Origin of the sequence: Microbacterium testaceum (assembly GCF_001476655.1) — a bacterium.
Taxonomy (GTDB): Bacteria; Actinomycetota; Actinomycetes; order Actinomycetales; family Microbacteriaceae; genus Microbacterium; species Microbacterium testaceum_C.
On record NZ_LDRT01000007.1, the window covers coordinates 1 to 83,386 of the forward strand.

The following is an 83,386-nucleotide window of genomic DNA, read 5'->3' on the forward strand; positions in this document are numbered from 1 at the left end:
ATCGCCGTCTCCGGAGACGGTGCGATCGCGCAGGCCGACCCCGAGGTCGCGCCCTTCGCGTCACAGTAAGCGATCGTGGCCGTCCTGAGCCTGGTCGGCTCGATTCTCAGCGCGCTCCTCTTCATCTACATCGTGCTGATGCTTGCGCGTCTGGTGCTCGAGTACATCCCGATGTTCAATCGAGAATGGCGTCCTCGTGGCGCCACTCTCGTGATCGCCGAGATCGTCTACACCGTGACAGATCCGCCGATCAAGCTGATCCGTCGCTTCATTCCGCCCCTGCGCATCGGGGGGATCGCGTTCGATTTCGGATTCGCGATCACCATGTTCCTGTGCTTCCTGCTGCTGAGCGTCACGCGGTCCCTGTCGACTCTGTGACCTCTCACGCCGTCGCCCTTCGACACCGGTCGAGGGCGGCGGCTATGCTGTTCCGAAGCGGTACGCCCCGGTGCGACACCCCCCGCAGTTCCCACTCAGAGCTCTCGAAAGAGGAAACACCATGGCACTGACCCCCGATGACGTCGTCACCAAGCAGTTCCAGCACGTGCGCTTCAAGGAGGGTTTCGACCCCGATGAGGTCGACGACTTCCTCGACGAGATCGTCGTCGAGTGGCGCAAGACGATCGCCGAGAACGACGAGCTGAAGTCGAAGCTCGCCGCCTACGAGTCCGGCGAGGCGGCTCCGGCCGCTGCGGCCCCGGTGGCCGAGGCCCCGAAGGAGGCCGCGCCCGTCGTCGCCGAGGCGCCCGCACCCGTCGCCGAGGCCCCCGCCGCCGAAGCCGACACGGCTCCCGCCGCGCAGAGCGCCGGCATCATCGAGCTCGCTCAGCGCCTTCACGACGAGCACGTCGCCGAGGGCAAGGCCCAGCGCGACCAGCTCATCAGCGAGGCGCAGGCTCAGGCGGCATCCATCGTCGCCGAGGCCGAGCAGAAGGGCCGCGAGGAGCGCGCGCGTCTCGAGAAGGAGCGCGTGACCCTCGAGGGGCGTATCACCGAGCTGCGCAACTTCGAGCGCGACTACCGTTCGCAGCTGCGTTCGTACATCGAGGGTCAGCTCCGCGACCTCGACACCACCGCGTCGTCGTCGGGCTCCACGCCCGTGTCGGCGATCGGTCTGTAGGCCGACTCTTTGCGCAGTCGACCTCCCCTGCGTTCGGCGGCGGCCAGTACCCTCATCGCGATCCTCGCGGTGGTGGTGCTGGCCGCCGACCAGTTGGCGAAGATGATCGCCATCGAGAACCTCCCTCCCGAGCGTGTCGTCCCGGTCATCGGTGAGGCGCTCCAGCTGTACCTCGTGCGCAACCCCGGTGCGGCGTTCTCGCTCGGTGAGAGCGTCACGTGGATCTTCACGATCGCCCTGGCCGTCGTTGCGTGCGTCATCCTTTTCCTGGCGGTCACTCGCGTGCGCTCGCGGCTGTGGGCCGTGGTGCTCGGCCTTCTGCTCGGCGGTGTGCTGGGCAACCTGAGCGACAGGCTCTTCCGCGAACCCGGTTTCCCGGTGGGACACGTGGTCGACTTCATCTCGACGCCGTGGATGATGCCGGCCATCTACAACGTGGCCGACGTGTTCATCGTCTCGATGATGATCTCGGTCGCGCTCCTCGTGCTCTTCGGACTCCGCCTCGACGGCACCCGCGAGACGCGTGCCTCGCGCGCGGCGGAAGCGCCGTCTTCCGACGGCAGCGTCGACGCGACGACCGACCCCGGTCCCCGCTGACATGGAGTCGCGGAACCTGCCCGTTCCCGACGGGCTCGACGGGACGCGCGTCGACCAGGCGCTCGCCAAGATGCTCGGTTTCTCGCGGACCTTCGCCGCCGAGATCGCCGACGCGGGGGGCGTGAGCGTCGACGGCCGCACGGTGTCCCGCTCGGACCGCCTCCGGGCCGGCGGGTGGCTGAGCGTCGAGTGGGAGCCCAAGCGCGAGCCCGAGATCGTGCCCGTCGAGGTCGCGGACCTCGGCATCGTGTGGGACGACGACGACATCGTCGTCGTCGACAAGCCCGCCGGTGTCGCGGCCCACCCCTCGGTGGGATGGGAGGGACCGACCGTCCTCGGGGCGCTGGCGGCGGCCGGGTTCCGCATCGCCACGAGCGGACCTGCCGAACGTCGCGGCGTCGTGCACCGTCTCGACGCCGGAACGAGCGGGCTGATGGTGGTCGCCAAGACCGAGCGCGCCTACACGCTGCTCAAGAGCGCCTTCAAAGAGCGCGAGGTCGACAAGATCTACCACGCGGTCGTCCAGGGGCACCCGGACCCGCTGTCGGGAACGATCGATGCGCCTATCGGTCGACACCCGCATCACTCGTGGAAGTTCGCGGTGATCCCTGACGGGAAAGACTCCGTGACGCACTACGAGACCCTCGAGGCGTTTCCGCGCGCGTCACTGCTCGAGATCCATCTCGAGACCGGGAGGACGCACCAGATCCGGGTGCACATGGCGGCTCATCGGCATCCCTGTGTCGGCGACCCCCTCTACGGGGCCGACCCCACGCTCTCCGCGCGTCTGGGGCTCGAGCGGCAGTGGCTGCACGCGCACCGACTCGCGTTCACGCATCCGGCGACGGGGGAGCGGGTCGGCTTCGAATCCGCGTACCCCGCCGACCTCGCGAACGCGCTCGAGATCCTCCGCGACGGGCTCTGACCCGCGTCAGGGCCGCGGCGCGGTCTGCTCGAAGCGCGCCGGCCCCGGCGTGAGTCCCGCGCGGACCCGGGCCCGCATCTCCTCGTCGAGCAGGGCGTCGAGGTCCGCGAGTGGATGCCATCCGACCTCGGTCATCTCGCCGTCGACGGGCTCCGGGTCGCCGGAGAGCCAGGTGCAGGCGAACACGAGATCGAGGTAGTCGCTCTGGTCGCCGTTGGCGTAGGTCACCCGGGGGATCTGGTGCACCCAGGCGAGCCGGTCGGCGCGGATGCGCACGCCCGCCTCCTCCTCGGCCTCGCGCACGGCGGCGTCGGCCGGCTCTTCGCCCGGGTCGACGATCCCCGTGATCGGGGTGAGCCGCCCGTTGTCGCTGCGTCGGCCGAGCAGGACCGCGCCGTCGCGCTCGATCACGGCGGTGACGCCGACCAGCGGGAGCGGTCGGGTGCCGACGAGACGGCGGAGTTCGAGGACGAAGTCGGGTGTGGGCACGCGCTCACCGTAGCCCAGTCGTCGGGCGAGCGGTGCGGGAGTCCGACAGCGACGCGCGGGGAGACCTGGGGGTCCGCTTCGAACTTGCGGACGCGATGTCGGAGGCCGAACGTACACTCGATACGTGGCAGCAGACTCCTTCGTTCACCTTCACGTGCACAGCGAGTACTCGATGCTCGACGGCGCAGCGCGCATCGGCCCGATGGTTCAAGAGGCCGTCAAGCAGGGCATGCCTGCCATCGCCGTCACGGACCACGGCAACACCTTCGCGGCCTACGAGTTCTACAAGACCGCGAAGGATGCGGGCATCAAGCCGATCATCGGCATCGAGGCCTACGTCACCCCCGGCACGCACCGCTCCGACAAAACGCGCGTGCGATGGGGCTCTCCCGAGCAGCAGAGCGACGACGTGTCGGGTTCGGGTGCCTACACCCACATGACGCTGCTGTCCGAGACGACCGAGGGCATGCACAACCTCTTCCGCCTCTCGTCGAAGGCGAGCATGGAGGGGTACTACTTCAAGCCCCGCATGGACCGCGAGCTGCTGCAGACCTACAGCAAGGGGCTCATCGCGACGACCGGCTGCCCCTCCGGCGAGGTGCAGACCCGCCTGCGGCTGGGGCAGTACGAGGCGGCCCGCGCCGCCGCGGCCGAGTTCCAGGACATCTTCGGCAAAGAGAACTACTTCGCCGAGATCATGGATCACGGGCTGTCGATCGAGCGGCGGGTCATGGGCGACCTGCTGAAGATCTCGAAAGACCTGAACATCCCGCTGCTCGGCACCAACGACCTGCACTACACCCACCAGCACGATGCGACGAGCCACGCCGCCCTGCTCTGCGTGCAGTCGGGATCGACCCTCGACGACCCCAAGCGCTTCAAGTTCGACGGCGACGGCTACTACGTGAAGTCACCGGCCGAGATGCGGCAGGTCTTCCGCGACAACCCCGAGGCCTGCGACAACACGCTGCTCATCGCCGAGCGGTGCGACGTCGAGTTCGACACATCGGCCAACTACATGCCCCGTTTCCCCGTTCCCCCGGGCGAGACCGAGGGCAGCTGGATGATCAAAGAGGTCGAGAACGGCCTGCAGGACCGCTACCCGGGCGGTATCCCCGACGCGGTGCGCAAGCAGGCCGAGTACGAGACCGACGTGATCCTGCAGATGGGGTTCCCCGGCTACTTCCTCGTCGTCGCCGACTTCATCAACTGGGCGAAGAACAACGGCATCCGCGTCGGACCCGGGCGTGGTTCGGGTGCCGGCTCGATGGTCGCGTACGCGATGAAGATCACCGATCTCGACCCCCTGCAGCACGGCCTCATCTTCGAGCGCTTCCTCAACCCCGACCGCGTCTCGATGCCCGACTTCGACGTCGACTTCGATGACCGCCGCCGCGGCGAGGTCATCCAGTACGTCACCGAGAAGTACGGCGACGAGCGCGTCGCCCAGATCGTCACCTACGGCACGATCAAGGCGAAGCAGGCGTTGAAAGACGCGGGGCGCGTGCTCGGCTTCCCGTTCAGCATGGGCGACAAGCTCACCAAGGCCATGCCCCCGGCCGTGATGGGCAAAGACATGCCGCTCGACGGCATGTTCAACCCCGAGCACCCGCGGTACAAAGAGGCGAGCGAGTTCCGCACCCTCATCGAGACCGACGCCGAGGCCAAGACGGTGTTCGACACCGCTCTCGGGCTCGAGAACCTCAAGCGTCAGTGGGGTGTCCACGCCGCCGGCGTGATCATGTCGAGCGAGCCGCTCATCGACATCATCCCGATCATGCGCCGCGAGCAGGACGGCCAGATCGTCACGCAGTTCGACTACCCCGCGTGCGAGTCGCTCGGCTTGATCAAGATGGACTTCCTGGGGTTGCGCAACCTCACGATCATCAACGACGCCCTCGACAACATCGAAGCCAACCGCGGCCACCCTCTCGTGCTCGAAGACCTCGACCTCGACGACGCGGCCTCGTACGAACTGCTCGCTCGGGGAGACACGCTGGGCGTGTTCCAGCTCGATGGCGGGCCCATGCGGTCGCTGCTGCGCCTCATGCGTCCCGACAACTTCGAAGACATCTCGGCCGTCCTCGCGCTGTACCGCCCAGGCCCCATGGGCGTGAACTCGCACATCAACTACGCGCTGCGCAAGAACAAGCAGCAGGAGATCGAGCCGATCCACCCCGAGCTCGAGGAGCCGCTGGCCGACATCCTCGACACGACCTACGGCCTCATCGTCTACCAGGAGCAGGTGATGGCCGTGGCGCAGCGCGTCGCCGGCTACACCCTCGGTCAAGCCGACCTGCTCCGCCGCGCGATGGGCAAGAAGAAGAAGAGCGAACTCGACAAGCAGAAAGAGATCTTCTTCGGCGGAATGACCGAGCGCGGCTACGGCGAGGTCGCTCAGCAGACCCTGTGGAAAGTGCTCGAGTCGTTCGCCGATTACGCCTTCAACAAGGCGCACACGGCCGCCTACGGGCTCGTGTCGTACTGGACGGCGTATCTCAAGGCGCACTATCCCGCCGAGTACATGGCCGCTCTGCTGACGAGCGTGGGCGATTCGAAAGACAAGATGGCGGTCTACCTCAACGAGTGTCGGCGCATGGGCATCCGGGTGCTGCCGCCCGACGTCAACGAGTCGATCCGCTTCTTCGCCGCCGTCGGCGAAGACATCCGTTTCGGTCTCGGTGCCGTCCGCAACGTCGGTGCCAACGTCGTCGACGGGATCGTCGCCGCCCGGCAGGATGCCAAGTACACCTCGTTCCACGACTTCCTGGCGAAGGTGCCCCTGCACGTCGCCAACAAGCGCACGGTCGAGTCGCTGATCAAGGCCGGCGCCTTCGACACGCTCGGTTCGACCCGGCGCGCGCTCCTCGAGATCCACGAGGACGCCTGCGAAGGCGCGGTGAGCGACAAGAGGCGCGAGGCCAACGGCGAAGTCGGATTCGACTTCGACTCCCTCTGGGACGAGCCGCAGCAGGTGACGAAGGTTCCCGAGCGTCCCGAATGGACGAAGAAGGACAAGCTGGCGTTCGAACGCGAGATGCTGGGGCTCTACGTCTCGGACCACCCGCTCGCGGGCCTCGAGGTTCCGCTCGCGAAGCACGCGTCGACCTCGATCCACGACCTGCTCTCCTCCGAAGACGTGCAGGACGGCGATCAGGTCACGGTCGCGGGCCTGCTGACGAGCGTGCAGCACCGCGTGGCGAAGCAGAGCGGAAATCCCTACGGGATGGTGACCGTCGAGGACTTCAACGGCGAGGTCACCGTCATGTTCATGGGGAAGACCTACGCCGAGTTCGCGCCGATCCTGCAGGGCGACTCGATCCTGGTGGTGCGCGGGCGCGTCTCGCGACGCGACGACGGCCTGAACCTGCACGCCCAGTCCGCGTTCGCCCCCGACCTCGAGGGGATGGACGCGGCGAGCGGTCTGACGCTCGTGGTTCCGGAGCAGCGTGCGAACGAAGCCTTGATCGGCGAGCTCGCGCAGACCCTGCAGCGGCATGCGGGCGATACCGAGGTGCTTCTCAAGCTTCACAAAGGTGGGACGGCAAAGGTCTTCGAGGTGCCTTTGCCCGTTCGCGTGACCGCCGACCTTTTCGGCGAGTTGAAGGGACTGCTCGGGCCCAACTGCCTGGGCTGAATCGCGTGGAATCGCACGGCAGTTCCGGCAGGATGCCGATGCGGAACGCTCGAAGACCGAACAGGGCGCTGCGGTGCCCTCGGAAAGGAAGATCGTGACCGATCGCACTGACGACCCCGTCTCGCCCGCGGACTCCGCGGCCGACGGCCCCCTGGCGTCCGGCGCACCGGAGGGCTCCGGCCCCCGCCTCGCGCGCTCGACCATGGTGCCGTCGCACGATGGCGATGCCGCCCCGCGCGAGACCGAGGACACCGACCTCGATTCGGACGACGCCTCCGCTGTCTCGTCCGACACGCAGCTGTCCGCGCGCTCCCACGTGAACACCCACGGGGTCTCGTTGCCGGCCACGGCATCCGCGTCCGGTGCGGTGTCGTACGGGGTCGGGCCCTTCTCGGTCCGGGAGGTCGCCCTTCTCGGGATCTGGGCCGTCGCCTTCCTGGTGTCCTTCTTCCCCGACAACAACGTCACCGGCGCGGCCCGAGTCCTCGTCGGCGGCAGCAACGTGTGGGTCTCCGGGCTCTGGTGGATCGCCGCCGTCGCCCTCCCCACGGTGGCCGTCGGGCTCGTCGTCCTCCGACGCCTGTCGCCCCAGGGCATCCGACGTGTCGGGTCGCTCGGGATCGACCAGTTCGCCTCCGTCGCCTTCTCGGTGGCGGCGTTCGTCTGGGTGGCGTGGCTCTGGGAGACGGTGTCCATCGCGATCGACACCGGGGGATGGGTGCGCTCCTGGGTCGTCTGGGTCGAGGCGATCCTCATGGTGGCGGGTGTCGTCCTGACGGTCGTCGCCCCGTTCCTCCCGCCGTTCGCTGCCGACTTCGCCGGCCGTGAAGAGGTGCCCGCCCACCGCAACGCCCGTCCCGTCCGACCCGTCGTGCCGCGCCCCGTCGCGCCCCGGCCCACGCGTCGCTCGGCACCGGATTCGGCGTCCGCCGCGGCCCCCGATGCGGCGTCGGCCCCGTCCGACGGCGTCGACGCCGGCGCTCCCGGAGACTACGTGCGCTCGACCGAAGGCCCTCGTACGGTTCCCGCCGACCCGCCCACCTCGGTCCTGCCGAGCGTTGAGCGTGCTCCCGCCGCGCAGGCGATCGCGGGGCAGACGGACACCGATACGAACGACGCGGGCGTCGACCACGCCCACGGGGCCGACGATCACCCGACGGACGTGCTCACTCGTCTCCACGACCTGTCGACGGAGCCCGCGCACCCCGCCGCGCAGGCTTTCTGGGCACTGGCACCCGTCGAGCGTGAGGTCGTCGACGACTACGGCACGCCGATCTTCCGGATCGGACCGTCCGCGTGGGCGCTCGTCATCGAAGACCGCGGTGAGACGTTCGTCATCCGCCACGACGACGGGCGCATCGGGTACCTGCACGACGTCTCAGGTGTCACCCGCGGCTGAGTGCCGCCTGCGAGCCGTCCTCCACAGCGGAGGGCGGCTCGTGGTCGGCCGGTAGCCTGGTCTCATGCTCCGTACCATCGATCTCCGCGGCCGCGTCCTCTCGTCCGCCGAGCTTCTCGCGGTCGTTCCGCGCGCCGACAGCGCGCGCGACGAAGCCCTCATCATCGCCGCTCGCATCGTGGACGACGTCGCTGTCCGCGGTGAAGAGGCTCTTCGCGAGCAGGCGGCGCAGTTCGACCACGTGACCGACCACGCGATCGCGGTCCCCGCGGCGCACCTCGACCAGGCTCTCGACGCCCTCGACCCGGCCGTGCGTTCCGCGCTCGAAGAGGCGATCGCCCGCGTGCGCGCGGCCTCGACCGCCCAGGTGCCCGCCCCCGTCGTGACCGAGATCGGTCCCGGTGCCCGCGTCACGCAGCGCTGGCAGCCGGTGCGACGCGTCGGGCTGTACGTCCCGGGTGGAAAGGCCGTCTACCCGTCGAGCGTCGTGATGAACACCGTCCCGGCGCAGGTGGCGGGCGTCCGTGAGATCGCTCTCGCCTCCCCGCCGCAGAAGGAGTTCGGGGGACGGGTCCACCCCGCGATCCTCGCCGCGGCGCGTCTGCTCGGGGTCACCGAGGTGTACGCCATGGGCGGTGCCGGCGCGATCGGGGCGTTCGCCTCCGGTGTCGCCAGCCTCGGACTCGATCCGGTCGACGTCGTCACGGGGCCGGGCAACAACTTCGTCGCCTCCGCGAAGCGGGCAGTGGCCGGACGCGTCGGCACCGACTCGGAGGCCGGAGCGACCGAGATCCTCATCGTGGCCGACGACAGCGCCGACGCCGACCTCGTCGCGGCCGACCTCGTGAGCCAGGCCGAGCACGACGAGCAGGCGTCCGCCGTGCTCGTGACGGACTCGCCCGCTCTCGCCGACGCCGTTCGGGCGGCTCTGCCGACCCGCGTGGCTGCGACGCGACACGGGGAGCGGGTGACCGCCGCGTTCGAGGGTCCGCAGTCCGCGGTCGTCCTCGTCGACGATCTGGCGCAGGCAACGGCGTTCAGCAACGCCTACGCACCCGAGCACCTCGAGCTGCACCTCGCGGACCCTCGCCCCGAGGAGTTCGTCAATGCCGGTGCGGTCTTCGTGGGCCCGTACACCCCGGTCAGCCTCGGCGACTACCTCGCGGGCAGCAACCACGTCCTTCCCACCGGCGGACAGTCGCGCTACGGAGCGGGCCTGTCCGCGGCGACCTTCCTCCGCCCGCAGCAGGTGATCGAGTACGACCGCGAGGCGCTCCGCACGGTGCACGAGGCCATCGTCACCCTCGCCGAGGCCGAGGCGCTGCCCGCCCACGGCGAAGCCGTCACGGCCCGTTTCCCCGAGTAGGTCGGCGAGCACATGCACTGTCCTTTCTGCCGGAACCCCGACTCCCGGGTGATCGACTCGCGCACGAGCGACGACGGCCTCAGCATCCGCCGGCGTCGCCAGTGCCCGAAGTGCGGGGGGCGGTTCTCGACCGTCGAGACGGCGAGCCTGAACGTCATCAAGCGGTCGGGTGTCGTCGAGCCGTTCAGCCGCGAGAAGGTGATGTCGGGCGTGCGCAAGGCGTGCCAGGGCCGCCCCGTCACCGACGCCGACCTCGCGATGCTCGCTCAGCAGGTCGAAGAGGCCATTCGGCAGACCGGGTCGTCGCAGATCGATGCGAACGAGATCGGACTGTCGATCCTCGGGCCCCTGCGGGAGCTCGACGAGGTGGCCTACCTGCGCTTCGCGAGCGTGTACCAGGCCTTCGAATCCCTCGACGACTTCGACACCGCGATCGCGCAGCTGCGCGCCGACCATGCCCACCGTCCGGTGCCGGCGAGCGGTGCTACGGACGACGTCCAGTAGCCTGACGGGGATGTATCCCCTTCTCTTCCGCACGGTCCTCACCCGTCTCGACCCCGAGTTCGCCCACCACCTCGGTGCACTCGTCATCCGTGTCGCGGGCGTCGAGCCCGTGGCATCCGTGGTCCGTCGTCTCACAGCGCCCACGCCCGAACTCGCTGTGAACGCTCTCGGACTCCGCTTCGACTCGCCCTTCGGCGTCGCGGCGGGCTTCGACAAGAACGTCACGATGGTCCGCGGGCTCGGCGCGCTCGGCTTCGGTCACGTCGAGGTCGGGACGATCACCGCTCTCGCTCAGCCGGGGAACCCGAAGCCCCGCCTTTTCCGGCTCGTGGCCGATCGCGCCGTCATCAACCGCATGGGGTTCAACAACGACGGCGCCGGCGCCGCCGCCGCCAAGCTCCGCCGGCTCCGCCGTGCGCGACGGCGCCCTGTCATCGGCGTCAACATCGGGAAGAGTCGCGTGGTGGCCGTGGAGGACGCCACGACCGACTACGTGCGCAGCGCCCGTCTCCTCGCTCCGCTCGCCGACTACCTCGTCGTCAACGTCTCGTCTCCCAACACTCCGGGCCTGCGCGGTCTGCAGGCGGTCGAGACGCTCCGTCCGCTTCTGACGGCGGTTCAGGATGCCGCGGGCCCGACCCCACTTCTGGTCAAGATCGCGCCCGACCTCGACGACGACGAGGTGCAGGACATCGCTCGTCTCGCGGTCGACGCAGGTCTTGCGGGTCTCATCGCCACGAACACGACGATCGCGCGGACGGGGCTGTCCACGGATGCCGCGAAGGTCGAGGCGGCCGGAGCCGGAGGTCTCTCGGGGGCGCCGCTGAAGGCTCGCGCAGCCGAGGTCTTGCGGCTGGTCCGTGCGGCCGTCCCCGCGGACTTCGTGGTGATCTCCGCCGGGGGAGTGGAGACCGCCGACGACGTGCGCGAGCGCCTCGCGGCTGGTGCGAACCTCGTGCAGGGCTACACGGGCTTCCTGTACCGGGGACCGCTCTGGGCGCGGCAGATCAGTCGGGGTCTCGCCCGTCCGCGCTGAGCCCGGCGCGTGTGAGCACGCACGCCGCGCACGGCAAGGCGAAGCGGTGCACCCGCTACCGCACGCGCGGTGAGCGATGCGCACGGGGTCCCGGTCGGGCCGCGCGCCCGCTGCCGCACGCGCGGTGAGCGACACGCGTGTCCCCGCGGTCGCGCGAGTGGGGCGAACGACGAAGCGGCGCGCCCCGAGGGCACGCCGCTTGTCGGAATCTCTTGAGGTCAGACCGGGTACTGCCCGCGCTTGACCTGTGCCTTCGGCAGGCGCATGAAGCGCATCTGGACCGTGCGCATCGCGGCGTACCAGCCGAGCCCCTTCTCGAGTTTGCTTTCGCCGAACTTGTCCTTCGCCGCGCGCTTGACGCGGATCGACGTGATGATCATGTCGCCGATGACGAAAAGGATGAAGATCCACAGGGCCACGAACGCCCAGTACTGGAAGAACTGCACGGGCAGAACCGTCAGCAGGATGACGATGAGCATGAACGGCATGACGCCCTCGCCGAGGTGCCAGCCGGCGTCCACGAAGTCGCGGGCGAACCGGCGCTGCGGGCCCTTGTCGCGGACGGGCAGGTAGCGCTCTTCGCCGGCGGCCATGCCGACGCGCGCCTTCTCGCGCTGGGCCGCGAGCTCGGCGCGGGCGCGGGCCTTGGCCTCTTTGGTGTCGGGGACGAGCGGGCGCTTGCGAGCGGCCTCCTGCTCGGCTCGCGAGGGCGTCGCGCGCCCCTTGCCCGAACCGGTCTCCGTCGGGTCGACGGGAGTGTCGTTGGGGGCGGGGGCGGGGGACTTAGCCACGGAAAACCTCGAGAGCTCGCTGATCGGGAGATTTAAGATTACCCGCATGACCCCCGACGTGTCCTTGCAGAATGCCGTGCGCGACGCCGCGGCCGCCGGCATCCCTTCCGCCCTCGCCGACCTGGGCGGCCTCGTCCGCATCCCCTCGATCGCCTGGCCGGCTTTCGACCAGTCCGCTCTCGAGAAGAGCGCGGATGCCGTGGCCGAGCTGTTCCGGGGCACCGGGATGTTCGATCGCGTCGAGGTGAAACGCGCGGCCATCCCCGGCACCGACGAGCTCGGCCAGCCCGCGGTGCTCGCCTCGCGCGCGCCGAAGAACGGTCGCCCGACGGTGCTGCTGTACGCGCACCACGACGTGCAGCCTCCCGGCGACGAGGCGCTGTGGGACTCGCCGCCGTTCGAACCGACCGTCCGCGACGGCCGTCTGTACGGTCGCGGCGCCGCCGACGACAAGGCCGGCGTGATGGCGCACGTCGCGGCGATCCGCGCCCTCGCGGAGGTCGTGGGCGACGACCTCGATCTCGGCATCGCCGTCTTCATCGAGGGCGAGGAGGAGTACGGGTCCCGCTCGTTCGCACAGTTCCTCGCGGACAACGCCGACGTGCTCCGCTCCGACGTCATCGTCGTCGCCGATTCCGGCAACTGGGACGATCGCACCCCGGGCCTCACGGTGTCGCTGCGCGGCAATGCCCGCTTCACCCTCACGGTGCGGACCCTCGAGCACGCGTCCCACTCGGGCATGCTCGGGGGAGCGGTACCGGATGCCATGCTCGCCACCGTGAAGCTCCTGGCGACGCTGTGGGATGACGACGGCGCCGTGGCCGTCGAGGGCCTGCACGTCCGCGACGCGGAGACCCCGGCGTACGACGAGTCGACCCTGCGCGAGGAATCGGGCCTGCTCGAGGGTGTCAGGCCCATCGGGCGCGATTCGATCCTGAGTCGCATCTGGAACAAGCCGTCCGTGACGATCACCGGATGGGATGCCACCCCCGTCGCCTCGGCATCCAACACGCTGTCCCCGCAGACGAGTGTGGTCATCAGCGCCCGGGTGGCGCCGGGGCAGCGCGCCGAAGAGGCTTTCGCCGCGATCCAGGAGCACCTGCGCGCGCACGCGCCGTTCGGCGCCCACCTGGAGTTCAGCGACATCGACTGCGGCGACGCCTTCCTCGTCGACACGAGCGGCTGGGCGGTCGAGGATGCCCGAGCCTCGTTCGCCGAGGGGTACGGCGTGGCGTCCGTCGACGTCGGCATCGGCGGATCGATCCCGTTCATCTCGGACCTGGTCCGCGAGTTCCCCGGCGCGCAGATCCTGGTGACCGGCGTGGAGGATCCGCACGCTCGCGCGCACAGTCCGAACGAGTCCCTGCACCTCGACACCTTCCGCAACGCGGTGGTGTCGGAGGCGCTCCTGCTGACCCGCTTGAACGCGCGCACCATCTGACCGAGGCCGCGGGGCCGGGACGGGCGTAGAATCGTTGCGTCCCCGCGACCGATCAACCGAAGGGCATCGCCATGACCGACACCACACTGTCGTCCGCCGCCGACACCCGCGAGCACGGCGTCGGCCTGACCGCGGCCGCCTCCGACAAGGTCAAGAGCCTGCTGTCGCAGGAAGGCCGCGACGACCTGCGTCTTCGCGTCGCCGTTCAGCCCGGCGGCTGCTCCGGCCTCATCTACCAGCTGTACTTCGACGAGCGTTACCTCGACGGCGACAAGGTCGTCGATTTCGACGGCGTCGAGGTCATCGTCGACGACATGAGCGTGCCGTACCTCGACGGTGCGAGCATCGACTTCAAGGACACGATCTCGGAGCAGGGCTTCACGATCGACAATCCCAACGCGCAGGGCTCGTGCGCGTGCGGAGACAGCTTCCACTGAGCTCGGCGCGCCGTCCGTAAACCGTTTTCGGGGACCCTCGGAACCACGGATCACACCGTGGATTCCGGGGGTTTTCGATGTCTCGGCACTGGACGAATGGCCTGAGAACGGTGAGAGGTTGCCGTAGACTGTCAAAGCTTCATCCACGACCCGGAAAGGTGCACTGTGCCCTCCAAACGTCGCCTCCGCTGGGCTGCGCTCCCCGTCGGGATCGCGTCCGTCGCGCTCCTCTCCGGCTGCACCACGACCCAGCTGCACGGCTTCCTGCCCGGCTTCGTCGATGACGGCACGCCTGCCACCAACCACACCGACATGGTCGCCGGTCTCTGGGTCAACTCCTGGATCGTGCTGCTGGCCGTGGGTGTCATCACGTGGGGCCTCATGCTGTGGGCCGTCATCGCCTACCGTCGCCGTAAGGGGCAGTCGGGTCTCCCGGTCCAGTTGCGCTACAACATGCCGGTCGAGATCTTCTACACGATCGTCCCGCTGATCCTGGTCATCGGTTTCTTCGCCTTCACGGCGCGCGACCAGAACACCCTCGAGACGCAGTACGACAACCCCGACGTGTCCATCACCGCCTATGGCAAGCAGTGGGCGTGGGACTTCCAGTACAACGGCACGAAGGAAGACAACTCCGACGCCGTGTACTCGATGGGTGTGCAGGCGAAGGCGACGGCCGACGGCTACGACCTCGAGGACGTCCCCACCCTCTACCTGCCGGTCAACAAGAAGGTCAAGATCGATCTGCGCTCGCGCGACGTCATCCACTCCTTCTGGATCATCGACTTCCTGTACAAGAAAGACATGTACATCGGTCGCGACAACGAGTGGTCCTTCACGCCGACTCGCGAAGGCACGTACGAAGGCAAGTGCGCGGAGCTGTGCGGCGAGTACCACTCCGCCATGCTCTTCAATGTCAAGGTCGTGAGCGACGCCGAGTACGAGAGCTACCTCGCTTCGCTCCGCACCGCCGGCGACGTCGGCGACATCAGTGATCTGTCGCGTCTGCAGAACCTCACAACGGCTGGCGCCGAAGGGAACAAGTGATCATGGCCACGACGCTTCCGCTTCAGGAGAAGGGCACTTCTCGCCCGACGACTCTCCCTCCGCGTCAAGCCGCTCTGCTCAGCACCTCGCGTGTCGAGCAGAAGGGCAACCTGGTCGTCAAGTGGATCACCTCCACCGACCACAAGACCATCGGGTACATGTACCTGATCGCTTCGGTGATCTTCTTCATGCTCGGTGGCGTGATGGCCCTGATCATCCGCGCTGAGCTCTTCGAGCCCGGCATGCAGATCATCCCCACCAAAGAGCAGTACAACCAGCTGTTCACCATGCACGGCACGATCATGCTGCTCATGTTCGCGACTCCGCTGTTCGCCGGCTTCGCCAACGCCCTGCTCCCGCTGCAGATCGGCGCTCCGGACGTCGCGTTCCCGCGTCTGAACGCGTTCGCCTTCTGGCTCTTCCTGTTCGGCTCGACGATCGCGGTCTCCGGCTTCCTCACGCCGCAGGGTGCGGCGGGCTTCGGCTGGTTCGCCTATCAGCCCTTGGCAAACGCCAGCTTCTCTCCGGGCGTCGGCGGAAACCTCTGGATGCTGGGCCTCGGCATCAGCGGTTTCGGAACGATCCTCGGCGCGGTGAACTTCATCACCACCATCCTCACGATGCGCGCCCCCGGTATGACCATGTGGCGCATGCCGATCTTCTCGTGGAACACGCTCATCACGAGCATCCTGATCCTGCTCGCGTTCCCCGTGCTGGCTGCAGCGATCTTCGCCGCCGCCGCCGATCGCGTGCTCGGCGCCCACATCTACAGCCCGGAGAACGGCGGCGTGCTCCTCTGGCAGCACCTGTTCTGGTTCTTCGGCCACCCCGAGGTGTACATCATCGCGCTGCCGTTCTTCGGCATCGTCTCGGAGATCTTCCCGGTGTTCAGCCGCAAGCCGATCTTCGGGTACAAGACCCTCGTGTACGCCACGATCGCGATCGCGGCTCTGTCGGTGGCCGTGTGGGCTCACCACATGTACGTCACGGGCGGCGTGCTCCTGCCGTTCTTCGCCCTGATGACCATGCTCATCGCCGTGCCCACGGGCGTGAAGATCTTCAACTGGATCGGAACGCTCTGGCGAGGATCGGTCACGTTCGAGACGCCGATGGTCTTCGCCCTCGGCTTCCTCGTGTCGTTCGTCTTCGGTGGTCTGACCGGCGTCATCCTCGCCTCGCCCCCGCTGGACTTCCACCTGTCGGACTCGTACTTCGTCGTGGCGCACTTCCACTACGTCGTCTTCGGCACGGTCGTGTTCGCGATGTTCGCGGGCTTCTACTTCTGGTGGCCGAAGTGGACCGGCAAGATGCTCAACGAGCGTCTCGGCATGGTGCACTTCTGGATGCTGTTCATCGGCTTCCACATGACCTTCCTGATCCAGCACTGGCTGGGTGTCGACGGTATGGTGCGTCGTTACGCCGACTACGCCGCGGCCGACGGATGGACGTGGGAGAACCAGCTCTCGACCATCGGCTCGATGATCCTCGGTGCCTCGATGATCCCGTTCCTGCTGAACGTGTGGATCACGGCTCGCAAGGCGCCTCGTGTCACCGTCGACGACCCGTGGGGTTATGGAGCGTCGCTCGAGTGGGCCACCTCGTGCCCGCCGCCGCGCCACAACTTCACCTCGATCCCGCGTATCCGTAGCGAGCGCCCCGCCTTCGACCTGAACCACCCCGAGGCCGGGATCCCGGTCGGCGTGGGTCCGGCCAAGGATGCACCCGATACGCCCGTCGTCGACGCGGCCGCTGGAGAGGTCAAGTAAACGATGCGTACCAATGTCGGACTCTGGTGGCTCCTCGCGGGCTTCGGATTCTTCATCGCCGCCGTCTACACGGTCTGGAGCCTGATCCAGCACGGCGGCGTCGAGTGGGTCGGAACGGTTGCCCTCGTCTTCCTCGGCCTCATGTCGTCGATGATCGCTTTCTACGTGGGCCGTGTGCTCAAGGCGCAGAACGGTGAGCTTCCGGAGGACACGCTGACCGCTGACATCGACGATGGCGACCCCGAGATGGGCGAGTTCAGCCCGTGGTCGTGGTGGCCCATCGTCCTCGCGGCATCCGCGGCGATCGCCGTGATCGGTCTCGCCGTCGGCAGCTGGATGGTCCCCATCGGTTTCCTCGTCTTCGTGGTCGCCATCGTCGGCTGGGTCTACGAGTACTACCGCGGGTACTTCGCTCGCTGATCCTGTGCCCCTTCGGCTGAATACGGCCGCCGTCTCCGACGCCGGCGCCCACCGTCCCACCAACCAGGACGCCGCGTTCGTGGCGTCCTGGGGTGCGGCGGTCGCGGATGGCGTCGGGGGAGGCCCCTCGGGCGATCTCGCCTCCGCGGCGCTCATCCATCGCCTCGTGGCGACTCGGGGAAGCGCGATCGACGCCGACGGACTTCTGGTCCGCATCCGCGAGGCGAACTGGGACATTCGCGCGCACGTCGAGCGAGACCCTGCGCTTCAGGGGATGGCGACGACTTTCACGGGTCTGTTCCTGGGCGTCGAGGGGCAGTTGCTCCTCGCGCACACCGGCGACTCGCGTGCCTATCTTCTGCGCGACGGCGAGTTCAGCCGTGAGACCCGCGACGACTCCTACGTGCAAGCTCTCGTCGACCACGGCATCATTCCGCCGGAAGCGGCGGCCGCGCATCCCCGGCGCAACATCATCACGGCCTCTCTCGGCGGTGCCGAGGGAGATGTGGTCTCGGTCGCCGAGCGTCTTCCCCTGGTGGGCGACCGCTGGGTCCTGTGCAGCGACGGGCTGACGGACTACGTGCCCGAGGCGGACGTGGCCCGACTCATCGCCGAGGCGGACGACCCGCGTTCGGCCGCAGCGTCGGCTGTGGCGCTCGCTCTCGAGGCGGGAACGCGCGACAACGTGACGGTCGTCGTCTGCGACGTCGTCGATGACGATCAATCGATCGCCGGAGAGCCCGTGTTCTCGGGGTCCGCGGCGCGATGGTTCGCCGAGGACGTCGAGACGGCGTGACCTCGGCGCGTTTTCCCGCGCCATCTCGCGTGTCACCGGCACGCCTGTTCCCTGTCGCCGGACCGCGGGCGGCCCTCGGCGGTACCCTTCGTGTGTGGGATTCTCCTTGATGTTCATGCGCGTCCACGATGATGACCTCGTAGACGCCGACAGGGTCGGACTCGCCGATTTCCTCGTCCGTGAGGGCCTGGTTCTGCCGGATGAGTCCGGAGAGCTCAGCCGCAGGTCGGACGGTGGTGCCCTCGCGTTCGACGGCCACTTGACCGATCTGCAGCTCGACGGCCTGTCTCAGGAGGAACCCGTGACGGGCAGGATCGATCACGCGGCGCTGGGACCGGAGGAGGTGGAGTTCATCTTCGGTCTGTGCGTGGCCGGGAAGATGATGGTGATCAATCCGCAGGGCAGCCCCATGTACATCGTTCCCGCCGAGACGCACGCGCCCGAGGAGGTTCCCGACCCCGATGGCACCGTCTGGGTGGGAACGCCGGCAGAGCTCGCCCAGGCCCTGGGAGTGAGCTTCGGCGACTTCTCGAGTTTGAGGGACCGCGTCGTGGGGTATTCCGGCCCCGACGCCGGCGGTGAGCCCGCTCGGTAGTTCCTTCGCGGCACTCGTGCTGTTCAGCGCGGGTGAACGACCATGACCGTGGCGTCGAACACCCGCTCGCACGGCCCCTCGTCGTTCTCGAAGGGCTGCCCTTCGCGAACCCAGTACTCGTAGCCGCCGATCATCTCGCGCACGCTGTAGCCGAGCGAGGCGAAGGCGAGAGCGCCCTTTTGTCCGGCGTTGCAGCCGGGGCTCCAGCAGTAGACGACGACCGGCATATCCTTCGGGATCTCGAGAGGAGCTCGCTCGGCGATTTCGCGGTAGGGGAGGTGTACAGCTCCGGTCACCCGCCCTTGCCGCCACGCGTCGGCGCCGCGCACGTCGACGAGCACGAAGCGATCGCCGGCCTTCTGTGCCGCGTAGACGTCCGAGGGATCGGTCTCCGCGGCGAGCCTGGCCGCGAAGTACTCCTGAGTGCTCGTCATGCCCCCACGTTATGGTGCCGCTGGAGCAGCGGGGGAGGGCCAGGATGCCACGCACCCTTGGCATCCTGCCAATCCGACGGATGCTTCGTGTCGACGCGTCAGCGCCCCAGGCACCGGCACGTAGAGAGGCCGACGGTGTGCGAGCCCGGGCAGGGTGCGGAGGGCGCCCACGAACGACGAAACCCCGGTGCCGAAGCACCGGGGTTTCATGAGGCGATCACTCGCTCTTGTCGCCGTCGGGACGGTTCTTCTCTTCGAGACCCTTGGGGGCCGGGAGCTCGACCTCAGCGCGCTCACCGATCGCCATGTGCGGACGACCGTCCTCGTCGGCGCGAGCGTTCGCTCCGGCGATCTCGTCGATCTCCTCGTGCTCGATGTGATCGAGCTCGTGGTGCTGGTGCGCCACGGCGGCGTCGATCTCGGCCTGCGAGAGGGGGGCGAGACGGTCCTCGAAGAACCAGCGGGACACACCCGCGCGGAAGTTCGCGTACCAGGGGATCTGACCCTGCGCGTTGGGACGCACGACCAGCGGCTCGTAGGTCTCGTTGTCGACCAGCTTCCAGCGCTCGTACTCGTCGACGGGCTGGTGCACCTCGATGTACTCGCCGCCCGGCAGGCGGACGATGCGACCCGACTCGTAGCCGTGCAGAGCGATCTCGCGGTCCTTCTTCTGCAGCGCGATGCAGATGCGCTTGGTGACGAAGTAGGCCAGGATCGGCCCGAGGATCAACAGCGCCTGCAGCGCGTGGATGACGCCTTCCATCGTGAGGTGGAAGTGCGTGGCCATGATGTCCGACGATGCTGCGGCCCACATGACCGCGTAGAACGTCACGCCGGCGGCACCGATCGCGGTGCGGGTCGCCGCATTGCGGGGGCGCTGCGCGATGTGGTGCTCGCGGGTGTCGCCCGTGATCCACGCCTCGATGAAGGGGTAGACCAGGACGAGGACGATGAACAGGCCCAGGACGCCGACCGGGATGATGATGTTCCACGAGAAGGTGTGATCCCACAGGACGAACTCGAGGTGCGGCGGGATGAGTCGCAGCATGCCGTCGGCGAATCCGATGTACCAGTCGGGCTGGGTACCGGCGGAGACGGGGGAGGGGTCGTACGGCCCGTAGTTCCAGATCGGGTTGATCGTCACGAGTGCGGCGATCAGAACGATGACGCCGAACGTGATGAAGAAGAACCCGCCCATCTTCGACGCGTACACGGGGAGCATCGGGTAGCCCACGACGTTGCTGTTCGAACGGGCGGGGCCGGCGAACTGCGTGTGCTTGTTGATGATCATCAGCATGAGGTGCACGGCCAGCAGCGCGACCAGGATGGCCGGCAGCAGAAGAATGTGCAACGTGTACAGGCGACCGACGATCGCGGTACCCGGGAACTCGCCGCCGAAGAGCAGGAACGAGGTCCAGGTGCCGATGATCGGCAGGCCCTTGATCATGCCGTCGATGATGCGCAGACCGTTGCCGGAGAGCAGGTCGTCGGGGAGGGAGTAGCCGGTGAAGCCCTCGGCCATCGCGAGGATGAAGAGGATGAAACCGACGACCCAGTTGAGCTCACGAGGCTTGCGGAACGCGCCGGTGAAGAAGACGCGCAGCATGTGCACGCCGATACCGGCGACGAACACCAGCGCCGCCCAGTGGTGGATCTGGCGGACCAGGAGTCCGCCACGCAGGTCGAACGAGATGTGCAGCGCGGACTCCATCGCCGCAGACATCGCGATGCCGCGCATCGGCTCGTACGCACCGTTGTAGTGCGTCTCGACCATCGAGGCCTGGAAGAAGAACGTCAGGAACGTGCCCGACAGCAGGACGACGACGAAGCTCCACAGAGCGATCTCGCCGAGCATGAACGACCAGTGGTCGGGGAAGATCTTGCGACCCAGCTCCTTGACGATGCCCGACATGCTCGTGCGCTCATCGAGGTAGTTGGCCGCGGCGCCGACGAAGCGGCCTCCGAGCGGCTTGCCGTCGCGTCCCGCGGGCTGCGGGCCCGACGAGACGGCCGGTTCGGTCGTGACGTTCTCGGTGGGGTGAGTACCGATGCTCATTTGCGCTCCCAGAAGCTGGGGCCGACGGGCTCGTGGAAGTCACTCTGCGCGACGAGGTAGCCCTCGGCGTCGACGGTGATGGGGAGCTGCGGCAGGGGACGGGCAGCCGGGCCGAAGATGACGGCCGCACCGTTGGCGACGTCGAACTGCGACTGGTGGCAAGGGCACAGGAGGTGGTGGGTCTGCTGCTCGTACAGAGCCACGGGGCATCCGACGTGCGTGCAGACCTTCGAGTACGCGACGATGCCGTCGTACGTCCAGTCCATGTTGTTGGTCTCGGGGTTCAGCTGCTCGGGCTGCAGACGCATGAGCAGCACGATGGCCTTGGCCTTCTCTTCGAGGTACCCCTCGTCGTGGCCGAGGCCGGCGAGCTCTTCCGGGATGACGTGGAAGGCGGAGCCGAGAGTGACGTCGGCCGCGCGGATCGGACGACCGGACGGGTCGTGCGACAGCCGCGAGCCTTCCTTCCACATGGTGTGGCTCAGCAGCTTCACCGGGTCGGCATCCTGGGGTGCGAGGCCGCGGAACAGCGTGATACCCGGGATGATCGAGGCGGCGAGGGCAGCGAAGAGCGAGTTGCGGATGATCTCGCGGCGACCGAAGCCCGAGTCCTTGTTCGCCTCGACGAAGACGTTGACTGCACCCTCGCGGGTCTCGTCGCGCCCACGGGTCGCGTGGCGGTCCTCGATGTACTCCTTGTCGGACATGACCGACTTGCCCCAGTGAATGGTGCCGACGCCGATCGCCAGCAGGGCGAATCCGATGCCGAGTCCGATGAAGAGGTTGTTGTACCGGATGTCGATCAGCGCGCCCGACTCGATCGGGAAGATCATGTAGGCGATGCTCGCCCAGATGCTCGCGGCGACCGAGAAGTAGAACAGGGTGTAGACCGTGCGGACGGCCCGCTTCATCGCCTGCGGGTCCTGGTCGGTCATGCGGTGGCGGTGTCCCGGGAGACCCGGGTTCTCCACGGGGTCGGGGACCGCGACCGCGAGCCCGGCGGAAGGCTTCCATGAAGCCCTCTCGTGCTCGAGCGCGTCTTCCTCGTGTGCCATGGTGCTCCTCGTGCGTTTACGTAATGTCGATGACGACGGTCAGTTGGACTTCGCCGTGATCCACACGGTGAGCGCGATGAGCGCTCCGATTCCGAAGATCCAGATGAACAGACCCTCAGAGACCGGTCCGAGCGAACCGAGCGAGAACCCGCCGGGGGACTCGGACTTCTGCAGGAACATCAGGTACGAGATGACGTCGCGCTTGTCTTCGGGGGTGAGGTTCATGTCGTTGAAGACCGGCATGTTCTGGGGACCGGTGACCATGGCCGCGTACATGTTGACGGGCGTCACGGTGTGCAGATCCGGGGCCCACTTGCCCTCGGTGAGCGCACCGCCGGCACCGGCCACGTTGTGGCACATCGCGCAGTTGATGCGGAACAGCTCGGCGCCGTGGGAGAGATCGCCTTCGCCGTCGGTGATCTCGGCGCTCGGGTAGGTCGGGCCGGGGGCCGCCGACTGCACGAACGCGGCGATCGCGTTGATCTGCTCCTCGGTGAACTGCGGCGGCTTGACCGGTGCCTGGGGGCCCTGGGCCTGCAGCGGCATACGACCGGTCGACACCTGGAAGTGGACCGACAGCTCGCCGACGCCGAAGAGCGACGGACCCTGCTGGCTGCCCTCGAGGTCGAGGCCGTGGCAGGTCGCGCAGTTCGCCTGGAAGAGCTTCTTGCCCTCTTCGACCGCGGTCGCGGACGAGGCGTTGCTCGTCGGGGTGTCCGTCGCGGCCATGGCCGCGGAGGCGCCCGCGTAGACACCGCCGGTCAGCAGGAGGCCGATGCCGATCAGCGCGGCGGCGGCCAGGGGACTGCGGCGCCCGGAGGCGCGGCGCGGCTTCTTCTCTCGTGCCATGTCAGGTACAGCTCTCTTACTTCAGGAAGTAGATGACGAAGAACAGGGCGATCCAGACGACGTCGACGAAGTGCCAGTAGTACGACACGACGATCGAGGTGGTCATCTCTTTGCGTCCGAAGTTCTTCACGGCGTAAGCGCGGCCGATCACGAGGAGGAAGGCGATGAGCCCGCCTGTCACGTGCAGGGCGTGGAAGCCGGTGGTCAGGTAGAAGGCCGAGGCGTAGGGGTTGGCGCTGATGGGCATGCCTTCGGCCACGAGCGTCGCGTACTCCCACACCTGGCCCGACACGAAGACGGCTCCGAGGATGAACGTGAGATAGAACCACTCCACCATGCCCCACTGGACGAAGCGGAACGACTTGCCGGTGCGGTACGGCTGGTACCGCTCGGCAGCGAACACGCCCATCTGGCACGTGACCGACGACAGCACGAGGATGATCGTGTTGACGGTCGCGAAGGGGACGTTGAGCAGCTCGGTCTCCTGCGCCCAGAGGGACGCGGAAGTGCTGCGCAGAGTGAAGTAGATGGCGAAGAGGCCGGCGAAGAACATGACCTCGCTGCCCAGCCACACGATGGTGCCCACGGCGACCGGGTCGGGCCGCTTCACGGCACGCACGGCCTGGGAATACGTCGCTGAGGTCGTCACCATCCCATTATGCGCGATCCGACGGGTCGATATTCCCATCTGGAGCTGGAGATATTCCACGCTCGAGACTTAGGGAAACCTAAGAATCAACGGGGAATCCCCGGTACGGCGTGACTTTCACGGCGTCGGTACCGGCGCTGAGCGGGCGGGAGGGGTGTGGAAGGATCGTGTCATGGCGGAACGCGTGACCTGGCCCGATGTGCTCACCTCCCTCCTGGAAGGACGAGACCTCAGCGTGTCGGAATCGACGTGGGCGATGAGACGGGTCATGGCGGGTGAGGCGACGCCCTCGCAGCTCGCCGGATTCCTCGTCGCGTTGCGCGCCAAGGGCGAGACGGTGGAAGAGATCGTCGGGTTCCGCGACGCGATCCTCGAGGCCGCCGTTCCCCTGCCGGTGCGCGCCGAGGTCCTCGACATCGTCGGCACCGGCGGCGATCGCTATGGCACCGTCAACGTCTCGACGATGGCCGCCGTGGTGGCGGCGGCATCCGGAGTCCCCGTCGTCAAGCACGGCAACCGCGCGGCGAGTTCGGCATCCGGATCCTCGGATGTGCTGTCATCGCTCGGGATCGCCCTCACTCTCGACCCGGAGCACGTCGCCGAGACCCTCGAGCGCACCGGGATCACCTTCGCGTTCGCTGCGGCCTTCCACCCCGGCTTCCGTCACGCGGGGCCGACGCGCTCCGAGCTGGGCGTGCCGACCGTCTTCAACTTCCTCGGGCCGTTGTGCAATCCCGCCCGGGCGGAGGCGAACGCTGTCGGGGTCGCTCACCTGGACCGTGTCCCGCTCATCACGGGTGTCTTCCGCACCCGCGGGGCCACGGCGCTGGTGTTCCGCGGCGACGACGGCCTGGACGAACTCACGACGACGGGGCACAGCCGCCTGTGGGAAATCAGTCGCGGTGACGTCCACGAGCACGATCTGGACCCGCGGGATCTCGGCATCCCTCTCGTGGAGATCGACGCTCTGCTCGGCGGAACCCCCGATCACAACGCCGAGGTCGTCCGGCGCACGCTCGCGGGTGAGACGGGGCCGGTGCGCGACATCGTCCTGCTGAATGCCGCCGCGGGACTCGTGTCGTACCGCTTGTTCCAGGATGCCGCCGAGGTGCAGCGCCCGATCCTCGAGCGCCTCTCCGAAGCGATGGCCGATGCCGCCGCCGCGGTGGACGACGGTCGGGCATCCGCGAAGCTCGACGCGTGGATCTCGACCACTCGGGAGCTCGCGGAGTAACCCATGCGACCGCTGGACGCCCTGAACGAGATCGCGTACCTGCTCGAGCGCGAGCGGGCGTCCCGGTACAAGTCGAAGGCGTTCCGCACGGCAGCGGCCGCGATCGACGGCCTCAGTGAGGCGGAGCTCCGCGATCCCGGACTCCGTCGGCGTTCCGGCATCGGCGAGTCGACCTTCGCGGTGATCCAGCAGGCACTGGCCGGTGGGGTGCCCGAGCGGCTTGCCGCGCTCCGCGAGACGAAGGGTGCCGTCGGCGGGGAGGCCCTGCGCGCCACCCTGCGGGGAGACCTGCACAGCCACAGCGAATGGTCGGACGGGGTGACGCCGATCGAAGCGATGGTCGAGGCGGGGTGCGCTCTGGGCCACGAGTACCTCGCTGTGACGGACCATTCCCCTCGCCTCACCGTGGCGAACGGGTTGTCACCCGAGCGGCTGCGCGCCCAGCTCGAGGTCGTCCGCGGCCTGAGCGGCGGGGGCTTCACCCTGCTGTCGGGGATCGAGGTCGACATCCTCGACGACGGTGAGCTGGACCAGGAAGATGCGCTCCTGCGAGAGCTCGATGTGGTCGTGGCATCCGCTCATTCGAAGCTCCGTATGGACCGGGCGCCGATGACGCGGCGACTCGTCGCGGCGGCGAGCGATCCGCGCGTGGACGTCCTCGGGCACGTCACGGGGCGGCTCGTCGAGGGGGCGCGGGGAACACGCCCTCCCTCGGAGTTCGACGCGCGAGCGGTCTTCGCCGCGTGTGCGGCGTCGGGGGTGGCGGTCGAGATCAACTCGCGTCCCGAACGGCAGGACCCTCCCGATGAGCTGATCGCGATCGCGCTCTCCGAGGGGTGCCTGTTCTCGATCGACTCGGACGCGCACGCGCCCGGCCAGCTGTCGCTGCTCGACTACGGAGCGGCGCGCGCCGAGGCGGCCGGGGTTCCCCACGATCGCGTCGTGACGACGTGGCCGCTGGGGCGGCTGCGGGAGTGGCTCGAACGGGAGCGGTGATCCGCGGGAGGTCGTACGGTCAGCGGGGCAGGACGGCCAGGGCGCGGCTCATCGACGAGCCGAGGTTCCAGCGTTCGGCGAGGGCTTCCGCGGCGGCGCGGCGGTCGTCGCCCAGCGGCCGTAACACGTCGTCGGGCGCGTCCATGTCGAGATTGCGCACGACCCGTACGACGGTGGGCGCGACGGCGAGGTAATCGGTGGCCGCGAGGATCTTCGCGCGTTGAGCGGGCGTGCCGCCGGTGCCGCTCTCGGCTGCGGCGAGGATGCCGTCGAGGTCGCCGTGTGCGGTGAGCAGGGCCGTGGCCGACTTCTCGCCGATGCCGGCGACGCCGGGCAGGCCGTCCGAGGGATCACCGCGCAACACCGCGAAGTCGGCGTACTGCGCCGCGTGGATGCCGTACTTCGACATGACCGCCGCGTCGTCGACTAGTTCGAGGTTGCTCATTCCGCGTGCGGTGTACACGATGCGGACTTCGCGCTCGTCGTCGATCAGCTGGAAGAGATCGCGGTCGCCGGTGACGACGTCGACGGGGACGTCCGCGGTGGTCGCCAGGGTGCCGATCACGTCGTCGGCTTCGTGGTCGGCGGCTCCGACGACGGGGATCCCGAGGACGGCGAGCGCGTCGCGGATGAGGGGGATCTGGGCCAGGAGGGCCTCAGGGGTCTCTTCGCGGTCGGGTCCGGTCGCGACCGCCTCGACGACGCGGTGCGCCTTGTAGGTGGGGATCAGATCGACGCGCCACGCCGGGCGCCAGTCGTCGTCCCAGCACGCCACCACACGGGTGGGACGGTACGTCGTGACGAGCTTCGCGACCATGTCGAGCAGGCCCCGCACGGCGTTGACGGAGGTGCCGTCGGCAGCGCGGACTTTGTCGGGTACTCCGTAGAACGCGCGGAAGTAGAGGGACGCGGTGTCGAGGAGCATGAGCTTGTCGGGCGGGGATGCCATGTGCCCAGGGTAACCACGCGGTCGCTCGGTGGCGTCCGCTTCCTCGCTCCTCGCCCGTCATTCTCCGTCGTCGTGTCGCTGTCGGCTCCGTGGGTCGCTTTCGTGCTCGACGAGGTCCTCCGCAGAGGGCTTTAGGGGGGGCGAATGAGGGAGGCCGGGAGTGGATGGTTGAGGATCGTCTCCCGGAGTGGCGTGCGGGTGAAATCGCAGAGCTCGCGGGTCTTCGGGTCGAACGGCGACGTCATCCGCAGCGTGACGAGGCCTGCCGTGCATCATCCGCCAAGAATGCGCCGCGGGCACGCTCCTCCTCTCGGGACGGTGCGGGACCGTGATGCATGCCAGAAATACGAGACGCGTTGCGGGCCCGCTTTCGGTGGATCGGTGACAGGACTGCCCCGGACTACCGCGCGGATGTCACCGGCTGGTGGCGTGATGCGCATATCGTCGACCAGATTGGCCCGTCCCTCGCGACGTTGTTCGAGGGCGAATCGCCGAACGTCGTGATGGGCACGCAGTCACGCGGGAGCCTGCTTGGCATCCTGGTGGCCCTGAGCTTGGGGGTTGGGTTCGCCGAGGTCCGCAAGAACCATGGGCGCTCCGCCGACAGTGACGCGTGGTGGGAGGTCGTGACGGCACCCGATTTCCGAGACGAACACCTGAGCCTGGGACTCCGGCGGTCGCTTCTTCGAGCGGGCGACCGGGTGCTCTTCGTCGATGACTGGATTGCCACCGGAGCGCAGGCTGACGCCTGCAGGGCACTGGTCGAGATGAGTGGCGCACGCTGGATCGGTGCCGCCGTCGTCGTCGATGGTCTGACTCGCCCGGATCTTCGTCGTTCGCTCCGGGTGAAGTCTTTGCTCCACATCCGGGACCTCGGTTGAGGTCGGCCCGTTCAGCGAATCCGCTTCAGCCGCCGGTCGTCGTCCAGGTGATCGAGTCGCCGGAGGAGAGTCCCACCTCGAGGCTGCCCTTGTCGGAGCCGGCGAACGGTGTGTTCTGGACGCGGTACATGACCGTCTCTCCGGGCGCGATGGGCTCCGAGATGCCCTAGCGGCTGGGGTAGGCGCCCGCGACGGACAGGTCGTACGCGGTGTCGAGGAGCATGAGGCGGTCGGTCACGGCGTTCATCCTGGCACGGGGGCGGGTCAGCCGCCGGTCGAGGTCCACGTGATGATGTCACCGGAGTAGAGCCCGACCTCGACGCTTCCCGCGTCGGCCTCGGCGATCGACATGTCCTGAACCAAGTAGAAGGTGACGGTGGCTCCGGGCGCGACGGCGGTGATGTCGTACCGGCTCGGATACGCCTCGGTCACGGCCGGGTCGTAGACGGCCTCCCCGTAACTGCCGTCGGAGTGGCGATAGCTCGTGCCGAACCGCAGCTGCCAGGCGTCGGAGTCGATGGTCTGGTCGGTGAGATTGGTGATCTCGATGGGGATCGCGATCAACGACCCGGAAGCCGTGAACGGAGCGGGGCTCGCCGAGGCCATGTCGTCGGTGATGTCGATGGGCGCGAGGGCGCGAAGGGACCAGACCTCGTCGCCCGTGTCGGAATCGATGACGGTCTGAGCGGTGCCCCACGTCAGTTCCGACGTGGATCCTCGGCCGGGCTGTAGCGCGAGGCGCTGAGCGAGCGTGTACGTATCGGTCTCGGGATCGGGTGCGGAACCGATACCCGAGCCCGACGAGGCGAACCCGGACACCAGCGCGGCGATGAGGGCGATGAGCATGCCGAAGCCGACCAGCACGATCGCCAGCACCGCGGCCACGCGGGCGCCGCCGCGGCGTGCCAGGTGCACGATCGCGAGCACGAGAGCGGTGACCAACAACATCCAGGAGAGGAACGAAGCCGTGAACGCGGCGAGCGCGCCCACGCCCGCGAGCGCGAGCGCCGCGATACCGAGCCCGCGCCGCGGGGGCCGAGACGCGGGGGGACCCGCCGGTGCGGCGGAGCCGTTGGTGAGAATGGCGGGGCTCGGCCAGGGAGCGGGCGCGCCGGCAGCGGAGGGACCCGCGGCCGGCGGGGCGTCGACGGAAGCTCCCGGACCGTAACCGGCCGACGCCGGACCGTACGCGGCGAACGGCGGGCGCGCTCCCGTCGTGGTGTGATTCGTCATGTCGCCTCCCCGGACTATCGTACGAAGGCCGTCAGGCTCACGGCGGGGTCCTGTGGAAAGTGAGCGCGCGGCTCGTCATACAGTGGCGGGATGTCCTTCGGCTCCCCCCGCGCGCGTCCGTCGTCGACCTCGGCCTGCCCGTGCGGCGGGGGCGAGTTCGGTCGCTGCTGCGGCCCGATTCTCGACGGAGTCGCGGCACCGTCGGCGCAGCGGCTGATGCGTTCCCGATACACCGCGTACGTCGTGGGCGATCTCACGCATCTCGCGCGATCGTGGCATCCGCGTACCCGTCCCGACGAGCTCGAGCTCGCCGACGGCACCGTCTGGGAGGGTCTCGTGATCGACGAGGCATACGAAGAGGCCGACACCGCCGTCGTCGCGTTCCGCGCGGCGTGGCGGCTCGGCTCTGAGCACCAGGTCCTGTCGGAGCGCAGCCGGTTCGTCCGCCGTGCCGGGCGTTGGGTCTACCTGGACGGGGACGTGAGCTGAGGCCGTCAACCCCGCGAGGGCGTGTCGGGGGTCGCGCGTAGGGTCGGACTCGATCGACCCAGGAGAGGAGCCGCATGATCCCCGACAGATTGCGCGACCTGCTCGAGGAGCCGTATTACGGCGCGCTCGGCACGGTTCGTCCCGATGGCACGGTGCAGGTGAACCCGATGTGGTTCGAGTACGACGGCGAGCACCTTCTGTTCACGCACACCGTGACGCGGCAGAAGTACCGCAACCTGCAGCACAACCCGTCGATGAGCTTCATGGTCTACGACCCGGCGCAGCCGTACCGCTACATCGAGGTGCGCGGGCGACTGGTCGAAGAGGTCGCCGACCCCGAGGGTGCCTTCTACGTGCGCCTCGGTCAGCGGTACGGAAACCCCGAGCAGCAGGCTCCGCCGGACCGGGCGGACCGAGTGATCCTGAAGATGTCGATCGAGAAAGCCGGAGGACAGTGACATGGAACGCATCGTGATCATCGGGGGCCACGGGAAGGTCGCCCTGCACCTGGCCGGTCTCCTGTCGAAGCGCGGCGACGAGGCGGTGTCGGTCATCCGCAACCCCGACCAGACGGCCGATGTCGAGAAGGCGGGCGGAACGCCGCTCGTCCTCGACGTCGAGAAGGCGGACGTCGAGGCGCTCGCCGAGGCCTTCGCCGGGGCGGACGCCGTCGTCTGGGCGGCCGGCGCCGGCGGCGGGGATGCCGATCGCACGTACGCGGTGGATCGGGATGCCGCGCAACGCGCGGTCGACGCGGCCGGCGTCGCGGGGGTACGACGCTTCGTCATGGTGTCGTGGATCGGTTCGGTGCCGGATCACGGCATCTCACCCGACGACTCGTTCTTCGCGTATGCCGACGCAAAGCTCGCCGCCGACGACTACGTGCGTGCCAGCGACCTGGACTGGACCATCCTCGGCCCCGGAACTCTCACGCTCGATCCGCCCACCGGACGCATCAGCACCGCGCCGCAGGGCTCTGCCGAGGTGGGACGGGCCGATGTGGCCGCGGTCGCGGCAGCGGTGCTGCTCCAGTCCGCAACGATCGGACGGTTCATCCGTTTCGGCGCGGGCGACACGCTGATCGCGGAGGCGATCGTCGAGGAGAAGACAGCTCCCTCTCCGTGACGAGTGGTCCGCGGGGCGCGGATCATTCCCCGGCGGTGTCGTCGTCGTCGATCACGATGACACCGTCGGGGATGGGCTCGCTCAGCAGCGGCTCCGCGGCCAGAGTGAGATCGATCGTCGCGCGCAGGAGGCCACCCGCGGTCGCCGAGCGCAGCAGCTCGATCTGATCGAGCTCTCCCAGCGGAGCGATCGCGGCGAGTTGCCACGCCCGCTCGATCGGGTCTTCGGACAGCTCGACCTCGGGATCCCAGCGGCTGCCGCCGAACTGGACCGCCCGGCCCAGGACGCGTCGGACGATGCGCTCCGCCTCCTCGAGCAGGGGAGTGAGGGCATCGTTCCACCCGAGATCCGGGAGGGCGCGCACGTCGGCGCGCGGGTAGGGGTCGTCGTCGAGCCAGGTGACGATCTCGAAGCGTCCTGTGCCGCGGGCGACGATCTGGAGCTGGTCCGCCTCGGGGAGCACGTGGCTCAAGCGGGCCATCGTGCCGATCGCGAACCGCTGGTCTCCGCCCCCGGTCTCGGTTCCGCGCTCGATGAGGACGACACCGAACGCGGGGTCGGACTCGTCGAGCAACCGCCCGAGCATGACGAGGTAGCGCTCTTCGAAGATCCGCAGCGCCAACGGCGTGTGCGGGAAGAGGACAGCTCCCAGAGGGAACATCGCGGTACCCATCGCCCCAGTCAACCAGGGTCGCGAGCAACCGGGGTCGGAGAAGGCCAAGTCGTGCCCTTCCCACGGGGTCGGTCCGATTCCGCACGGCCGCGCCGTGACGACGGCTCGACCGCAGGCGGTGTCACCTCCGGGGTCGCCTCACCGGCGGCGTCACCGGAGGAGCGGCCCGGGTGTCACCCCTCCCCGTCCCGCAGCGTCTCGTGCACGCGGTGCAGATCCATCAGGAGCGAGCCGACCAGCACCCAGTGGGCGGGGGACGGCGTGCGGATCTGCAGCGGACGGGTGAGCGCGGGCTCCTCGGTCGCGATGGGGAGGTCGGCCCCCGTGTCCACCGCGAACGCGCGGCGGACGTCGTGCGCCGCGCGGTGCAGCTGCTCGGCGATGGCGCGCACCGACGGCTCCTCGGCAATGGTCGCGTCGTAGCCGTCGTAGACGGCGCGGGTCATGCCGATCGCCTGCGTCACCACGGGCGTGAAGCGATCGAGCAGATCCTGCATCGCGCGCAGATCGGTCCGGTGACGGCCGCTGCGAGGATTCAATGACAGCGAGTCGGCGCCGTCCGCGATGGCGGCGGCCGCAGCATCTCGGACGGGGCGCAGCAGTCGCGCCTCGAGAAGGAGCTCTTCCAGGCTCGCCGGAGTCTGCGGCGCCTCGAGGGCCTCGGCGAGGCGCTCCAGAGCCGCGGCGAGCTCGCGCCCGAGGACCTCAAGCTTCTCGCGCGCGGGCGGGACGAGAACCGGCGGAACGAGCGCGACGTTGACGACGATGCCGACGAGCGCCCCGATGAGCGTCTCGAGCACGCGGTCGACGGCGTAGTTGGGTGTCGCGGTGCCCAGCGCGAGGACGAGGATCGCGCTGATCGCGACCTGATTGGTCGCGCCGGGCGACATCCGCAGCGCCCACGCGATCACCAGTGCCACTCCGGCAGAGAGCAGGATCACCCAGGTCGGGCTGCCGAGCGCGATGCCGAGGAGCGAGGCGATGACGACGCCGACGACGACGCCGACGCTGCGTTCCACCGCACGGGTCAGCGACTGGTTGATGCTGGGCTGGACCACGAGGAGCGCGGCGATCGCGGCGAAGATCGGCGGCGGTCCCTGCACCAGCCATCCGGCGACGAGCCATGCGGCGACGGTGGCGATCGCGGACTTCGCCACCTGGAGGAGGGGTGCGCGGCGTTTCGTCCGGAACGACAGGCTCTCGCGCATCAGCCGCGAGGGGATCGAGAGCACGGTCACTCCGGACGGGCGACGATGGCGGCGGCGTTCTCGGCGACCCAGCCCATGAGGGGGAGGACGTGTGTCATCAGGCCGCGGCCGCGGTCGGTCAGCCCGTACTCCACACGCGGAGGCACCTCGGGATAGGCGGTGCGGACCACCAGTCCGTCTGCCTCCAGCGTCTTCAACGTGCTCGCGAGCATCTTCTCGCTGATCCCCGAGACGTTCCGGCGCAGCACGCCCCACCGCTGCGTCCCGTCCGACAGGGCCATGAGCACGAGAATGCCCCACTTCCCCATGACGTGGTCGAGTACGGTCCGAGTGGGACACCCGTCGGAAAAAAGTCCCGGGTGTTCTGCCCTGATTTCAGCAAGACTGACGCTCATGTGAGTACCTAACCAGAAAGTGGGTACCAGCATTCCGGAATGTGCCGAACGGGGGTGCGTTGTGCTCGACGTACCGACCGAAAGGACACTCCCATGACCCTCCTCGTCACCGCCGCTTCCGGACACCTCGGCCGTCTCGTCGTCGACGCCCTGCTCGAGCGCGGCGTCCCGGCATCCGATGTCGTCGCCGGCGTCCGCACCCCCGCCAAGGCGAGCGACCTCGCCGACCGCGGCATCCGCGTCGTCGAGTTCGACTACGCGCGCCCCGAGACTCTCGCGCCGGCTCTCGACGGCGTGAGCCGCGTTCTGCTGATCTCCGGGACCGACGCCGACCGCGTCGCCGGCCACGGAAACGTCGTCGAGGCGGTGCGGGCGGCCGGCATCGAGCGTCTCGTCTACACGAGCGCTCCGCGCAACGACGAGATCGACTACGCGCTCGGCGCCGACCACAAGGCGACCGAGGGTCTCATCGCCGCGTCCGGCGTCGAGGCGACCATCTTGCGCAACAACTGGTACTCCGAGAACTACCTCGACACCGTGGCCCGTGCGGCCGAGACGGGCGAGATCGTCGCCGCCGTCGGAGACGCCCGCGTGGCCAGCGCCAGCCGTCGCGACTACGCCGAGGCCGCGGCGATCGCGCTGATCGGAGACGAGCTGCGCGGACAGACGCTCGAACTGGGCGGAGACGTCGCGTGGACGTACGACGAGCTCGCGGCGGCGGCCTCGGAGGTCGTCGGCCGCCCCGTCGTCTACACGGCCGTGACCGTCGAACAGCTCGCGGCCGGTCTCGAGGCAGCGGGACTGGATGCCGGTACCGCCGCCTTCGTCGCGGGCATCGACGACGCGATCGCTCGCGGCGCGCTGGCGCAGACCGACGGCACGCTGTCGCGCGTCCTCGGACGCCCGACCACGGCGCTCGTGGAGGGACTGCGCGAAGGTCTCGCCGCGCGCTGACCGGACGGCGTGAGGTGCCGCGGTCGTCGGCACCTCACGCTCCCGTGGTCGCCGCACGGCGGGCCGTGAGGTGGCGCTGGCGCATCGCGAGGAAGAGCGGGAACGTGAACGCGAACGCGGTGAGGCCCGAGAGCACGACGTACAGCCACCCGAACCGCATCCCGATGCGGCGCGCCTCGACGATGACGAACACGCTCCCGGCGACGGCCACGACGAGCAGATCGACGGTGATCGACGACACCGCCGGGCCGCTCGCGACGAGGTCGCCGAGGAAGTCGCGCATCTGCACGATCGCGAGGGCGTTGAAGGTCCACGTGCCCACCAGTCCCGCAACCGACAGGACGAGGTACAGCACGGCGGTCGGAGTCCAGTGACGACGAAGCTCGCTCATGCCCCGATCCTGCCGCAGAGCCGATGTCGGTGGCGGGGGCTAGCGTCGAGGGATGGATGCCGCACAGGCCGAGCGCATGCTCGACGACCGCCGGCGCGAGGTCGATCATCGCCTCGCACGCTTGCGCGAAGACGAGGCGAGCCTGCGTCACGATCGGGCGGATGCCACGGCCGACGACGAGCACGATCCCGAGGGCTCCACCCTCTCGGGGGAGTGGGCGCAGGTCGACGCCCTGCGCCGGGGCGCCGAGGCCGAGCGCCTCGAGATCCAGGCGGCGCGGGAGCGCGTGGCATCCGGGACGTTCGGGGTGTGCGAGAACTGCGGCCGCCCGATCGGTGACGCCCGGTTGGAGGCACGTCCTTTCGCCCGCCGTTGCATCGCGTGCGCGCTGTGACGGGCGAAGACAGAACTTAGGCTGAGAGCATGGAATCGGTCCTGATCGCCCTGCTGTTCGCCAACGCCGTTTTCAACGCGGTGGTCTGGCCGCGGTTCTACACGCGCGTCGCGAAGGACCCTCGCGCGAAGAACGCCGCGGGCAAGGCGACACCCTTCCTCATCGTGCACACCGTCCTCATCGCACTGGCGCTCGTGCTGGCCCTGGCATCGCTGATCGCGGCGATCGCCGCGCTCGTTTCCTGACCTCTCGGTAGAATGGCAGGGCGGGTTCGCCCGCCGCACGCAGTGCAACTACCTACCGGCTCGGCAAGGCGGCACGTTCCCCCGCCTCCGGAGACCGCTCTATGACTCTGCCCGTGACCACCCGCCGCTCGCTCATCCACCACACCGGTCTCTGGTATTTCCCGGTGGCGTTCGTGGCCCGCCTGCCGTTCGCCATGATGACGGTCGGGGTCCTGGCTCTGGTCGTCGCCGTGCGCGGGTCGGTGGCTCTCGGTGGGCTCACCTCGGCCGCGGTCGGGCTCGGTGTCGTCGTCGCGGGCCCGGTGCTCGGCGATCTCGCCGACCGTTTCGGGCAGCGGCGTGTGCTCGTGCCGGTGGGCGTGGCCAACGGCATCCTGCTCTCGCTCTTCCCCCTCGTCGTCTCCGCGTCCGATGCGGATGCCCTGCTGCTCGCCTCCGCGATCGCGATCGGGCTCACGGGTCCGCAGACCGCCGCGATGTCGCGTAGCCGGGTCATGGCACTCATCGGCGAGCGCGTCGAGCCCCAGCGCCGCGAGCGCACCTTCTCGCGTGCGATGGCGTACGAGTCCGCCGCAGATGAGACGGCGTTCGTGATCGGCCCGTTCGTGGTCGGTCTGCTGGCCGCGCTGATCGCCCCGTGGGCACCGATCGCGGGCGCGGCGGTGCTCAGTTTCGTCTTCGTCACGGCGTTCGCGCTGCACCCGACGGGCCGCGCCGTCCCCGAGCGTTCCGAGCGCGCGGCGATGGCGCCGGCGCGGGAACTCCTGCACCCGCGACTGCTCGTGCTCGTGGCCGCGGTCTTCGGTGTGGGACTGTTCTTCGGCTCGACGCTCACCTCGCTCACCGCGTTCATGGAAGCCCAGGGCGCTCCCGAGGCCGGCGCCCTGCTGTACGGGGTCATGGGCGTCGGCTCGGCCGTCCTCGCCCTCGCCGTCGCCGTGCTTCCGGCCCGCTTCTCGCTGCGGTGGCGGCTCGTGGCGTTCGCGAGCATCCTCACCGCCTCGGCGGGCGCGTACACCGTCGGCGGATCCGTTCCCACGGTGACCCTCGTGCTGTGCCTCATGGGCATCGGCGTCGGTCCCTCGCTCGTCACGCTCTTCAGCCTCGCCGGACACCGTGCCCCGCGCGGGCGCACCGCGTCGACGATGACCGTCCTCGCCTCGGCGTTGACGCTCGCGCAGGCGCTGTCGTCGGCGGTGACCGGCGCGGTCGCCGAGCAGGTCTCGGTCGAGGCGGCGATGCTGTTCCCCGCGGGCGCGGCGCTCCTCGTGCTGGCGACGGCCGCGGTGAACGCCGTGCGCAGCCCCCGGTGGGACCGCCGGACCCCCTGAGTCTCACGCCGGCAGCGGATAGCGGCGGCGGAGGACGAGGCGCTGCCCGAGCGTCCACACGGTCGTGACCGTCAGGTACAGCGCCGCCGCGAGCGGGACGAACAGCGCCACCACCGCGGTGGAGAACTGCAGCACCCCCACCATGCCCGTCATCCACGTCGGCGCCGAGGGGTCGGTTGCGGGGCGGAGGAGGCGGCGGGTCAGTTCGGCCACTCCGGCGATCACGAGCACCAGGCTCGCGAACACGACGAGGGTCGTGGCATCCGTCGTCCCCGTCGTCAGGGCGCCGATCAGGCTTCTGCCCAGCGGGACGCCGAGCAGGTCGTGGGTGAGCAGCGTGTTGGCGTGCCTGCCGACCGTGGGGTGCAGGAACACGGCGTAGAGCAGTCCGACGATCGGAGCCTGCGCGAGAAGGGGGAGGCAACCGGCGGTCGGGGACGTGTTCTCATCGCGGTAGAGCTGCATCGTCTCGCGCTGCAGGCGCTCGGGGTTCTTGCGCCAGCGTTCCTGAAGAAGGCGCAGGCGCGGAGCGAGACGCGCGCGAGTCTGCTCGGCGCGCGCCTGGGAGATTCCCACCGGGATGAGCGCGAGCCGGACGACGAGCGTGACGGCGATGACCGCGAGAGCCGCGGCGAGCCCGCCGGTGAGAGGCGCGAAGGTGTCGGTGAGAGCGAGCAGGGCGCGGGTGGTGAGGTCGAGGAGGAAGGCGAGCGGGGGGAGGGTGAAGAGGTCCATGAGGGTTTCCGTTCGTGGCGGCGATCAAGGGATCAGCGCGCCACCCACCCCTCCGGAGCGGATGCCACAGGCCACCGTCGGCGGACGGTGCGGGGGAGAGGGGCTAGGCGGCGCGGGCCACGAATCCCGGCGCTCGAGGGCGGGGATGCCCGGCGGCGTCAGGATCGCTCTGCGCGAGAGGCGCGGAGGGGTCGATCGGCCGGGGTGCGCGCGGAGCGGCTCCGGCCAGGAGCGCCGGCAGCACCACGAGGACGACCGCGACGGTGACGACGACCGCCGCGGCGAGGACCACCGCGAGAAGCGGGGCGCCGGTTCCCGGCGTGAGGGCCAGCTCGGCGGTCGCGAGGAGCAGGTTCAGCAGAGCGATCAGCGATGCGATCATGTGCGCCCTCCCCTCGACGTCCCTCCCACGCTAGCAGGGGCCGGTCGCTACGCTGAGGCCATGACCACCCTCGTTCTGACCATCGTCGGCGATGACCGCGCGGGCCTGGTGTCGTCCGTCGCCGACATCATCGACGCCCACGGCGGCAACTGGGAGAACAGCGAGCTCGCCGAACTCGCCGGAGCGTTCGCCGGCATCGTCGAGGTGTCGGTCGGCGCCGATCAGGCCGAGGCGATGCGCGCCGCGCTCGAGGGCATGGCCGGTACCCTCGCGGTGACCGTACACACCGGAGCGCCCGAGGGCACGGCATCCGCCCCTCACAGCGTGACCCTCGACGTCATCGGCAACGATCGACCGGGCATCGTGCGGGAGGTCTCGGCGGCACTCACCGCGCGCGGGGTGAGCATCGAGCGCATGTCGACGCAGACGACGGATGCCGCGATGGCGGGCGGCCGTCTGTTCGAGGCGTCGATCACGGTGACGCTGACCGACGGTGTCGACACCGACGATCTGGTGTCCGAGCTGGAGCGACTCGCGGCGGAGATCCAGGTCGACGTGTCGCTCGCGGACTGACGCGCGGCGGGTTCTCTCCGGCGGGTCAGACGGCCCGGCGGCGCCGCGACGCCAGCCGGGCGATCGCGCGCCAGCCGACCAGGAACACAGCCAGCGTGATCGACGCGACGATCACGAAGGCGACGGCCACGCCCTGGCCGCTGACCGCCCGCAGCACCATGCCGCCGACGACCGTGACAACCCACACGATCAATCCCGTGCGCACGGGCGCGAGAGGTGCGCGCCACGCGCGGGAGAGGAGCCAGCCGAGGCCCAACGCGACGAGGAACGGCCACGCGGTCGTCGCCAGTCCCGAACCGGCGGGTCCGAGGACGTCGCCGTCGTGCGTCGCGCGCCCGATCGCGGCGAAGACCACGACCAGGACGACGTCGACGAGAAGAACGAGCGCGGGGCGGGTGCGGGAGGAGGTCACGGCATCCATTGTCCTCGTCCCGGCGGGGCGTATCGTCCGCGTATCGGCGGGCGCAGATGCGTTCGCAACACCGCGGCGTGTGGGCTGGAAGCCCGAACACCCAGGAGTCTCCATGCCGAACGCCCCCGTCCTCACTCCCGCTCGCATCCTCGTCGCCGCCGCGGCGCTGGCCGTGGTGGGTGCGCTCACCCTCGCCCCGCGCGCGCTCATCCGCCCCTTCCAGGAGCGCGCGGTCGACGCGTTCTTCCTCGTCACCGAGCGGTGGGGTGGCGTGACACCGGCGTACAGCAGCGACGTCGTGATGAACATCGCCCTGTTCGTGCCGCTGGGCCTCGCGGTCGCCGCGCTCCTCCCGCTGCGGTTCGCGCCGTTGACGGTCCTTTTCGCGGCGGCGGTCTCGCTCGCGGTCGAGACCGCCCAGTCGCTCATTCCGGGGCGGGTCCCCGATGCCGACGACGTCCTCCACAACACCCTCGGGGCGGCGGTGGGCGCGCTGGTGGTGATCGCCCTGCGGCTCGTGACGCGCGCGGCGGTGCGTGCGGGGGAGATGGCTTCGCGCGGGTGATTCCCGCCGTGGGTTCATCCCCGCGCAGGTGGTGTCCCGCCGCGGGCTGATCCCCGCGCGCGGCCTCGCTCAGCCGCGCGTCTGATCCGCCGTCGGTCGGGGAAGGCGCACGCGGGCGTGGAGTCCACCGCCCTCGCGCGGCCACAGTTCGAGCGACCCCTCGTGCGCCCGGACGATCGCGACCGCGATGGCGAGACCGAGGCCCGTCCCCGCGGCCGCGGTCCGCGTGCGGCCGCCCGCGCGGACGAACGGCTCCGGCAGCGTCGCCACGGTCTCGCGCGAGAGGTGCGGGCCGGTGTTGGCCACGTCGATGATCACGGTGCGCGCGTCGGTGCGCACGCCGACCTGGATCTCGCGGGGTGCGGTTCCGTCGGAGCCGCTGTGCACGATCGCGTTGTGCACGAGGTTGGTGAGCATCTGACGTGCGAGGGTCTCGTCCGCAGCAGCCACGGCGGGGGAGGCGATGCGTGTCGTGAGGCGGGCGGGGGCTCCCGCGGCGAGGGGAGCGAGCTCGCCGCAGACCTCGAGGGCGAGAGTGTCGATGCCCACCTCGGTGCGCGCGATGACTCCGCCGTGGGACGCGCGCGACAAGGCGAGAATGGCCTCGGTCAAGCGGATGGCGCGCTCGTTCGTGTCGTCGAGTCGCGCGAGCAACCTCTCGACGTCGACGCTGCCGGGGTCGGCGCGCGCGACCTCGAGCATGGTCCGCATCGTCGCGTGCGGTGTGCGCAACTCGTGCGAGGCGTTCGCCGCGAAGCGCCGCTGCTCCTGCACCGTCTCGGCGATACGGCCGAGCATCGCGTCGAACGTGTCGGCGAGGTCCGTCAGCTCGTCACGACGGCCCGGAAGGGCCACGCGACGGTCGAGACTCCCGTCGCGCACGGCGCGTGCCGCGTCGGTGATGCGGGTCAGCGGGCGGAGCATGACACCCGCGACGATCCAGCCGCCACCGAGTCCGACGATCGCCAGCCCGGCGACGGTGAACCACGCGTACTTGACGAAGACCTCCGTGAGGTCGCGGCGCGCCGGGGTGAACAGGCCGTTGTCGGCGTACAGGTTGCCCTCGGGCAGGAAACGGAGCACGAGGAATCCCACCGTGAACAGCGTGATCCCGACGATCACGACGAAGACCGCGTAACTGAGGGTCAGCTTGATGCGGACCGACAGGCCGGCCGGACGCTCAGGCATCCGCGGGGCCGATGCGGTAACCGACCCCGGCGACGGTCTGGATGAGCCACGGCTCACCGAGGCGCTTCCGCAGCGTCGAGATCGTGATGCGCACCGCGTTGGTGAACGGGTCGGCGTTCTCGTCCCACGCGCGCTCGAGCAGGACCTCCGCGCTGACCACACCGCCGCCCGCGGTCATGAGTACCTCGAGCACCGCGAACTGCTTCCGGGTGAGCGAGACGTAGCGTCCGTCCCGGTACACCTCGCGCCGGAACGGATCCAGACGGATGCCATCGCGCTCGAGGATCGGGGGAGTTCCGGTGGAGGGGCGCCGCGCGAGCGCCCGCAACCGCAGCACGAGCTCCTTCAGGACGAAGGGCTTGGTGAGATAGTCGTCGGCTCCGCTCTCGAACCCGGATGCCTTGTCGTCGAGCCGGTCGGCAGCGGTGAGCATGAGCACGCGCGGGGCGGCGGGCTGTCCGGCGAGGTGCCGGGCGATCTCGTCGCCGTTCGGCCCGGGGATGTCGCGGTCGAGGACGACCACGTCGTAGACGGTGTAGCTCAGCTGCTCGAGGGCGGCATCGCCGTCCGCGGCGATGTCCGCCGCGATCGCTTCCAGCCGGAGTCCGTCGCGGATCGCCTCGGCGAGGTAGGGCTCGTCCTCGACGATCAGCACGCGCATTCCGTCATCGTAGGCGGGGCCGCGTATCGCGGGCGTATGTAGCGTGGACTGATGGCGACCCGATTGCTCCTCGTGGCCGACACCCACGTCCCGAAGCGTGCCCGGACGATTCCGGACGCCGTGCGGCGCGCGGCATCCGACGTCGATCTGATCGTGCACGCGGGGGATTGGGTGACCGAGCCCGTGCTGGACGAGCTGCTCGCCCTCGGCCCCGTGCTCGGGGTGTGGGGCAACAACGACGGCGCCGACCTGCGGGCGCGCCTTCCCGAGATCGCCCGGGCCGAGATCGAGGGCGTCCGCGTCTGCGTGATCCACGAGACGGGTGCCGCCGTCGGCCGTGAGCAGAGGATGGATGCCGCTTTCGGCGACACCGACCTGCTCGTGTTCGGGCACTCCCACATCCCGTGGGACACCACCACGCCCGCGGGGATGCGCCTGCTCAACCCCGGGTCGCCCACGGATCGTCGACGACAGCCCCGCTGCACGATGATGACGCTCACGCTGGTGGACGGGGAGCTCCGCGATCTCCGGCTGCACGGGGTCGCCCGCGGCTGAGGGCTTATCGTCCGCGTATCCGCCGGTCCATACGGCCATGCAACGGGCGGGGCGATGGACTGCGGTTCATGGCCGTTCTCTCCGACCCCGCCGCGGGGCACCGTCGTCTCGTCCTCCTGCTCGCGACGGCGGGCGGCATCGTGCTCGTGCTCGCCGCGATCGTCACTCTCGCGGTGACCCTGACGTTCTCGTCGTTCGCCGCGGTGGTGAGGCCGGCGGGGATCTTCCTGCCGACCGAGGAGGACGGACTCATCGCCGACGACGCGTCGCTGAGCGTCGATGACGAGTCGCATCCTGCTCTCGCGCGGTTGGACCCCGCCCTTCTCGAAGCCCTCCGCGCGGCGCAGGTCGCGGCCGAGGCCGATGGCATCCGGTTCGACATCACCAGCGGGTGGCGCAGCGCCGATCTGCAACGACGACTTCTCGCCGATGCCGTGCGCACGTACGGCAGTGAGGAGGTGGCGCGGCAGTACGTCGCGACGCCCGAGACGTCGAGCCACGTGACGGGACAGGCGGTCGACATCGGCACGCTCGACGCGCAGCTCTGGATCATCGAGCACGGACGGGAGTGGGGCCTGTGCCAGACCTACGCGAACGAGCGCTGGCACTTCGAGCGGGCGACAGAGCCCGGCGGAGAGTGTCCGACGCCGAAGCTGGACGCTCGAGGGTGAGGGAAACGCGAAGGGCGTCGCGACCGGTGTCCCGGCGCGACGCCCTTCGTGGTGGGGTCAGGTCTCAGACCCGGCGTGCGGCCGAGGTCAGCGGGCACTCGAACGGATCGCGGGCCGCGAGGCCCACGCGGTTCAGATACTGGATCACGATGCCGTACGACTGCAGCAGCGTCGTCTCGACGTAGGGCACGCCGAGCGTCTGGCAGTGCTCGATGACGATCTCGCGCGCGCGGCTCAGGTGCGGACGCGGCATGTTCGGGAACAGGTGGTGCTCGATCTGGTAGTTGAGCCCGCCCATGAGCCAGGTGGCCCACCATCCGCCGGAGATGTTGCGCGATGTGCGCACCTGCTTGCTGAAGAAATCGAGCTTCGCGCCGGGGGCGATCACCGCCATGCCCTTGTGGTTGGGAGCGAACGAGGCGCCCATGTACACGCCGAACACCGCGAGTTGCACGCCGAGGAAGGCGAAGGCCATACCGACGGGGAGGAAGATGAAGACCGGGGCCACGAACACCGCGAAACGCAGCGCGATGAGTCCGAGCTCGGTCCAACGCCCCTTGACCTCGCCGCGCGAGAACAGGTGGCGGATGGCCAGCACGTGGAGGTTGAGGCCCTCGAGCGTCAGCAGGGGGAAGAAGAGCCACCCCTGACGCTGGGTGATCCAGCGCTGGATGCCACGCGCTTTCGCCGCGTCCTCGTCGAGGAACGAGATCGTGTCGATCTCGATGTCGGGGTCTTTGCCGACGCGGTTGGGATTGGCATGGTGGCGGGTGTGCTTCGAGGCCCACCACGACTGGCTCATGCCGACGACGCCATTGCCGATCCACAGCGCCAGGCGGTCGTTCGCGGGGCCCGAGGCGAGGATCTGACGGTGGTTCGCCTCGTGGGCGAGGAACGCCACCTGGGTGAACAGGATGCCGAGAGCCGCGGCGATCAGCAGCTGGAACCAGCTGTCACCGAGGAGGACGAAACCGGCGATGCAGCCGGCGAAGGCGAGGACGAGGGCGGAGCCGACGAGAGCGTAGAAAACGCGGGTGCGGACGAGGAGTCCGCTTTCACGAACGACCTGGGACAGCTCTGTGTAGGCCTTCGCGATCGGGGGGAATTCGGTGGTGCCGGAGTAGGTCTGACGGACGGGGCCGAGACGGGACTCGACGATGGTGGAGGCGATGAATTGCTCCTCGATTTTCGTGACCGAAGTCGGGAACCCGAGAGGCTTCCTCGGGTTTGCCCCACCCTACGGGGCGACGTATGGGCACCCCGGAATACATCCACATGTGCAGGAACCTCACCGGGAATGCACACCTACCGGACTCGCTCCGTTCACGCCGAGGAGACGACGAAAGCCGGGTCGCCGCTGATGCGGCGGACCCGGCTTTCGGGGTGAAGCGGAGCTTAGAGGGGGCGGATGTTCGCGGCCTGCATGCCCTTGGGGCCCTGCTCGGCGTCGAATTCGACCTTCTGCGCTTCCGTCAGCTCCTTGAAGCCGTTGCCCTGGATCGCGCTGAAGTGCGCGAACAGGTCGGCGGAGCCGTCATCGGGAGCGATGAAGCCGTAGCCCTTTTCGGAGTTGAACCATTTCACGGTGCCAGTGGCCATCGTGTTCTTCCTTTATTCATGTTGGGCCGCATAAGCGACCGTGGGCGCCGCTCCGACGAACGCGGAGCGGACGGGGACGCCGCAGCACCGAGGCGGTGCCGCGTACGCGGTGCCCGTCGACGGCGGCCTGGGCCGCCCCGACGGACGTGTGGATGCCGAGGTTCTCGCCGAGCGGACCTTGGGCTTCGTAGCCCGAGGTGGCCGCGCCGACGAAACCGGCATAGTCGGATCCGGCCGTCGCGACGTAGACGTCGAGATCGGCCTGGCGCCACGACAGTGGCGAAGGGTGAAGCGAGGACACAGAGACTTTCCGCGGGAGGCACGCGGTGACGGAGGTCATCGAGCGCGCCGTGCGACGAGATAGAGGGGGATTCTGGTGGTGAACGGCTCGGTGCCGTGCGCCCGACATCTCATCGATGAGGCGGGCGTCCATGAAGCAAATCCCGGAATTGATGCTCCCACGGTAGCACGGATGCCCGGCGGACACCCGGGGGATTTCTGCGGCGCCCTCTCGAGGTGGACTGGGGGGCATGGCATCCGGGATCGATGAGTGCGCCGACGACGTCACCGACGACGAGCGATGGCTCGTGATCCACGGGCGCCGATGGCGCCGCACGGACCCGGCGCTCCCGGAGGATCTCGCCGCCCGCTTGAGATCCCACCTCGGACGGGCCCGCTCGGCGGTGCGCACCACGACGCGTGCGGGGGACGCCGACGCGACGGCGGACGCCCGTCGCCGGGTCGGCCTCGCCACGTCGGGGCTCGGCGAGCGGGGACCGCGGTGGTGGGAGGACGACGTGGACGCGCGCATCGCGCGAGCGCTGGCCGCGGTCGAGGAGCTCGACCGTGACGCCCCGCCGAGAGCAGACGAGGGGCCCGGCGTCAACGCGTAGCGCTCGTCGAAGCGAGCCGGTGGGCTGAGGGTCCGTCAGAGAGAGGGAGTGTCATGACATCCACCGACACCGAGTTGGACAAACTCAACGAACTGCTGAAGAAGTTCCGCTTCGCCATGGTCACCACGCGCGCCGAGGACGGCGCATTGCACGCTCACCCGCTCACCGTCCAGGAGAACGAGTCGGATGGCGACCTGTGGTTCATCGTCGGTACCCACGCCTCGGCCGTCGAGCACGTGAGGCGGGATGCGAAGGTCGGGCTGTCGTTCAGCTCGGACAGCACATGGCTCTCGCTCGCAGGCGAGGCCGAGGTGGTCGACGACCTCGCCAAACTCAAGGAACTGTGGTCCACGACGGTCGAGGCGTGGTTCCCGGATGGTCCGGAGTCCCCCGGGGTCACTCTGTTGAAGGTCTCGGCTTTGACCGGGGAGTACTGGGGCAGCGCCGGTGGGCGCCTCGCCACGGCCATCGCCCTGGTGACGTCGAAGGTGACCGGCGAGCGCCCGAAGGGCGGCGAGAACGAGAAGTTCGATCTGACCGACTGATCCGACGAAGGGCCCCGCGCGCGGGGCCCTTCGCCCGTCTCAGCCTCCGGAGGGGTTGTCGACGGGGGCATCGTCGTCATCGGTCGTGTCGGGGATCTGCGGCCCGTCGGCGGTCTCGAGCTCGTCGGGCTCGTCGGCGGTGTCGTTCGTGCGGTCCGGTGTCGTGTCCATGGGGGCACCCGACCACGAATCGCTGCGGATGCGCGCGGCCCTTGCGCGCACTCGGTCTCTGTGTCAGCGCAAGCCCCCGTTCCGCCGGCTCGCGCTTTGCGACGATGGCGGCATGTCACGACCCGAGGTGCGCGCCAAGCCGTGCGCTTACTGCGGACGCCCGTTCACCGATCGCAAGCGCTGGAGCGGGCGCGATCAGTGGGACCAGGTGCTCTATTGCTCGCGCGGGTGCCGCGCGAATGCGGCGAAGCAGAGGCGTCGCGCATGAACGAGATCTCCGTCGCGCGGGTACCCCGGGGGTGCGGCGCATGAGGGCAGCGCTGATCCTGGCGACGCAGCAGTTCGCCGAGCACCCCGCCTACGCCGACGAGGACGTCGAGGAGTTCTTCTTCATCGAGTCCGCGCCGCGATTCCGGAAGCTGCCGTACCACCGGCACAAGATCGTGCTGCTGATCTCGGCGATGCGGCACACCGCGGCCCGGCTCGAGGCCCAGGGCAAGACCGTCCGCCGCATCACCCTCGACGACGACCTGACCTTCCGGGCCGCGCTCGAGAGGCTGCTGAAGACGCACCGGGTGAGCGAGCTGACGTGGATGAGCGACCCGAACCGCCCCGTCGACGAGCGCATCGCCCGCATCTGCGCCGCTCACGACGTCGAGACCGAGGTGCTCTCGGACGGACTCTTCCTGACCCCCGAGGAAGAGGTCGACGAGTGGTTCGCGGCGCATCCCACACCGCTCATGGAGGACTTCTACCACTGGCAGCGCCGACGCACCGGCATCCTGATGGACGGCGGGAAGCCCGCGGGGCGCCGCTGGAACTTCGACGCCGACAACCGCAAGGCCCTGCCGAAGAAGGGTCTGGCGATCCCGCCCCTGCCGCAGCTCGAGCCCGACGACATCACGCGTGCGGTCATCGCCGAGGTCGACGAGCTGTTTCCCGAGCATCCCGGCGCGGCGGGGGAGTTCTGGCTCCCGGTCACTCCGGAGGACGCGCGCGACTGGCTCGACGTGTTCGTCGCCGAGCGCCTGCACGACTTCGGTCGGTACGAGGACGCGATGAAGGCCGACGAGCCGTTCCTCTTCCACGCGATCATCTCGCCGATGCTGAACATCGGGCTCCTCACCGTCGAGGAGGTGGTCGCCGCCGCCACGCGGACCGATGCGCCCCTGGCATCCGTCGAGGGGTTCATCCGCCAGGTGATCGGCTGGCGCGAGTACATGCGCGGCATGTACCGGGCGCACCCGAAGCTCGAGCACGTCAACGCGCTGCACCTCGAGAAGCGGATCCAGAAGTACTGGTACTCGGGCGAGCGCATACCGAGCGACCTGCCGGTCCCGGTGCGCACGGTGCTCGAGCGGGTGCACCGGTGGGGGTACGCCCATCACATCGAGCGGTTGATGGTGCTGGGCAACTGGTTCCTGCTGCAGGGCTACGCGCCGCGGCAGGTGAACGACTGGTTCCTCGCGCTGTTCGTCGACGCGTACGACTGGGTCATGGTGCCCAACGTCATGGGGATGAGCCAGTTCGCCGACGGCGGGTTCGTGGCGACGAAGCCCTACGTGTCGGGCGGGGCGTACCTGCAGAAGATGGGCTCGTGGTGGACGTCGGCGCAGGAGGCCAAGGACTCGGTCTTCACCGACGCGTACTGGGAGTTCCTCGAGCGCCACGAGGACGTGCTGGCCGGCAACCACCGGCTGGGGCTGGCGCTCGCGCAGATGCGCAAGCGGCGCGAGGCGCGGGAGTAGGCAGTCCTCTCGGCTCCGCGACGTGCCGGGCTCCGGAAACTTCTCGCCGCCTCCCGGTCGGGTCGATCCGAAGGGGGCGAAAACCCCGGCAATCTCCGGAGCCCGGCACAACTGTCAGCCGGATCAGCCCTTCAGCTTGTTCAGCGCCGAGCCCTTGTGCGCGGCGGTCGAACCCGACTTCTCCGACTTCACGATGTACGCCGGGTCGTCGTCGGATGCCGTGAACTTCTGTCCGTCGTGCTGGAAGTCCTTCGTCTTCTTCTCCATGACCTCGCCCTGGGTGCGTCCCTGCGGGGTGTCCCAGCTGACGCGGTCGCCCTTCGACAGATCCTTCGACATGTGCGGTTCCTCTCGTGTGGTTCCGCCATGCTGTCGGGGCACTCCGGCACGGATCGGGGGATTGACAGGCTCCCGCCCCTACGTCGTCGGTGGACGAATCGCAATGCCTCGGCGATGTCGGAGCTCCTGCGTACCGTCGTCGGCGGGCCCTTCGTTTCCCGGCCCACGACGTGAGGAGAGCCATGACCGAGCCCACCACCACGAACGGCGGCGCCCCCGTCGCCAGCGACGAGCATTCCCAGAGCGTGGGAGCCGACGGCTCGATCGCGCTCACCGACCACTACCTGATCGAGAAGCTCGCGCAGTTCAACCGCGAGCGCGTCCCCGAGCGCGTCGTGCACGCGAAGGGCGGAGGGGCGTTCGGCACGTTCCGCACCACCGGCGACGTGTCGGCGTACACGCGTGCGGCACTGTTCCAACCCGGCGTCGAGACCGAGATGCTCGCGCGCTTCTCGTCGGTCGCCGGAGAACAGGGGAGCCCCGACACGTGGCGCGATCCCCGCGGCTTCTCGCTGAAGTTCTACACGACCGAGGGCAACTACGACCTCGTCGGCAACAACACCCCGGTCTTCTTCGTGAAGGACGGCATCAAGTTCCCCGACTTCATCCGCTCGCAGAAGCGGCTCCCGGGGAGCCACCTGCGCGACAACACGATGCAGTGGGACTTCTGGACGCTGTCGCCGGAGAGCGCCCACCAGGTGACCTGGCTCATGGGCGACCGCGGCATCCCGGCATCGTGGCGCCACATGAACGGCTACGGCTCGCACACGTACCAGTGGATCAACGCCGAGGGCGAGCGCTTCTGGGTGAAGTACCACTTCCACACCGACCTCGGTCACAAGACGCTCACGCAGGACGAGGCGGACCAGATCGCCGGGCAGGATGCCGACTTCCACATCCGCGACCTGTATGCGGCGATCGAGCGGGGCGAGTTCCCCACCTGGACGCTCAAGGTGCAGATCATGCCCTACGACGAGGCGAAGTCGTACCGCTTCAATCCCTTCGACCTGACGAAGGTGTGGCCGCACAGCGACTACCCCGAGATCGAGGTCGGCACGATGGAGCTCAACCGCAACCCGGGCAACTACTTCGCCGAGATCGAGCAGGCCGCGTTCGAGCCGTCGAACTTCGTGCCCGGTATCGATGGCAGCCCCGACAAGATGCTGCAGGCCCGCATCTTCAGCTACGCCGACGCGCACCGCTACCGCGTGGGCACCAACTACCAGCAGCTGCCGGTCAACCGCCCGCACACCGAGGTGCACTCGTACTCGAAAGAGGGCGCGATGCGCTACGAGTACAACCCGCCCGAGGTGCCGGTCTACGCGCCGAACTCGGTCGGCGGTCCCGCGGCCGACCCGCGCCGCGCGGGCGATGGCGGGTGGCAGAGCGACGGCGAGCTCGTGCGGTCGGCCGCGACCCTGCACCCCGAGGATGACGACTGGGGTCAGGCCGGCGCGCTCGTACGCGAGGTCATGACGGCCGAGGAGCGCGATCGCCTCGTCGAGACCATCACCGGCCACGTCGGGGGAGTGACCCGCGCCGATGTGCGGGACCGCGCCGTGCAGTACTGGAAGAACGTGGATGCCGAGATCGGCTCCCGCGTGGAGGCCGGGCTCCCGCCGCTCGAGGGCTCGACCGCCCCGGGCGAGCAGCTCAGCGAACCGAACCCGGACGGCGACCTCGTGGGAACGGACGTGGCAGGGAAGATCTGATCGCGGCGGCGGGGTGGGGGCGTCGGACGGGCGCTCCCATCCCGGCCCGGCCGTCTCGCACGCGGGTAGTCTCGCGGTCCGCGGGGCTTTCCAGCGCTGTGCCGCCCACGCGGGTGGTCTCGCCGGCCGCAGGGCTACAGCGCCGCGCGATCCATGCGGGTGAGGCGGAAGCGCGACGCCAGGACCCCGGCCACGAGCGCCCCGGCCCCGCCCGCCATCATGTCGCCGATCGTGTCGTCGTAGGTCACGAAGATGGAATCCGTGACGAAGCGGTAGCCGAGCCACTCGACCATCTCCCACACGGCGCTGAGGGCGAGACCGGCCATCGTCGCCACGACGATCGGCGTGCGCCGACGCCCGGTGGGCGCCACCACCCCCGCGTCGTCGAGCAGCACGAGCGCGACGGCCGCCAGTACGCCGGTGCACACGAGGTGCACGATCAGGTCCCACCCCGTCCACGCGCGGTACAGCTCCAGCACGTTGCTCCCGGCGGCGACGAACACCGTCACGCACGTGACGAGATCCAGGCCCGCGCGCAGCCCGATCATCCGCGAGAGCATCACGGCCGGCAGAGACATCGACAGCACGGCGAAGTCGGTGAACGGCAGGGTGAACAGCGAGACGATCACGACGACGATGGCGACCGCGCGAACGGCGTCGGCGAGCCCGTCCGTGACCGTGCGCGGCGGCCGCTTGAGGTTGGCGTACAGGGCCGGGATCATCGAGCCTCGCTTCCGGGGTGGATGCGGACGACGGCCTGCACGGGCAAATGATCGCTCGGCCACTGCGTCCCCGTCGGGCGCGGGTCGATGCCGACGGCCCGGACACCGACGTCGGGCGTGGCCAGGAGCGCGTCGATGCGTCGAGCGCCGACCCGGGGGCTCGCGTAGTTGTTGAACGTCCCCCACTCGGCCGTGCGCCGTGCGGGCGCGTGCGACCAGGTGTCGAGGAGCAGACCGTCGGCGAACATCCCCGCGAGCTCGCCGGAACGCACGTGCGCGTTGACGTCGGCGGTGAACAGCAGCGGCTTCTCCCGCCGCGCGACGAGATCGTGCAGCCACGTCGCGGAGCGCCGCCGCGCGCGGCGGGAGAACGCGTCGAAGTGCGTGTTGACGAAGGTGAACCGCGCGCCCGTCGCCCGATCGCGCAGCTGCGCGATCACCGCGACGCGGGGGATCGTGTTCCCCCAGCCCGTCGATCCCGGGACGTCGGGGGTGTCCGACAGCATGACCTGCTCCCACGCTTCGACGTCGATGCGGTCACGGTCGTAGAAGAGAGGAGTGCCCTCGCCGTCGCGGTTCTTCCCCCGTCCGAGTCCGATCCGCCCGTACGACGACCCGAGCGAGGCCTGTACCCAGAGGGCCTGATCGGGCATCGCCTCCTGCGACCCGAGCAGATGCGGCCGATTCGCGCCGAGGAAGGTGCGCAGACGCTGCTTGCGCATCGGCCACCGATCGGCCGGCGGCCACGTGATCCGGTCGAAGCGCCGTCGGACGTTGAAGCTCATCACGTGCAGATCCGGCGCCGTGACGTCGGGGAACAGAACGCCGCCCATCAGCCCGCCGCTCCGGGGCGAGCCGTGTGGCGCCGAGCGCGTGCCACCCGCGCCCACCGCACGAGCGGGATGTCCGCGGGCCAGTGCGCGAACACCGTGCCGGCTCCGCGGCGGAAGCACACCGCGAAGCGGCGCGGCTCCACGGTTCGCGACGACACGCGCATGTGGCGCCCCCGCACGTACCGGATCCGATGGTGGAGCCCGAGGTGGTACGCGAGGTCGAGGTCGTCGTGCAGCTCCGGATCGAGGTGGATCCGGTCGCGCACCGCCTCCCACGCCGCACGGCGGAACGCCATGTTGGACCCCCACAGCGGCGTGTGTCCGAGCGCGGGGAACGCGAACGTGGTGTACGTGGCCAGGAACGCGCGGGCCATCAGCACACGTCGGGCGACGGGACCGTCATGGAACACGGCGCCGCCGGTGACGGCATCCACATCCGGATCGGAGAGCGCCGCGACCATGGTCGCGATCCAGGTGGGCGCCGGAAGACTGTCGGCGTCGAGACGCAGGATGAGCTCCCCGCGCGCGGCGTCGTAGCCGGTCGCGGCCGCGGCGGGGATGCCGCGCTCGCCGCAGAACACGACGCGCGCGCCCGCGGCCCGCGCGATGTCGGCGCTGTCGTCCGTCGAGCCGTTGTCGACGACGACGATCTCGTCGGCGGGGCGCGTCTGGGCGGCCAGGGCTCGCAGACACCGCCACAGGTGCGGGCCGTCGTCGCGGACGGGGATGACGACCGACACGAGGGGTCCTGCGGGCACGACGAACTCCAGACGACGAGTGATCCTCCACGCTAGGCGATGACTTCGCGGGCGGCCGGAGGCTTGACGCTTTCGTACGCTGGAGACATGGCATCCGTCCTCAACGTCTCGGCGTATCTGTTCACGCGCATCGACGACCCCGTCGCGCTGCGCCACACGCTGCGCGAAAGGGCGATCGCGGCTGAGCTGCGCGGGACGATCCTGCTCGCCGAGGAGGGCATCAACCTCTTCCTCGCGGGAGAGGCCGACGCCGTGCGCGGCTTCGTCGACGATCTGCGCGCCGACCCGCGATTCGCCGCCCTCGAGACCAAGGACAGCTGGTCGGATGCCGTGCCGTTCGGCAAACTCCTGGTCAAGGTGAAGCGCGAGATCATCCGCATGGACCGGCCGGAGGTGCGCCCGCAGGACGGGCGCGCCCCCGCGGTCAGCCCCGACACCCTGCGCCGCTGGCTCGATCAGGGCACCGACGACGAGGGGCGGGAGGTCGTCCTCGTCGACACCCGCAACGCCTTCGAGGTCGATTACGGCACCTTCGCCGGGGCGAAGGACTGGCGCATCGAGCGCTTCACCCAGTTCCCGGATGCCGCGAGCTCCCACCGCGACGAGCTCGCGGGCAAGACCGTCGTGAGTTTCTGCACGGGCGGGATCCGCTGCGAGAAGGCGGCGCTGTACCTGCGCGACGAAGGTCTCGACGCGTACCAGCTCGACGGCGGGATCCTCGGGTGGTTCGCCGCCCAGGGCGCCGCGCACTGGGACGGCGACTGTTTCGTCTTCGACGGGCGCGAGGCGCTGGATGCGGGACTCGCACCGACGCACAACTCCGGCAAACCCGGCGCCCTCGCTGCCGCAGGGGCCTTCGACGACGGGATCGCCTGAGCTGTGCTCTGGGATCAGCACGCCTGCGTCGAGCTCGTCGAGACGGCGGACATCACCGAGGTGCGACGCTACCGCGGCGCCGGGGGCGGGTACGTCTCGCTGAACGTCGGCTACGCCCCGCACGCGCCCGAGCTCACGGCATCCCTCCTCCGGTCCTTCCGCGCCCAGGTGCACGCGATCGACGGCCTCGAGCTCGCGGACACCGTCCGCGACATCGACCGCATCGCGGCCCGGGGCGACACCGCCATCGCGTTCGACCTCGAGGACTGCGCTCCTCTCGGTGGGGATCTGGATGCCGTCGGCCCCCTTGTCGCGCAGGGCGTGCGCACGCTCGGCCCGACGTACAACCACGCCAACCGCGCGGGAGGCGGCTGTCTCGACGCGGTCGACGACGGCCTCACCGCGTGGGGCCGCGACCTGGTCGCCGAGCTGAACCGACGCGGGATGGTGCCGGACGGCTCGCACGTCGGCGCGCGCACGACTCTCGACATGTGCCGGGTCTCGGCTCGACCCGTCGTCTTCAGCCACTCGAACATGCGTGCCGTGTGGGACCACCCTCGCAACATCACCGACGATCAGGCCCGCGCCGTCCGCGACACCGGGGGAGTCGTCGGCATCACCGGTGTCGGGATCTTCCTCGGCCCGAACACCCCGACGCTCGAGGCGATGGTGCGCCACATCGAGCACGCGGTCGGCGTCGTGGGTATGGCGCACGTCGGTGTCAGCACCGACTTCTCGTTCGACTGGCGCACCTTCCGCGACACGGTCGCCGCGTCCCCCGAGCTCTACGACGACAGCTACACCCGGTGGGGTCCCCTGGAATGGATGCCGCCCGAGACCTTCGTCGGCCTCCGCGCCGCGCTCGCCGCGAGAGGATGGACCGACGCCGACACCGCCGCCGTGCTCGGCGGCAACTTCCGCCGCGTGGCGGCCGAGAGCTGGGAGCCCCTGCCATGACCGATCTGAGAGACGGGGCCGTGCTGCGCCCCGCCCGCGCGGGCGACGAAGAGGGCATCCTCGCGTGCATCCAGGCGCTGGCCGACTACGAGAAGGAACCGGATGCCGTGGACAACACGGCCGAGATGATCCGGGAGACGCTGTTCGGCGACGATCCCCGTGCTTTCGCGTTCGTCGTGGAGAGGGACGGCGAGGTGCGCGCCATCGCGATCTGGTTCCTCACGTATTCGACGTGGACCGGACGCCACGGGATCTGGCTCGAGGATCTCTACGTCCACGAGGAGCACCGTTCGAGCGGCTACGGGGTGGCGCTGCTCGCCGCCCTCGCCGCGGAGTGCATCGACAAGGAGTACACGCGCTTGGAGTGGACCGTCCTCGACTGGAACGAGCCCGCGATCGGGTTCTACCGCGCCCTCGGCGCCGAGGCGATGGAGGAGTGGACCACGCGGCGGGTTACGGGAGACGCGTTGACCGCGCTCGCCGCCCGGGCGTCGCGCGGCGAGCCGTGAACGACGCGACGCGTCACCGATGACGCCCTGATGGCGTGTGGTCGCGCGCCGCGGGGTGAGGTGCGTCCTCCCGCGGTCCACCGCATCGCACGCCAGAAGTGCGCATCGCCGGGGAAAGCACGCGTGCGCCCGGAAGCGTAGCCCCAGGGCTACGATCGGCCGGTTTCGCGCCGCGTGACGGGACGGCGGCTCCGCGAATGGCTAGCGTCGTCGCCACGCCATCCATCGACAGGGGTCCCCCATGCGCACCGTTTCATCCGTTTCTCATCGCCTGACCGTGGTCGGAGGGGTCGTGGCACTCTGCGCCGGCCTGCTCGTCCCCACCGCTGCCCATGCGGCACCCAGCGCGCCGGCGAGTGCCGCGTCGTCGGCCGTGTCCGCACCGCTCTCGCCCGAGAAGGCGGAGGCGGTCTTCCTCGCGCTGTTCTTCATGCAGGGCGACGAGGCGCTCGCGCTCTACGAGCACGACGCCATTTCTCAGCTGGACGGCTTCGGCGACGTGTACGCCGCCGTGAACGCCCCCGAGGCGCGGGCGGTCTCAGCCTCCGTGGTGGCGGATCTTCGGGCCTCCGATCCCGAGTACTTCACCCGGTTCGCGAGTTCCGTCGCCTCCGGCAACCCGTTCGTCGTCGAGGAGCAGATCGCGCAGAGTCGCGCGGACATCTCGGGAACCGCGACCATCGCCGCCCTCGCGGATCAGGATGCCGCGACCTACGTTCCCGGCGAGATGGGGCCCACGTGCGGTGTCACGGTCGTCGTCGGCGCGGCATTCGTCCTCGCCGTCGCCGTCTTCGCGGCCGCGGGAGCCGTCATCTGGGTGGCGGCGGCCGGGGGTCAGGTCGTGGCCGTCGCCGAGACCGCCGTCGAGGTGCGCAACGTCCAGCGCGCCGCGCAGGGCGACCAGCTCTACCAGGACTGGATCGCCGACGTGACGACCACCTACGCGGGCGCGTGAAGAAGAGACTCACCGCGATCGCCTGCAGCATCGTCTTCGGGGTGTTCGGCCTATACGTCTTCCAGGCGAGTGTCGGGCCGAACATCCTGCGTCTGCCGGGACAATCGTGGGTCAAGCCGATCGTGAACACCGTGATGCCCGAGGGGTGGGCGTTCTTCACCAAGCCCGCCGACTCCTCCGTCGTGACGGTGTTCGCATCCCACGCGGCAGGATTCACCGAGATCACCTCCCCGTCGAACGCCGAACCTCGCTGGGTGTTCGGTCTCAACCGTCAGTCCCGCTATCAGGCGTTCGAGTCCGCGTCGCTGATGCTCGGCATCGGGAAGGAACAGTGGACCGAGTGCTCCGAGACCGAGACGAACCTCGAATGCCTCGCGCGTGTCGAGACCACGGCCGCGGTCACCAACGCCGGTCAGCTGCAGACCCTGTGCGGGGGGATCGGCTTGGTCGCCGAGGGGGTCGTCCCCTGGTCGTACCGGGGGTTCGCCGCGGAGGTGCGCGTGCCGCGGGAGGCCCTCCTCGTGGAGGCCGACTGTGACTGAGGCGCCGAACGGTGGGCCCTGGTCGCCGTGGATCAGTGTCGCCCGCTCGCTGCTCGCGCTGTCTCTGACCGGCACGCTGCTGTTCACCCCCTCCGCGGTGCTCTTCGCGCGGCTGTCCGGTGTCACCGCCGCCGAGCAGTGCGGAGGAACCTCCGCCTGGTCGCTGTTCTGTCTGATCCCCCCGACGGCCTCGCCGTGGGCGACGGTTCTCGCGATCGGTGTGTTGCTGTGGGTCGCGTCGGGCGTGCTCCCCGCCCTGTCTGCGGTGCCTTTCGCCTATGTCGCGTACAGCGTCACGACCGCGGGAACCCTCGTGGACGGGGGCGACCAGGTCGTCCTCGTGCTGGCGGTCCTGTTCATCCCCTACGCGTTGTGCGACGGGCGGATCCTCGCCTGGCGCGCGCCGCGGCGCGCCGCAGGAGAGATCCGGGCGACGATCGCGGCGTCGGTCGTCGTCGTCCTCCGCCTGCAGATCAGCGTCATCTACCTCGTCGCGTGCGTCAGCAAGCTCTCGGCGACGGCCTGGGTCGAAGGGTCCGCTCTGTACTACTGGACGAGGATCCCCGCGTTCGGAACCCCGGACTGGCTCGCCGGTATCGTCTATGCAGCGACCGGTACCCCGATCACCTCCGTGCTGCTGACCTGGGGAACGCTGGCGCTGGAGTTCGCCCTCGGTGTCAGCATGCTTCTTCCGCAGCGGGTGAGGCTGAACGTGCTGCTGCCGGCGGGGCTCCTGCTCCACGGTGCCATCCTGTTCGTGATGGGCATCGCCAGTTTCTCCCTCGCGATGTGCGGAGCCCTGCTCATCTTGCTGATCCCGGCACGCAGTTCGTGGTCGGTGCTCGCCGACCGCTGGTACACCCGTCGTCCGAGGACGCGCCCCGGAAAGAAGGAGTCCTCCCTTGCGCTTTCATGACACCACGATCGGCCCCCGCTGGCTGGCGATCGCGGGCGCCGCGTCGCTCCTTCTCGTCGTGGTCATCTCGGTGATCGCGTTCCCCGTGGTGCGGGGGCAGATCGACCGGATCGGCCCGGTCGTGCTGACGGTGGGTGCCCTGGCGCTGCTCGCGGTGGTTGCGGCGGGCGTGCTGGGAATGCTTCGTCGCATCACGATCGCCGTGGGCCCGACCCACCTCGACGCCCGGCTCGTACCCGTCCGCGTCATGCACGTGCCGCTCTCCCGGATCGTCGAGGTGCGTGTGGCCGACGTCGATCCTGCGGCCGCGGGTGGTATCGGCTGGCGCATCGTCGGCCGGCGCCGATTCGTTCTCTGGTCGGCCGGGCCGGCGGTCTGGCTGACGTTGAGCGACGGGTCGACACGCGTCCTGCGCACCGACCGCGCCGATGATCTGCGCGCGGTGCTCTCCTCGTCGGTGGCCGCGGGATCCTGACCCCCTGTCGACGCGTGCGGATCGCGCTCACGCGAGATCGACGAGGACCGCTTCCGCCGCTCGTTGCCCTGACACCAGCGCTCCCTGGATCGACGCCGTGTCGCGATGATCGCCCGCCACGTAGCGTCCGTCGTCGAGGCGCACGGGCCGGCGCAGTCGGAGCGGTGGGTCCTGCGCGGGCAGAGCGCGAGCGATGTCGTCACGCCGCAGGAGCCGCCACGGACGGGTGTCGGCGTCCCAGATCTCGGCGAGCTGGCGGCGGATGCCGTCCTCGGTCGCCGCGGAGGGCATCACGCACGTCGCCTGGATGAGGTGCTGTCCCCGCGGGGCGTAGGTCGGGGCGGTGTTCGTCAGGATCGCGGTGTTGACGATCGGTCCGCGCCGGCGGCCGTCGACGCGGAGCGCGGCATCGGCGCTGGGGGCGTCGTCGGCGGCGAACCACCACGTCTGCAGTCCGCGCGGGCGAGGGAGCGCGACATCCAGCGCCGGGTCGAGACCGGTGGCGATCACGACGGCGCGGGCGGTGACGGCCTCCTGTCCCTCGACCCCGACGTGCCAGCCGGAGGCCCGGTGCCGGGTCGAGACGACCCGATGCCGGAGCCGGATGCCGACCCCGGCCCGGCGGGCGGTGTCGGCGAGCTGCGCGGGAAGCGCTCCGATGCCGGCGGCCGGGACCCCGGGCCTCCCGAACGCGAAGCTGCGGATCAGCAGGCGCGTGAAGGCGTCCGACGTATCCTGCCGGTCATCGGCGAGGACGCCGGCGAGAAAGGGCTCGAGCACGCTCTCGCGCAGGGGTCCGCGCAGGCCCGCGCGGTCCCAGGCCTCCTCCAGCGTGCGGTCGCGGCCGGTCTTCGCGGCGCGGGCGGACGCGAGGGTCGGCCCCGCCCACCGCGCGAGTGCGACGAGGTCGGCGGAACGGACGAGACCGGCGCGCAGCGTCTCGGGGAGGGCCGAGGGGTGCCGCAGGGGGTGCGCCAGGCGGGCGAGTCGGTCCTCGAGCCGTACGCCGACGGCGACCGGGAAGCGCCGCAGCGCGAGGGCCTCGACATCGACCCAGCGCCGGACGGCCGGATACGCGGGATTGAGCACGTGGAAGCCGAGGTCGAGGCGGAACCCGTCGACGATGTCGGTGCGTTCGCGTCCGCCGACCGCGTCCTCCGCCTCGAGCACGACGACATCGCGCCCGGCCTCGGCCAGGCGGGTCGCGGCGCGGAGTCCGGCAAGCCCTGCTCCCACCACGATGACGTCGTACGCGCTCATGCCGCGAGCCTAAGCAGCGTGGAGCCGCGCTCGGCGGGGCTTGCGCGCCGGGAACACCTGGCGAGTGTCCAGGACACGCCGTCATCCTCGGTGCGGTTGCGGCGTGTTTCGGACACTCGACCACCCGGCACCCGCTGTTCACCGGAGCGCGTCAGAATGTACGGATGACCACCGTCACGATCCTCTTCGTCTGCGTCCACAACGCCGGGCGCTCGCAGATGGCCGCCGGCTACGCGCGGGCGCTCGGCGGCGATCGGGTCACCGTGCTCTCCGGAGGCAGCGCACCCGGCGAGACACTGAATCCCATGGCCGTCGCGGCGATGGCTGAAGAGGGCATCGACATCAGTGCCGAGGTGCCGCAGCTGCTGCTCACCGACGATGTGAGGGCGTCCGACGCCGTCATCACGATGGGCTGCGGGGACGCCTGCCCGATCTTCCCGGGCAAGAGGTACGAGGACTGGGAACTCACCGACCCGGCGGGCAAGAGCCTGGACGAGGTGCGCCCCATTCGTGACGACATCAAGGCGCGCGTCACACGCCTGCTCGACGACCTGCTGGCATGAGAAAGGGCCCGGATGCCGTGGCATCCGGGCCCTCGCAAGAGACTTACGCGGAGGCTTCCTCGCGCTTGGGCAGCACCCAGCCGGGCCGCACGAAGTGGCACGTGTAGCCGTTCGGGATGCGCACGAGGTAGTCCTGGTGCTCCGGCTCGGCCTCCCAGAAGGGGGCTTCGGGCTCGATCGTGGTGACGACCTTCGCGGGCCAGATGCCCGATGCGTCGACGTCGGCGATCGTGTCGCGGGCGACCTTCTCCTGCTCGGGCGAGAGCGGGAAGATCGCCGAGCGGTAGCTCGTTCCGACGTCGTTGCCCTGACGGTTCAGGGTCGACGGGTCGTGGATCTGGAAGAAGAACGCCAGGATGTCGCGGTACGACGTCTGGGTGGGGTCGAAGACGATCTCGACGGCCTCCGCGTGACCGGGGTGATTGCGGTACGTCGCGTGGTCGTTCTGGCCGCCGGTGTAGCCGACGCGCGTGTCGAGCACGCCGGGCTGGCGACGGATGAGGTCTTCGACGCCCCAGAAGCAGCCGCCCGCGAGGACGGCGGTCTCGGTGCCGGGGCGGCGGGTGATCTCGCCGGTGTCAGTGGGTCCGCTGGTCATGGTGATGCTCCTTTTGCGGTTGCGGAAGGGGAAAAGGTTCATGAGGCTCGGCTTTCGCGGAACAGGGGGAGGTACGCGCCGTATCCCTGCTCCTCGAGCTCGGCGACGGGCACGAATCGGAGGGCGGCCGAGTTCATGCAGTATCTCAGCCCCCCGGCATCGCGCGGGCCGTCGTCGAACAGATGCCCGAGGTGACTGTCGGCGCCGGCCGAGCGCACCTCGGTGCGTGTCATCCACAGGCTGCGGTCGGTCTTCTCCACGACGGCGGCCTCGTCGATGGGCCGGGTGAAGCTCGGCCACCCCGATCCGCTCTCGAATTTGTCGGTCGAGGAGAACAGCGGCTGTCCCGACACGACATCGACGTAGATGCCGTCCTCGTGGTTGTCCCAGTACTCGTTGCGGAACGGCGGCTCGGTGGCGTCGTCCTGCGTGACGGCGAACTGGTGATCGGTGAGGCGGCTCAGCGCCTCCGACGTCTTCCGGTACTCCGTGCTCACGGCTCGTATCCTCTCGTCCTGACGCTTTCGAAGCGGGCGTCACAGAAGAGAACGCGGGGCCCGCCCCTTTTGGTCCCGTGGGGCTGGGAGCGGGCTGTGAGTTCTCACGGGGTGTGGACGCCGAGGGCAAGCCCCGCGGTTCTCCTCGGTGCCCGCGTTAGCGTGGCGCTCATCGACCAGGAGGTACGCATGACCCGCACCATCGTCATCACCGGAGCCAGCGACGGCATCGGAGCCGCATCCGCGAAGCAGCTCGTGGGCGTCGGCGAGGAGGTCGTGGTCGTCGGTCGAAACCCCGACAAGACCGCGCGCGTCGCGCGTTCGCTCGGGGTGGACTCGTTCGTCGCCGATTTCAGCGACCTCGCACAGGTGCGCGAGCTCGCGGCATCCCTTCTCGAGAGGTACCCGCGTATCGACGTGCTCGCCAACAACGCCGGCGGCGTGTTCGGCGAGCGTCGCCTGACGACGGACGGCTACGAGACGACGTTTCAGGTCAACCACCTCGCGCCGTTCCTGCTCACCAACCTGCTGCGCGAGCGCCTCATCGAGTCGGGGGCCTCGGTCATCCAGACCTCCAGTGCCGCGGCGAAACTCTTCCCCCGCTTCGACCTCGACGACCTGCAGGGCGAGCGCCGGTACTCGTCGACCACGGCCTACGGCAACGCGAAGCTCGCGAACGTGCTGTTCACGAAAGAGCTCCATCGCCGGTTCGGCGAGCAGGGCGTGTCGGCGGTGGCCTTCCACCCGGGCGTGATCGCCTCGAACTTCGGCTCGACGAGCGACGGTCCGTGGAAGTTCCTCTACGGCGGCCCTCTCGCCAAGAGCCTCATGACCTCGACCGCGGTCGGCGGCGCGCGCCTCACGTGGCTCGCGCTCGGCAAGCCCGGCGTGGACTGGGAGTCGGGCGGCTTCTACGCCAACAACAAGCCCGCGAAGACGAACCGCATCGCCGACGACCCGGTGGTCGCGAAGGTCTTGTGGGAGCGGAGCGCGGCGCTCGTGGGGATCGACGACTGACCGGCCGTCCCCCTCCGCCACGTCGTCGCCGGGTGCGTCCCGCCGCTCCGAGGCCTCCGTCGGCACCTCGCTAGGCGTTTCCTCTGCGTTGACTCTGAGCCTCGTATTCTTGGAGCCGTCTGGGGAGCGCGCGGGCACGCTGAGCGCATGACCGCAGCCCCCGTCCTCGCCGCCCCGCCCGCCGCCGAGCGGCGCGCTCGCCGCATCCCGCGCCGGGCGGCGAACACCCGGCCCCTGTGGAACCTCGCCGCGATCGTCGTCATCTGGGCGACGAGCCTCGTCGTCGTGGCGGTGTGGGTCGCCGGGGGAGAGCTGCAGTCGCTCCTGGCCGGGGGAGCGGACTCGCTCAACTCCCTCGGGCGCGCCGCGGGTCTGGCATCCGCGAACCTTCTCTTCTTCCAGGTGCTGCTCATGGCGCGTGTGCCGCTGTTCGAGCGCGGTTTCGGTCGCGACGGCATCACGCGCATGCACCGGATCGTCGGCTTCTGGTCGTTCGCGCTGCTCCTGGCGCACATCGGACTGCAGATCCTCGGCTACGCGGTGCAGGCGGGTCTCAACCCCCTCGAACAGGCGTGGCAGTTCGTGGCGGATTACCCGGGCATGCTGCTGGCGACCGCGGGGACGGGCCTGCTGCTGCTGGTCGTGGTCACCTCCGTGCGCAAAGCCCGGAAGCGCCTGCGGTACGAGTCGTGGCACCTGCTGCACCTCTACGGCTACCTCGGCGTCGGCCTCGCGATCCCGCACATGCTGTGGACGGGCGCCGACTTCACCGTCTCTCCCGCCGCGACGGCGTACTGGTGGGCGATGTGGGGCGTGACTCTCGCGACCGTGATCGTGTTCCGGCTCGGGATGCCGCTGACCCGGTCGCTGCGTCACGGCATCCGGGTCCGTGCCGTCGAACCCGACGGGCGCAGCGGTGTCTCCGTCCGCATGACCGGTCGCCGGATCGACGCGCTGAAGGCCCGCGGCGGGCAGTTCTTCGTCTGGCGGTTCCTCGACGGCCCGGGCTGGACGCGCGGGCACCCCTTCTCTCTCGCGGCCGATCCCGCCGACGGCGAGCTTGTGATCTCGGCCCGGCTCGTCGGCGACGGCACGCGGCGACTCGCCGCACTGCGGCCCGGCACGCGGGTGCTGATCGAGGGCCCGTACGGCACGATGACCGCCGACGAACGGCGCGGTGGACATCTGCTGATGATCGGTGCCGGCGCGGGCGTCGCCCCCCTGGTGGCGATCCTCGAAGAGGGCGACTGGGCCCCGGGAGAGGCGACCCTGATCGTGCGCGACCACGCCGCGGCCGATGCCCTGCGCTCGGAGGCGATCGCGAGACTCGTGCGGGAACGGGGCCTGCGACACGCCCCTCTTCCGGGTCCCCGGGCGCTGACGACCTCGTCCTGGCTGCCCACCTCGCACGCGCAATGGTCGGGGTCCGACCTCATCCGCTACGTCTCTCCGCACACCGCCGCCACCGACGTGTTCCTGTGCGGACCTCAGCCGTGGATGGATGCCGTGCGCACCGACCTGCGGCGCGCCGGTGTCTCGGCCGACCGTATCCACCTCGAAGCCTTCGCCGTCTGAGGAGAACCGATGAAGAGAATCGTCTACGCCCTCATGGCCACCGTGACCGGGCTCATGCTGCTGTTCAGCTACCGCACCTCCGTTCCTCCCGAGCCCGCGAGCGCGCTCGCCGATGCGCCGGCGTCGGGGGTCGCGGCGGCTCCGAAGGCCGCCGTGGCATCGCCCAGCCCCACCGGCGCGGACGGCTCGTCGAACTCGAACTCGAGTTCGACGCAGACCTCGTCGAGCGGCCTGCGCGACGGGACGTTCACCGGACAGGCGGCGAACACCCGCTACGGCGCGGTGCAGGTGCAGATCACCGTGTCGGGTGGGGTGATCACCGACGTGCAGGTGCCGCGGTACCCCTCCGAGGGCGGTCGCGACCAGCAGATCAACGCGCGCGCCCTACCGGTGCTGGTGAAGGAGACCGTGAACGCCCAGAGCGCCCAGGTCGACATGGTCTCGGGTGCCACGTACACCAGCACCGGGTACCTCACCTCGCTGCAGTCCGCTCTCGATCAGGCCCGCGCGTGACCGGGGTGTTCACGGTCGTCGAGCCCGTCATGGGAACGGTCGCCTCGATCACCGTCGTGGGCGAGCGCACTCCGTCGATCGACGGGGCGATCGCCGCGTGCGTGGCGCGCCTGCGCGACGACGAGCGGGTGTTCTCGACCTACCGCGACGACTCCGACATCTCGCGTCTGCGCGATGAGGGGCTCGACCTCCGCGACGTCGATCCGCGCGTGGCCGAGGTGGCCGAGCGCTGCCGTGAGCTGCGCGAGCGCAGCGGGGGGCGCTTCGACGCGTCCTGGCGCGGATGGTTCGACCCGACGGGCTACGTCAAAGGATGGTCGACGGATGCCGCGACACGGGCGTTCGACGGGGTGCTCGCGGCCGGGGCGATCGAGGCGGTCGGTGTCAACGTGGGCGGCGACATGCGCCTTCGCACGGCCGCGACGAGCGACCACGTCTGGCGGATCGGCATCGCCCACCCGACCCATGAGAGGGAGCTGCTGGCCACCGTCGAGGTCGTCGACGGGGCGGTCGCCACCTCGGGCACGGCCCAACGCGGGGCCCACCTCGTCGATCCGCGCACGGGCGTGTCCCTCGCGGGTCCCGTGAGCGCGACGGTCGTGGCCGATCACCTCGCCACCGCCGATGCGTGGGCCACGGTGGCCGCCATCGCCGGGATCGACGACCTGGAGTGGATGCCGGTGGCCCCCGTGGCATCCGGGATCGTCTGGGAGCACGGCCGCTCACGTCGTTTCGCCGGCGGGGTCGAGGTGTCGGCCTTCCGCGACGCGACGGCGCGCTGATCCGAACCCGTCAGCGCGCGAGAGGCAATCGGAGTGCGAACACCGTGCCCGCCGCCGACGAGCGCTCGACCTCGATCCGGCCGCCGTAACGGGTCGCCGCCTCGCGCACGAGGGCGAGTCCCAGGCCGAACCCGCGCCGGCGGCCGGACTCGGTTCCCCGGGCGAACCGTTCGAAGATCCGCGGCAGATCCTCGTCGCCGATGCCGGAGCCGGTGTCCTGCACCCGGATGACGGCGTCGTCGGCGTCGACCGCGGCCGAGAGCGTCACCGTGGAACCGGTCGGGGAATGGCCGATCGCGTTGTCGAGGAGCGCCGTGCACATGCGCACGACCGTGACCGCAGGAACGCCGACCGTGATGTCGGGGAGCTCCTCGGCGCGCACGGTGACCCCCGACTCGTCCGCGAGAGAGGAAAGCGTGGCGACGGCCGTGCGCACCGCGTCATCGACCCGGGCCGTTCCCGCGTGCGCGAGGCCTTCCGCGGTGAGCAGCATGTCGGCGAGCACGTCGTCCATGATCTGCGCGTCGTGACGGAGCTGTTCGAGCGGCTCATCGGTCGCCTCACCGCGGCTCTGCCGACGCTGCACGATCTGGATCCGGCTGGTGAGCGCGGTGAGGGGAGTGCGCAGTTCATGGCTCGCGTCCGAGACGAACCGGCGCTGGCGGCGCAGGGCGTCGTCGAGCGGGCGGACCGACCATCGGGCGGCGGCCCAGCCCACCAGGCCCAGGACGATCACCCCGGCCATACCGAGGCCGAGCACCCACGGCAGCACGTCGTCGAGGTCGACCACGAAGCGATCGCCGATTCCTCCGCCCGCCCCGCCGGGGCGCCGTCCGCCTCCTTCGGCTCGTGCCCCCGAGACGAGGACGACGACGAGGATGCCGACGCCCAGCGCGATCGCGACCGCCGACGCGCCCGCCACCAGCGTCCCCACGCGAAGGGCCGCGCGGCGCACGACGAGGCGATCGTCGTCGGCGCTCACCTCGCGGCTCCCGCGCGATACCCACGGCCGCGGACCGTCTCGACGAGGTCGGTCTCGGTCTTCCGGCGCAGGTAGTGCACGTAGGTATCGACGGTGGTCACGGCATCCGGAGACGAGAACACCGTGCCGGCCACCTCTTCGCGCGAGAAGACGTGGTCGGGGCTGCTCGTGAGCAGGTCGAGCACGGCGTTCTCGGTCGCGGTGAGCGACACGCGCGCTCCCGTCGAGCCGTAGACCACGGCGGTGTCGGGCAGGTAGGTCCATCCCGCGACCGCGCGCCGTCGACCCTCGGCGCGGAAGGCGCGGCGCAGCGCGCGCAGGCGCGCCAGCAACTCCTCGAAGTCGAAGGGCTTCAACAGATAGTCGTTCGCCCCGGCATCGAGCCCCTCGACCCGGTCGGCGACGGCCCCGAGAGCGGTGAGCATCAGCACCGGTGTCGTGATCTGGGCGGTTCTCAGGTCGCGGACGATCCCCGCGCCGTCGAGGCGGGGGAGCCGGCGGTCGAGCAGGATCACGTCGAAGCGCTCGCGGAGCGCCCGGTCCCGACCCGCTATGCCGTCGCTCTCGTGCGTCACCTGGTAGGTCTCGCTCAGGACCTCGAGCGTCATCGCCGCGATCTCGGCATCGTCTTCGACGTAGAGCAGTCGGGGAAGGTGGGGGAGGGTCACCGCACACCCGCTCGCGGCGGTTCGACGTCCCATCCGAGTCGCTCGAGTGCGTCGTGGAGGCGCCGGGCCTGCGCCCAGGCGACCTCGCCCGAGACGTCGGAGTACACGTCGATCGCGAACGGCGGCGGATCGGCGAACTTCGGGATCTCGACCTCGGCCCAGGCGTGCGGAGCGAGCCAGACGCGCGGGCGGGCCGTGCCGGCGTCCTCGACGCCCCCGTCGGCGGCGAAGGCGATGACGTCGAGGGCGTCGATCTTGGTGATCGGCATGTCGACGACGAGCGTCACAGCGTGCAGCGCTCCGGTCATCGCGAACCTCCCTCTCCTCATCCTCACACGCTCGCGTCGGTCGCGGACGGGTCTTTCCGACGAGGGATGCCGTCTCAGAGGCGCAGCACAGGATCGGTGAGGGCTCGGGCAGGCGCGAGCTCCATCGTCGAGGAAACGTCACCCCGAGGACGCAGAAGAGACCGTGAGCCGCATCCCCGAGACCCAGATGACCCCCGACGGCCACGCCTGCGAGGGGCGGCTGCTCGGAGCTCCGGCGTCTCACGGCGATGAGTCGTGGTTCGTGCCGCGGCGCGCACCGGCTTGCGGACCAGGCGCTCGGTAACCTCGATCCATGCCCTCCCCCCGCGCGCAGCTGGAGAATCTCGTTCGACGGCCGCACGCCGACGACTTCGCCGCCCTGCACGCGCTTCCCCTCGACGCAGAGGCGCGAGCGGCCGCGGTGCTCATCCTGTTCGGCGTGCTCGACGGCATCCCGAGTCGGCGCGAGGCGACGCACGTGCCGAGCGACCTCGACGTCCTGCTCCTCGCGCGCGCGAGCACTCTGCGCGCGCACCCGGGACAGGTGGCGTTCCCGGGCGGACGCATCGATCCGGGAGACGCGGATGCCGTGGCAGCGGCGTTGCGCGAGGCGCGCGAGGAGACGGGGCTCGATCCCGACGGCGTCGATGTCCTGGGGGCGCTCCCCGCCGTGCCACTGGCGTTCTCCCGGCACGAGGTCACCCCGGTCATCGGCTGGTGGGCCCGCCCGACGCCCGTCCGCGCGGTGGACCGGGCCGAGTCCGCCGAGGTGTTCCGCGCCCCCGTCGCGGATCTTCTCGATCCCGCCCGGAGAGGGTCGACGGTGATCCGCCGCGAGGGACGGATATGGCGCGGACCGGCCTTCACACTCGACACGATCGGCGGTCCGCAGACCGTCTGGGGCTTCACCGCGATGGTGCTGGACGGCCTGTTCGAACGGCTCGGATGGACCGAGCCGTGGGATGCCGCACGCGAGATCCCGCTGCTCGGACCGGGGTCGACATCTCCTCCCCGCCCCTCCGATCTCTAGCGTCTTCCCCCGGCTTCGTCATCCACGATGTGCGCAGCCGTCCGGGTCGCTAGCGTGGACATCGTGACTGCGCCTATCGACCCCACCACCACCGCCGCCTGGTCCCGCCTCTCCGCCTTGCGAGACGCCTTCCAGCCCGATCTCCGGGGCTGGTTCGCCGCCGACGGCGACCGCGCACGCGACCTCACCCGCACGGTCGGCGACCTGCATGTCGACCTGTCGAAGAATCTCGTGACAGCCGAGGTGCTCGACGCCCTGATCGCGCTCGCGAGCGAGACCGGGGTGCGCGAGCGTTTCGCCGCCATGCTCGCCGGCGCACACCTCAACACGAGCGAGGACCGCGCGGTGCTGCACACGGCACTTCGCCGGCCCGCCGGAGCCGAGCCGGCCCTCGTCGTCGACGGGCAGCGGGTCGACCGAGACGTCCACGAGGTGCTCGACCGCCTCAGCGCCTTCGCCGACCGCGTGCGCTCGGGCGAATGGCGCGGCATCACAGGCAAGAAGGTGACGACGGTCGTCAACATCGGCATCGGCGGCAGCGACCTTGGTCCCGTCATGGTCTACGAGGCGCTCCTTCCGTACGCCGACGCCGGCATCCACGCGCGCTTCGTCTCGAACATCGACCCCACCGACATCGCCCAGAAGACCGCCGATCTCGACCCCGAGACCACCCTCTTCATCGTCGCCTCGAAGACCTTCACCACCCTCGAGACCCTCACGAACGCCCGCCTCGCGCGCGATTGGCTGTGGGAGAAGCTCGGTGCCGTCGGAGCGATCGACGACACCGACACCGCCCGCACCGACGCCGTCGCCCACCACTTCGTCGCCGTGTCGACGGCGCTCGACAAGGTCGAAGCCTTCGGGATCGACCCCACCAACGCCTTCGGCTTCTGGGACTGGGTCGGTGGTCGGTACTCCGTCGACTCCGCGATCGGCCTGTCGCTGGCGATCACCCTGGGCCCCGGTGCGTTCCGCGAGCTTCTCGCGGGATTCCACACGGTCGACGAGCACGTGGCATCCACCCCCCTCGAGCAGAACGTGCCCGTGCTCATGGGCCTGCTCAATGTCTGGTACACCAACTTCCTCGGCGCGCAGTCGCACGCCGTGCTGCCGTACGCACAGCAGCTGCACCGCTTCGCGGCGTACCTCCAGCAGCTCACGATGGAGTCCAACGGCAAGTCGGTCCGGTGGGACGGCACGCCCGTCACCACCGACACCGGAGAGGTGTTCTGGGGCGAGCCCGGCACGAACGGCCAGCACGCCTTCTATCAGCTCATCCACCAGGGCACGCGGCTCATCCCCGCCGACTTCATCGCCGTCGTGAACCCGGCGTACCCGCTCGCCGACGACGGGCGCGACGTCCACGGGCTGTTCCTGGCGAACTTCCTCGCGCAGACCAAGGCCCTGGCCTTCGGCAAGACGGCCGAAGAGGTCGAGGCCGAGGGCACTACCGGCGCGCTCGTGGCCGCGCGCACCTTCCCCGGCAACCGCCCGACGACGTCGATCTTCGCGCCCTCGCTCACCCCCGCCGTGCTGGGGCAGCTCATCGCGCTCTACGAGCACATCACCTTCACGCAGGGCACCATCTGGGGCATCAACTCCTTCGACCAGTGGGGCGTCGAGTTGGGCAAGCAGCTCGCCCTTCAGATCGCCCCTGCGATCGAGGGCGATGATGCGGCGTTGGCCGCTCAAGACGCCTCGACGGCGGCCCTGCTCGCGTACTACCGCGACCACCGCGCCTGAGAAATCGGGCTGATCCGCGATTTTTTTCCGCGCGGATCAGCCCGACCGGGCGGCGACGGAATCCTCCCGGGGGGGACGCACGCCGGCGGCATTCGACCCCGCCTTGAAGGTTTCGCGAGAAAGACCTGATCAGGCTCCCTGTTTCAGGCCCAGCTCCGTCCGGCCCCCTGTCGTCGCTCGTCGACGTGCGCGACCGCGCGGATCGCGTGAAACCTCGCCTCCGCTCCCACGACCCTCCCAGGTAACGAAGAGATAACGCCCAGAACGGCCACCCACACTCGGGGACTTGTGTCGACCCGACGGCACAGCGATCGCGCTCTACCCGAGAGCGCGCCCCCGACGAAAGTGCTCCCTTGCTGCGTTCCGATCTCAAGCTCGTCCCCGTTCATCGCGCCCGCCGAACCCTCACCACGGCCATGACCTGCGCCGGTCTCGCGCTCGGCATGGTCGCCACCACCGGCCTCGCCGTTGCCGCGCCGCTGTCGATGCCCGACGCTTCGGCGTCCGCCTTCAGCGCGCCCGCCGCGACCACCGCACCGGCGGCGATCAACGTCGCGACCCTCGGGTCCGCCCCGACCCTTCGCGCGGTGACCCAGACCGCGGACACCGCGACGACGCAGGCGCAGTCCGCGCTGGCCGGCGCCTCCGCGGTCCAGGCCGACATCTCCACCGCGGGCCTTCCGCTCTCCGTGGGCGATACGAGCATCGACACCGCGGCCCTGAGCGACGCGGTCGAGCGTCTCTCCACGTCCGACCTCCTTCCCACCGTGCTCCTCCCGGCGCTCAGTCAGAACGCCGAGGTCGAGACGCAGCGCGTCAACGACCGCGTCGCGACCCTGCGCAGCAGCCTGGACGAGGCCAAGGCGGCCAAGGCGGCCGCGGATGCCGCGGCGGAAGCGCAGCGCCAGGCCGAGGCCGCCGCCGCCGCCGAGGCGCAGCGCCAGGCCGAAGCCGCCGCAGCCCTCGCCCGGGTGAACACCCCCGACGGAGCGAAGGCCTTCGCCGCGCAGCTCGCCGCCGACCAGTACGGCTGGGGCGAAGACCAGTTCTCCTGCCTCTCCTCGCTGTGGACGAAGGAGTCGGGCTGGAACTACCAGGCGTACAACCCGAGCGGGGCCACCGGCATCCCGCAGTCGCTCCCCGGCGACAAGATGGCCAGCTTCGGTTCCGACTGGGCGACCAATGCGGCCACGCAGATCAAGTGGGGTCTGGACTACATCTCCCGTGGATACGGCACGCCCTGCGCCGCGTGGGGACACTCTCAGGCGACCAACTGGTACTGAGGATTTCCCGACCGACGGCCCCGCGAGACCCCGTAGCGATATATCGTTATGTATCGCTGACTCAGATCGGGTCCGCGCGAAGGAGGTCGTCATGAGTGGTTCATTCCTGGGAGACGCGTTCGGCGGACGCGGTGGCAACAGCACCCCCGGCTGGCCGATGTCCAACATCCTCGAGGCCATGGAACAGCTGCGCACGCAGTTCGAGCAGAAGACGAGCGGTGCCCCCCGCATGAACAAGGGAGACGTGCGTTCCGCCGTCCTCTCCCTTCTCCTCGAGCAGCCGATGCACGGCTACCAGATCATCCGCGAGATCGAGGAGCGCAGCGGCGGTTCGTGGAAGCCGAGCCCCGGCTCGGTGTACCCCACCCTGCAGCTGTTGACCGACGAGGGACTCGTGCAGTCCGAGGAGTCCAACGGTCGTAAGACCTACTCGCTCACCGCCGAGGGCCGCGAAGCCGCCGGAGAAGAGACCACCGAGCGCACCGCCCCGTGGGAGTCCGCGGGCTCGCGCGACGGGGGTCGCATGACGGCCCTGCCGAAGGCGGGCGTCGAACTCGCCCAGGCCGCCGCGCAGGTCGCGCGGACGGGTGACAAGGAGCAGGTCGCACAGGCCGTCGACATCCTCGACGACGCCCGTCGTAAGCTCTACGCCATCCTCGCCCAGGGCTGAGATTGCCCTTCCCCGGCGCGTGCCCTCGGCACGTCGGCCTCCAGGAGTCCCGTTGACCGACGATGCCCTCATGCGGACGCGCTATCGGCGCATCACGCGTTTCGCCGCGCGCTATCTGGTCCAGGCGTGGTGGTTCGAGCTGTTCCTGCCGCGGTTCGGCCTCGGGTGGATCTCCGCCCGGGGCCGCACCCGGAGGCTCTTGCGTCTCGCGCAGCGCTTCCACGTCCTGGCCGTCGACCTCGGCGGCCTGATGATCAAGGTCGGGCAGTTCATGTCGTCGCGCCTGGACGTGCTTCCGCCCATCATCACGAAGGAGCTCGAGGGGCTGCAGGACGAGGTCCCTCCGGTGCCGTTCGCGCAGATGCGCGAACGCCTCGAGCACGAGCTCGAGATGCCGCTGACCCGCGCTTTCTCGTTCGTCGACGAGCGACCGCTCGCCGCCGCGTCGCTCGGCCAAGCGCATCGCGCGACCCTTACCGACGCGATGGCGCAGGAGAGCGGACTACGCGACGTCGTCGTGAAGATCCAACGCCCCGGGATCGATCGCATCGTCGACGTCGACCTCCGCGCGCTGCGCAAGGTCGGCCGATGGCTCAGCAAGGTCTCGCTCGTGTCGGACCGCGTCGACATGCCGGCCCTCGTCGAAGAGTTCGCCGTCACGAGCCTCGAAGAGATCGACTACGTGCACGAGGCGGCCAACTCCGAACGCTTCGCCGCCGATTTCGGCGACGACGCGAGAGTGGCCGTCCCCGCGGTGGCCTGGGAGCGCACGACGCGGCGCGTCCTGACCCTCGAAGACGTCTCCGCGATCAAGATCACCGATGTCGACGCCCTGCGCGCCGCCGGCATCGACCCGTCCGAGGTGGCGGCGCGGTTCGCCGCGGTCATGTTCGACCAGCTCTTCGAGGACGGCTTCTTCCACGCCGACCCGCACCCGGGCAACGTCTTCGTGACCCCCCTCCCGACTCCGGATGCCGACACCCCGGCGTGGCGGTTCACCTTCATCGACTTCGGGATGATGGGGGAGGTTCCGCCGGGGCTCCGCCGTGGGCTCCGACGCGTCCTCATCGCCGCCGCGTCGCGCGACGGCAAGGGTCTCGTCGATGGCATCCGCGACATCGGCGTCCTTCTTCCCTCCGCCGACACCGTTCAACTCGAGCGCGCGATGACGCAGTTGTTCTCCCGCTTCGGGGGAATGGGATTCGCGGAGTTGCAGGAAGTCGACCCGCGGGAGTTCCGCGCGTTCGCCGTCGAGTTCGGCGATGTCGTCCGGACCCTGCCGTTCCAGCTGCCGGAGAACTTCCTGCTGATCGTCCGTGCCATGTCGCTCACTTCCGGCATGTGCAGCGCGCTCGATGCGTCCTTCAACATCTGGGACGCCGTCGAGCCCTACGCGCAGCGTCTGATCCGCGAGGAGAGCGGCAACACCGCCCAGGCGCTCGCGCGCGAGGTCGGGGCTGTGGCCGCCGTCACCGCGCGGCTGCCGCGCCGGCTCGACAACCTCGTCTCGCGGTTCGAGGAGGGCGCCGTATCCGTGCAGACGCCGAGGATCGAGCGCCGATTGCGCGACCTCGAGCGCATGATCCGTCGCGTGGTGTCCGCGGTCCTCTTCGCGGGGCTCCTCATCGGTGGCATCCTGCTCCAGCCCGATCAGGGGTTCTGGGGCACGGTTCTGCTCATCGCCTCGGTCGCGCCGTTGTCCCACGCCCTGCTGGCGGGGATCATCGCGCGCCGTAACGGGGCCTGACCGCGGGGCACCCGTCCCTAGACTGTCCCGGTGTCCTCGGAACCACCGCGCCCGCTCGCCGGGTGGTCTTTCGACGGCACGTTGCGTGCCTACCAGGCGGCCGCGCTCCGCCGCGTCGACGTCGATGCCGGCGAGCCGCTGCACCTCGTCGCCCCTCCCGGTTCCGGCAAGACCCTCGTCGGGCTCCTCTTGGCCGCGCGCCGGGGGAGGCGCACGGTGGTCTTCTCCCCGACCCTCGCGATCCGCGAGCAGTGGGCGGAGGCGGCGCGCGCACTCGCACACGACGCCACGGCCGTCTCGGCGGACCCCGCGGCACCGGCCGATCTCACCGCCCTGACGTATCAGTCGATCAGCGTGCTGGATTCGGCCTCTCCTTTCGCCGCTCTCGCTCGCGACCGGTGGCGCGAGGAGCTCGAGGCCGACGACCGCACGCCCGATGCCGCGGCGGCGTGGCTCGACGCGCTGTCCGAGAGCAATCCAGCGGCGTACCGGCGCGGCATCCACTCTCGTGCCCGGGCGATCCGGCGTTCGCTGGCGCGCCAGGATGCCACCGTCCTCGCCGCCGCTCTGCACCCGAACGCGCGCGATCTCATCGACCGTCTGGTCGTGCGGGGGGTCGAGACCATCGTGCTGGACGAGTGCCACCACCTGCTCGACCACTGGGCGCTCGTCGTGGCCGCCCTCGTCGCCCGGATCCGCGCCGAGGGTCGAGAGCCGCTGGTGATCGGTCTGACCGCGACGCTGCCGACGCCCGACGACGCGGACGAGTACGACAACTACATCTCGCTCCTGGGTGACGTCGACCTCGAGGTCCCGGTACCGGCGGTCGTCCGCGAGGGCGACCTCGCGCCGTACCGGGAGCTGGTGCACGTGGTCGCACCCACCGCGGAGGAGCGCGTCTTCCTGAGCGCGCACGCGGAGGCTCTCGAGGTCGCCCTCCGCACGAGTTTCGCCGTGGGGTCCGGGCGCGCGAGCCTCCTCCACATCCTCCAACCCCCGGATGCCGAGACGCCCGGCGACGACGATGACGTCGATCGCCGGCTCGCCGCCGCCTTCGCGGCCGACTTCGCCGGGGCGGAAGCGGCTGGGGCGATGCTCTCGCTGGTCGCCCCCGACGATCCTGTGACGGCGCATCTGCCCGCGTTCGCCCGCCGCCCGCCGACGACCGATGAGACGTTGCGCCTGCTCGGACGCTTCGCCCTCGATCACGTGCTGCCGGATCCGTCCCGCGCGCAGGAGTGGACGCGCCTGCGCGCTCTCCTCGCCGACTTCGGCTACGCCTTGACCGACAAGGGCGTGCGCCGGACCCGTGATCCGATCGACTCGGTGCTGACGTCCTCCCTCGCGAAGGATCAGGGCGCGTGCGACATCCTCGCGGCCGAGGCGGCGGTGCTCGGGGATCGGCTCTGCGCCCTCGTCGTCACCGATTTCGCACGGCATGGGAACGTGCACGGCGGTCTGGTGGGTGCGGCCGGTGCGGTGCGCACGTTCTCGGTCCTGACGACGGATGCCGCCACCGCCGGCCTCCGGGCGATGCTGGTCACCTCCTCCACGGTGCGCCTGGCTCGTCACGACGCCGCAGAGCTCTTGCCGCACCTCGTCGCCGAACTCGGCGTCGAGGTGACCGTCGCCCCCGTCGACGACGATCCGTATGTCGTGGAGGTGCGGGGAATCGCCGGCGCCGGGATCGTCGGCGCGGCCGCGCGCCTGTTGACCGCCGGCCGGCTGCAGGTCGTCGTGGGCACACGCGGTCTTTTCGGCGAGGGCTGGGACTGCCCGCGGGTGAACACCCTCGTCGACCTCAGTGCTGCCGCCGGAGACGCGGCCATGCAGCAATTGCGCGGGCGCACGCTCCGCCTCGATCCGTCATGGCCGGAGAAGACAGCCCACAACTGGACGGTGACGGCGCTCGTGCCGCCGGATCTCCCCGTGGAGGCGCAACCGGATGCCGCCCGCCTGCGCCGCAAACACGCCCGGCTGTGGGGCGTCGACGTCGACGACCCGGACCGAATCGTGAGAGGCCTCGGTGCCGCTCTCGGCCACACTCAGCGCCGAGCGCTCACGGGAGTCCTCGCCAAGGTCCCCGGCGCCGCTTTGGCCGACATCGGTGCTCTGGACGCGATTCCGTCGCGGGCGACCACCCGGGAGCTCTGGCGGATCGGCGAGGCCTACGACGATATCGAGGAGGAGTCCTTCGTCGTCGAGCACCGTCCGGGCGCTCCGCTGTTCCCGACGTCGGTGCCCGCAACGCGGGCGACGGCGACGGCGCTCGTCGGAACCCTCGGCGCGTCGGGGGCGGCGGTCGCCGGGGCGTTCGCCCTCCTGCCCGACGCGGCCCCGCCCGTAGCGGGCGCCGCGCTCCTGGGCGGAGTCCTCGCGGCAGTGCCCCTGGCGGTCGCGTCGCGGCAGGGGAGCCGGCGCGTCCGGGATGCCCGAGCCACCCTCGAGCGCATCTCCGAGGTGCTGTGGGAGGCGCTCGCCGACGCCGGCCGGGTTCGGGCCGGGGGAGGCACGCCACGGGTGACCTCCGCGGCTCCCCTCGACGTCGTCCAGAGGGTGGAGGTCGCCATCCACGGCGCCGACCTGAACGAGCGCGCCGCATTCGGGCAAGCCCTGACCGAGCTGTGCGCGCCGGTCCGAGCGCCGCGTTTCCTGCTCGAGGTCGACAGGGGTGGGCGCTCGGCGGTCGTCGGCACGGTCCTGCGCCTCGCCGGTTCGGGTCGTCGCCGTCGCTTCCTCGCGGTTCCGGCCGACGTGGGACGCCGCCGCGAGGTCGCCCACCGTTTCGCGCAGGAATGGCAGCGGCGGATCGGGCCCGTGACCCTCCATGAGGTCGGTCTACGCGACGGCGACGCCGTGATCAGCGAAGCGCGCCGCTCCGGAGCATTCTCCGCAGCGGCGCGCTCGATGGTGTGGTGGCGCTGAGAGTCAGCGCTGAGGGTCAGTACCAGCCGGTCGACTGGGAGTGGTCCCACGCCCCGCACGGGCTGCCGTAGCGTCCCGAGATGTAGCCGAGGCCCCACGCGATCTGCGTGCCGGCATTGGTCTGCCAGTCCGCACCGGCGGAGCTCATCTTGCTTCCCGGCAGGGCCTGCGGAATGCCGTACGCACCGCTGCCGGCGTTGTAGGCCTGGTAGTTCCATCCGGACTCGCGGTTCCACAGCGAGACGAGGCACGAGAACTGGTCGTCGCCCCACCCGTAGCCGGAGAGCATTCCGCGCGCGGTGGCCTGGGCGCCTCCTGGGCTGTTGTCGCCGGAGCCGCCACCCGACGACGGCGGGGGAGTCCACCCGCCGGACGAGTCCTCCGAGGGAGCCGACGAACGGGCCTCTTCCTCTTCCTTGGCCTTCGCCGCGGCCGCAGCTTCGGCCTCCTGGCGCGCTTTCTCGGCCGCTTCCTCTTCCTGCTTCTTCGCCACTGCGGCGTCGAGGCTCCCGCGCAGGGCGCTGACGCGCTGGTCGACGGCGGCCGCCGCGGCCGTGACCTCGCCGGTGACACCGGGAAGGAAGGCCGGCGGCAGCACCTGCGCGGCGTCGAGGCGATCAGCCGCCTGCTGAAGGGTCGAGGTGTCGACGGTGGCCGGTTGGCCGATGTCGAGTCCGGATGCCGTGATGTCGTTCTGCACGGTCGTCGCGGACTCGATCGCCGCCGCCGCCGTCTGCGCCGCCGCATGGGCGTCGGCGAGCGCCGGAGCCGAGATGGTGGCGGGCGGGACGGGGGCGGTGTAGGACGCCAGCTGGAAGCTCGACGCGGACAGGAGCGAGGGGGCCGGGGCGGCCTGAGCGACCGGGGCGGTCCCGGTGAGGCTCACCGTCGCGACGATCCCGAGGGCGACCACCCCGGCGGTGATCGCGGGTCGGCGGGCGGAGCGGCGAGCTGCCCGTCGGCGGCTGCGGCGGTTGTGTGGAGGCGTCGAATCAGAAGTCATAAAACCGGTTTCGTATCGCGAAGACGGCCGTGAACAGCACGTCCTGCCCGTGATCGACGGGCACGAAACGGGGAGCCTGGCACGGCAGTCTGGATGCAACCTGGGCGGAGGGGTGGGGGCGAACGCCTGGTCACGGGCTGTTCGTGCGCTCTTGCGTTCTCCCTGGCACCCGATGGGGCGGCAACAGGGGCATCCAATGGGTTAGGCTTGAGTGTCACTCGTCTGGCTATCCCGCACCGCGGGCGTAAGCGAGTGGCATCGCACGAAACAATCCGCTTCGCTTCGGCTCGTGGCTTTCGTTCGCCCTCCGGCGAGTGACGCCCGGCCGGGTGCGGTCCCACCCGGGGCCGCCTCGCAGGAGCCGAAGCCCGACACCCACCCACTAGGACAACCCACTACATGACTACCGCAACGACCGCCCCGGCTATCAAGCAGGTCGCGATCAACGACATCGGCTCCGCCGAAGACTTCTTGGCCGCGGTCGAGAAGACCCTCAAGTTCTTCAACGACGGCGACCTCATCGAGGGCACCGTGGTGAAGATCGACCGCGACGAGGTCCTCCTCGACGTCGGTTACAAGACCGAGGGTGTCATCCCCTCCCGCGAGCTTTCGATCAAGCACGACGTCGACCCCAACGAGGTCGTCAACGTCGGCGATCACGTCGAGGCCCTCGTTCTCCAGAAGGAGGACAAGGAAGGTCGCCTCATCCTGTCCAAGAAGCGCGCGCAGTACGAGCGCGCGTGGGGCGACGTCGAGAAGATCAAGGAGAACGACGGTGTCGTCACCGGCTCCGTGATCGAGGTCGTCAAGGGCGGTCTCATCGTCGACATCGGCCTGCGCGGCTTCCTCCCGGCGTCGCTCATCGAGCTGCGTCGTGTGCGCGACCTGACGCCGTACCTCGGCCAGGAGATCGAGGCCAAGATCCTCGAGCTCGACAAGAACCGCAACAACGTCGTGCTCTCGCGCCGCGCCCTGCTCGAGCAGACGCAGTCCGAGTCGCGCACGACGTTCCTCAACAACCTGCACAAGGGCCAGGTCCGCAAGGGCACGGTCTCGTCGATCGTCAACTTCGGTGCGTTCGTCGACCTGGGCGGCGTGGACGGTCTCGTGCACGTCTCCGAGCTCTCCTGGAAGCACATCGAGCACGCCTCCGAGGTCGTCGAGGTGGGCCAGGAGGTCACGGTCGAGATCCTCGAGGTCGACCTCGACCGTGAGCGCGTTTCGCTCTCGCTCAAGGCGACGCAGGAAGACCCGTGGCAGGTGTTCGCCCGTACCCACGCGATCGGTCAGATCGCTCCGGGTAAGGTCACCAAGCTCGTTCCGTTCGGTGCGTTCGTCCGCGTGGCTGACGGCATCGAGGGCCTCGTGCACATCTCGGAGCTGTCGGGCAAGCACGTCGAGCTCGCCGAGCAGGTCGTGTCGGTGGGCGAAGAGGTCTTCGTCAAGATCATCGACATCGACCTCGAGCGTCGCCGCATCTCGCTGTCGCTGAAGCAGGCCAACGAGTCGGTCGACCCCAACGGCACCGAGTTCGACCCGGCGCTGTACGGCATGGCCACCGAGTACGACGAGCGTGGCGAGTACAAGTACCCCGAGGGCTTCGACCCCGAGTCGGGTGCCTGGCTCGAGGGCTTCGACACCCAGCGCGAGGCGTGGGAGCAGGAGTACGCGGCTGCCCAGGGACGCTGGGAGGCTCACAAGGCTGCTGTCGCCAAGGCCCTCGAGGCCGAGGCCGCCAACCCGACGGACACCGGTTCGTTCGGTGGCTCGTTCTCGTCGGAGTCGCCCGCTCAGGGCACCCTCGCCGACGACGAGTCGCTGGCTGCGCTTCGCGAGAAGCTCTCCGGTCGCTGATCGGTTCCTCATCGAAGGCCGGTACCCCTCGGGGTGCCGGCCTTCGGTCGTTCCTGCGCAAGCCCTGGTGATCGAAGGACGGGCTGGGAGAGGATCGACCCATGGCAAACCGCATCCCGCTCCTGATCACCATCGCCGGCGTCGCTGTGCTCTTCCTGTCGATCGCTTTCGTCTTCGCGCTGGTCATCGGGGCCCTGTTCTTCGGCGGCATCGAGTTCACGGGCGGGCACGCGGATGCCACGGCGTCGCTGGCATCGATCCCGTCGCTGATGTGACCCTCCGTGGCCTTACCTCGGGCTCTGCGGCCCGAACACCGAAAATCCGCGATTTTCCGCGGTTTCGGGGGTGCGACACGCCCGGGCGGTGCTGTGGATTGGACGAGTCGGTGGGATCCGCGTAACTTATTACTTGTTCGCCCCACAGGGGAGAGCGGAGCGGCCGAAAGGCCCCGCGTCCTCTCAAGCGGAGAACACAGTCAAAACCCCCAACCGCATGGTGTAGGGTTTTGATTCTGGTCCTCGACCGGGTGTCACGACGTTGATCTCTTAGATAGGTCCCACTGTGAGACTCACAAGGTTCGAGTGACAAAATATAGAAGTGAACTGCCTCACGGGTAGGTCGAGAGATCGTTTCTGTGGGTGCGTCCGTTCCTTGAGAACTCAACAGCGTGCACTTGTCAAATGCCAATTTATTCCTCGTTGGTCCGTTTTTGCGGATTGCGAGTAATTCCTTTGGATCAAAGTCCAACCTTTTGGGGTTGGCATCTGGATAGTCAGTTTTGACTTCCTGTTTGGTCAGATTGAACTCGCTTGTCCCGACCTTATTCCGGTTGGGTGGGCATTTTTCTTTTACGGAGAGTTTGATCCTGGCTCAGGATGAACGCTGGCGGCGTGCTTAACACATGCAAGTCGAACGGTGAAGCCAAGCTTGCTTGGTGGATCAGTGGCGAACGGGTGAGTAACACGTGAGCAACCTGCCCTGGACTCTGGGATAAGCGCTGGAAACGGCGTCTAATACTGGATATGAGACGTGATCGCATGGTCGTGTTTGGAAAGATTTTTCGGTCTGGGATGGGCTCGCGGCCTATCAGCTTGTTGGTGAGGTAATGGCTCACCAAGGCGTCGACGGGTAGCCGGCCTGAGAGGGTGACCGGCCACACTGGGACTGAGACACGGCCCAGACTCCTACGGGAGGCAGCAGTGGGGAATATTGCACAATGGGCGGAAGCCTGATGCAGCAACGCCGCGTGAGGGATGACGGCCTTCGGGTTGTAAACCTCTTTTAGCAGGGAAGAAGCGAAAGTGACGGTACCTGCAGAAAAAGCGCCGGCTAACTACGTGCCAGCAGCCGCGGTAATACGTAGGGCGCAAGCGTTATCCGGAATTATTGGGCGTAAAGAGCTCGTAGGCGGTTTGTCGCGTCTGCTGTGAAATCCCGAGGCTCAACCTCGGGCCTGCAGTGGGTACGGGCAGACTAGAGTGCGGTAGGGGAGATTGGAATTCCTGGTGTAGCGGTGGAATGCGCAGATATCAGGAGGAACACCGATGGCGAAGGCAGATCTCTGGGCCGTAACTGACGCTGAGGAGCGAAAGGGTGGGGAGCAAACAGGCTTAGATACCCTGGTAGTCCACCCCGTAAACGTTGGGAACTAGTTGTGGGGACCATTCCACGGTTTCCGTGACGCAGCTAACGCATTAAGTTCCCCGCCTGGGGAGTACGGCCGCAAGGCTAAAACTCAAAGGAATTGACGGGGACCCGCACAAGCGGCGGAGCATGCGGATTAATTCGATGCAACGCGAAGAACCTTACCAAGGCTTGACATACACCAGAACACCGTAGAAATACGGGACTCTTTGGACACTGGTGAACAGGTGGTGCATGGTTGTCGTCAGCTCGTGTCGTGAGATGTTGGGTTAAGTCCCGCAACGAGCGCAACCCTCGTTCTATGTTGCCAGCACGTAATGGTGGGAACTCATGGGATACTGCCGGGGTCAACTCGGAGGAAGGTGGGGATGACGTCAAATCATCATGCCCCTTATGTCTTGGGCTTCACGCATGCTACAATGGCCGGTACAAAGGGCTGCAATACCGTAAGGTGGAGCGAATCCCAAAAAGCCGGTCCCAGTTCGGATTGAGGTCTGCAACTCGACCTCATGAAGTCGGAGTCGCTAGTAATCGCAGATCAGCAACGCTGCGGTGAATACGTTCCCGGGTCTTGTACACACCGCCCGTCAAGTCATGAAAGTCGGTAACACCTGAAGCCGGTGGCCCAACCCTTGTGGAGGGAGCCGTCGAAGGTGGGATCGGTAATTAGGACTAAGTCGTAACAAGGTAGCCGTACCGGAAGGTGCGGCTGGATCACCTCCTTTCTAAGGAGCATCTGGCGTCCGGGGTTTTCGAATCGTGGGTGTCCAGGCGCCGGATCAGACCGAATGTGTCTGCCGGTTAGCTCATGGGTGGAACATTTGATGGGGTGTCGGGGACTGTGGTCTCGGGTTTAGTACGTAGCTTGCTATGGGAACGGTCTGGGTCGGAGTTTTTGGCACATGCACGCTGTTGGGTCCTGAGGGGCCGGGCGCTGATCGCGTCAGCTTTTTGGAGCTGGTGTGGTTGGTGGCTGTTTCCTTGTGGGCCTTCCCTGCTGTCACGGTTGTGGCGTGTGGGGTGGGTACCGCCCGTACTTTGAGAACTACACAGTGGACGCGAGCATCTTCGACATGGCCTTTTAGGTTGTGTCGTGAAGATGATCTTAAAGATCATTAGTCAATTTTTTGACGATTCAACTCATGTGATTTCAAGTCTTTAAGAGCAAACGGTGGATGCCTTGGCATCTGGAGCCGAAGAAGGACGTAGCAATCTGCGATAAGCCTCGGGGAACTGATAAGCGAGTTTTGATCCGAGGGTGTCCGAATGGGGAAACCCCGCCAGGGCGCGTGCGTACCTGGTGACTCCCGCCTGAATATATAGGGCGGGTAGAGGGAACGTGGGGAAGTGAAACATCTCAGTACCCACAGGAAGAGAAAGCAACAGCGATTCCGTGAGTAGTGGCGAGCGAAACCGGAAGAGGCTAAACCTAGCGTGTGTGATAGCCGGCAGGCGTTGCATGTTGGGGGTTGTGGGACTTTTCTGATTGTTCTGCCGAGCAGTCGACGTGACAAGAGGGTATAGACGAACGGTTTTGAATGGCCGGTCATAGAGGGTGCGAACCCCGTAGTCGAAATGCCTGTTCTTGGCGTGAAGAGTATCCCAAGTAGCACGGGGCCCGAGAAATCCCGTGTGAATCTGTCAGGACCACCTGATAAGCCTAAATACTCCCAGATGACCGATAGCGGACAAGTACCGTGAGGGAAAGGTGAAAAGTACCCCGGGAGGGGAGTGAAATAGTACCTGAAACCGTTTGCTTACAAACCGTTGGAGCCTCCTTAGTAGGGGTGACAGCGTGCCTTTTGAAGAATGAGCCTGCGAGTTAGCGATACGTGGCGAGGTTAACCCGTGTGGGGTAGCCGTAGCGAAAGCGAGTCTGAATAGGGCGATTCAGTCGCGTGTCCTAGACCCGAAGCGAAGTGATCTATCCATGGCCAGGTTGAAGCGACGGTAAGACGTCGTGGAGGACCGAACCCACTTAGGTTGAAAACTGAGGGGATGAGCTGTGGATAGGGGTGAAAGGCCAATCAAACTTCGTGATAGCTGGTTCTCTCCGAAATGCATTTAGGTGCAGCGTTGCGTGTTTCTTGCCGGAGGTAGAGCTACTGGATGGCCGATGGGCCCTACAAGGTTACTGACGTCAGCCAAACTCCGAATGCCGGTAAGTGAGAGCGCAGCAGTGAGACTGTGGGGGATAAGCTTCATAGTCGAGAGGGAAACAACCCAGACCACCAACTAAGGTCCCTAAGCGCGTGCTAAGTGGGAAAGGATGTGGAGTTGCTTTGACAACCAGGAGGTTGGCTTAGAAGCAGCCACCCTTGAAAGAGTGCGTAATAGCTCACTGGTCAAGTGATTCCGCGCCGACAATGTAACGGGGCTCAAGCACGCCACCGAAGTTGTGGCATTGACATTTTTGGTAGGCCTTTGTGGTCCAGCCGTGTTGATGGGTAGGAGAGCGTCGTGTGGCGAGTGAAGCGGCGGGGTGACCCAGCCGTGGACGCTACACGAGTGAGAATGCAGGCATGAGTAGCGAAAGACGTGTGAGAAACACGTCCTCCGAAAGACCAAGGGTTCCAGGGTCAAGCTAATCTTCCCTGGGTAAGTCGGGACCTAAGGCGAGGCCGACAGGCGTAGTCGATGGACAACGGGTTGATATTCCCGTACCGGCGAAGAACCGCCCAAGCTAATCCAGTGGTGCTAAGAGTCCTAGCTCAGAATGTTTCGGATCCCTTCGGGGTGATGGACGTCTGTGTGAACGCTCGACCCCATGCTGGTGCGGCTAGCGTATTAACAGGTGTGACGCAGGAAGGTAGCCCAAGCCAGGCGATGGTTGTCCTGGTGCAAGTGCGTAGGCCGACTCTTAGGCAAATCCGGGAGTCATTGAGGCTGAGACACGATGCGGATAAAAAGTGGGTGATCCTATGCTGCCGAGAAAAGCATCGACGCGAGGTTCTAGCTGCCCGTACCCCAAACCGACTCAGGTGGTCAGGTAGAGAATACCAAGGAGATCGAGAGAATCGTGGTTAAGGAACTCGGCAAAATGCCCCCGTAACTTCGGGAGAAGGGGGGCCATCCACTTATTAGGACTTGCTCCGAAAGGGTGTGGTGGCCGCAGAGACTAGTGGGTAGCGACTGTTTACTAAAAACACAGGTCCGTGCCAAGTCGCAAGACGATGTATACGGACTGACGCCTGCCCGGTGCTGGAAGGTTAAGAGGACCGGTTAGCCGCAAGGCGAAGCTGAGAATTTAAGCCCCAGTAAACGGCGGTGGTAACTATAACCATCCTAAGGTAGCGAAATTCCTTGTCGGGTAAGTTCCGACCTGCACGAATGGCGTAACGACTTCCCAACTGTCTCAACCGCGAACTCGGCGAAATTGCATTACGAGTAAAGATGCTCGTTACGCGCAGCAGGACGGAAAGACCCCGTGACCTTTACTACAGCTTGGTATTGGTGTTCGGTGTGGCTTGTGTAGGATAGGTGGGAGACGGTGAAGCATTCACGCCAGTGAGTGTGGAGTCATTGTTGAAATACCACTCTGGTCACTCTGGATATCTAACTTAGGACCGTGATCCGGTTCAGGGACAGTGCCTGGTGGGTAGTTTAACTGGGGCGGTTGCCTCCCAAAATGTAACGGAGGCGCCCAAAGGTTCCCTCAACCTGGTTGGCAATCAGGTGGCGAGTGTAAGTGCACAAGGGAGCTTGACTGTGAGACTGACAGGTCGAGCAGGGACGAAAGTCGGGACTAGTGATCCGGCAGTGGCTTGTGGAAGCGCTGTCGCTCAACGGATAAAAGGTACCTCGGGGATAACAGGCTGATCTTGCCCAAGAGTCCATATCGACGGCATGGTTTGGCACCTCGATGTCGGCTCGTCGCATCCTGGGGCTGGAGTAGGTCCCAAGGGTTGGGCTGTTCGCCCATTAAAGCGGTACGCGAGCTGGGTTTAGAACGTCGTGAGACAGTTCGGTCCCTATCCGCTGCGCGCGTAGGAAGTTTGAGAGGATCTGACCCTAGTACGAGAGGACCGGGTTGGACGAACCTCTGGTGTGTCAGTTGTTCCGCCAGGAGCACCGCTGATTAGCTACGTTCGGGATGGATAACCGCTGAAAGCATCTAAGCGGGAAGCCGGCCTCAAGATGAGACTTCCATACCTTTATGGTGAGAGGCTCCCAGCCAGACTACTGGGTTGATAGGCCGGATGTGGAAGCGTAGTAATACGTGAAGCTGACCGGTACTAATAAGCCGATGACTTGATAACACACCGTTTTTGGTGCTTGCGTCCACTGAGTGGTTCTCGATGTACGGTCGGGAACGCAACAATGCAATGTCGTTGTTGGTTTTTGAAACATCAATAGTGTTTCGGCGGCCATAGCGAGAGGGAAACGCCCGGTTACATTCCGAACCCGGAAGCTAAGCCTCTCAGCGCCGATGGTACTGCAGGGGGGACCCTGTGGGAGAGTAGGACACCGCCGGACTTCTTCACACGAAATGGCCACCCAATGCTGGGTGGCCATTTCGCATTTA

88 protein-coding genes and 3 rRNA genes are annotated in these 83,386 nt (G+C 68.7%); 58 read left to right on the top strand and 33 right to left on the bottom strand.

The window, feature by feature from the left end; all coding sequences use genetic code 11:
* Nucleotides 1-75: 75 nt before the first annotated feature.
* From NS220_RS01235 to NS220_RS01250, 4 genes are all read left to right on the top strand, one after another.
* A complete protein-coding gene (locus NS220_RS01235) occupies nt 76-378 on the top strand; it encodes a YggT family protein (protein ID WP_058622296.1) in 303 nt (100 codons plus the stop codon).
* Between the two features lie 121 nt (nt 379-499).
* Nucleotides 500-1,120, top strand: coding sequence for a DivIVA domain-containing protein (locus tag NS220_RS01240; protein WP_058622297.1), 621 nt, complete (start codon nt 500-502; stop codon nt 1,118-1,120).
* Between the two features lie 9 nt (nt 1,121-1,129).
* Nucleotides 1,130-1,717: a signal peptidase II gene (lspA, locus tag NS220_RS01245; protein WP_058622298.1), complete on the top strand. Its 588-nt coding sequence runs from the start codon at nt 1,130-1,132 to the stop codon at nt 1,715-1,717.
* A gap of 1 nt (nt 1,718) precedes the next feature.
* On the top strand, nt 1,719-2,642 hold the full coding sequence (locus NS220_RS01250) for an RluA family pseudouridine synthase (protein WP_058622299.1): 924 nt from the start codon (nt 1,719-1,721) through the stop codon (nt 2,640-2,642).
* A 6-nt stretch (nt 2,643-2,648) separates the two neighbouring features.
* Here the strand turns inward: NS220_RS01250 and NS220_RS01255 are convergent, their stop codons facing one another.
* On the bottom strand, nt 2,649-3,131 hold the full coding sequence (locus NS220_RS01255) for an NUDIX domain-containing protein (RefSeq protein WP_058622300.1): 483 nt from the start codon (nt 3,129-3,131) through the stop codon (nt 2,649-2,651).
* 172 nt (nt 3,132-3,303) lie between these two features.
* On the opposite strand from NS220_RS01255, the gene dnaE reads away from it, so the two are divergent.
* The 5 genes from dnaE to NS220_RS01280 all read left to right on the top strand — a co-directional run bounded on the left by dnaE (nt 3,304) and on the right by NS220_RS01280 (nt 11,073).
* Nucleotides 3,304-6,768, top strand: coding sequence for a DNA polymerase III subunit alpha (gene dnaE, locus NS220_RS01260; RefSeq protein WP_058622363.1), 3,465 nt, complete (start codon nt 3,304-3,306; stop codon nt 6,766-6,768).
* A 94-nt stretch (nt 6,769-6,862) separates the two neighbouring features.
* Complete coding sequence (locus tag NS220_RS20495; protein WP_242864488.1) at nt 6,863-8,167, top strand: hypothetical protein; 1,305 nt, start codon at nt 6,863-6,865, stop codon at nt 8,165-8,167.
* Between the two features lie 64 nt (nt 8,168-8,231).
* The gene (hisD, locus tag NS220_RS01270; protein ID WP_058622301.1) at nt 8,232-9,533 is read left to right on the top strand and encodes a histidinol dehydrogenase; all 1,302 of its coding nucleotides are present in this window, start codon (nt 8,232-8,234) and stop codon (nt 9,531-9,533) included.
* A 12-nt stretch (nt 9,534-9,545) separates the two neighbouring features.
* Nucleotides 9,546-10,037 carry a transcriptional regulator NrdR gene (nrdR, locus tag NS220_RS01275; protein ID WP_058622302.1) on the top strand — a complete coding sequence of 164 codons (492 nt, stop codon included), beginning with the start codon at nt 9,546-9,548 and terminating at the stop codon, nt 10,035-10,037.
* Between the two features lie 10 nt (nt 10,038-10,047).
* Nucleotides 10,048-11,073: a quinone-dependent dihydroorotate dehydrogenase gene (locus NS220_RS01280; protein WP_058622303.1), complete on the top strand. Its 1,026-nt coding sequence runs from the start codon at nt 10,048-10,050 to the stop codon at nt 11,071-11,073.
* Between the two features lie 218 nt (nt 11,074-11,291).
* Here NS220_RS01280 and NS220_RS01285 read toward each other — a convergent pair whose 3' ends face one another.
* Complete coding sequence (locus NS220_RS01285) at nt 11,292-11,864, bottom strand: DUF3043 domain-containing protein (protein WP_013583178.1); 573 nt, start codon at nt 11,862-11,864, stop codon at nt 11,292-11,294.
* Nucleotides 11,865-11,910: 46 nt separating this feature from the next.
* Between NS220_RS01285 and NS220_RS01290 the strand changes: the two genes are divergently transcribed.
* From NS220_RS01290 to NS220_RS01320, 7 genes are all read left to right on the top strand, one after another.
* Nucleotides 11,911-13,305: a dipeptidase gene (locus NS220_RS01290; RefSeq protein WP_058622304.1), complete on the top strand. Its 1,395-nt coding sequence runs from the start codon at nt 11,911-11,913 to the stop codon at nt 13,303-13,305.
* A 71-nt stretch (nt 13,306-13,376) separates the two neighbouring features.
* A complete protein-coding gene (gene erpA, locus NS220_RS01295) occupies nt 13,377-13,742 on the top strand; it encodes an iron-sulfur cluster insertion protein ErpA (RefSeq protein WP_013583176.1) in 366 nt (121 codons plus the stop codon).
* 165 nt (nt 13,743-13,907) lie between these two features.
* The gene (gene ctaC, locus NS220_RS01300) at nt 13,908-14,789 is read left to right on the top strand and encodes an aa3-type cytochrome oxidase subunit II (protein WP_081322921.1); all 882 of its coding nucleotides are present in this window, start codon (nt 13,908-13,910) and stop codon (nt 14,787-14,789) included.
* Between the two features lie 2 nt (nt 14,790-14,791).
* Nucleotides 14,792-16,555 (top strand): aa3-type cytochrome oxidase subunit I, encoded by a 1,764-nt coding sequence (gene ctaD, locus NS220_RS01305; RefSeq protein WP_043361752.1) that lies wholly within the window; start codon nt 14,792-14,794, stop codon nt 16,553-16,555.
* 3 nt (nt 16,556-16,558) lie between these two features.
* Nucleotides 16,559-16,975: a cytochrome c oxidase subunit 4 gene (locus NS220_RS01310; RefSeq protein ID WP_058622306.1), complete on the top strand. Its 417-nt coding sequence runs from the start codon at nt 16,559-16,561 to the stop codon at nt 16,973-16,975.
* A 4-nt stretch (nt 16,976-16,979) separates the two neighbouring features.
* On the top strand, nt 16,980-17,771 hold the full coding sequence (locus NS220_RS01315; RefSeq protein ID WP_058622307.1) for a PP2C family protein-serine/threonine phosphatase: 792 nt from the start codon (nt 16,980-16,982) through the stop codon (nt 17,769-17,771).
* Nucleotides 17,772-17,865: 94 nt separating this feature from the next.
* The gene (locus NS220_RS01320; RefSeq protein WP_081322922.1) at nt 17,866-18,366 is read left to right on the top strand and encodes a hypothetical protein; all 501 of its coding nucleotides are present in this window, start codon (nt 17,866-17,868) and stop codon (nt 18,364-18,366) included.
* A gap of 23 nt (nt 18,367-18,389) precedes the next feature.
* Here the strand turns inward: NS220_RS01320 and NS220_RS01325 are convergent, their stop codons facing one another.
* The 5 genes from NS220_RS01325 to ctaE form a co-directional block, all read right to left on the bottom strand.
* Nucleotides 18,390-18,800, bottom strand: coding sequence for a rhodanese-like domain-containing protein (locus NS220_RS01325; RefSeq protein WP_058622309.1), 411 nt, complete (start codon nt 18,798-18,800; stop codon nt 18,390-18,392).
* A gap of 217 nt (nt 18,801-19,017) precedes the next feature.
* Nucleotides 19,018-20,856 carry a cytochrome bc1 complex cytochrome b subunit gene (qcrB, locus tag NS220_RS01330; RefSeq protein ID WP_058622310.1) on the bottom strand — a complete coding sequence of 613 codons (1,839 nt, stop codon included), beginning with the start codon at nt 20,854-20,856 and terminating at the stop codon, nt 19,018-19,020.
* On the bottom strand, nt 20,853-21,911 hold the full coding sequence (qcrA, locus tag NS220_RS01335) for a cytochrome bc1 complex Rieske iron-sulfur subunit (RefSeq protein WP_058622311.1): 1,059 nt from the start codon (nt 21,909-21,911) through the stop codon (nt 20,853-20,855). Before qcrA ends, qcrB begins: the two co-directional genes overlap by 4 nt.
* 39 nt (nt 21,912-21,950) lie before the next feature.
* A complete protein-coding gene (gene qcrC, locus NS220_RS01340) occupies nt 21,951-22,760 on the bottom strand; it encodes a cytochrome bc1 complex diheme cytochrome c subunit (protein ID WP_058622312.1) in 810 nt (269 codons plus the stop codon).
* 16 nt (nt 22,761-22,776) lie between these two features.
* Nucleotides 22,777-23,412, bottom strand: a complete 636-nt coding sequence (gene ctaE, locus NS220_RS01345; RefSeq protein ID WP_013583166.1) for an aa3-type cytochrome oxidase subunit III — start codon at nt 23,410-23,412, stop codon at nt 22,777-22,779.
* A gap of 169 nt (nt 23,413-23,581) precedes the next feature.
* Between ctaE and trpD the strand changes: the two genes are divergently transcribed.
* Both trpD and NS220_RS01355 read left to right on the top strand, forming a co-directional pair.
* A complete protein-coding gene (trpD, locus tag NS220_RS01350) occupies nt 23,582-24,643 on the top strand; it encodes an anthranilate phosphoribosyltransferase (RefSeq protein ID WP_058622313.1) in 1,062 nt (353 codons plus the stop codon).
* Nucleotides 24,644-24,646: 3 nt separating this feature from the next.
* Nucleotides 24,647-25,639 carry a PHP domain-containing protein gene (locus tag NS220_RS01355; RefSeq protein ID WP_058622314.1) on the top strand — a complete coding sequence of 331 codons (993 nt, stop codon included), beginning with the start codon at nt 24,647-24,649 and terminating at the stop codon, nt 25,637-25,639.
* Nucleotides 25,640-25,658: 19 nt separating this feature from the next.
* Here NS220_RS01355 and NS220_RS01360 read toward each other — a convergent pair whose 3' ends face one another.
* The gene (locus NS220_RS01360; RefSeq protein ID WP_242864489.1) at nt 25,659-26,588 is read right to left on the bottom strand and encodes a 5'-3' exonuclease; all 930 of its coding nucleotides are present in this window, start codon (nt 26,586-26,588) and stop codon (nt 25,659-25,661) included.
* A gap of 335 nt (nt 26,589-26,923) precedes the next feature.
* On the opposite strand from NS220_RS01360, the gene NS220_RS01365 reads away from it, so the two are divergent.
* Nucleotides 26,924-27,469, top strand: a complete 546-nt coding sequence (locus NS220_RS01365; protein ID WP_153004101.1) for a phosphoribosyltransferase family protein — start codon at nt 26,924-26,926, stop codon at nt 27,467-27,469.
* A 264-nt stretch (nt 27,470-27,733) separates the two neighbouring features.
* Here the strand turns inward: NS220_RS01365 and NS220_RS01370 are convergent, their stop codons facing one another.
* On the bottom strand, nt 27,734-28,702 hold the full coding sequence (locus NS220_RS01370; protein WP_058622315.1) for a hypothetical protein: 969 nt from the start codon (nt 28,700-28,702) through the stop codon (nt 27,734-27,736).
* 90 nt (nt 28,703-28,792) lie between these two features.
* On the opposite strand from NS220_RS01370, the gene NS220_RS01375 reads away from it, so the two are divergent.
* The 3 genes from NS220_RS01375 to NS220_RS01385 all read left to right on the top strand — a co-directional run bounded on the left by NS220_RS01375 (nt 28,793) and on the right by NS220_RS01385 (nt 30,316).
* Entirely contained in the window at nt 28,793-29,191 is a 399-nt protein-coding gene (locus NS220_RS01375) for a YchJ family protein (protein WP_058622316.1), read from the top strand.
* A gap of 74 nt (nt 29,192-29,265) precedes the next feature.
* A complete protein-coding gene (locus NS220_RS01380; protein ID WP_058622317.1) occupies nt 29,266-29,649 on the top strand; it encodes a PPOX class F420-dependent oxidoreductase in 384 nt (127 codons plus the stop codon).
* 1 nt (nt 29,650) lies between these two features.
* Entirely contained in the window at nt 29,651-30,316 is a 666-nt protein-coding gene (locus NS220_RS01385) for an NAD(P)H-binding protein (protein WP_058622318.1), read from the top strand.
* Nucleotides 30,317-30,338: 22 nt separating this feature from the next.
* Here NS220_RS01385 and NS220_RS01390 read toward each other — a convergent pair whose 3' ends face one another.
* From NS220_RS01390 to NS220_RS01400, 3 genes are all read right to left on the bottom strand, one after another.
* Entirely contained in the window at nt 30,339-30,989 is a 651-nt protein-coding gene (locus NS220_RS01390) for an LON peptidase substrate-binding domain-containing protein (RefSeq protein WP_058622319.1), read from the bottom strand.
* Nucleotides 30,990-31,162: 173 nt separating this feature from the next.
* Nucleotides 31,163-32,227, bottom strand: a complete 1,065-nt coding sequence (locus tag NS220_RS01395) for an FUSC family protein (RefSeq protein WP_346335415.1) — start codon at nt 32,225-32,227, stop codon at nt 31,163-31,165.
* On the bottom strand, nt 32,224-32,592 hold the full coding sequence (locus tag NS220_RS01400) for a winged helix-turn-helix transcriptional regulator (protein ID WP_058622320.1): 369 nt from the start codon (nt 32,590-32,592) through the stop codon (nt 32,224-32,226). The genes NS220_RS01395 and NS220_RS01400 overlap by 4 nt, the downstream gene beginning before the upstream one ends.
* 93 nt (nt 32,593-32,685) lie before the next feature.
* Here NS220_RS01400 and NS220_RS01405 point away from each other — a divergent pair, with 93 nt between their 5' ends.
* Nucleotides 32,686-33,546, top strand: coding sequence for an SDR family oxidoreductase (locus NS220_RS01405; protein ID WP_058622321.1), 861 nt, complete (start codon nt 32,686-32,688; stop codon nt 33,544-33,546).
* 34 nt (nt 33,547-33,580) lie between these two features.
* Here the strand turns inward: NS220_RS01405 and NS220_RS01410 are convergent, their stop codons facing one another.
* Nucleotides 33,581-33,937, bottom strand: coding sequence for a DUF2834 domain-containing protein (locus NS220_RS01410; protein WP_058622322.1), 357 nt, complete (start codon nt 33,935-33,937; stop codon nt 33,581-33,583).
* A gap of 52 nt (nt 33,938-33,989) precedes the next feature.
* Here NS220_RS01410 and NS220_RS01415 point away from each other — a divergent pair, with 52 nt between their 5' ends.
* The 3 genes from NS220_RS01415 (at nt 33,990) to NS220_RS01425 (ending at nt 35,907) form a co-directional block, all read left to right on the top strand.
* Nucleotides 33,990-34,331: a TraR/DksA family transcriptional regulator gene (locus NS220_RS01415; RefSeq protein ID WP_058622323.1), complete on the top strand. Its 342-nt coding sequence runs from the start codon at nt 33,990-33,992 to the stop codon at nt 34,329-34,331.
* A gap of 29 nt (nt 34,332-34,360) precedes the next feature.
* A complete protein-coding gene (locus NS220_RS01420; protein WP_058622324.1) occupies nt 34,361-34,576 on the top strand; it encodes an SCO4848 family membrane protein in 216 nt (71 codons plus the stop codon).
* A 101-nt stretch (nt 34,577-34,677) separates the two neighbouring features.
* The gene (locus NS220_RS01425; RefSeq protein WP_058622325.1) at nt 34,678-35,907 is read left to right on the top strand and encodes an MFS transporter; all 1,230 of its coding nucleotides are present in this window, start codon (nt 34,678-34,680) and stop codon (nt 35,905-35,907) included.
* 3 nt (nt 35,908-35,910) lie between these two features.
* On the opposite strand, the gene NS220_RS01430 is transcribed toward NS220_RS01425, so the two are convergent.
* Together NS220_RS01430 and NS220_RS01435 are read right to left on the bottom strand one after the other, a co-directional pair.
* Nucleotides 35,911-36,642 (bottom strand): YidC/Oxa1 family membrane protein insertase, encoded by a 732-nt coding sequence (locus tag NS220_RS01430; protein WP_058622326.1) that lies wholly within the window; start codon nt 36,640-36,642, stop codon nt 35,911-35,913.
* 103 nt (nt 36,643-36,745) lie between these two features.
* Entirely contained in the window at nt 36,746-37,024 is a 279-nt protein-coding gene (locus NS220_RS01435; protein WP_058622327.1) for a DUF6412 domain-containing protein, read from the bottom strand.
* Nucleotides 37,025-37,084: 60 nt separating this feature from the next.
* On the opposite strand from NS220_RS01435, the gene NS220_RS01440 reads away from it, so the two are divergent.
* Nucleotides 37,085-37,597 carry a glycine cleavage system protein R gene (locus NS220_RS01440; protein ID WP_058622328.1) on the top strand — a complete coding sequence of 171 codons (513 nt, stop codon included), beginning with the start codon at nt 37,085-37,087 and terminating at the stop codon, nt 37,595-37,597.
* Nucleotides 37,598-37,622: 25 nt separating this feature from the next.
* On the opposite strand, the gene NS220_RS01445 is transcribed toward NS220_RS01440, so the two are convergent.
* The gene (locus tag NS220_RS01445) at nt 37,623-38,018 is read right to left on the bottom strand and encodes a DUF3054 domain-containing protein (RefSeq protein WP_058622329.1); all 396 of its coding nucleotides are present in this window, start codon (nt 38,016-38,018) and stop codon (nt 37,623-37,625) included.
* A 103-nt stretch (nt 38,019-38,121) separates the two neighbouring features.
* Between NS220_RS01445 and NS220_RS01450 the strand changes: the two genes are divergently transcribed.
* Nucleotides 38,122-38,574 (top strand): VanZ family protein, encoded by a 453-nt coding sequence (locus tag NS220_RS01450; protein ID WP_058622330.1) that lies wholly within the window; start codon nt 38,122-38,124, stop codon nt 38,572-38,574.
* Nucleotides 38,575-38,643: 69 nt separating this feature from the next.
* Here NS220_RS01450 and NS220_RS01455 read toward each other — a convergent pair whose 3' ends face one another.
* Nucleotides 38,644-39,762 (bottom strand): HAMP domain-containing sensor histidine kinase, encoded by a 1,119-nt coding sequence (locus tag NS220_RS01455; protein ID WP_058622331.1) that lies wholly within the window; start codon nt 39,760-39,762, stop codon nt 38,644-38,646.
* A complete protein-coding gene (locus NS220_RS01460) occupies nt 39,755-40,423 on the bottom strand; it encodes a response regulator transcription factor (RefSeq protein WP_058622332.1) in 669 nt (222 codons plus the stop codon). Before NS220_RS01460 ends, NS220_RS01455 begins: the two co-directional genes overlap by 8 nt.
* 51 nt (nt 40,424-40,474) lie before the next feature.
* Here NS220_RS01460 and NS220_RS01465 point away from each other — a divergent pair, with 51 nt between their 5' ends.
* Together NS220_RS01465 and NS220_RS01470 are read left to right on the top strand one after the other, a co-directional pair.
* A complete protein-coding gene (locus NS220_RS01465; RefSeq protein ID WP_058622333.1) occupies nt 40,475-40,978 on the top strand; it encodes a metallophosphoesterase family protein in 504 nt (167 codons plus the stop codon).
* A gap of 68 nt (nt 40,979-41,046) precedes the next feature.
* Entirely contained in the window at nt 41,047-41,649 is a 603-nt protein-coding gene (locus tag NS220_RS01470) for a M15 family metallopeptidase (RefSeq protein ID WP_081322924.1), read from the top strand.
* A 64-nt stretch (nt 41,650-41,713) separates the two neighbouring features.
* Here the strand turns inward: NS220_RS01470 and NS220_RS01475 are convergent, their stop codons facing one another.
* The 3 genes from NS220_RS01475 to NS220_RS01485 all read right to left on the bottom strand — a co-directional run bounded on the left by NS220_RS01475 (nt 41,714) and on the right by NS220_RS01485 (nt 43,549).
* The gene (locus NS220_RS01475; protein WP_440589451.1) at nt 41,714-42,808 is read right to left on the bottom strand and encodes a fatty acid desaturase family protein; all 1,095 of its coding nucleotides are present in this window, start codon (nt 42,806-42,808) and stop codon (nt 41,714-41,716) included.
* Between the two features lie 236 nt (nt 42,809-43,044).
* Complete coding sequence (locus NS220_RS01480; protein ID WP_013583139.1) at nt 43,045-43,248, bottom strand: cold-shock protein; 204 nt, start codon at nt 43,246-43,248, stop codon at nt 43,045-43,047.
* A 16-nt stretch (nt 43,249-43,264) separates the two neighbouring features.
* Nucleotides 43,265-43,549, bottom strand: a complete 285-nt coding sequence (locus tag NS220_RS01485; protein ID WP_058622335.1) for a hypothetical protein — start codon at nt 43,547-43,549, stop codon at nt 43,265-43,267.
* A gap of 229 nt (nt 43,550-43,778) precedes the next feature.
* On the opposite strand from NS220_RS01485, the gene NS220_RS01490 reads away from it, so the two are divergent.
* Both NS220_RS01490 and NS220_RS01495 read left to right on the top strand, forming a co-directional pair.
* Entirely contained in the window at nt 43,779-44,141 is a 363-nt protein-coding gene (locus NS220_RS01490) for a hypothetical protein (protein ID WP_058622336.1), read from the top strand.
* A gap of 53 nt (nt 44,142-44,194) precedes the next feature.
* Nucleotides 44,195-44,686 (top strand): pyridoxamine 5'-phosphate oxidase family protein, encoded by a 492-nt coding sequence (locus NS220_RS01495; RefSeq protein ID WP_058622337.1) that lies wholly within the window; start codon nt 44,195-44,197, stop codon nt 44,684-44,686.
* A gap of 39 nt (nt 44,687-44,725) precedes the next feature.
* On the opposite strand, the gene NS220_RS20700 is transcribed toward NS220_RS01495, so the two are convergent.
* Nucleotides 44,726-44,857, bottom strand: a complete 132-nt coding sequence (locus NS220_RS20700; RefSeq protein WP_275934667.1) for a hypothetical protein — start codon at nt 44,855-44,857, stop codon at nt 44,726-44,728.
* Between the two features lie 112 nt (nt 44,858-44,969).
* Between NS220_RS20700 and NS220_RS19105 the strand changes: the two genes are divergently transcribed.
* A complete protein-coding gene (locus tag NS220_RS19105; RefSeq protein ID WP_080575326.1) occupies nt 44,970-45,125 on the top strand; it encodes a DUF2256 domain-containing protein in 156 nt (51 codons plus the stop codon).
* Nucleotides 45,126-45,165: 40 nt separating this feature from the next.
* Complete coding sequence (locus NS220_RS01500) at nt 45,166-46,605, top strand: cryptochrome/photolyase family protein (RefSeq protein ID WP_058622338.1); 1,440 nt, start codon at nt 45,166-45,168, stop codon at nt 46,603-46,605.
* Between the two features lie 123 nt (nt 46,606-46,728).
* On the opposite strand, the gene NS220_RS01505 is transcribed toward NS220_RS01500, so the two are convergent.
* Nucleotides 46,729-46,944 carry a DUF2945 domain-containing protein gene (locus tag NS220_RS01505; RefSeq protein ID WP_058622339.1) on the bottom strand — a complete coding sequence of 72 codons (216 nt, stop codon included), beginning with the start codon at nt 46,942-46,944 and terminating at the stop codon, nt 46,729-46,731.
* Nucleotides 46,945-47,126: 182 nt separating this feature from the next.
* Here NS220_RS01505 and NS220_RS01510 point away from each other — a divergent pair, with 182 nt between their 5' ends.
* Entirely contained in the window at nt 47,127-48,656 is a 1,530-nt protein-coding gene (locus NS220_RS01510; protein ID WP_058622340.1) for a catalase, read from the top strand.
* A 134-nt stretch (nt 48,657-48,790) separates the two neighbouring features.
* Here the strand turns inward: NS220_RS01510 and NS220_RS01515 are convergent, their stop codons facing one another.
* The 3 genes from NS220_RS01515 to NS220_RS01525 are packed head-to-tail and all read right to left on the bottom strand — an operon-like array spanning nt 48,791 to nt 50,969.
* Nucleotides 48,791-49,378, bottom strand: a complete 588-nt coding sequence (locus NS220_RS01515; protein ID WP_058622341.1) for a hypothetical protein — start codon at nt 49,376-49,378, stop codon at nt 48,791-48,793.
* The gene (locus tag NS220_RS01520; RefSeq protein WP_058622342.1) at nt 49,375-50,211 is read right to left on the bottom strand and encodes an endonuclease/exonuclease/phosphatase family protein; all 837 of its coding nucleotides are present in this window, start codon (nt 50,209-50,211) and stop codon (nt 49,375-49,377) included. The genes NS220_RS01515 and NS220_RS01520 overlap by 4 nt, the downstream gene beginning before the upstream one ends.
* Nucleotides 50,211-50,969: a glycosyltransferase family 2 protein gene (locus NS220_RS01525; RefSeq protein ID WP_081322926.1), complete on the bottom strand. Its 759-nt coding sequence runs from the start codon at nt 50,967-50,969 to the stop codon at nt 50,211-50,213. The genes NS220_RS01520 and NS220_RS01525 overlap by 1 nt, the downstream gene beginning before the upstream one ends.
* 87 nt (nt 50,970-51,056) lie before the next feature.
* On the opposite strand from NS220_RS01525, the gene NS220_RS01530 reads away from it, so the two are divergent.
* The 7 genes from NS220_RS01530 to NS220_RS01560 all read left to right on the top strand — a co-directional run bounded on the left by NS220_RS01530 (nt 51,057) and on the right by NS220_RS01560 (nt 56,199).
* Nucleotides 51,057-51,845 carry a sulfurtransferase gene (locus NS220_RS01530; RefSeq protein WP_153004102.1) on the top strand — a complete coding sequence of 263 codons (789 nt, stop codon included), beginning with the start codon at nt 51,057-51,059 and terminating at the stop codon, nt 51,843-51,845.
* Nucleotides 51,846-51,848: 3 nt separating this feature from the next.
* Nucleotides 51,849-52,802, top strand: coding sequence for a dipeptidase (locus NS220_RS01535; RefSeq protein WP_058622343.1), 954 nt, complete (start codon nt 51,849-51,851; stop codon nt 52,800-52,802).
* On the top strand, nt 52,799-53,311 hold the full coding sequence (locus tag NS220_RS01540; protein ID WP_193755239.1) for a GNAT family N-acetyltransferase: 513 nt from the start codon (nt 52,799-52,801) through the stop codon (nt 53,309-53,311). Before NS220_RS01535 ends, NS220_RS01540 begins: the two co-directional genes overlap by 4 nt.
* A gap of 241 nt (nt 53,312-53,552) precedes the next feature.
* On the top strand, nt 53,553-54,266 hold the full coding sequence (locus NS220_RS01545; RefSeq protein WP_058622344.1) for a hypothetical protein: 714 nt from the start codon (nt 53,553-53,555) through the stop codon (nt 54,264-54,266).
* Nucleotides 54,263-54,808, top strand: coding sequence for an SdpA family antimicrobial peptide system protein (locus NS220_RS01550; RefSeq protein ID WP_058622345.1), 546 nt, complete (start codon nt 54,263-54,265; stop codon nt 54,806-54,808). The genes NS220_RS01545 and NS220_RS01550 overlap by 4 nt, the downstream gene beginning before the upstream one ends.
* Nucleotides 54,801-55,724, top strand: coding sequence for a sporulation-delaying protein SdpB family protein (locus NS220_RS01555; RefSeq protein WP_058622346.1), 924 nt, complete (start codon nt 54,801-54,803; stop codon nt 55,722-55,724). Before NS220_RS01550 ends, NS220_RS01555 begins: the two co-directional genes overlap by 8 nt.
* The gene (locus tag NS220_RS01560; RefSeq protein WP_058622347.1) at nt 55,711-56,199 is read left to right on the top strand and encodes a hypothetical protein; all 489 of its coding nucleotides are present in this window, start codon (nt 55,711-55,713) and stop codon (nt 56,197-56,199) included. Before NS220_RS01555 ends, NS220_RS01560 begins: the two co-directional genes overlap by 14 nt.
* Nucleotides 56,200-56,226: 27 nt before the next feature.
* Here the strand turns inward: NS220_RS01560 and NS220_RS01565 are convergent, their stop codons facing one another.
* Entirely contained in the window at nt 56,227-57,459 is a 1,233-nt protein-coding gene (locus NS220_RS01565) for an NAD(P)/FAD-dependent oxidoreductase (protein ID WP_058622348.1), read from the bottom strand.
* A gap of 164 nt (nt 57,460-57,623) precedes the next feature.
* On the opposite strand from NS220_RS01565, the gene NS220_RS01570 reads away from it, so the two are divergent.
* Complete coding sequence (locus NS220_RS01570; protein WP_058622349.1) at nt 57,624-58,022, top strand: arsenate reductase ArsC; 399 nt, start codon at nt 57,624-57,626, stop codon at nt 58,020-58,022.
* Nucleotides 58,023-58,065: 43 nt separating this feature from the next.
* Here the strand turns inward: NS220_RS01570 and msrA are convergent, their stop codons facing one another.
* Both msrA and msrB read right to left on the bottom strand, forming a co-directional pair.
* The gene (gene msrA / locus NS220_RS01575; RefSeq protein WP_058622371.1) at nt 58,066-58,620 is read right to left on the bottom strand and encodes a peptide-methionine (S)-S-oxide reductase MsrA; all 555 of its coding nucleotides are present in this window, start codon (nt 58,618-58,620) and stop codon (nt 58,066-58,068) included.
* Between the two features lie 38 nt (nt 58,621-58,658).
* Nucleotides 58,659-59,117 carry a peptide-methionine (R)-S-oxide reductase MsrB gene (msrB, locus tag NS220_RS01580; protein WP_058622350.1) on the bottom strand — a complete coding sequence of 153 codons (459 nt, stop codon included), beginning with the start codon at nt 59,115-59,117 and terminating at the stop codon, nt 58,659-58,661.
* 189 nt (nt 59,118-59,306) lie between these two features.
* On the opposite strand from msrB, the gene NS220_RS01585 reads away from it, so the two are divergent.
* The 4 genes from NS220_RS01585 to NS220_RS01600 all read left to right on the top strand — a co-directional run bounded on the left by NS220_RS01585 (nt 59,307) and on the right by NS220_RS01600 (nt 63,004).
* Entirely contained in the window at nt 59,307-60,134 is an 828-nt protein-coding gene (locus NS220_RS01585; RefSeq protein ID WP_058622372.1) for an SDR family NAD(P)-dependent oxidoreductase, read from the top strand.
* Nucleotides 60,135-60,281: 147 nt separating this feature from the next.
* The gene (locus NS220_RS01590; RefSeq protein ID WP_058622351.1) at nt 60,282-61,709 is read left to right on the top strand and encodes a ferredoxin reductase family protein; all 1,428 of its coding nucleotides are present in this window, start codon (nt 60,282-60,284) and stop codon (nt 61,707-61,709) included.
* Between the two features lie 9 nt (nt 61,710-61,718).
* Nucleotides 61,719-62,222, top strand: coding sequence for an FMN-binding protein (locus NS220_RS01595; RefSeq protein ID WP_058622352.1), 504 nt, complete (start codon nt 61,719-61,721; stop codon nt 62,220-62,222).
* A complete protein-coding gene (locus NS220_RS01600) occupies nt 62,219-63,004 on the top strand; it encodes an FAD:protein FMN transferase (RefSeq protein WP_242864493.1) in 786 nt (261 codons plus the stop codon). Before NS220_RS01595 ends, NS220_RS01600 begins: the two co-directional genes overlap by 4 nt.
* Before the next feature lie 10 nt (nt 63,005-63,014).
* Here NS220_RS01600 and NS220_RS01605 read toward each other — a convergent pair whose 3' ends face one another.
* Genes NS220_RS01605 through NS220_RS01615 form a run of 3 tightly spaced genes read right to left on the bottom strand, consistent with a single transcriptional unit; the run spans nt 63,015 to nt 64,962 of the window.
* Entirely contained in the window at nt 63,015-63,986 is a 972-nt protein-coding gene (locus NS220_RS01605; RefSeq protein WP_058622353.1) for a sensor histidine kinase, read from the bottom strand.
* Nucleotides 63,983-64,654 (bottom strand): response regulator transcription factor, encoded by a 672-nt coding sequence (locus NS220_RS01610; protein WP_275934668.1) that lies wholly within the window; start codon nt 64,652-64,654, stop codon nt 63,983-63,985. The genes NS220_RS01605 and NS220_RS01610 overlap by 4 nt, the downstream gene beginning before the upstream one ends.
* Entirely contained in the window at nt 64,651-64,962 is a 312-nt protein-coding gene (locus NS220_RS01615; RefSeq protein ID WP_081322927.1) for a hypothetical protein, read from the bottom strand. The genes NS220_RS01610 and NS220_RS01615 overlap by 4 nt, the downstream gene beginning before the upstream one ends.
* 313 nt (nt 64,963-65,275) lie before the next feature.
* Between NS220_RS01615 and NS220_RS01620 the strand changes: the two genes are divergently transcribed.
* The 6 genes from NS220_RS01620 to NS220_RS01645 all read left to right on the top strand — a co-directional run bounded on the left by NS220_RS01620 (nt 65,276) and on the right by NS220_RS01645 (nt 74,360).
* Complete coding sequence (locus tag NS220_RS01620; protein ID WP_058622356.1) at nt 65,276-65,992, top strand: NUDIX hydrolase; 717 nt, start codon at nt 65,276-65,278, stop codon at nt 65,990-65,992.
* 27 nt (nt 65,993-66,019) lie between these two features.
* Nucleotides 66,020-67,735, top strand: coding sequence for a glucose-6-phosphate isomerase (gene pgi, locus NS220_RS01625; protein WP_058622357.1), 1,716 nt, complete (start codon nt 66,020-66,022; stop codon nt 67,733-67,735).
* A 353-nt stretch (nt 67,736-68,088) separates the two neighbouring features.
* Complete coding sequence (locus NS220_RS01630) at nt 68,089-69,018, top strand: phospholipase (protein ID WP_081322928.1); 930 nt, start codon at nt 68,089-68,091, stop codon at nt 69,016-69,018.
* A 91-nt stretch (nt 69,019-69,109) separates the two neighbouring features.
* The gene (locus tag NS220_RS01635) at nt 69,110-69,688 is read left to right on the top strand and encodes a PadR family transcriptional regulator (protein WP_058622358.1); all 579 of its coding nucleotides are present in this window, start codon (nt 69,110-69,112) and stop codon (nt 69,686-69,688) included.
* Nucleotides 69,689-69,758: 70 nt separating this feature from the next.
* Nucleotides 69,759-71,435, top strand: a complete 1,677-nt coding sequence (locus NS220_RS01640) for an ABC1 kinase family protein (protein ID WP_153004104.1) — start codon at nt 69,759-69,761, stop codon at nt 71,433-71,435.
* 30 nt (nt 71,436-71,465) lie between these two features.
* Nucleotides 71,466-74,360: a DEAD/DEAH box helicase family protein gene (locus tag NS220_RS01645; RefSeq protein WP_081322929.1), complete on the top strand. Its 2,895-nt coding sequence runs from the start codon at nt 71,466-71,468 to the stop codon at nt 74,358-74,360.
* Between the two features lie 16 nt (nt 74,361-74,376).
* Here NS220_RS01645 and NS220_RS01650 read toward each other — a convergent pair whose 3' ends face one another.
* Nucleotides 74,377-75,363, bottom strand: coding sequence for a hypothetical protein (locus NS220_RS01650; RefSeq protein WP_058622361.1), 987 nt, complete (start codon nt 75,361-75,363; stop codon nt 74,377-74,379).
* A gap of 399 nt (nt 75,364-75,762) precedes the next feature.
* Here NS220_RS01650 and rpsA point away from each other — a divergent pair, with 399 nt between their 5' ends.
* The 5 genes from rpsA (at nt 75,763) to rrf (ending at nt 83,337) form a co-directional block, all read left to right on the top strand.
* Complete coding sequence (rpsA, locus tag NS220_RS01655; RefSeq protein ID WP_058622362.1) at nt 75,763-77,217, top strand: 30S ribosomal protein S1; 1,455 nt, start codon at nt 75,763-75,765, stop codon at nt 77,215-77,217.
* 101 nt (nt 77,218-77,318) lie between these two features.
* On the top strand, nt 77,319-77,492 hold the full coding sequence (locus tag NS220_RS19940; RefSeq protein WP_193755240.1) for a hypothetical protein: 174 nt from the start codon (nt 77,319-77,321) through the stop codon (nt 77,490-77,492).
* 572 nt (nt 77,493-78,064) lie between these two features.
* Nucleotides 78,065-79,586 (top strand): 16S ribosomal RNA (locus tag NS220_RS01660).
* A 423-nt stretch (nt 79,587-80,009) separates the two neighbouring features.
* Nucleotides 80,010-83,120, top strand: a 23S ribosomal RNA gene (locus NS220_RS01665).
* Between the two features lie 100 nt (nt 83,121-83,220).
* Nucleotides 83,221-83,337 (top strand): 5S ribosomal RNA (rrf, locus tag NS220_RS01670).
* The 16S, 23S and 5S rRNA genes sit together here, the layout of an rRNA operon.
* Nucleotides 83,338-83,386: the final 49 nt, after the last annotated feature.

Excerpts from the sequence above, each read along its gene's own strand:
- NS220_RS01240 (WP_058622297.1), top strand. The coding sequence starts at position 500 with ATGGCACTGACCCCCGATGACGTCGTCACCAAGCAGTTCCAGCACGTG.
- NS220_RS01250 (WP_058622299.1), top strand. The coding sequence starts at position 1,719 with ATGGAGTCGCGGAACCTGCCCGTTCCCGACGGGCTCGACGGGACGCGC.
- dnaE (WP_058622363.1), top strand. The coding sequence starts at position 3,304 with ATGCTCGACGGCGCAGCGCGCATCGGCCCGATGGTTCAAGAGGCCGTC.
- hisD (WP_058622301.1), top strand. The coding sequence starts at position 8,232 with ATGCTCCGTACCATCGATCTCCGCGGCCGCGTCCTCTCGTCCGCCGAG.
- nrdR (WP_058622302.1), top strand. The coding sequence starts at position 9,546 with ATGCACTGTCCTTTCTGCCGGAACCCCGACTCCCGGGTGATCGACTCG.
- NS220_RS01280 (WP_058622303.1), top strand. The coding sequence starts at position 10,048 with ATGTATCCCCTTCTCTTCCGCACGGTCCTCACCCGTCTCGACCCCGAG.
- NS220_RS01290 (WP_058622304.1), top strand. The coding sequence starts at position 11,911 with ATGACCCCCGACGTGTCCTTGCAGAATGCCGTGCGCGACGCCGCGGCC.
- erpA (WP_013583176.1), top strand. The coding sequence starts at position 13,377 with ATGACCGACACCACACTGTCGTCCGCCGCCGACACCCGCGAGCACGGC.
- ctaD (WP_043361752.1), top strand. The coding sequence starts at position 14,792 with ATGGCCACGACGCTTCCGCTTCAGGAGAAGGGCACTTCTCGCCCGACG.
- NS220_RS01310 (WP_058622306.1), top strand. The coding sequence starts at position 16,559 with ATGCGTACCAATGTCGGACTCTGGTGGCTCCTCGCGGGCTTCGGATTC.
- NS220_RS01325 (WP_058622309.1), bottom strand. The coding sequence starts at position 18,800 with ATGACGAGCACTCAGGAGTACTTCGCGGCCAGGCTCGCCGCGGAGACC.
- qcrB (WP_058622310.1), bottom strand. The coding sequence starts at position 20,856 with ATGAGCATCGGTACTCACCCCACCGAGAACGTCACGACCGAACCGGCC.
- qcrA (WP_058622311.1), bottom strand. The coding sequence starts at position 21,911 with ATGGCACACGAGGAAGACGCGCTCGAGCACGAGAGGGCTTCATGGAAG.
- qcrC (WP_058622312.1), bottom strand. The coding sequence starts at position 22,760 with ATGGCACGAGAGAAGAAGCCGCGCCGCGCCTCCGGGCGCCGCAGTCCC.
- ctaE (WP_013583166.1), bottom strand. The coding sequence starts at position 23,412 with ATGGTGACGACCTCAGCGACGTATTCCCAGGCCGTGCGTGCCGTGAAG.
- trpD (WP_058622313.1), top strand. The coding sequence starts at position 23,582 with ATGGCGGAACGCGTGACCTGGCCCGATGTGCTCACCTCCCTCCTGGAA.
- NS220_RS01355 (WP_058622314.1), top strand. The coding sequence starts at position 24,647 with ATGCGACCGCTGGACGCCCTGAACGAGATCGCGTACCTGCTCGAGCGC.
- NS220_RS01360 (WP_242864489.1), bottom strand. The coding sequence starts at position 26,588 with ATGGCATCCCCGCCCGACAAGCTCATGCTCCTCGACACCGCGTCCCTC.
- NS220_RS01365 (WP_153004101.1), top strand. The coding sequence starts at position 26,924 with ATGCCAGAAATACGAGACGCGTTGCGGGCCCGCTTTCGGTGGATCGGT.
- NS220_RS01370 (WP_058622315.1), bottom strand. The coding sequence starts at position 28,702 with ATGACGAATCACACCACGACGGGAGCGCGCCCGCCGTTCGCCGCGTAC.
- NS220_RS01375 (WP_058622316.1), top strand. The coding sequence starts at position 28,793 with ATGTCCTTCGGCTCCCCCCGCGCGCGTCCGTCGTCGACCTCGGCCTGC.
- NS220_RS01380 (WP_058622317.1), top strand. The coding sequence starts at position 29,266 with ATGATCCCCGACAGATTGCGCGACCTGCTCGAGGAGCCGTATTACGGC.
- NS220_RS01385 (WP_058622318.1), top strand. The coding sequence starts at position 29,651 with ATGGAACGCATCGTGATCATCGGGGGCCACGGGAAGGTCGCCCTGCAC.
- NS220_RS01390 (WP_058622319.1), bottom strand. The coding sequence starts at position 30,989 with ATGGGTACCGCGATGTTCCCTCTGGGAGCTGTCCTCTTCCCGCACACG.
- NS220_RS01400 (WP_058622320.1), bottom strand. The coding sequence starts at position 32,592 with ATGAGCGTCAGTCTTGCTGAAATCAGGGCAGAACACCCGGGACTTTTT.
- NS220_RS01405 (WP_058622321.1), top strand. The coding sequence starts at position 32,686 with ATGACCCTCCTCGTCACCGCCGCTTCCGGACACCTCGGCCGTCTCGTC.
- NS220_RS01410 (WP_058622322.1), bottom strand. The coding sequence starts at position 33,937 with ATGAGCGAGCTTCGTCGTCACTGGACTCCGACCGCCGTGCTGTACCTC.
- NS220_RS01415 (WP_058622323.1), top strand. The coding sequence starts at position 33,990 with ATGGATGCCGCACAGGCCGAGCGCATGCTCGACGACCGCCGGCGCGAG.
- NS220_RS01420 (WP_058622324.1), top strand. The coding sequence starts at position 34,361 with ATGGAATCGGTCCTGATCGCCCTGCTGTTCGCCAACGCCGTTTTCAAC.
- NS220_RS01425 (WP_058622325.1), top strand. The coding sequence starts at position 34,678 with ATGACTCTGCCCGTGACCACCCGCCGCTCGCTCATCCACCACACCGGT.
- NS220_RS01430 (WP_058622326.1), bottom strand. The coding sequence starts at position 36,642 with ATGGACCTCTTCACCCTCCCCCCGCTCGCCTTCCTCCTCGACCTCACC.
- NS220_RS01435 (WP_058622327.1), bottom strand. The coding sequence starts at position 37,024 with ATGATCGCATCGCTGATCGCTCTGCTGAACCTGCTCCTCGCGACCGCC.
- NS220_RS01440 (WP_058622328.1), top strand. The coding sequence starts at position 37,085 with ATGACCACCCTCGTTCTGACCATCGTCGGCGATGACCGCGCGGGCCTG.
- NS220_RS01445 (WP_058622329.1), bottom strand. The coding sequence starts at position 38,018 with ATGGATGCCGTGACCTCCTCCCGCACCCGCCCCGCGCTCGTTCTTCTC.
- NS220_RS01450 (WP_058622330.1), top strand. The coding sequence starts at position 38,122 with ATGCCGAACGCCCCCGTCCTCACTCCCGCTCGCATCCTCGTCGCCGCC.
- NS220_RS01455 (WP_058622331.1), bottom strand. The coding sequence starts at position 39,762 with ATGCCTGAGCGTCCGGCCGGCCTGTCGGTCCGCATCAAGCTGACCCTC.
- NS220_RS01460 (WP_058622332.1), bottom strand. The coding sequence starts at position 40,423 with ATGCGCGTGCTGATCGTCGAGGACGAGCCCTACCTCGCCGAGGCGATC.
- NS220_RS01465 (WP_058622333.1), top strand. The coding sequence starts at position 40,475 with ATGGCGACCCGATTGCTCCTCGTGGCCGACACCCACGTCCCGAAGCGT.
- NS220_RS01470 (WP_081322924.1), top strand. The coding sequence starts at position 41,047 with ATGGCCGTTCTCTCCGACCCCGCCGCGGGGCACCGTCGTCTCGTCCTC.
- NS220_RS01480 (WP_013583139.1), bottom strand. The coding sequence starts at position 43,248 with ATGGCCACTGGCACCGTGAAATGGTTCAACTCCGAAAAGGGCTACGGC.
- NS220_RS01490 (WP_058622336.1), top strand. The coding sequence starts at position 43,779 with ATGGCATCCGGGATCGATGAGTGCGCCGACGACGTCACCGACGACGAG.
- NS220_RS01495 (WP_058622337.1), top strand. The coding sequence starts at position 44,195 with ATGACATCCACCGACACCGAGTTGGACAAACTCAACGAACTGCTGAAG.
- NS220_RS20700 (WP_275934667.1), bottom strand. The coding sequence starts at position 44,857 with ATGGACACGACACCGGACCGCACGAACGACACCGCCGACGAGCCCGAC.
- NS220_RS19105 (WP_080575326.1), top strand. The coding sequence starts at position 44,970 with ATGTCACGACCCGAGGTGCGCGCCAAGCCGTGCGCTTACTGCGGACGC.
- NS220_RS01500 (WP_058622338.1), top strand. The coding sequence starts at position 45,166 with ATGAGGGCAGCGCTGATCCTGGCGACGCAGCAGTTCGCCGAGCACCCC.
- NS220_RS01505 (WP_058622339.1), bottom strand. The coding sequence starts at position 46,944 with ATGTCGAAGGATCTGTCGAAGGGCGACCGCGTCAGCTGGGACACCCCG.
- NS220_RS01510 (WP_058622340.1), top strand. The coding sequence starts at position 47,127 with ATGACCGAGCCCACCACCACGAACGGCGGCGCCCCCGTCGCCAGCGAC.
- NS220_RS01515 (WP_058622341.1), bottom strand. The coding sequence starts at position 49,378 with ATGATCCCGGCCCTGTACGCCAACCTCAAGCGGCCGCCGCGCACGGTC.
- NS220_RS01520 (WP_058622342.1), bottom strand. The coding sequence starts at position 50,211 with ATGGGCGGCGTTCTGTTCCCCGACGTCACGGCGCCGGATCTGCACGTG.
- NS220_RS01530 (WP_153004102.1), top strand. The coding sequence starts at position 51,057 with ATGGCATCCGTCCTCAACGTCTCGGCGTATCTGTTCACGCGCATCGAC.
- NS220_RS01540 (WP_193755239.1), top strand. The coding sequence starts at position 52,799 with ATGACCGATCTGAGAGACGGGGCCGTGCTGCGCCCCGCCCGCGCGGGC.
- NS220_RS01545 (WP_058622344.1), top strand. The coding sequence starts at position 53,553 with ATGCGCACCGTTTCATCCGTTTCTCATCGCCTGACCGTGGTCGGAGGG.
- NS220_RS01565 (WP_058622348.1), bottom strand. The coding sequence starts at position 57,459 with ATGAGCGCGTACGACGTCATCGTGGTGGGAGCAGGGCTTGCCGGACTC.
- NS220_RS01570 (WP_058622349.1), top strand. The coding sequence starts at position 57,624 with ATGACCACCGTCACGATCCTCTTCGTCTGCGTCCACAACGCCGGGCGC.
- msrA (WP_058622371.1), bottom strand. The coding sequence starts at position 58,620 with ATGACCAGCGGACCCACTGACACCGGCGAGATCACCCGCCGCCCCGGC.
- NS220_RS01585 (WP_058622372.1), top strand. The coding sequence starts at position 59,307 with ATGACCCGCACCATCGTCATCACCGGAGCCAGCGACGGCATCGGAGCC.
- NS220_RS01590 (WP_058622351.1), top strand. The coding sequence starts at position 60,282 with ATGACCGCAGCCCCCGTCCTCGCCGCCCCGCCCGCCGCCGAGCGGCGC.
- NS220_RS01595 (WP_058622352.1), top strand. The coding sequence starts at position 61,719 with ATGAAGAGAATCGTCTACGCCCTCATGGCCACCGTGACCGGGCTCATG.
- NS220_RS01615 (WP_081322927.1), bottom strand. The coding sequence starts at position 64,962 with ATGACCGGAGCGCTGCACGCTGTGACGCTCGTCGTCGACATGCCGATC.
- NS220_RS01620 (WP_058622356.1), top strand. The coding sequence starts at position 65,276 with ATGCCCTCCCCCCGCGCGCAGCTGGAGAATCTCGTTCGACGGCCGCAC.
- pgi (WP_058622357.1), top strand. The coding sequence starts at position 66,020 with ATGTGCGCAGCCGTCCGGGTCGCTAGCGTGGACATCGTGACTGCGCCT.
- NS220_RS01635 (WP_058622358.1), top strand. The coding sequence starts at position 69,110 with ATGAGTGGTTCATTCCTGGGAGACGCGTTCGGCGGACGCGGTGGCAAC.
- NS220_RS01640 (WP_153004104.1), top strand. The coding sequence starts at position 69,759 with ATGCGGACGCGCTATCGGCGCATCACGCGTTTCGCCGCGCGCTATCTG.
- NS220_RS01650 (WP_058622361.1), bottom strand. The coding sequence starts at position 75,363 with ATGACTTCTGATTCGACGCCTCCACACAACCGCCGCAGCCGCCGACGG.
- rpsA (WP_058622362.1), top strand. The coding sequence starts at position 75,763 with ATGACTACCGCAACGACCGCCCCGGCTATCAAGCAGGTCGCGATCAAC.
- NS220_RS19940 (WP_193755240.1), top strand. The coding sequence starts at position 77,319 with ATGGCAAACCGCATCCCGCTCCTGATCACCATCGCCGGCGTCGCTGTG.